This is a genomic window from Aquimarina sp. BL5 (genome assembly GCF_003443675.1).
Classification (GTDB): Bacteria; Bacteroidota; Bacteroidia; order Flavobacteriales; family Flavobacteriaceae; genus Aquimarina.
In genome coordinates this window covers 1,365,858-1,481,200 of the sequence record NZ_CP031963.1, presented here as the reverse complement: position 1 = coordinate 1,481,200, position 115,343 = coordinate 1,365,858, and the positions used below count along the sequence as shown (strand labels likewise).

At 33.5% G+C, this 115,343-nt stretch carries 92 protein-coding genes (2 of these 92 cut by a window edge); 52 read left to right on the top strand and 40 right to left on the bottom strand.

The features are described from left to right. From D1818_RS06375 to D1818_RS06320, 12 genes are all read right to left on the bottom strand, one after another. Positions 1-609 carry the beginning of a T9SS type A sorting domain-containing protein gene (locus D1818_RS06375; RefSeq protein ID WP_118457124.1) on the bottom strand. It extends 741 nt beyond the left edge of the window, so 609 of the gene's 1,350 nt are visible here — the first part of the coding sequence; its start codon is at positions 607-609; its stop codon lies beyond the left edge, outside the window. 178 nt (positions 610-787) lie between these two features. Further along, a complete protein-coding gene (locus D1818_RS06370; RefSeq protein WP_118457122.1) occupies positions 788-1,468 on the bottom strand; it encodes a bifunctional 4-hydroxy-2-oxoglutarate aldolase/2-dehydro-3-deoxy-phosphogluconate aldolase in 681 nt (226 codons plus the stop codon). Between the two features lies 1 nt (position 1,469). Next, positions 1,470-2,474 carry a sugar kinase gene (locus D1818_RS06365; protein WP_118457120.1) on the bottom strand — a complete coding sequence of 335 codons (1,005 nt, stop codon included), beginning with the start codon at positions 2,472-2,474 and terminating at the stop codon, positions 1,470-1,472. Positions 2,475-2,491: 17 nt separating this feature from the next. Further along, entirely contained in the window at positions 2,492-3,253 is a 762-nt protein-coding gene (locus tag D1818_RS06360; RefSeq protein WP_118457118.1) for an SDR family NAD(P)-dependent oxidoreductase, read from the bottom strand. 53 nt (positions 3,254-3,306) lie between these two features. Then, a complete protein-coding gene (locus D1818_RS06355) occupies positions 3,307-4,614 on the bottom strand; it encodes an MFS transporter (protein ID WP_118457116.1) in 1,308 nt (435 codons plus the stop codon). Between the two features lie 4 nt (positions 4,615-4,618). Continuing rightward, the gene (locus tag D1818_RS06350; RefSeq protein WP_118457114.1) at positions 4,619-4,987 is read right to left on the bottom strand and encodes a cupin domain-containing protein; all 369 of its coding nucleotides are present in this window, start codon (positions 4,985-4,987) and stop codon (positions 4,619-4,621) included. Next, on the bottom strand, positions 4,984-7,254 hold the full coding sequence (locus D1818_RS06345) for an alginate lyase family protein (RefSeq protein WP_118457112.1): 2,271 nt from the start codon (positions 7,252-7,254) through the stop codon (positions 4,984-4,986). The genes D1818_RS06350 and D1818_RS06345 overlap by 4 nt, the downstream gene beginning before the upstream one ends. A 44-nt stretch (positions 7,255-7,298) precedes the next feature. After that, positions 7,299-8,876, bottom strand: coding sequence for an IPT/TIG domain-containing protein (locus D1818_RS06340; protein ID WP_118457110.1), 1,578 nt, complete (start codon positions 8,874-8,876; stop codon positions 7,299-7,301). A gap of 18 nt (positions 8,877-8,894) precedes the next feature. After that, positions 8,895-11,312 (bottom strand): polysaccharide lyase 6 family protein, encoded by a 2,418-nt coding sequence (locus D1818_RS06335; RefSeq protein ID WP_233558592.1) that lies wholly within the window; start codon positions 11,310-11,312, stop codon positions 8,895-8,897. Further along, positions 11,312-12,823: a RagB/SusD family nutrient uptake outer membrane protein gene (locus tag D1818_RS06330; RefSeq protein ID WP_118457108.1), complete on the bottom strand. Its 1,512-nt coding sequence runs from the start codon at positions 12,821-12,823 to the stop codon at positions 11,312-11,314. Before D1818_RS06330 ends, D1818_RS06335 begins: the two co-directional genes overlap by 1 nt. Before the next feature lie 84 nt (positions 12,824-12,907). Next, the gene (locus tag D1818_RS06325) at positions 12,908-16,054 is read right to left on the bottom strand and encodes a SusC/RagA family TonB-linked outer membrane protein (RefSeq protein WP_118457106.1); all 3,147 of its coding nucleotides are present in this window, start codon (positions 16,052-16,054) and stop codon (positions 12,908-12,910) included. Between the two features lie 329 nt (positions 16,055-16,383). Continuing rightward, the gene (locus tag D1818_RS06320) at positions 16,384-17,097 is read right to left on the bottom strand and encodes a FadR/GntR family transcriptional regulator (protein ID WP_118457104.1); all 714 of its coding nucleotides are present in this window, start codon (positions 17,095-17,097) and stop codon (positions 16,384-16,386) included. A gap of 826 nt (positions 17,098-17,923) precedes the next feature. Here D1818_RS06320 and D1818_RS06310 point away from each other — a divergent pair. The 12 genes from D1818_RS06310 (at position 17,924) to D1818_RS06255 (ending at position 30,276) form a co-directional block, all read left to right on the top strand. Beyond that, positions 17,924-18,565, top strand: coding sequence for a GNAT family N-acetyltransferase (locus tag D1818_RS06310; protein ID WP_118457100.1), 642 nt, complete (start codon positions 17,924-17,926; stop codon positions 18,563-18,565). Further along, entirely contained in the window at positions 18,553-19,743 is a 1,191-nt protein-coding gene (locus D1818_RS06305; protein WP_118457098.1) for an argininosuccinate synthase, read from the top strand. The genes D1818_RS06310 and D1818_RS06305 overlap by 13 nt, the downstream gene beginning before the upstream one ends. Beyond that, positions 19,740-20,717: an N-acetyl-gamma-glutamyl-phosphate reductase gene (gene argC, locus D1818_RS06300; protein ID WP_118457096.1), complete on the top strand. Its 978-nt coding sequence runs from the start codon at positions 19,740-19,742 to the stop codon at positions 20,715-20,717. The genes D1818_RS06305 and argC overlap by 4 nt, the downstream gene beginning before the upstream one ends. 35 nt (positions 20,718-20,752) lie before the next feature. Then, positions 20,753-21,547, top strand: coding sequence for a pyrroline-5-carboxylate reductase (gene proC, locus D1818_RS06295; RefSeq protein WP_118457093.1), 795 nt, complete (start codon positions 20,753-20,755; stop codon positions 21,545-21,547). A 6-nt stretch (positions 21,548-21,553) separates the two neighbouring features. Further along, positions 21,554-22,693: an aspartate aminotransferase family protein gene (locus D1818_RS06290; protein WP_118457091.1), complete on the top strand. Its 1,140-nt coding sequence runs from the start codon at positions 21,554-21,556 to the stop codon at positions 22,691-22,693. 2 nt (positions 22,694-22,695) lie between these two features. After that, positions 22,696-23,892: a glutamate-5-semialdehyde dehydrogenase gene (locus D1818_RS06285; protein ID WP_118457089.1), complete on the top strand. Its 1,197-nt coding sequence runs from the start codon at positions 22,696-22,698 to the stop codon at positions 23,890-23,892. Next, the gene (proB, locus tag D1818_RS06280; RefSeq protein WP_233558626.1) at positions 23,870-24,682 is read left to right on the top strand and encodes a glutamate 5-kinase; all 813 of its coding nucleotides are present in this window, start codon (positions 23,870-23,872) and stop codon (positions 24,680-24,682) included. Before D1818_RS06285 ends, proB begins: the two co-directional genes overlap by 23 nt. A 150-nt stretch (positions 24,683-24,832) precedes the next feature. Then, a complete protein-coding gene (locus tag D1818_RS06275) occupies positions 24,833-25,777 on the top strand; it encodes an N-acetylornithine carbamoyltransferase (protein ID WP_118457085.1) in 945 nt (314 codons plus the stop codon). A gap of 162 nt (positions 25,778-25,939) precedes the next feature. Beyond that, entirely contained in the window at positions 25,940-26,725 is a 786-nt protein-coding gene (argB, locus tag D1818_RS06270) for an acetylglutamate kinase (RefSeq protein WP_118463539.1), read from the top strand. A gap of 2 nt (positions 26,726-26,727) precedes the next feature. Next, the gene (locus D1818_RS06265; protein WP_199726301.1) at positions 26,728-27,792 is read left to right on the top strand and encodes a M20 family metallo-hydrolase; all 1,065 of its coding nucleotides are present in this window, start codon (positions 26,728-26,730) and stop codon (positions 27,790-27,792) included. Positions 27,793-27,883: 91 nt separating this feature from the next. Beyond that, positions 27,884-29,161, top strand: a complete 1,278-nt coding sequence (gene argH, locus D1818_RS06260) for an argininosuccinate lyase (RefSeq protein WP_118457081.1) — start codon at positions 27,884-27,886, stop codon at positions 29,159-29,161. 233 nt (positions 29,162-29,394) lie between these two features. Continuing rightward, positions 29,395-30,276 carry a carbohydrate kinase gene (locus tag D1818_RS06255; protein ID WP_370449452.1) on the top strand — a complete coding sequence of 294 codons (882 nt, stop codon included), beginning with the start codon at positions 29,395-29,397 and terminating at the stop codon, positions 30,274-30,276. Here D1818_RS06255 and D1818_RS06250 read toward each other — a convergent pair whose 3' ends face one another. After that, positions 30,277-31,080: a DUF1080 domain-containing protein gene (locus D1818_RS06250; RefSeq protein ID WP_118457077.1), complete on the bottom strand. Its 804-nt coding sequence runs from the start codon at positions 31,078-31,080 to the stop codon at positions 30,277-30,279. 257 nt (positions 31,081-31,337) lie between these two features. On the opposite strand from D1818_RS06250, the gene D1818_RS06245 reads away from it, so the two are divergent. Beyond that, a complete protein-coding gene (locus D1818_RS06245) occupies positions 31,338-35,015 on the top strand; it encodes a ThuA domain-containing protein (protein WP_162897264.1) in 3,678 nt (1,225 codons plus the stop codon). A gap of 106 nt (positions 35,016-35,121) precedes the next feature. Here the strand turns inward: D1818_RS06245 and D1818_RS06240 are convergent, their stop codons facing one another. The 6 genes from D1818_RS06240 to D1818_RS06215 all read right to left on the bottom strand — a co-directional run bounded on the left by D1818_RS06240 (position 35,122) and on the right by D1818_RS06215 (position 42,019). Then, the gene (locus D1818_RS06240; protein WP_118457073.1) at positions 35,122-36,174 is read right to left on the bottom strand and encodes a sugar phosphate isomerase/epimerase; all 1,053 of its coding nucleotides are present in this window, start codon (positions 36,172-36,174) and stop codon (positions 35,122-35,124) included. Positions 36,175-36,270: 96 nt separating this feature from the next. Further along, positions 36,271-37,416: a Gfo/Idh/MocA family protein gene (locus D1818_RS06235; protein ID WP_118457070.1), complete on the bottom strand. Its 1,146-nt coding sequence runs from the start codon at positions 37,414-37,416 to the stop codon at positions 36,271-36,273. A 1-nt stretch (position 37,417) separates the two neighbouring features. Next, a complete protein-coding gene (locus tag D1818_RS06230) occupies positions 37,418-38,650 on the bottom strand; it encodes an MFS transporter (RefSeq protein WP_118457068.1) in 1,233 nt (410 codons plus the stop codon). Between the two features lie 13 nt (positions 38,651-38,663). After that, a complete protein-coding gene (locus tag D1818_RS06225; protein WP_118457066.1) occupies positions 38,664-39,653 on the bottom strand; it encodes a sugar phosphate isomerase/epimerase in 990 nt (329 codons plus the stop codon). A gap of 25 nt (positions 39,654-39,678) precedes the next feature. After that, complete coding sequence (locus tag D1818_RS06220; protein ID WP_118457064.1) at positions 39,679-40,317, bottom strand: gluconate 2-dehydrogenase subunit 3 family protein; 639 nt, start codon at positions 40,315-40,317, stop codon at positions 39,679-39,681. A gap of 10 nt (positions 40,318-40,327) precedes the next feature. After that, positions 40,328-42,019, bottom strand: a complete 1,692-nt coding sequence (locus D1818_RS06215) for a GMC oxidoreductase (RefSeq protein ID WP_118457062.1) — start codon at positions 42,017-42,019, stop codon at positions 40,328-40,330. 313 nt (positions 42,020-42,332) lie between these two features. On the opposite strand from D1818_RS06215, the gene D1818_RS06210 reads away from it, so the two are divergent. After that, positions 42,333-43,223, top strand: coding sequence for a hydroxypyruvate isomerase family protein (locus tag D1818_RS06210; RefSeq protein ID WP_118457060.1), 891 nt, complete (start codon positions 42,333-42,335; stop codon positions 43,221-43,223). 146 nt (positions 43,224-43,369) lie between these two features. On the opposite strand, the gene D1818_RS06205 is transcribed toward D1818_RS06210, so the two are convergent. The 4 genes from D1818_RS06205 to D1818_RS06190 all read right to left on the bottom strand — a co-directional run bounded on the left by D1818_RS06205 (position 43,370) and on the right by D1818_RS06190 (position 47,907). Next, positions 43,370-43,726, bottom strand: a complete 357-nt coding sequence (locus D1818_RS06205; protein WP_118457058.1) for a hypothetical protein — start codon at positions 43,724-43,726, stop codon at positions 43,370-43,372. A gap of 656 nt (positions 43,727-44,382) precedes the next feature. Further along, the gene (locus tag D1818_RS06200) at positions 44,383-45,924 is read right to left on the bottom strand and encodes an acyl-CoA carboxylase subunit beta (protein ID WP_118457056.1); all 1,542 of its coding nucleotides are present in this window, start codon (positions 45,922-45,924) and stop codon (positions 44,383-44,385) included. Positions 45,925-45,927: 3 nt separating this feature from the next. Then, on the bottom strand, positions 45,928-47,370 hold the full coding sequence (accC, locus tag D1818_RS06195) for an acetyl-CoA carboxylase biotin carboxylase subunit (RefSeq protein ID WP_118457053.1): 1,443 nt from the start codon (positions 47,368-47,370) through the stop codon (positions 45,928-45,930). Between the two features lie 51 nt (positions 47,371-47,421). After that, positions 47,422-47,907, bottom strand: a complete 486-nt coding sequence (locus D1818_RS06190; protein WP_118457051.1) for an acetyl-CoA carboxylase biotin carboxyl carrier protein subunit — start codon at positions 47,905-47,907, stop codon at positions 47,422-47,424. A gap of 269 nt (positions 47,908-48,176) precedes the next feature. Between D1818_RS06190 and D1818_RS06185 the strand changes: the two genes are divergently transcribed. Both D1818_RS06185 and D1818_RS06180 read left to right on the top strand, forming a co-directional pair. Then, positions 48,177-48,776, top strand: a complete 600-nt coding sequence (locus D1818_RS06185) for a LysE family translocator (RefSeq protein ID WP_118457049.1) — start codon at positions 48,177-48,179, stop codon at positions 48,774-48,776. A gap of 67 nt (positions 48,777-48,843) precedes the next feature. Continuing rightward, positions 48,844-49,344 carry a DUF1761 domain-containing protein gene (locus tag D1818_RS06180; RefSeq protein WP_118457047.1) on the top strand — a complete coding sequence of 167 codons (501 nt, stop codon included), beginning with the start codon at positions 48,844-48,846 and terminating at the stop codon, positions 49,342-49,344. Between the two features lie 47 nt (positions 49,345-49,391). On the opposite strand, the gene D1818_RS06175 is transcribed toward D1818_RS06180, so the two are convergent. Further along, positions 49,392-50,405: a metal-dependent hydrolase gene (locus tag D1818_RS06175; protein ID WP_118457044.1), complete on the bottom strand. Its 1,014-nt coding sequence runs from the start codon at positions 50,403-50,405 to the stop codon at positions 49,392-49,394. 2 nt (positions 50,406-50,407) lie between these two features. Continuing rightward, positions 50,408-51,595, bottom strand: coding sequence for a hypothetical protein (locus D1818_RS06170; RefSeq protein ID WP_118457042.1), 1,188 nt, complete (start codon positions 51,593-51,595; stop codon positions 50,408-50,410). A gap of 266 nt (positions 51,596-51,861) precedes the next feature. On the opposite strand from D1818_RS06170, the gene D1818_RS06165 reads away from it, so the two are divergent. The 6 genes from D1818_RS06165 (at position 51,862) to D1818_RS06140 (ending at position 58,438) form a co-directional block, all read left to right on the top strand. After that, complete coding sequence (locus D1818_RS06165) at positions 51,862-52,290, top strand: response regulator (RefSeq protein WP_118457040.1); 429 nt, start codon at positions 51,862-51,864, stop codon at positions 52,288-52,290. 42 nt (positions 52,291-52,332) lie between these two features. Continuing rightward, entirely contained in the window at positions 52,333-52,734 is a 402-nt protein-coding gene (locus D1818_RS06160) for a response regulator (RefSeq protein WP_118457038.1), read from the top strand. A gap of 189 nt (positions 52,735-52,923) precedes the next feature. Then, positions 52,924-53,346, top strand: a complete 423-nt coding sequence (locus D1818_RS06155) for a response regulator (protein WP_118457035.1) — start codon at positions 52,924-52,926, stop codon at positions 53,344-53,346. After that, positions 53,343-53,750 (top strand): response regulator, encoded by a 408-nt coding sequence (locus D1818_RS06150; RefSeq protein ID WP_118457033.1) that lies wholly within the window; start codon positions 53,343-53,345, stop codon positions 53,748-53,750. The genes D1818_RS06155 and D1818_RS06150 overlap by 4 nt, the downstream gene beginning before the upstream one ends. A 135-nt stretch (positions 53,751-53,885) precedes the next feature. Further along, the gene (locus D1818_RS06145) at positions 53,886-56,603 is read left to right on the top strand and encodes a TonB-dependent receptor domain-containing protein (RefSeq protein WP_118457031.1); all 2,718 of its coding nucleotides are present in this window, start codon (positions 53,886-53,888) and stop codon (positions 56,601-56,603) included. A 65-nt stretch (positions 56,604-56,668) separates the two neighbouring features. After that, a complete protein-coding gene (locus D1818_RS06140; protein ID WP_162897263.1) occupies positions 56,669-58,438 on the top strand; it encodes a YfiR/HmsC family protein in 1,770 nt (589 codons plus the stop codon). Positions 58,439-58,507: 69 nt separating this feature from the next. On the opposite strand, the gene D1818_RS06135 is transcribed toward D1818_RS06140, so the two are convergent. After that, on the bottom strand, positions 58,508-58,729 hold the full coding sequence (locus tag D1818_RS06135; protein WP_118457027.1) for a hypothetical protein: 222 nt from the start codon (positions 58,727-58,729) through the stop codon (positions 58,508-58,510). Between the two features lie 539 nt (positions 58,730-59,268). Between D1818_RS06135 and D1818_RS06130 the strand changes: the two genes are divergently transcribed. Beyond that, positions 59,269-59,787, top strand: a complete 519-nt coding sequence (locus D1818_RS06130) for a DinB family protein (protein WP_118457025.1) — start codon at positions 59,269-59,271, stop codon at positions 59,785-59,787. Positions 59,788-59,858: 71 nt separating this feature from the next. Here D1818_RS06130 and D1818_RS06125 read toward each other — a convergent pair whose 3' ends face one another. The 5 genes from D1818_RS06125 to D1818_RS06105 all read right to left on the bottom strand — a co-directional run bounded on the left by D1818_RS06125 (position 59,859) and on the right by D1818_RS06105 (position 63,144). Continuing rightward, the gene (locus D1818_RS06125; protein WP_118457023.1) at positions 59,859-60,107 is read right to left on the bottom strand and encodes a hypothetical protein; all 249 of its coding nucleotides are present in this window, start codon (positions 60,105-60,107) and stop codon (positions 59,859-59,861) included. A 341-nt stretch (positions 60,108-60,448) separates the two neighbouring features. Next, entirely contained in the window at positions 60,449-61,024 is a 576-nt protein-coding gene (locus D1818_RS06120) for a uracil-DNA glycosylase family protein (protein ID WP_118457021.1), read from the bottom strand. Positions 61,025-61,160: 136 nt separating this feature from the next. Next, positions 61,161-61,634, bottom strand: coding sequence for a YHS domain-containing (seleno)protein (locus tag D1818_RS06115; protein WP_118457018.1), 474 nt, complete (start codon positions 61,632-61,634; stop codon positions 61,161-61,163). A gap of 15 nt (positions 61,635-61,649) precedes the next feature. Then, on the bottom strand, positions 61,650-62,000 hold the full coding sequence (locus tag D1818_RS06110) for a hypothetical protein (protein ID WP_118457015.1): 351 nt from the start codon (positions 61,998-62,000) through the stop codon (positions 61,650-61,652). A 91-nt stretch (positions 62,001-62,091) separates the two neighbouring features. After that, a complete protein-coding gene (locus D1818_RS06105) occupies positions 62,092-63,144 on the bottom strand; it encodes an AraC family transcriptional regulator (RefSeq protein WP_118457013.1) in 1,053 nt (350 codons plus the stop codon). A gap of 517 nt (positions 63,145-63,661) precedes the next feature. Between D1818_RS06105 and D1818_RS06100 the strand changes: the two genes are divergently transcribed. The 15 genes from D1818_RS06100 (at position 63,662) to D1818_RS06030 (ending at position 80,841) form a co-directional block, all read left to right on the top strand. Continuing rightward, positions 63,662-65,302 (top strand): TldD/PmbA family protein, encoded by a 1,641-nt coding sequence (locus D1818_RS06100; protein WP_118457011.1) that lies wholly within the window; start codon positions 63,662-63,664, stop codon positions 65,300-65,302. A gap of 30 nt (positions 65,303-65,332) precedes the next feature. Beyond that, positions 65,333-66,649, top strand: a complete 1,317-nt coding sequence (locus D1818_RS06095; RefSeq protein WP_118457009.1) for a TldD/PmbA family protein — start codon at positions 65,333-65,335, stop codon at positions 66,647-66,649. A 201-nt stretch (positions 66,650-66,850) separates the two neighbouring features. After that, entirely contained in the window at positions 66,851-67,471 is a 621-nt protein-coding gene (locus D1818_RS06090) for a DUF4159 domain-containing protein (protein WP_118463536.1), read from the top strand. 15 nt (positions 67,472-67,486) lie between these two features. Next, positions 67,487-68,488 (top strand): MoxR family ATPase, encoded by a 1,002-nt coding sequence (locus D1818_RS06085; protein ID WP_118457007.1) that lies wholly within the window; start codon positions 67,487-67,489, stop codon positions 68,486-68,488. Positions 68,489-68,506: 18 nt separating this feature from the next. Then, positions 68,507-69,403 (top strand): DUF58 domain-containing protein, encoded by an 897-nt coding sequence (locus D1818_RS06080; RefSeq protein WP_118457004.1) that lies wholly within the window; start codon positions 68,507-68,509, stop codon positions 69,401-69,403. 1 nt (position 69,404) lies between these two features. Further along, the gene (locus D1818_RS06075) at positions 69,405-70,703 is read left to right on the top strand and encodes a BatA domain-containing protein (protein WP_118457002.1); all 1,299 of its coding nucleotides are present in this window, start codon (positions 69,405-69,407) and stop codon (positions 70,701-70,703) included. Further along, a complete protein-coding gene (locus D1818_RS06070; RefSeq protein WP_233558605.1) occupies positions 70,703-72,919 on the top strand; it encodes a tryptophan-rich sensory protein in 2,217 nt (738 codons plus the stop codon). The genes D1818_RS06075 and D1818_RS06070 overlap by 1 nt, the downstream gene beginning before the upstream one ends. Beyond that, positions 72,912-74,672: a hypothetical protein gene (locus D1818_RS06065; RefSeq protein ID WP_118456998.1), complete on the top strand. Its 1,761-nt coding sequence runs from the start codon at positions 72,912-72,914 to the stop codon at positions 74,670-74,672. Before D1818_RS06070 ends, D1818_RS06065 begins: the two co-directional genes overlap by 8 nt. Before the next feature lie 290 nt (positions 74,673-74,962). Continuing rightward, the gene (locus tag D1818_RS06060; protein WP_118456996.1) at positions 74,963-75,544 is read left to right on the top strand and encodes a Crp/Fnr family transcriptional regulator; all 582 of its coding nucleotides are present in this window, start codon (positions 74,963-74,965) and stop codon (positions 75,542-75,544) included. Between the two features lie 55 nt (positions 75,545-75,599). Next, positions 75,600-75,938, top strand: coding sequence for a hypothetical protein (locus D1818_RS06055; RefSeq protein WP_118456994.1), 339 nt, complete (start codon positions 75,600-75,602; stop codon positions 75,936-75,938). A 4-nt stretch (positions 75,939-75,942) separates the two neighbouring features. Next, complete coding sequence (locus tag D1818_RS06050; RefSeq protein WP_118456992.1) at positions 75,943-76,521, top strand: NAD(P)H-dependent oxidoreductase; 579 nt, start codon at positions 75,943-75,945, stop codon at positions 76,519-76,521. Between the two features lie 181 nt (positions 76,522-76,702). Further along, on the top strand, positions 76,703-77,581 hold the full coding sequence (locus D1818_RS06045; protein WP_118456990.1) for a hypothetical protein: 879 nt from the start codon (positions 76,703-76,705) through the stop codon (positions 77,579-77,581). Between the two features lie 593 nt (positions 77,582-78,174). Continuing rightward, positions 78,175-79,221, top strand: a complete 1,047-nt coding sequence (locus D1818_RS06040) for a S9 family peptidase (protein ID WP_118456988.1) — start codon at positions 78,175-78,177, stop codon at positions 79,219-79,221. Between the two features lie 266 nt (positions 79,222-79,487). Further along, a complete protein-coding gene (locus D1818_RS06035) occupies positions 79,488-79,934 on the top strand; it encodes a hypothetical protein (protein WP_147406246.1) in 447 nt (148 codons plus the stop codon). 307 nt (positions 79,935-80,241) lie between these two features. Then, positions 80,242-80,841 (top strand): hypothetical protein, encoded by a 600-nt coding sequence (locus D1818_RS06030; protein ID WP_118456984.1) that lies wholly within the window; start codon positions 80,242-80,244, stop codon positions 80,839-80,841. Between the two features lie 724 nt (positions 80,842-81,565). On the opposite strand, the gene D1818_RS06025 is transcribed toward D1818_RS06030, so the two are convergent. Beyond that, positions 81,566-81,859 carry a GIY-YIG nuclease family protein gene (locus D1818_RS06025; protein WP_118456982.1) on the bottom strand — a complete coding sequence of 98 codons (294 nt, stop codon included), beginning with the start codon at positions 81,857-81,859 and terminating at the stop codon, positions 81,566-81,568. 303 nt (positions 81,860-82,162) lie between these two features. Between D1818_RS06025 and D1818_RS06020 the strand changes: the two genes are divergently transcribed. From D1818_RS06020 to D1818_RS05995, 5 genes are all read left to right on the top strand, one after another. Next, entirely contained in the window at positions 82,163-82,726 is a 564-nt protein-coding gene (locus D1818_RS06020) for a porin family protein (protein WP_118456981.1), read from the top strand. A 676-nt stretch (positions 82,727-83,402) separates the two neighbouring features. Beyond that, complete coding sequence (locus tag D1818_RS06010; RefSeq protein WP_118456977.1) at positions 83,403-83,813, top strand: hypothetical protein; 411 nt, start codon at positions 83,403-83,405, stop codon at positions 83,811-83,813. A gap of 105 nt (positions 83,814-83,918) precedes the next feature. Further along, positions 83,919-84,452, top strand: a complete 534-nt coding sequence (locus D1818_RS06005) for a hypothetical protein (RefSeq protein ID WP_118456975.1) — start codon at positions 83,919-83,921, stop codon at positions 84,450-84,452. Positions 84,453-84,853: 401 nt separating this feature from the next. Then, positions 84,854-85,690: a LytTR family DNA-binding domain-containing protein gene (locus D1818_RS06000; RefSeq protein ID WP_118456973.1), complete on the top strand. Its 837-nt coding sequence runs from the start codon at positions 84,854-84,856 to the stop codon at positions 85,688-85,690. A gap of 124 nt (positions 85,691-85,814) precedes the next feature. Then, positions 85,815-86,477, top strand: coding sequence for a CPBP family intramembrane glutamic endopeptidase (locus D1818_RS05995; protein WP_118456971.1), 663 nt, complete (start codon positions 85,815-85,817; stop codon positions 86,475-86,477). Between the two features lie 215 nt (positions 86,478-86,692). On the opposite strand, the gene D1818_RS05990 is transcribed toward D1818_RS05995, so the two are convergent. Continuing rightward, a complete protein-coding gene (locus tag D1818_RS05990; protein WP_118456968.1) occupies positions 86,693-87,826 on the bottom strand; it encodes a BspA family leucine-rich repeat surface protein in 1,134 nt (377 codons plus the stop codon). Positions 87,827-88,128: 302 nt separating this feature from the next. Between D1818_RS05990 and D1818_RS05985 the strand changes: the two genes are divergently transcribed. The 9 genes from D1818_RS05985 to D1818_RS05945 all read left to right on the top strand — a co-directional run bounded on the left by D1818_RS05985 (position 88,129) and on the right by D1818_RS05945 (position 103,412). Further along, entirely contained in the window at positions 88,129-89,043 is a 915-nt protein-coding gene (locus D1818_RS05985) for a DUF1080 domain-containing protein (RefSeq protein WP_199726312.1), read from the top strand. Positions 89,044-89,298: 255 nt separating this feature from the next. After that, positions 89,299-90,216 (top strand): endonuclease/exonuclease/phosphatase family protein, encoded by a 918-nt coding sequence (locus D1818_RS05980; protein WP_118456964.1) that lies wholly within the window; start codon positions 89,299-89,301, stop codon positions 90,214-90,216. 228 nt (positions 90,217-90,444) lie between these two features. Further along, positions 90,445-93,639 carry an AsmA-like C-terminal region-containing protein gene (locus D1818_RS05975; RefSeq protein ID WP_118456962.1) on the top strand — a complete coding sequence of 1,065 codons (3,195 nt, stop codon included), beginning with the start codon at positions 90,445-90,447 and terminating at the stop codon, positions 93,637-93,639. Between the two features lie 279 nt (positions 93,640-93,918). Continuing rightward, complete coding sequence (locus D1818_RS05970) at positions 93,919-94,695, top strand: YHYH protein (RefSeq protein WP_118456960.1); 777 nt, start codon at positions 93,919-93,921, stop codon at positions 94,693-94,695. A 12-nt stretch (positions 94,696-94,707) separates the two neighbouring features. Continuing rightward, the gene (locus D1818_RS05965) at positions 94,708-95,415 is read left to right on the top strand and encodes a toxin-antitoxin system YwqK family antitoxin (protein ID WP_199726302.1); all 708 of its coding nucleotides are present in this window, start codon (positions 94,708-94,710) and stop codon (positions 95,413-95,415) included. Positions 95,416-95,537: 122 nt separating this feature from the next. After that, complete coding sequence (locus tag D1818_RS05960) at positions 95,538-95,759, top strand: hypothetical protein (RefSeq protein ID WP_199726303.1); 222 nt, start codon at positions 95,538-95,540, stop codon at positions 95,757-95,759. A gap of 466 nt (positions 95,760-96,225) precedes the next feature. Further along, entirely contained in the window at positions 96,226-96,732 is a 507-nt protein-coding gene (locus tag D1818_RS05955; protein WP_118456958.1) for a GTP-binding protein, read from the top strand. A 127-nt stretch (positions 96,733-96,859) separates the two neighbouring features. After that, positions 96,860-101,425, top strand: coding sequence for a YDG domain-containing protein (locus D1818_RS05950; RefSeq protein WP_118456956.1), 4,566 nt, complete (start codon positions 96,860-96,862; stop codon positions 101,423-101,425). 769 nt (positions 101,426-102,194) lie between these two features. Next, a complete protein-coding gene (locus D1818_RS05945) occupies positions 102,195-103,412 on the top strand; it encodes a S8 family serine peptidase (RefSeq protein ID WP_118456954.1) in 1,218 nt (405 codons plus the stop codon). A gap of 152 nt (positions 103,413-103,564) precedes the next feature. On the opposite strand, the gene D1818_RS05935 is transcribed toward D1818_RS05945, so the two are convergent. The 7 genes from D1818_RS05935 to D1818_RS05905 form a co-directional block, all read right to left on the bottom strand. Then, positions 103,565-104,986, bottom strand: a complete 1,422-nt coding sequence (locus D1818_RS05935; protein ID WP_118456950.1) for a TolC family protein — start codon at positions 104,984-104,986, stop codon at positions 103,565-103,567. An 11-nt stretch (positions 104,987-104,997) separates the two neighbouring features. Continuing rightward, on the bottom strand, positions 104,998-105,666 hold the full coding sequence (locus D1818_RS05930; protein ID WP_118456948.1) for an ABC transporter ATP-binding protein: 669 nt from the start codon (positions 105,664-105,666) through the stop codon (positions 104,998-105,000). 35 nt (positions 105,667-105,701) lie between these two features. Continuing rightward, positions 105,702-106,445 (bottom strand): GIN domain-containing protein, encoded by a 744-nt coding sequence (locus tag D1818_RS05925; protein ID WP_118456946.1) that lies wholly within the window; start codon positions 106,443-106,445, stop codon positions 105,702-105,704. A gap of 47 nt (positions 106,446-106,492) precedes the next feature. Next, a complete protein-coding gene (locus tag D1818_RS05920) occupies positions 106,493-108,847 on the bottom strand; it encodes an ABC transporter permease (protein WP_118456944.1) in 2,355 nt (784 codons plus the stop codon). Between the two features lie 159 nt (positions 108,848-109,006). Further along, complete coding sequence (locus tag D1818_RS05915; RefSeq protein ID WP_118456942.1) at positions 109,007-111,391, bottom strand: ABC transporter permease; 2,385 nt, start codon at positions 111,389-111,391, stop codon at positions 109,007-109,009. A gap of 26 nt (positions 111,392-111,417) precedes the next feature. Beyond that, a complete protein-coding gene (locus D1818_RS05910) occupies positions 111,418-113,835 on the bottom strand; it encodes an FtsX-like permease family protein (RefSeq protein ID WP_118456940.1) in 2,418 nt (805 codons plus the stop codon). A gap of 50 nt (positions 113,836-113,885) precedes the next feature. Next, positions 113,886-115,343: the 3' portion of an ABC transporter permease gene (locus D1818_RS05905; RefSeq protein ID WP_118456938.1), read on the bottom strand. Its footprint extends 969 nt past the window's final position; the window shows 1,458 of its 2,427 coding nt (coding positions 970-2,427); the start codon falls outside the window, past its right edge — the gene reads right to left on this strand; its stop codon occupies positions 113,886-113,888.

Below are 115,343 nucleotides of genomic sequence, written 5' to 3'. Positions count from 1 at the left end.
ATTTATACTACCATCATATCCAATTGAATTAGTAACAGCAGAAACACTTGTGAAATTATTAAGTGTATCAAGACTACCGTCTTCCGGATCCAATTCATCCGTCCATACAGGAGTTCCCTCCAATTCTACAGTAATAACATTCGCACCTGAGGCAGCTAAAGCAGCTGCATAAGGGTTGGTCATTTTAGTACCTTCAATGTTAGCTCCACTTTGATCTACAGAACCTGCTTCAAAAGTCATATTTGCAACAATAGAAAGAATCCCATTGCTTCCAAACGTTAATCCACTTAAATCAATAGCGTCTCGCACTTTTCCTATATTACTACCTACATCACTATCATCTCCATCGCCGTCTACAACGATAAAGTACACACCATCGTCAATAGTAGCATTTGGAGTTCCTCTAAATTCAAAATATTCAAAAGTATCATCAGCATCAAATTTATGATCTGCTACACTAGTGTTATCTGTATGATTTACTAATGTTGATGAAGAATTAGGAGGACTAGGAATTATCTCATTGATGAAGTAAGTGCTGTTGTCGTAAGTTTGAGCTGATATAAAGCTAAAACTACCCAAAGTAGTTAATAATAGTAATAAATTTTTCATAATTGTCTAAATTTTAATGTCAGGTGAAGTTTGTTTGTATTTGGTCAACCAAATTGGTCAACCAAATATATGAATTTATTTTATTTAACACAACTTTTGTTGAAAATCATATAATTAGCTTAATTATTTATTGATTTAGTAGTGAGAAATAGACTTTGTAGATAAGTTATCTTAAGTTTTAGAGATTGTCCTTTCTTACATACTCCACAATTTGGAGGGAGTTTTTGGTTAATTCAGTTATTTTGGCATAATCATAGTTTCCTTGAGTATCTTTTACAATAAGCTTGGATCCCATTCCTACACAGTGCACTCCTGCATTAAACCAATCAATCAAGTTTTTCTTTTCGGGAGTTACGCCTCCACTTGGCATGATACTTGTCCAAGGACAAGGTGCTTTTATACCTTTTATAAAATCAGCTCCTCCAACTTGGGCTGCAGGAAATATTTTTACTATTTCTGCACCTAATTCTTCAGCATAATTTATTTCTGTTAACGTTCCACAGCCGGGTAACCATGCAATTTTTCTTCTATTGCATACTTTAGCTATTTCAGCATTTAGAATTGGAGAAACTATAAAATTAGCTCCTTTCTGAATATATAGTGATGCTGTACCAGCGTCCACTATAGAACCGATACCTAAGATCATCCCAGGAAGTTCTTTAGCAATCCATTTTGATAATTCCGTAAAAATATCTGCTGCGTGATCTCCTCTGTTTGTAAATTCAAATACCCTAGCACCCCCATCATAACAAGCTTGAATAACTTTTTTTGCGATCTCTATATCCTGATGATAAAATAGGGGAACAATTCCTGTGTTTCCCATCACTTGTGCAACTTCTATTCTTGTGTACTGTGCCATATTATCTTTTTATTCTTCCTGATATGTTACCTTCAATAATACTTAATACTTCGGCTTCTGTTACTAGATTAGCATCTCCTTCTATCGTATGTTTTAGAGCGCAGGAAGCATTTGCAAATTGTAATGCTTTTATATCGTCATAATGCAATAGCCCTTGAATTAATCCAGCAGCATAAGCATCACCAGTACCAATTCTATCAACTACATGTGTTATTTCTAGTTCATTGGTTTCATAAAACTCTTTACCATTCCACATTCTAGCTTTGATCTTATGCCAGCTTGCGTTCAGAGAAATTCTTGTTTTGTCAAAAACTCCATTGATATTAGAATATTTCTCTATTAAAAGCTTACTTGCTTTTGTGAAATCATCATTATCGAAAGAGAAATTGGTTGCTAACAGTTCATTAATTTCATTAGGTCCTCCAATAAAAATATTAGACAACGCTACCAACTCACTAAGAACTTCTTTTGCTTCGTGACCATAATTCCATAGACCACTTCTGTACGCTGGATCTGCGGATATTGTAATTCCTTTTTTATTAGCGATTTCTAACCCTTGTTTCAGTGCTGTAAAGACGTTTAGAGATAGAGCAGGGGTAATACCCGTCCAGTGGAACCAATCACAATTTTCTAAGGCTTTTTCCCAATTAATCTCGTCAGGGTCTATGTTACAAAAAGCTGAGTTAGCTCTGTTATACGCTATAGTGCTTGATCGCATGACTGCACCAACCTCCAGGAAATATAATCCCAGAGGATGACGCGAGTCAATAATCAAACCAGTATCTACTCCCAGTTTCTGCAAGTAGCTCTTTGATGCATCACCAACAAAATCGTTGGATACTGCTGTAATATGTTGTGTATTGTTTCCGAATTGAGCGAGCGATATTGCTACGTTCGCTTCAGTCCCACCAAAGTAGTATTCTAATTGGTTAGATTGTTTTAATTTTTTGTTGCCTAAAGGAGCTATACGCATTAAAACTTCTCCAAAGGTTACTACTTTTTTCATTTTATATGATTTTAAATTTAAATACCTAAAGCTTGCCCACCACCAATCTGAATAGTTTCAGCAGTTATAAAAGCAGCGTCTTCACTTGCTAAGAATGAAACAACAGAAGCAACATCTTCTGGTTGTCCTAGCCTCCCTAACATAATATTATTTTTCCAAGATGCAAAAACTTCAGGTTTCGTAGATTTAATTTGGGCGTGGAACGGAGTATCAATGGTACCTGGTGATACTGCATTTACTCTAATGCTATATTCTGCAAGGTCTTTTGCTAATGCTCTGGTTATCGCATTAACTGCAGCTTTAGATGTTCCGTAAATTCCCGCACCAGGACCTCCTGCAGTCCATCCCGCATTAGATGTATAGTTGATGATAGAAGCATTTTCTCCTTTTTTAAGATATGGAATAGCAGCTCTAGAAGCAAAAAAGGTTGAATCAAGATTTAATGCCATCACAGATCTATAAAACTCTGTTGTCATTCCTTCAAATCTAGATCTACCACCTAATCCACCAGCGTTATTTACAAGTAGATCAATTTTACCATATTTTTCTCCAATAGCTACGATGTTTGAAGTAACTGCTTCTTCGTTTGTAACATCGAATCCATAATATTCTGCAGTTATTCCTTGGGCTGTAAGCTCTTTTACTCTTTCAGCTCCTTTTTCATCCTCTATACCATTTAGAATTACTGTATATCCATCGCTACCTAATCTTTTTGCGACTGCGAAACCAATTCCTCCGGTAGCACCGGTTACAATGGCAATTTTTCCTTTTGAACTCATTTTTTTTCTTTTATTTATTATAATTATTGATAGTTGATTAATTTTATATTTTATTATTTCTTAGCTTTTAACGGTTGAATATTACCACATAAAATCCAAACACTTGCCAGTACTATTAAGGTTAAAACGCCTCCAACTATAAATGCAGGTGTATAATTTCCTCCAGCGGTTAACGTAGATACTAATGCGGTAAGACCTACTCCAGCAAATTTTGCTGACATTCCGGACAGACCAGAGAGCGTTCCAACTGTTTTTTTACCAAATAAGTCGCTCGGTAATGTCTGTATATTTCCAATAGCCGTTTGAAATCCGAAAAGAATAACAGCCATAATTATCACCGCATTGACTGGACTTCCTGGATCGGATAGTAAATAGAAACAAGGAAGCATAATTAAACAGCCTAGGGTAATAACGAATTTTCTAGTTTTATTAATATTCCAACCTGATTTAATACGATTTTGTGCCAAAAGTCCTCCAAACCAAGCACCAATCATTGCTCCAACATAGGGAACCCAACCATATATTCCTACGGCTTTAACATCCATACCATATACTTCTGATAGATAAATAGGAATCCAGAATACAAAAAGCCACCATATGGGATCGATTGCTGCTGAGGCAAAAATTACTCCCCAACTCTCTTTATGAGATAGCATTTTGCCAGTTTCTGGGTTGTATTCATCAAGTTCGTTTATATTTTCTTGATTTTTACTTTCTGATTTCGATTTGTCAAGAATGTAATATCTCTCTTTTTCTGTAAGCCAAGGGTGTTTTCCTGGTGGTGCTTTCATTATTAGCATCCAAGGAATTAACCATAGTAATCCCATAACCCCTATGATGATAAATATCATTTGCCAACTAAAATGAATAGTCATAAAAGCAATAGCAGGAATTGATATGATTCCTCCAATGGCAGCACCCGAGTTGAAAATTCCTTGAGCAAAAGCACGTTCCTTAGATGGGAACCACTCTGCATTTGCTTTTGCAGCACCAGGCCAATTTCCTGCTTCAGCAACACCTAAAATAGATCTGAAGATCGAAAAACTAAGAAAGCCCTTTGCTAATGCATGCAACGCAGTAGCTATAGACCAAAAACCTATCGAAATAGCGAAACCTAATCGTGTACCTATTTTGTCAAAAATCTTTCCAAAAATAGCTTGACCAAAAGCGTAAGAAAATAGGAAAATAGAGGAGATCCAACCATAGATGTCTTTTCGCTCGTCTGTGGACTTATCAGGATATAATTCTTCAGCAATATCTGGCCACAATACGCTAAGCGATTGCCTGTCGATATAATTAATCACGGTAGCCAAGGCAATTAATCCTATGACCCACCAACGTAATCCTTTAAATTTAGTCATCTAACTACTTCTTTTGGTGTGAAATTTCTAAAAAATCTTCTCTTATTGGACTGAATACATCGATAAGAACTCCAGCTTCCAGACAGACAGCACCGTGAGGAACATTTGGTGGAATAAAAAATCCATCACCGGCATTTAATACTTTTTTTTCTTCTCCAATAGTAACTTCAAAACTTCCTGATTCTACATAAGTGGTTTGAGAGTGGAAATGGTCGTGGATATACCCGATAGCTCCTTTTTCGAAGTCTACTTTCACCATCATTATATTCACGTCATAACCGATCATCTGACGCTTGATACCTTCGGCAGCTTGTTCCCATGGTTTATCTTTAGTTACAAAGAATACGTCACTTTTTATTTTTGAATAACTCATTTTTTAGTTGGTTTTAGATTATAATTTCCTTTCCATTGATATTCTTGGTTATCAACGGTTATTTGATGTTGTTTATGTGGATCGTGTTCTTGATTAACAATCGCTAAGGTGTATTGCTCATCATTTTTGAATGTAATTTTAACAATCGTATAATTATCATCAGAATAGACTAACTGAATAGTACTAACATCAGAATGTGGATTTTGAACTGATTCTAATTTTGGATCAAAGTTTCCATGAGGTTCTATTACGTTTATAAACGTATGATCTTTTTTATTACTTTCTCTTAGCATATAAGAAGCGTCATTTCTTAGGTTGAAATCAGGGTCATTAGCTCCTAATCTAGAAAAAACCATCTTACTTTCTGGGCTTATATGACTGGAGATAGAGTAGAAGCGATTCTGGTTTAACCAAGTTAAAGTTGCAAAATCCTTATTACTTTTTCCCTGAGCCAATTTCCATAAATGTTGATAACCATTTTTAACACCTAATTCGGACAATGTGTTTTCTTTCTCATACTCAAAATTAGTCTCCATTATATGTCCTTGGTACATGAAGTTCAGATCGTATTGATGTGCTTCTTTAGATTTAATAGTATATACATCAATGATGAAAGGAGGTCTTTTTGTAGCTTTGTCTTTAATAATGGCTAATGTCCGTTGCATATTAACTCCTTCGTATGCATTCTCTTCTTTTGCACTAACAATTTGAAAATTTGAATCTTTTAGATTCGAAAATAGTAGTTTTGGACTTACTTTACTTGATGCTTTTACATTAGCTCCGAATTGAGAAGTTTCATCTACTGTAACTGTATTATGAGCTATAGTTTGCTTTGCCCATGTTTTGTTCTCAGGTAAATAGCGTCCACCTTTTTTAGATTCTACATTAAGAAACCTTGCTGCACCATAATCTTGTAGTATTTCTTGTTTACCGTCATATAAGAATAAAGAAAGTCTATCAAAATGTCCATGTCCCATCCCTTGAGAAGCAAATTTAAATACAGATGTGATTTTTTCATCTTTTCTTCCATTAGGCATTCTTAATAATGCTAATCCGCCATCTTCTCCATCTTTTCCGTCTGTAATTAGTAATGGTTTTTTTTCATAAGCTATGGGATTAAAGTTTTCTAATGCTTTAGCAACTTCTAATCCAGCACCTGAGATACTAACTTTTTCGTGTGCTAAGGTAATAGGCAGTAGCGAGCTATCTTTATAGTAGGCGTATGCAATATTGCTGGCAAATATCAATTCACTAGTTAAATAGTTTTTTTCTTTTAATGCATCATTAAAAGGAAAAAATGCTCCATTTTCATCAGTTAGTTGCAATACTGTGGTTACCGCTTTGCCTAATAATTGATCTCGGTATTCGAAAATTTTTAGATCAGGTTGGTTGATCTGAATGGCTTGAGCGAAAAGCATAAAAGGCATCATAGCATATCGCTGATAATAAGGGCCTTCAGAATAATACCCTTCTGGAGAAAAAAGCATATCTATCTGTTTAAGAAAGCCAGTTTCTTTATCCTTATTACTTCCGTAAAGAGCACGGTCTACCATATCCTGATCTTTGAGAACATATCCCGTCATACCAACACCCGCTACTGCCCAGGTTCCATGGTTATGTATTTTATTAAATGTTTTTTTAGAATCTACACTGATAAATTCTGCTACTTTTTTAAAGACACTATCTTCAATTATTGTTTTGTTTTCTTCAGAAATAGCATCACTTACTAGGTTATAAGCTTGTATCGAATTAACTAACCAAACACTTTCATTTAGTCCTTGCCAGAAAAGTTTTCCGGCTGGATGATTTTCTTTGCTTTTAGGGTGTAAGGATAAATTAGGATACATTTTCGCATATACCAATAACATATCTGTTACAAATTCTGAATATTTAGCATCTCCAGTTATTGCGTAAGCAATTCCTGCAGCATACATTTCTCCATAATTGCGCTTATGTTTTTCGTGAGTATATCCACCACCAGGATCTTTTGGGGTAGGTACTTCAATACCATTGATTATTGCTTTGTCTGCCTTTTCTTTCTGTTGTTCAAAGGAGGTTTTTAGAACGTCATTTGTACTTAATAACTCTTTTATTTCTTTAGCATTTGAAACAGATAGTGAGAGTACAGGTTTTTGGTATTGAACAGATGCTGTTTTCTTCTCAGTTTCTTCTTCTGTATTACAGCTGAAATGTATCACACCTAGGATTAAGGTTAGACAAAGTGTGCCTAACCTTAACCATTTAGTATGTAAAGGTGATTGGATCATTCAATAATTTTTTTATAAAAATAATTAAGGTTTTTATTCTTCTATTAACCTTGATCTTTCCAGTTAGTTTGGTCTGTAATTGAAGCTGCCGAGTAATCTACGGCTCCGAATTCTGTGAGTACTCTATCAGTTACAATAATCCAATCATAATCAACAGATCTGGGAATATTATCATCAGAGTTACCAGCGGTAAGACGAAAGTGGAATCTCGAAAAATCGGCTGCACTATCCATAAATCCATTAAGTCTCACAGCAACTAATACCCATTCTCCACCAGTATCTAAAAGTGGACCATTAGATTCCCTACGCTGAGCACTGGAAGTACCTAAATATATTTTTGTTCTACAGTCTGCACCATTGATTCTCATCCAAAAATGTAACACAGGATTCCCTCCAAATCTACCTGCAGGGTCTGCTAACGCAGCTGATTCTTGTGCCATTTCTTCGGTTCCATAATCAACACCACCTGTACTAAATTGGTATCCGTATATGGATACTAATGTACTAGTAGTTGCTTTAGGATAATCTAAGTGTAAATATCTATTTCCAAAAGATTCTGTCATTCCAGTAAACCTTGGCTGCTCTGATTGATCTTCTCCTAATGATAATACCACTTCTGAAGGATCCCCGTTTTTATTATCTCTTACGGTTTCAACAGCTTTGTTGTCAAAATCATAATATTCATAATATGGCCCATTAATATAAGGTATGTTAAATATAGTCTGGCGCATTTCTGTATCTGTAATAATAACTTCTGTGATACCTGTTGTTACTCCAGGTGGTACCATAAAGTTTATTTCATCTTCTGGATCTTGATCCTCATCGAGCTCCAATATTTCTGCGTTAACACCGTCTACAGTTACTGAACTTGTAAAATCCATATTATCGCCTTTAATTACCACAACGTTATCTCTGGACATTATTCTTGGTACGGTTGAAAGTTCTGGTGTCGGTATATTAACTAAGAAAGAAGCACTTAATTCTTGTGTAATTTCACCACTATTGCTATTGTAAACTAAATTTATAGCGACAGGGGCTAAAGTTCCTGGATTAGGAACCTTTACTACTATCACACCATTTTCTTGAAAAGATATCACACCGGGAACTCCTCCAAATGTAACGCTTGATACTACACCGAGATTAGCACCTTCTATAATTAACAGGTCATTTGCAGTAGCTTCACTTGGTATTGCACTTGTTACAGAAGGGACAGGATACGATACAGTTAAACTTTCAGTTGAAGTCGCTGTAAATTCTAAGTTTTCAGCACCTTGTCTACTTAAATCATTAATAAGTATAATTGATCCTGAGACAACAGCTGGGTCAACTCTAAGTAAAATTTGAGTGTCACTAATCTTACTTTTAATTTCGGTAGGAATACCACCAATAGTAGCTCTATCCACGAATTGTAGAAATTCTCCTTCTACAAGTACGTCTTCAAGTATTTCTGCGCTGGACGGAGAAAAACTAGATATTATTGGAGTTGCAGATTCAATTTCTTCAACAGTTTGATCCACTTCTATATCCGCGTCACAAGATGAGGATATTACAAATATCAACATTAAACCGAAAACCAATAGCCCTGCTAGGATTCTCTTGAAAGATGCTTCGTAATTTTTCATAATTCTATGGTATTAATTTTATTTTTTTGCTTCCCATTTCAATCCGATACGTTCTGTTTTAAGTAACGGTGATTTCTCACTTGGAATGAAATTGTTTTTATCTTCCCATTTTGGGTTTTTATACATTACATCTGTAGCAGATGCTCCTTTTGTTATTTTTACAGTACCGCAGTCAAAAATGACACAGTTACTAATCGTGTTTTTATTTCCTTTTAGGTTGACAGGATTCACAACTTTATAGCTTTTTTCGAATACTGAGTTTTTGATGTCAACAGAAACGATACCTTTATTTCTTATCACTGTACCCTTTTCTGTATTCCCTACATTACTGAATACCGAATTATCAACTATAAGTTTTCCTCCCAAAGTTGACTCATCAGTTCCTCCTCTATAATAGTTTATAGCCCATTGCTCAATATCTTTAAAAATTGTGTTATCAATATGTACAACTTGAGCGTTGTATTTTCCGCTATCGTCTTTTTCTTCAGATAGATTAATACCTCTGTAAGCTTTTTCAATTCTGGAATTGACAATACTTACTGTGTCGGCAAAGGTTCCTTTGTATGCTTTGTATACACTGCCGCCTTTTTTATTATTAAAACTGTGAATATGACAATTGTCAATAAATACAGAATAAGTCTCAGATATGCCTTTGTCAGGAGAAACTACTGCATATTTGATAGGAACACTTAAGTCTCCTGATATTTCAATATTATTTAGTCGTAAGGAATTACCTCCTTCAACTCTAAAGAAATAGGTTGGATTTTTTTCTAAGCCTTCTTTTACTTTTAATAAAGGTTTTCCGTCTTTAGAGTTTCCTTGAATAGTAACGCTAGTTGTGACTTTTATGCCTTTTTCTAAAATGTATTCTCCCGATTTTAAATTAAGGATACTACCAAAAGAAGCTTTTTTTAATGCTTTGCGTAAAGTCCCTACACCTGGTTCTACTTCAATAATTTCAGGTTCTACTATTGTTTTCTGAGGTTTTACTTTTGAATCCCAAGAAGTACCACTTTTTAAAACAAGTGCTTTCGGGAGCTTATTATTTCCAAGATTATATGCTCCGGCAACAAAAGTACTTCTCTTATCTCCCGTAATATCAAACTTAGGTGATTTGTTTTCGAGTTTGGATTTTTTTAGTAATTCTTCATTAGTAACTTTCGGTACATAAAGAATATTTTCTAAAGTGTCCCAGTCTACTTTAACCTTTGAGAAACCTGATTTATCGAAACTTTTTTCAGTATCAAGAATGTTTCCGGAGAACTTAAATCCATCTAATTTATCGTGAACTGTAACAATATCACCACCATTATCGTTAAAGATTAAATTGTTTTCGAAAACGGTGTTAATAGGAGCTAAGGATCTTTCTTCATCTTTTCCTGCACAAAACTGAATTGGAGAACAATTGATAATCGTATTATTCTGGATTTTTACGTCTTTAACTTGGTGGTATCTGTTTGCGGGACTATTAGGTACGCCATTCATAACCACAATTGGACCTCTAAAGCCATCACCAGTAAGATTCATCATCAAATTATTTCTAACAACATGACCTGCATTGATGATTCTAATACCTCCAGTGTTTGGTTTTTGATTTCCAATAAACACATTACTTTCAATTAAACATCTATTTCCATGTCTTAAGGTTAACACACCTTCACTTTCTAAAAAAAGATTGTTACGATATACATTATCACAAGACTTATTCGAAATAATTTCTACTTCTCCATTGCATTTTTCAAAAACATTATCTTCCACAATAGTTCTGGATGATAATAAAGAATTTTTGCTAGTTCCTATTCTAATTGTTTCTCCTCCATTAAAACCTAAAGATGGTCTTTCTCCAAAATAGTTGTGATCAATTCTATGATTGTTATTGATATGTTCTTCACCTTTTAGCCAAACTACCAAGGTCGTACCGGAGTTTGTTTTGCCTGCAAAATAATTGTGATCTACTCTATTGTTCTTACCCCAAACGCTTACCCATTTATAATCAGTAGCTTTTGACTTTGGATTATAATACGTAATTGCACAATTAGTTATTCTGGAATGATTAGCAAATTCTTTAGAGTTTATTCTAAAGGAGATTACAGATTTACCAGAAGCATATCCATTTTTAAACCATAAACCTTTAACTATTATATGATTTCCAGCCATTTTTAAGCTAGAATCTCCGGTAATAAATACTTTACCGGATTCTTCTGCTTCAATTATAATTGGGTTTTCTGAGCTCCCTTGACCTTTAACTACTAATTTAACATCTTTCCATTCTCCATTTTTTAGTATGATGCGATCACCTGCTTTTACAGATTGTATAGCTGTATTGAATTCGTCAATAGTAGCTACTTTAATCTCATTAGCGAAACTCATGCATCCAATAAAAAAGAGTTGGATTGATACTATAGTAGTAATGATATGTTGTTTAGTTAGAGTCATTAATAACCAATGTTTTGAGCTAAATTAGGATTTAGATCAATTTCTCTTTGTGGTATTGGTAATAGTAATTGGAAATCGGAAATAGGACTTGCGTCAAGATCCGGATTATCAGGGTTGTTATATGCAAACTCATTAGCAAAGTGCTCGTTTATAACAGTTAAAGCTCTATTAGTTCTTAAGAGATCAAAGAATCTGTGATTTTCAAAAGCAAACTCTAGACGTCTTTCATTCTCTAAAGCTAGTTTAAATGCAAAACTTGAGTTGACATCAGTTTCTGTTAAAGCGGTTAGTCCAGCTCTCACTCTTACTTTGTTTAATTCTATTAAAGCTTCAGAAATTCCTCTGGCATCTACATATGCTTCAGAAAGCATTAACAGTACATCAGCAAATCTTGTTATTGGCCAGTCCACATCTCCATCGTCTAATGCAGCAAAGTCAGAATTGTATTTAGTAACGTGTTTAATAAAAATTTCTATGTCATCTGTTTCTTCATTGTCATCAACGAAAATATAACTATCTGCCATAGAAGTTTCTTTTCTTAGATCTCCAACTTCATATGTATCGGAAACATTTTCAGTAGGAACATTAAGTCCATCACCATTACCAAACACTACATTACCATCACTTTGTAATGGAGCAAAAAAGTTAGGGAAAGGAGAACCTAAACCGATAAGCCCTTGTTCATAGCGAACCGAAAAAATAACTTCATTGTTTAACTCATTATCTGGCGCGAAAAGATCGTCATAATTTGTTAAAAGATCATTTAATCCTCTGTCTCTAACATATTCTAACTGAGTGATTGCGGCTTCTATATCTCTTGTAGGACTTGATAGGTGAACTTTTCCTAATATAGTTCTAGCTGCAATTCCTGTTGCTCGTCCGAATTCTGAATCATCATATTCTTCAGGCAAAAGTGCTATTGCATCTTCAAGATCTTGAATGATAAAAGGATAAACTTCGGATTGAGGTCTACGAGATAATTGAAAACCTTCTTCACCGATCAATACCCTATCGGAGATTACAATACTTCCATACAGTCGTGTTAAGTTAAAATGCATTAATGCTCTAAGGAATTTTGCTTCGCCTTCGTATTGATTTCTTAAACCCTGGTCTTCGGCAACATCAAGATTCGCTAGAATTCTATTTGTTAAAGCAATAGTTTTATAACAATTAGCATAGTATGCTTGATTTATCGAGTTATTAGTGTCTACGGTTAAGCGATCTAATGTAAAACGAGGAGCATCTGATTCTGGAGATCTATCAGGGTTGGTAAATGTATTATCAGAACGTAGTTCTGTAATATTCCATTCTACAGACATTACATCGTACAAACTAGAATATGAAGCAATTATTCCTCTGTCTAATTCTTCTTGGTTTTGATAGAAGTCGTCATCCGTTCTAAAGGAAATTACTTCTTCTTCGAGATCACAGGACACCATAAGTAATGTCAAGGACAATGCATAAATATTAAAATTTATGAATCTGTTTGGAAGTTTAAAAATATGTTTCATTATATATATTTTTCAGTCTATATTTCATTTATTGTAACGAATTTCCGCTAACTATATATGAAATTGACTATCGTTATTTGCTTTTTAGAAATTGATATCTAGTCCGAGTGCAAGTTGTCTCTGCACTGGTGTAACTCCTCTTTGATATCCTCTGATCAAAACGTTACCTCTATCGGTATTCCCTTCAGGATTATTACCCAAATAATCATCCGCAGTGCTATACCATAAGTTTTGTCCAGAAAGATAAACTCTCATTTTTTCTAATCCTATTCTATTTGCGGCATTAGTAGGGATAGAATATCCTAGTACTACTTCTCTTAATGATATATAAGATGCATCTTGTACAGCATAATCTGTCTCTAACCAAGGAACACCAATTCTAATTCCAGGCCTACTTGCAGGGATATTTTCATTAAACCATTGATCTTCGGCGTATATTGTTCCATAACGGGCAACTTCATTATAAAAGGCTTCTCCCCAAACTACTTCACCTCCCTGAGATCCTTGAAAAGAAAAGTTAAGATCCAGATTTCCATAGATAAAAGTATTAGTGAATCCCCAAATAAAATCCGGAAATGGATCACCAATGACAGTTCTGTCATCTTCATTAATGATTCCGTCACCATTAACATCTACTCTTTTAAGTCCTCCTACAGCATCCGTTATACCACTAGGGCTATTTGCTAACTCTTCTGCAGTCTGAAAAATCCCATCTGTACGATATCCGTAGAATTGAATATATGGTTCTCCTACACGCGTAATATACTGATCTGTTCTTTCTCCATTATTAATAGCTCTTTCAGAACCACCGAAGGAAATAAGCTTATTTTCATTAAAAGAGATATTAGCACTTCCTTGCCATTTTAGTTTGCCCTTTCCTAAATTTGTGGATAGATCAAATTCCCAACCAGAGTTCTGAACTTTTCCAATGTTATTCCATTGTTCGTCAAAACCAGTTGAATTAGAAATTTGCTGTCTTAATAGTAGCTTTTCTGATAATTTATAATAGTAATCAACCGTAAGGTTTACAGCTCCATTAAAAAGACCTAAATCAATACCGTTGTTAAATTCTGTATTCGTTTCCCAGGTTATATCCGGGTTTCCTTGTAAAAAATCTACTTCACCTTGTCCTGTAGTAACTCCACCTGTGTTTCCTAGGCTATAATTGCTAAAATCCACTATGGTTGGTGCTAAAAAGTCGAATAGAGCAGGAGCAGATCCACTAATACCCCAACTAGATCTTAACTTCAGATTATTTACTGTATTCCCAATACTATTTCTCCAAAAGTTTTCGTTGGCAACATTCCAACCGATCGAAACAGATGGGAAAACTCCGTATTTATTGTTTTTTCCGAACTTATTAAAACCATCTGCTCTTCCTGCTAGTGAAATCAAGTAACGATCTTTATAGGCATAATTTACTCTTGCTAAATAAGACGATAATATGGTTTCATCTTTTAGGGTAAATGTGTTATCCAGGTCTATAATAGTTCCTCCATTAAGAGTTGTTATGGTCTCATCATCGAAATTTGTAATTCTAAGGTTGCTAAGACGTTCTGTTGTGTTCTCGTAGGTAATACCAAATAACAATCCAAGATCGTGTCCATTAAAATCTCTGTTATAAGTTAAGGTATTCTCATTTATGTATTTAACAGTAAGCTGATCTGCTAAAATTCCTTCAGTTTCTCCATCTCTATCTCCATCGGATCCAAAAAATTCTTCTCCAGTACGATATCTAACATATCCTCCAAGTGAAGATCTTAAGGTAAGGCCTTTCGCAATTTTCCATTTAACAGAACCATTAGCTAGTAATCTATACTCAAAACGATTACGTCTACTAGCTTCTTGTCTAGATATAGGGTTAAAGTTAGATGAAGACCATAAATTTTCAATATTTCCCGTGTTTTCTGTTAAACCAGTTACAGGGTCTATATAATCAAAATTAAGATTTCTGAAATGTAATGCATGTGCAAAACTTCCTAAAGGTTGTCCTGTTAAATCAGAAGTATATTGATTATGTCTAACAGGGATCCAAGTTTCATATCTTCCAGTATCGGTGAAATTGATAGAAGATCTTCTAGTAAGTGTATATGAAGGGTTGATTTTTAAATCAAAGCTTAAGTTATCTGATAATTTAGATTTAAGTCTGGCAGATAAATTTAACCTTTCTAAATCGTTATCTTTTCTAAGACCTTCATCATAAATATAATTTGCAGAGATCAAGTAGTTAGTTCTAGTTCCTCCTCCATATATATTTAGTTGATAATTGTCAATTCTAGCAGGGTTTCTTAATGCTTCATCTTGCCAGTTAGTAGGCCCACCAATGTTTTGTGCGATAGTTCTTTTTCCTATTTGAACATTATCATAGTTTACAAAGTTAGGTTCTCTGTTTTCTTGCTGAGCATTAAAGTTTTCTACTAATTGATCTCTATTTCTATCCAAGTCAGAGAATTGAATTGCATCTAAGATATCAATACTTCTAGCAGCTTGTTTTAAACCAGATAATGATTTAAATTCATAAGATGTTTTTTCTGATTTTCCTTCTTTAGTAGTTACAAGGATAACACCATTAGCACCTCTAGATCCATATATTGCGGTGGAACTAGCATCTTTTAAAACTTCTATAGATTGTATTGTGCTAGGATTGATGAATTGAAGACCATCATCAAAAGGAAATCCATCTACTACAACCAATGGCGCCGAACTAAGACTAATAGAACCAATACCTCTTACAATTATTTCTGGTTCGTCACCTACATTACCTGTAGTGTTTCTGATTTGAACTCCGGCAATTTTACCTTTAATACTATTAGAAACATCTGAGTATGGAAGTTCATCAAGATTTTTGTTTTCTAATTTGGAGACAGAAGCTGTTAAACTAGATTTTTTCTGAACCCCATAACCAATAACAACGACTTGTTCAAGTTCAGAAGCTTCTTCTTCTAGAGCTACATCAATTTTTGTTTGATTGTCAATAGATATAGTTATTGTTTTCTTTCCAGTAAAAGAAAATGAAACTACATCTCCTTTTTTTACTTTAAGCTGGTAAAATCCATCAAAATCCGTGGTTGTTCCAGCATTTGATCCTAATATCAGTACATTAACACCTGGTATTGGAATTCCGTCTTCTCGGGAAGTGACAGTTCCTTCTAACGTTATGCCATCTTGAGCAAGCACTGTACAATGATATAGAACAATCATTACGATTGTTATAATCTTTTTTAAATACATAAGTAATTATTTTTTTGTTTTAGAATGCTTTAGTTTAAATCACTAATAGGTTCATTTTTCGATTTAAAAGCAAAACTTATTTTGATAATTACTTATTTTCAAACAAAGTCTCAAAAAAATAATAAATCGAAGTGCGTTTATGTATTTTTCTTATATTTGTTATAATCTATCTATAAGTAATTATAGTCTAAATTTTACTTTTTAAACTAAGTGAATTTTCGAAAATCAAGGGATTAGTGTGGTAGCTGTCCCTTTTTTTGTTTCTATCTTTTTATGTTACATATTCGATTGGTATTAGAATTATTCCCCTTGTTTTTTATTATTTATTCTTAGTCATAACAAAATTTGTATAAATCTTTAAAGTGTTCTTCAAGTTTAGCCACTGCTCTATCTGGATCTTTATCGACTATGGCGTCAATTATAGATTGATGTTCTTTTATTAATAAGTGATTTTCATCTTTATTACATACTTTATTAGCTACAAAACGGGTAATGATTTCTGGAGTGATTACTAACATTAGAGAGTTGATAACACTGTTACCACTCGCTTCTGATAGTTTAAGATGAAACATTAAATCTTCCTCTACAGCATTTAAACCATTTATTGCTTTTTCACTATAAGCTTCGTGCGCAGCTTGTATTTGACGTAAATGTTCATCAGATCTCCTTGTAGCTGCTAATCTGACAGCATTTGTTTCCAGTATCAATCTTGTTTCTACTAAGGATTTAAAATCAGGTTCTTGTAATTGTAATATATCGGTCATCATTCCATTAAGAGCGGTTACACCTATATTGGATACTCTAGTTCCACTTTGAGGGAATTTTTTAACCAATCCATAAAACTCTAACCTTTGTATAGCTTGACGCAACTGGTTGCGACTTACTCCTAGCTTTTCTGCCAGAATTCTTTCAGCTGGAAGCTTATCACCAGGTTCAAGTTGTTTAGAAACAATTAATTCCCTAATTTTAGAAATAATTATTTCTTCGGAACCCTTTTTTGGATTGGATATAACATCCGTTTCCTTCTCTATTTTAATACTCATATACTGGGTTTGATTTTAACTGGTTGACCAATCTGGTTAACCAAAAGTATTGTTTTTTTTTATTTTCACAAAATTTATATGTTAAAAAGATTAAGAAAGTTCAAAAAAGTTATATTTTTTTAATCAAATACATATTCTAAATCCTTTTCGTATTGTGAAAAGGATGGGTAAGATGTGTACTTTTTAATTATTAAGAATATTGCTTCTTTTTTTATCTATCATACCTTTTACCGTTAAAAATAACAAAAAAATGTTATCCGATATAAGGTATTTAAACAGGTGGTAATTAGTGAAATGTAACTTTTCATGTCATTTACTTAAGATTTTTATGAAATTTTGGTTTAGTTTTTACGAAAATCATAATTATGCAAGATTGTTGGTTTTAATTTCTATGTGGAGACTTTTTTTATGTAATTTTGTGACATCTAGTTAACGAAAGGGGCTACGGCCGACGATTTAGAGTTACTATTATGAAAACGGCAAATTTTATTTTTACAGAAGTTAATGTTCAGTTCTTGAACAAACCAGTTGATACCAATATTTCTACACGCCGCTTTCGCCGCCCCTTGGGGGTCTAAAATTATTTTGAAGTAGGTGCGTCCTGCTTCCCCTATAAAATATTCCTTTTTTCGATTTAGTAAATATTTATTTAGTTGATAATTTACATATCTGTAAATACTAACTTTACTAAACTCGAATCTTTCCAGGAAGTTTACCATTTTAAATTTTAAGTAGTTACACTTTGTAATATCAGTGATTCATTGCTATTACAAAGTCAAACATAACGAATTACATCTGACCTATATAGGATAATAGAAAAGAACAGATGAAAGATATAGAAATCATAATCGCTACAAAAGATCATCTTACATATGCTAGAGAAATATGTAATGTTATATCAGACTCTGCAAAAGTTAGAGGGACTGGTATTGCTAAACGTACTCCGGAGTATATAAAAACCAAGATTAGGAATGGAAATGCAATTATAGCTTTATGTCAAGGTAAGTTTGCTGGCTTCTGTTATATAGAAGTTTGGGGACATGAAAAATATGTAGCGCATTCTGGTCTTATTGTACATCCGGATTTTAGGAATCAAGGGTTGGCGAAGAAAATTAAAGAATTCACTTTTAATTATTCTTTGCAAAAGTATCCTCTTTCCAAGGTTTTTGGAATTACAACCGGATTAGCAGTAATGAAGATAAACTCAGATTTAGGGTATAAACCAGTTACTTTCTCAGAACTAACCGACGATCCCAAATTTTGGGCAGGCTGTAAAACCTGTACTAATTATGATATTCTTACTGCTAAAGATCATAAAATGTGCCTTTGTACAGGAATGTTGTACGATCCAGCTAATGGAGCAAGAAAAAAGGAAAAATGGTACAATAGAAAAGTACTGAAAAGATTAAAAAAAATAAAACAAACAATGCTAACAAGCAATAAACAATTGTTGTTATGGAAAAAGTAGTAGTGGCATATAGTGGAGGTTTAGATACTTCCTATTGCGTAAAATATCTTATTCACGAAAAAAATTTTGAAGTTCACACGATATTAGTAAATACCGGTGGTTTTTCTGATGAAGAATTAGAACATACGGAAAAAAGAGCATACGAGTTGGGAAGTACTTCTCATGTGAATAAAACCATACTGGATAAATTTTACGAAAAAGCAATTAAATATTTGATTTTCGGTAATGTCCTTAAGAATAATACATATCCATTATCAGTAAGTGCAGAAAGGATTTTTCAAGCAATAGAGGTTATTAATTATGCGAAGAAAGTTGGAGCTAAATATATCGCACACGGAAGTACTGGTGCAGGAAATGATCAGATTAGGTTTGATGTAATTTTTCAAACGTTGGCTCCCGAAATTGAAATTATTACTCCGATAAGAGACTTAAAATTATCTAGACAAGCAGAAGTTGAGTTTCTCAAAAAACATGGAGTAAATTACAGTTGGGAAAAGGCTCAGTATTCTATTAATAAAGGAATTTGGGGAACTAGTGTAGGAGGAAAAGAGACGTTAACATCGCATAATGCCTTACCTGAAGATGCATATCCAAGCCAGCTTCAAAAAGACAAAGAAGAAACCATAACACTAAATTTTGAAAAAGGAGAATTAGTCGGTTTAGATGGAATCAAGGATACTCCCGTGAAAAATATTCAGAAACTGGAAGAACTTGCGAGTGCCTTTGCTATCGGTAGGGATATCCATGTTGGCGATACTATTATAGGTATAAAAGGTAGAGTAGGCTTTGAGGCTGCAGCTCCATTAGTAATTATAAAAGCGCATCATTTATTAGAAAAACATGTGCTAACCAAGTGGCAACAATATTGGAAAGAGCAATTAGCAAATTGGTATGGTATGTTATTACATGAAGGTAATTATCTAGATCCAGTCATGAGAAATATCGAGGTATTCCTAGACGACTCTCAGAAATCAGTTACGGGAGATGTAATCGTGAAATTAAAACCTTATCATTTTACATTGGTAGGAATCGAATCAGAATTTGATATGATGAAATCAGATTTTGGTCAATATGGCGAAATGAACAATTCGTGGACTGCCGATGATGCTAAAGGTTTTATCAAAATATATGGGAATGCAAACAAGATATACCATAACGTAAACCCAAGCGAGTCATGATTAAAGTTGGAATTATAGGAGGATCGGGATATACAGCTGGAGAATTATTAAGGCTATTAGTTAATCATTCGCAGGTAACGCTGGATTTTGTATACAGTACTACAAATGCTGGTGTTTCTATTAGCAAACAGCACGTAGATTTATTAGGAGATATAGATATTTCGTTTACGGATATTATTAATCCAGATGTAGATGTATTATTTCTATGTCTTGGGCATGGTAGATCAAGAGCATTTCTGGAGGAACATACTTTTTCTGATAATACTAAGATTATAGATTTAGGGAACGATTTCAGATTAGAAAATGATCAAAATTTCTTAGGAAGAGATTTTGTTTATGGCTTACCTGAATTACAAAAAGAAAAGATTCAATCAGCTCAGAATATTGCGAACCCTGGATGTTTTGCCACTGCAATCCAGTTAGGATTATTACCATTGGCTTCATCTGGAAAATTAACTGATTCAATTCATGTGAATGCTACAACCGGAAGTACAGGAGCGGGAGTAATGCCCGGTGGTACTACACATTTTAGTTGGAGAGACAATAATTTCTCTAGTTATAAAGTGTTTACGCATCAACATCTTGATGAGATCAATCAGAGTATTCAACAATTACAAAATGATTTTGATACTCCTATTTTCTTTATACCCAATAGAGGTAATTTCAGTAAAGGTATTTATGCTACAATGTATACTAAATATGATGGATCAGAAAAAGAGGCGAAAGCCTTGTACGATTCTTTCTATAAAGATGCAAAATTCACAATAGTATCAGATTCTGAAATTCACCTTAAACAAGTGGTAAATACAAATAAATGTATTCTCCATGTTAGTAAAAAAGATGGAATGTTATTAATCACATCAGTGATCGATAATTTGATAAAAGGAGCTTCAGGGCAGGCTATTCATAATATGAACTTGATGTTTGGCATAGAAGAAAAAACAGGATTAGAATTAAAAGCAAGTGCATTTTAAAAGAAACAAGCTCAGACTGACAAAAGAAATAAAAAATGAATAAAATAACAATCATAGGAGGAGGTAACTTAGGGAAATCCATAATATCTGGATTGGCTGATAGTGATCTATTCAAGGCAGAAAATATAACAGTAGTAGATAAATCTAAATATAACTTAAAAGAAGTAGAAGGAAAATTAGGAGTATCGACATCACAAAACATTATAGCGTCCATAAAAGATGTAAAATGGGTGATTCTATGTGTACAACCAAGGCAATTAGATGCAGTTCTTCAAGAGATTAAAGATGTGGTAACAGCTGATCAGATATTGATCTCTACAGTTACTGGAACTTCTATTGCAGAAATCAATGAGGTCCTTCCTAATAATAAAGTAGTGCGAGTAATGCCTAATACTGGAGCTGCAAAAAAACTGTCGATGACTTGTATTGCTGCTAATGATGATGTAAAGGAGGAGTTGTCTACAGTAGAAAAAATGTTCGATACTATTGGAAAAACTTTAGTAATCGAAGAAAGATTAATGCAAGCAGCTACTGTTTTGGGAGCTAGTGGAATAGCTTTCTTTTTAAGATTTCTTAGAGCTATGATACAAGGCGGAATTCAAATGGGGTTTCATCCTCACGAAGCTCAGATTATAGCCGTACAAACTGCCATTGGTGCAGCAACCCTGGTAGCAGAAAATGGAACACATCCTGAGCGTGAAATTGATAAAGTAACTACACCACAAGGCTGTACGATTGAAGGACTAAATGAAATGGAGCACCAAGGATTAAGTTCCTCTGTCATAAAAGGAGTGATGGCTTCTTATGAAAAAATTAATACGATTAAATAAAACGCTATGAAATTATTTGATGTATATCCCTTATACGACGTGGAGCCTGTTAACGCTTATGATAGTATTGTGGTGGGTAAAGATGGAATTGAATATTTAGATTTATATGGAGGTCATGCCGTGATATCAGTCGGCCATGGACATCCACATTATGTAAAAAGAGTAAAAGAACAATTAGAAAAAATTGGATTTTATTCTAATGCTGTTCAAAACAGTTTACAATCCGAATTAGCGGATAAATTAGGTGAACTATCTGGTTATAATGAGTTTCAGTTATTTTTATGTAATTCTGGAGCAGAAGCAAATGAAAATGCGCTAAAACTAGCTTCTTTTTATACCGGTAAATCTAGAGTGGTAGCTTTTCATAAAGGATTCCACGGCAGAACTTCGGCGGCAGTTGCAGCTACAGATAACGCTAAGATTAATTCGCCCTTGAATATGCAGCAAAACGTCACCTTTTTACCATTAAATGATTTGGATTTAGTACAAGCCGAGTTAAAAAAAGGTGATGTATGTGCTGTAATCATTGAACCAATTCAGGGAGTTGGGGGATTAGATGAAGGAACTAGCGAGTTTTTTAGAGGCTTAGAAAAATTGTGCAAAGAAAATGATGTAGTGTTAATTCTGGATGAGGTACAGGCTGGATTTGGGAGAACTGGAAAATTCTTTGCACATCAATATCACGGAATTAGACCAGATATCATTTCTATTGCTAAAGGAATGGGTAATGGTTTTCCAATAGGTGGAATTATGATAGCGCCACACATTGAGCCTAGTTATGGAATGTTGGGGACAACCTTTGGAGGGAATCACCTGGCTTGTGCAGCAGCTTTATCAGTTTTAGAAATATTAGAAATGGAGAATTTGATTGATAATGCAAAACTTACAGGAGATTATTTTATATCCCAAGCTATTCGACTTCCTGGTGTGAAGAAAGTGAAAGGAAAGGGATTGATGCTGGGATTAGAATTTGATTTTGAAGTGAGTGATCTTAGAAAGAAACTGATTTATGATGAACATATTTTTACGGGAGGCGCAATGAATAAAAAGTTGTTAAGAATACTTCCGCCATTAACAATAGGTAAATCTGAAATAGATCAGTTCATTAAGGCATTGCAGAAAGTTTTAGTACCAGAAAAGATATAAGCATGAGCATTACATTAGATATATCACAAAGAAATTCAGTATTGCAAAAGATGGCAGTACTGGTAGATCAACATAGAGATGCCATAATTACCGCGAACTTAAAAGATCTAGAATTATATACAGGAGATGATTTGGCGATGCGTGATCGATTAAAAGTCGATCAAAGTAAAATTGAGACTATGATTGCAGCGCTTCAGCAATTAAGTAACCAGGAAGATCCGATAGGAGTGGAGCGTTTTCGATTTACTCATAATAACGGTATGAAGGTATATAATAAAACGGCTCCTTTTGGTACCGTATTAATTATTTATGAATCTAGACCAGATGTAACTATAGAAGCAGCAGGAATCGCATTTAAATCTGGGAATAAGATTTTATTAAAAGGAGGCAAAGAGTCTTTACATTCTAATTTAGAAATTGTAAAACTATGGCATCAAGCATTTGAGGAAAACAATATTTCATCGCATTGGGTAGAATATTTGAATTACAATAGAACAGAGACTCAAGCATTTTTAGAAAAACCAACCCAAAATGTTGACCTTATCGTACCTAGAGGAGGAGAAAAACTGATCGCATTTGTAAAACAACATGCTAGCTGTCCAGTAATAGTAAGTGGAAGGGGTAATAACTTTGTCTATGTCCATAATGAGGCAGATAGAGCTTTGGCTTTGGATAATATTATTAATGGGAAAACAGACAAAATTTCTGCTTGTAATGCTGTAGATAAAGTCTTAATAGATAAAAATCTCCCTAATAAGGAGGACTTTGTTAGAAACCTTATAACAACACTCAAAAATTTTAATGTAGAAATATTAGGGGATGCTTCATTGTCCAAATACGTAGATGTAAATCCAATTTCTGATGATAATATATGGCAGGAAGAATTCTTAGATTATAAAATTGTCATAGGGGAAACGGAAAATGCTCCAGAAGCAATTTCAAAAATAAATAGATATAGTGGAGGACATTCTGCAGCTATTATTACTAGAAACCAAAAGGAAGCAGAGGTCTTTATGTCATCCGTAGATTGTGCAGCGGTATATCATAATGCGTCGACTAGATTTACGGATGGTTTTCAGTTAGGCTTAGGAGGAGAATTAGCAATAAGTACGGATAAATTACATCAAAGAGGTCCGATAGGTTTACAACATCTGGTTACTAATAAATGGTATATACATGGAGATGGACAGATCAGATAAAAAAAGGATAGTACTGAAGATAGGTTCTAACGTTTTGACAAAAGGTACAGATCATATCTCAAGAGGTAAGATAGAAGATATTGGTAGACAGATAGTTGCTTTGCAAGACCGTTATGAGTTTGTGATTGTAAGTTCAGGCGCTATTGCCGTGGCAAAACAATTTGTGAATTTAGAAAGTAATGGAAAAGAGATTAATGTAAAGCAGGCATTAGCATCTATCGGACAGCCTCATTTAATGCGAATTTTTCAGGAGAGTTTTAGAGATTTAGGTTTACTAACATCCCAATGTTTGTTGTCATATTCTGATTTTGAAAGGGAACAATCCAAAAAGAATATTGTGAACACAATTAACGTATTAGTCGCTAATAACTATATCCCAATTATTAATGAAAATGACACAGTCGCTACCGACGAAATTCAATTTGGGGATAATGATAAATTAGCCGCTTTAACAGCTAGTTTGTTGGAAGCTGATTTATTAGTAATTGCGACGAATACCAATGGTATTTGTACAAGAGAATCAGTTGAGAATAACACATATCAAACAATTGATAAAGTAGATGATATAGCATCATTGACAAACGAAATTGTTTCATCTATTTCTACACACGGAACGGGTGGGATGAAGTCCAAAATACAAGCAGCCAGTATTGCGCAAAATGCAGCTATAGAAACTTGGATTGTAAACGGATTAAATGATGATTTTATGGTTAAAGCAATTGGTAAGAAGATTCCTTTTACTATGATTAAAGTTGAAAGTAAAAAAGAGATCATAGAGAATAAACTCTAATCAGAAAAAGATATAATGCTAAAAATAGAAAATTAGAAGTTTTGGAGAATAGACTAGAAGAATTTCAAAGAATAACAATGAGTTTTCAAAATAAATTATGACAGGGTTTATTTTCTTTTTTCTAACCTCTTTTTTCGTAATACAAAAAATATGAATAATTATTTTTCAATAAAAGATATCGATTCACTAAATAATTGGGTGAATGAAGCTATTGAGATGAAGCAAAATCCTTTGTCCGATAAAACTTTAGGAGAAGACAAAACCATTGGGTTATTGTTCTTTAATCCAAGCTTACGTACAAGGCTGAGTACTCAAAAAGCGGCTTTAAACCTTGGTATGAATGTAATCGTCATGAATTTTACTGGAGAAGGCTGGTCTTTAGAATATGGAGATGGAACAGTAATGGATCAGGGAAATTCGGAACATGTAAAAGAAGCAGCTCAAGTAGTTTCTCAGTATTGTGATGTGTTGGCAATCAGAGCTTTTGCAAAATTAGATAATAGAGAAGAAGATTATCAAGAAAAGGTACTTAAGAGTTTTATCCAGTATGCTACGATTCCTGTAATTAATATGGAAAGCGCTACGGGTCATCCTTTACAGGCATTAACAGATGCTATTACAATAGCAGAACATAAGCCAAAACACAAACCAAAGATTGTACTATCGTGGGCACCGCATCCAAAAGCCTTACCGCAGGCAGTTGCTAATTCTTTTGTAGAAATGGCGCAACAATTGGATGCCGATTTTGTAATTACCCACCCAGTGGGATTTGAGTTAGCCAGTCAGATTACCAATAAGGTGCCCATAGAGTACGATCAAGAGAATGCATTGAAAGATGCAGATTTCGTATATGTGAAGAATTGGAGTTCTTATACGGATTATGGAAAATCATCTCAAGATCAGAGCTGGAAAATTACAGAAGAGAAAATGAAATCAACTAATAATGCAAAGTTTATGCATTGTTTACCTGTAAGAAGAAATGTGGTTATAGATGATGCGGTTATTGATAGTGAGAACTCGATTGTAATTGAACAGGCAAATAATAGAACCTATGCTGCTCAATTAGTGTTAAAGAAGATATTAGAAAATAAGTAAAACGTTCTCTCTTTCTGAAGAAGGTTAGGGTAATAATTGGTATGAAAACGAAACAAAAATTATTGGTAGCTAAGATTGGAGAGGGCAGAACGTTAAGAAAATGTCCAGTGGACATTTTTAGTGAATGAGCCAGAAGGCGCGTTGGCAATACAAATTTATAATATGGAGATAAAACAAAAATTATTGGTAGCTAAGATTGGAGGAAATATCATCGAAGATGAAAATGCTTTAAACTCCTTTTTGCAAGATTTTTCTAAAATTGAAGAGCCTAAAATTTTAATCCACGGAGGTGGAAAATCAGCAACTAAATTAGCTTCCAGATTAGGAGTGAAAACGGAGATGATTGATGGAAGGAGAATTACTTCTGCAGAGAATTTGGATATTGTAGTGATGACCTATGCAGGATTGTTAAATAAAACCATCGTTTCTGGTTTACAGAAGCATAATTGTAATGCATTGGGACTCACAGGAACGGATGCCAATGTTATAAGTGCAGCTAAAAGACCAGTGAAGTTTGTTGATTATGGATTCGTAGGTGATGTTACAAAGGTAAATGCAGAGGTAATCAAAGGATTTTTAGAATTAGATATAGTACCTGTTTTTTGCGCTGTCACTCATGATGGTAATGGACAATTGTTTAATACGAATGCCGATACCATTGCTTCCGAAATAGCTTCTGCAATGAGTGATTATTATAAGGTGTCACTCTTTTATTGTTTCGAATTACAAGGAGTTTTAGAAAATATAGCAGATAAAGATTCTGTAATAGAGCATATTGATTTAGAAAAGTATAATCAATTAAGAGATGCAGAGGTTATTGCAGATGGCATGTTGCCAAAACTTCAAAATTGTTTTGATGCGTTACAGAAAAAAGTAAGTAAGGTACATATAGCAAATGCAGATTTTATAAAAGATAAAACCATAAAACACACAACTTTGAGTCTATAATAATGATAGAAGAATTAACAAACAAAGCCATTAAGCTTTTACATACATTGATCGAAACGCAGTCTTTTTCTTCAGAAGAGGAGGGAACTGCAAATTTGATTGAGAATTGGTTTAATCAATACGATATCCCTTTCGAAAGAGAAAACAATAATATTTGGGCGTACAATAAATATTTTGATGAAACGAAGCCGACTATTTTACTGAACTCTCATCACGATACCGTAAAGCCTAATGGTAATTATACAAATGATCCTTTCAGAGCATTTGTAGAAGATGGTAAATTATATGGATTGGGAAGTAATGATGCTGGAGGGTGCTTAGTATCTTTAATAACAACATTTACTTATTTCTACAATAAAGATAATTTGAAATATAACTTAGTGATAGCGGCGTCCGCAGAAGAAGAGAGTAGTGGTCCTTTAGGTCTTAAAAGTATCCTGAAGTATTTAAAAAATGTTGAATTCGCTATTGTTGGAGAACCAACACTAATGCAATTGGCCATTGCAGAGAAAGGATTACTTGTATTAGATGTGTCTGTTAAAGGAACCGCAAGTCACGCTGCACATCCTAATAACGATAATGCTATTTATAATACACTTGAAATAATTGAATGGTTTAAGAATTACAAATTCGAAAAAAGTTCTGAAACTTTAGGAGATGTAAAAATGACAGTTACACAAGTTAGTGCGGGTAACCAGCATAATGTAGTACCATCTCATTGTGATTTAGTAGTTGATATTAGAGTAAACGATAAATACAAAAATGAAGAGGTTTTGGAAATGGTGAAACAAGCTATGCCCAAAAATGTTGAGGTAAAACCAAGATCGTTACATTTAGGATCTTCATCAATACCAAAAGATCATGCTATTGTTAAATCTGGCATCGCTTTAGGTAGAACGACCTATGGATCACCAACCCTATCAGATCAATCAGTATTGAGTTGTCCGTCTCTAAAATTAGGACCGGGAGATTCTACAAGATCACATTCTGCAGATGAATTTATATATGTGGATGAAATCAAAGAAGGTGTAGATTTATATATTAAAATTTTAGAAGGAATAGTATAATTATGTGTCACACTGTGCTTGTCGAAGTGTAACTAATATATAGGCTTAGACAAGCTCAGCCTGACAATAATAAACGATATAAATAAAGAAAATGAAACTTTGGGATAAAGGATTACCAACAGACCAAAAGATAGATATGTTTACTGTCGGTAATGACAGACAACTAGATTTGGTAATTGCTAAATATGATATACAAGCGACCTTGGCGCACGCTAAGATGTTGCATAAGATTGAGCTACTCTCCGATCAGGATATTTCTGCAATTGAAGAAGAACTAGATATGTTGGCAAAGCAAGTTGAAGAAGGCACTTTTGTAATTGAAGATCAGTTTGAAGATGTACATTCTAAAATTGAATTCGAACTAACAAAAAAGATAGGAGACGCAGGGAAAAAAATCCATACGGCTAGATCCAGAAATGATCAAGTTTTGGTAGCGATGCATTTATATCTAAAGGATGAACTAGTAGCTATCAAGTCTCAGGTTAAAGAATTATCAGAAAACCTATTAAGTACAGCAGAAAAATATAAAGAAGTGCTCGTGCCAGGATATACACATCTTCAGATTGCAATGCCATCTTCATTTGGTTTATGGTTTTCAGCCTATGCAGAGAGTTTTGTAGATGATTTGTATTTTGTGAATGCCGCACTAAAAGTTGTAGATCAAAATCCATTAGGTAGTGCCGCCGGATACGGAAGTTCATTTCCCATTGACAGAGAATTTACTACGAAAGAATTAGGTTTTGAAACGCTAAAATATAATGTGGTAGCTGCACAAATGAGCAGAGGAAAATCCGAAAAATCTACCGCTTATGCAATGAGTAGTGTAGCAGGAACACTCTCTAAACTAGCAATGGATGTTTGTCTCTATATGAGTCAGAATTTTGATTTTATGAGCATTCCATCAGAGTTAACTACGGGTTCTAGTATTATGCCACATAAAAAGAATCCAGATGTGTTTGAACTTATAAGAGGAAAGTGTAATAAAGTTCAAGCGTTACCTTATGAGTTAAGCTTGTTGACTAACAACTTGCCTAGCGGTTATCATAGAGATTTACAATTGCTTAAAGAAGGAATTGTTCCAGCAATTCAAGATCTAAAAGCATGTTTAGAAATGGCAATCTATGCGCTAAAAAGTATTACGGTAAATGAGACTATTTTAGAAGATTCTAAATATGATTATTTGTTTAGTGTAGATACATTAAATGAATTAGTGATGAAAGGAATGTCCTTTAGAGATGCGTATGTGAAAATTGGACTAGATATCGAAAACGGAAATTACAAACCAGAAAAAAATACGAAGCATAGTCATATAGGAAGTATAAATAATTTGTGTTTAGATCATATTAAAGAAAAACTAGATTCAGTGTAGCAGACAATAGTTTGCCGTATTGAGCTTGTCGAAATGTAGGCCAAAATCTATTTGTTTACATATGAACTAAAAACATTGAAGAGAAGTTGAAGCTGTTAATTGAGTGTAAGTTGAGTTAGTTTAATTTTTTTGGCTTCAACCTAGACCCTCATCGGAGTAGTTAACCGGTGAGGGTTGTTTTTTTGAGTAGTAACAGTTTAATAATTGATATCTTAGATAAAATTTAGAACATCATGAAAATTACTTGTTTTGGAGAAGTACTTTGGGATATATTTCCACATCACAAAAAAATCGGTGGTGCTCCGCTTAATGTCGCTTTAAGATTAAAAACAATGGGAATCGATGCTTCCATTATCACTAAAGTTGGGGTTGATGATTTAGGACATGATATTACCACATACGTTGATAAGCAAGGGTTGTCCTCAGAAACAATACAAAAGGATTATCAGCATCATACTGGTGAGGTTTTAGTGACTTTAGATAATGAGGGGACAGCATCTTATGAGATTAGTTATCCCGTTGCTTGGGATTTCATAAAGATTACTGAAGAAGCTGTTAATGAGGTTACTGCATCTGATGCAATTATTTATGGCAGTTTAGCAAGTCGTAGTGAGGTTACTAGAAACACATTATTGGAACTTTTAGATAAAGCTAAGTTTAAAATTTTAGATGTAAACCTAAGACCGCCTCATTATGATGTGAAATTGCTTTCGGAATTAATGAATAAAGCAGATTTTATTAAATTAAACGACGAAGAACTTGATGAAATTTGCAATCATTTTGAGATAAATGAAACTACCCTTGAAGATCAAATAAGGGCTATTTCTAGGTATACCGGTACCGATCAAGTTTGTGTTACAAAAGGGGGGAAAGGCGCTACTTTATTTTATAAGGATTCTTTTTATCATAACAGTGGTTATAAAATTAAAGTGATAGATACAGTTGGAGCGGGAGATTCTTTTTTAGCTACCTTAATTTCTAAATTATTAAAAGGTAATGAACCTCAATTGTCTATTGACTATGCCTGTGCAATAGGAGCTATGGTTGCAGGAAGTGAGGGTGCTAATCCTACTTTTACTGATGATGAGGTTGCAAAATTTATTAATAATCAATAATTAGTCCAATTCCCTTAACCATATATTTCGGTAATGTACTGGATTACTATGATCTTGTAATTTTATCGGTCCTTTACCGTGTGGATCATTTTTAGGAGGACCAATGTATTCTGTACTTCCTAAAATTTCTACGTGATCTTGTACAAGTACTCCGTTATGAATTACTGTAAATGATCCTGATTTGGTTTTTTTACCATCAGTATCAAATTTAGGTTCGTGAAAAATGATATCATAAGTTTGCCATTGGTCGTTTGGTTTTGTCGCATTCACTAGTGGTATATGTTGTTTATATATCGAAGTTGCTTGTCCGTTAGAATAGGTACGATTCTGATAACTATCCAAAATCTGCACCTCATATTTATCCTGAAAGAAAACCCCACTATTTCCTCTACCTTGTCCTTCTCCTTTAACTACGTCAGGAGCTTTCCATTCTAAGTGTAATTGGACACTTCCAAAATTACTTTTTGTTTGTATATCACCAGTTCCTGGTTTTACAGTCATAGTCTTATCTGGATTGATAGTCCAAGAAGCTGCTGTACTATCTTTTGTAGAGATCCATTGGTCTAAATCATTTCCATTAAAAAGTACGATAGCATCTGAAGGTACATTCACTTCATTAAAAGAAACTGCTTTAGGTTCTGGGTTCCAGACTTCGGTTTCCTTAGGGTCTGTTATCTCTTTCTTAGTAATAGGAGAGTCTTCTCCTTTTTCAACAACTAATTCGGGAGTGTTTTTCTTCGAATTACAGAAGGTAAAAGTTATTGTAATAGCAAGTAACAGTATCTTTTTTAGAAAATTTTTCATATGATTTAAAGATAAGTAATATTTCAGAAAAAAAAATCGTTATAATTTAAAATGTAATATATCCTAACACGGAATATAATATTTGCTAATTTCAACGAGTTTGTGTTACAAATTAACCTTATTGTTATGGTCTTTTAGCTGGGATTATCATAATATTACTCATATGATATGAATGTAAAAGAATATCTAACAAGTAAAAGAAAAATTTAGTTAATCAATTAAAAATGTTTATAAAATTAAAAATAACTCTAATCGTGATGGCCTTACTAATTGGTTCATCAGCCATTGCTCAAAGTTTTAGAGTATTGGTGTTTTCCAAAACGGAAGGATTTACACACGCTTCTATTCCTGATGGAATCGCTGCGATAAAACAATTGGGCATCGATAATGACTTTGAGGTAGATGATACAGTAAATGCATCTGTGTTTACATTATTAAATCTACAACGATATGATGCGGTGATATTTTTGCATACTACTGGGGATATTCTTGATGCTTCTCAACAAGCTGAATTCGAAAAATATATACAAGCTGGAGGTGGTTATGTAGGAATTCATGCCGCTTCTGATACGGAGTACTCTTGGCCGTGGTATGGAGAATTGGTAGGCGCGTATTTTAAGGATCATCCCGCAATACAGAATGCAACAATAGAGATAGCTGATAAATTACATCCGTCTACAGAATCGTTACCAGAATATTGGCAACGTACTGATGAGTGGTATAATTTTAGAAACAATCCAAGAGGTAATGTACATGTATTGGCAACTTTAGATGAAAGTACATATAATGGTGGCGATATGGGGTATGATCATCCAATTGCTTGGTGCCATACCTATGACGGAGGTAGAGCTTGGTATACGGGTTTAGGCCATACAAGAGAAAGTTTTTCTGATCCAGATTTTCTTAATCATGTTTTAGGAGGGATCTCTTATGCAAGCGGTGCTATAGTTGGTGATTTTGACCCTACGGTAGATTCAAAATTTACAGTACAAGTGGTAGATGATAATCCTGTAAATCCAATGCAACTTACAGTACTTCCAGATCTTAGTGTGGTATATATTGAACGTGAAGGTGCTATTAAACTAAAAGATGTTGATACTGATTTAGTTACTACAATAGCTACCCTTAATGTAGATGCTGGTCGCGAAGATGGACTTATAGGAATTGTGTTGGATCCAGATTTTGAAACAAACAATTGGTTGTATTTATTTTATTCACCAAATGATGTAAGTGAAAATAGAGTGTCTAGATTCGAAATGATAAATAAAACAATAAACCTTGCTTCAGAAACTATTTTATTAAGAATACCAACACAAAGACAACAGTGTTGTCATTCTGGTGGAGATTTAGAATTTGATGGTAATGGCAATTTGTATATCACAGTCGGAGATAACATAAATCCATTTCAATCTGATGGTTTTGCGCCAATCGATGAACGATCTGGTCGATCCGCCTGGGATGCTCAAGGTACATCAGGAAATACGCAAGACCTAAGAGGGAAAATACTTCGAATCCATCCAGAACCAAATGGTACTTATACCATTCCTACCGGAAATTTATTTACAGATATTAATCAAGGTAAACCAGAAATATATATAATGGGTACCAGAAACCCTTTTAGAGTTGCTGTAAATACAGTCAATAATGAGATTGTTTGGGGTGATATAGGTCCAGATGCCAGAAATGATAATGCTAATAGAGGCCCCAGAGGATATGATGAATATAATCGAACTTCTACTTCAGGTAATTTTGGATGGCCCTATGTGATTGCAGATAATAGAGCATATGTAGATTATAATTTTGCTAATAGTACTAGTGGTGTAGTCTTTGATCCGAATAATTTGGTAAATAATTCTCCAAATAATACTGGAATGACAAATTTGCCAGATGCCATACCCGCTTGGATTTCATATCCTTATGAAGTAAATCCAGACCGTCCAGAACTTGGAAACGGTGGACGAGCAGCAATGGCAGGTGAATATTATAAATATGATGCTAGTAATACTTCTGGAGTAGGATTTCCTGAGTATTATGATAATACTTTATTTATTATGGAGTGGTCAAGGAACTGGATAAAAGAAGTTCGGTTTGACGAAAATGGTAATTTATTGCAGATTAATCCTGTAAAAGAAGATTTGATTCGCCCGATTGATATGCATTTTGGTCCAGATGGAGCGTTGTATGTAATAGAATGGGGGACTGGGTTTTCCGGTGGAAATGATGATGCCAGAATTATTAAAATAGAATATAATTCATCACTTACTAACAGCGCACCTAATGCCGTTGCTACTGCTTCAATAAATAATGGACAAGCTCCATTAAGTGTAAACTTCTTTGGTAATGAATCTAATGATGCAGATGTAGGAGATGTGCTTAGCTATGCCTGGGATTTTAATGGAGATGATATAACAGATGCATCCACAGAGAATGCTAATTTCGTATTTAATACTAACGGAGAATATATCGCTACGTTAACGGTTTCTGATCAAGAAGGCTTAACATCAGTGGCACAGGTTAATATCGTTGTAGGTAATACAGCTCCTATAGTTTCTATTGATTTCCCTTTGAATGGAGGTTTTTTTAAAGAAGAAGAAACCATCCGTTATAAGGTATCTGTAGTTGATGAAGAAGATGGTTCCATTTTAGATGGATCTATAGACTGCTTAGATGTTGTAGTAGAACCATCTATAGGTCACGACGATCATTCTCACGGTACAGGTCCTATAGATAATTGTGAAGGAGAATTTATAACACAGACTCACGGAGACGGTCCCGATAATATATTTTATGTTTTTAGTGCTGATTATACCGACCTTGGGGGTGATGTAAATGTTCCTTTAAGAGGAAGAACAGTTAGTGTATTACAAACTAAGACGAAACAAGCAGAACATTTTCAAGGAATTTCTGACGCAAGGGTAGAGAATACTTCAGATTTTATGGGCGGCGGCGGAAATGTAGGTTTTATTAATGATGGTTCTTATTTGAGCTATACCCCAATGAATTTTGAAAGTATAAATTATATGACTATTCGTTGGGCAGCTTTGAATAAAGAATCTATTATGGAGGTACATATCGATGCTCCTGATGGTCCTATTATTGCCAAAAGAAGATTGCCAGTTACTGGTGGATGGCAAGATTATGACTATTTCACTACAACAATAGATAATCCAGGAGGAGCGCACGAAGTTTTTGTAGTTTTTACAAGACCAGAAGGAGGAAATAGTTTAGGAAATGTTAATTGGTATGAATTTCACGGAAAAGGTATTTCTGTAGAAGATTTTCAAAAAAATAAAGGATTAAAAGCTTCTTATTATCCAACGAATGATTTCACTGGAAGCCCAATAATAAGAAAAGACCCAATGATATCTTTTGATTGGGATATGGAAAGCCCTGGTGCTTCTATTCCAGAAGATGGATTTAGTGTACGTTGGGAAGGACAGTTAATAGGTCAGAGAAACGGAGGATACACACTTTCTTTAGATAAGAAGAATGGCTCCGCTACAGTTTGGCTTAATGATGCGATCATTATGAGCGGAACAGATTTAACAGAATCAATAACTTTAACCCAAGGTCAATTATATAAAATTGTAATAGAATATGCGCACACTACTGGAGAAGCAGCGATAAAGTTAAATTGGGAAGGAGCTAATCCTGTAAACACTATTCATACCGAGTTTTTACGTTTAAACGAAGAGGATGTGTTATCTACTCCTGATGTAGAAAATAATGTATCAACTATTTTTCCCAATCCAGTTAACAACATATTGAGATTTAGTGAAAACTTAAAAGGAAAGTCTTATAAAATATATAATGTTTTAGGAAAGATGGTTACAGAAGGAACTTTTAAAGAAAGTATTGATACTTCAATTTTATCAAAAGGGTTATATCTTTTAAGAGTTGAAGATAAAGAAGTCTTAAAGTTGATTAAAAGCTAATAATTCATTTTTTTTAAGTTTATAATAGAAATGATATTAGAATTAAACTAGAAAAGAGCCTTTTCCAAGGCTCTTTTCTAGTTTAATGGGATTACTATTTATGAATTCATAATCCTAATATTTTTTTAAGATGTTCTCTGTCAATTTCTGTACCAGCAAAATCATCAAAAGCTTTTTCTGTAGCTTCAATAATATGATTTTGGATAAATGGAGCTCCTTCTCTAGCTCCTTGTTCTGGAGACTTGATACAACACTCCCATTCCATCACAGCCCACACATCGCAGCCATATTGGGTGAGCTTAGAAAAAACCGATTTAAAATCAATCTGTCCATCTCCTAAAGAACGATAACGCCCCGCACGGTCTATCCAATCTCCGTATCCTCCAAAGGCACCTTTTTTACCTGTAGGATTAAACTCGGAGTCTTTTACGTGAAAAGCTTTAATAAATTCGTGATAATGATCTATATATTCTAAATAATCTAATTGTTGTAAAACAAAATGACTTGGATCGTATAGGATATTCACCCTTTTATGATTTCCAGTTGCTTCCAGAAATCTTTCAAAAGTCACACCATCATGTAAATCTTCACCAGGATGAATTTCATAACAGACGTCTACACCTTGTTCATCAAAATGATTTAGGATTGGTAACCAGCGCTTTGCTAATTCTTCAAATCCCATCTCTACTAACCCAGCAGGTCTCTGCGGCCAAGGATGCATGGTATGCCATAATAAAGCCCCGGAGAATGTGCCGTGTACTCTGATTCCTAATCGATTACTAGCTGTTGCTGCATTTTTAACTTGTGTAACTGCCCATTCGGTTCTCTTTTTGGGATTGTTTTTACAATCCTCAGGTGCAAAATTATCAAACATCAAATCATATGCAGGATGAACTGCTACCAATTGCCCCTGAAGATGTGTACATAGTTCCGTGATTTCTAATCCATAATCAGCAATTCTACCTTTCAGCTCATCACAATAGGTTTGACTTTCTGCAGCTTTATCCAGATCTATTAATCTGGTTTCCCAAGTAGGGATTTGTATACCTTTATATCCAAGATCTGATGCCCATTTGCATAACCCATCCAAGGAATTAAAAGGAGCTGTGTCATCTATAAACTGAGCAAGAAATACTGCTGGTCCTTTTATCGTTTTCATGTAATTATAGTTTTTGAGGTTTTGAGTGATTAGAGTACACTGAATTCTAATATAGATCGGAACTCAAATACTCAATTCTCCAGTACTCACCACTTTTTATATTTTAATCCAGTTAGCGTTGTTTTTACTGCTTTCTACTGCGGCATATATAAACTTCATTCCACGAACACCATCAGTGACTGTTGGGAAATCCGGATTATCAGAAATAGATTTTCCGTTTTTGACATTTATTAATTCCTTGGCAAAGCTTCTATAAATCGTTGCAAAACCTTCTAAATATCCTTCAGGATGACCTGCCGGAATTCTAACGTACTCTGATGATGCAGGATAGGTTCCATTACCACCAGGGGTATAGATTTGTTTAGGTTGATCCAGCCATTTAACAATAAGCTGATTTGGATTTTCCTGATACCATTCTACACTGCCCTTTGTACCATAGATTTTAACCCCAAGATTATTTTCTTCTCCAGTTGCTATTTGAGAAAATGACATAATTCCTTTGGCTCCATTTTCAAAACGTAGTAAAACATTTCCATCATCATCAAGACTACGTCCCTCGCCAAAAGCAGTAAGATCCGCAGCAATTGCATTTATTTTAATATCTGTTATATATTCTATGAGGTTTTCGGCGTGTGTTCCAATATCTCCTAAGGCACCTCCAATTCCAGAGCGTTTAGGATCTACTCTCCAGGCCGCTTGCTTTTGACCAGTTTTCTCTACTGCAGTAGAAAGCCACCCCTGTAGATAGTGTGCATTAATTTTTCTGATGGTTCCCAGGTCTCCTTTAGCAATCATAGCTCTTGCTTGTTTCACCATCGGGTATCCAGTGTAATTATGGGTCAACGCAAATACTCTTTCTGAAGAAGTTACTACCTTTTCTAATTCGATAGCTTCGTCTAAGGTTAAAGAAAGAGGTTTATCACATATTACATGAAAACCATATTCTAAAGCCATTTTTGCTGGGGGGAAATGCATATGATTAGGAGTAACAATTGCTACAAAATCCATACGTTCTTCTTCTGAAAGCTTAGCTTCTTCCTTGATCATTTCTTCGAAACTTCCGTAGGCTCTGTTGTCCGATATGCCGAGTTCCTTTGCAGAAGTAAGACTTTTTTCCTTACTAGAAGAAAATGCCCCACAAACCAAATCGATCATTCCGTCTATGCTAGCAGCTTTACGATGTACATCACCTATGAATGAACCGGTGCCACCACCGACCATTCCCATTTTTAGTCGCGTCATATTAACTATCTTTATATTCTATTTTTTCATTCTTGAAGAAGATAGCAAATAATATCATGACTGCTACTGCAAAAACAGCAGGGAATATCCAAATGCTATTCCAATTGTGTTGTCCTTCTGATATAAGATTAGCATCTGTGATTTTTCCAGCAACATAAAACCCAACAAGCATTCCCAAACCATAGGTTGCTAAGGTAATTAAGCCTTGTGCTGCACTTTTGAACTTTTCTCCAGCTTTAGAATCTGTATAAATCTGTCCAGAAACGAAAAAGAAATCATAACAAATTCCATGTAATGCGATACCAACAATAAGCATAAAAGCTAGCTCCCCTGAATTACCATAGGCGAATAATAAATACCTGATTCCCCAAGCTAACATTCCAACTAAAATGGTTTTTTTAAACCCAAACTTTTTAAAGAAAAAAGGAAGGAGGAGCATAAAAAGTACTTCGGATATTTGACCAATAGTCATCTTTGCGGCTGGATTAGCTACACCAATTTCACCCAAAAACTGTCCTGCGTGTTGGTAGTAAAATGCTAGAGGAATGCAAATTAGAATTGAAGCAATAAAAAACATTAAAAAGTTTCTGTCTTTTAGAAGTTTTATAGCATCCAATCCTAAAATATCCGATATAGTTATTTTTTGCTCTTTACTGGCTTTAGGAGGTGTCTTGGGTAAAGTGAAACTAAATATTCCCAAAACAGCAGAAGCTATAGCTGTCATTAAAAAGGTGTTTTTTAGCATTCCAGAGGCTACTCCTTCTTCAGAATCCCAATGAAAGGCATAACTAATAACTAGTCCTGCAGCGATCCATCCGATAGTTCCAAATACTCTTACAAAAGAGAACTGTTTTGCAGGATCATTCATCTGATTAAAAGAAACAGAGTTAACCAAAGCTAGAGTAGGCATATAGGCAATCATATATCCTAATACATAAGGATAGAAGGCTGAAAAATCAGTAGCGTTAGCCATTTGATACATGAGTAAAGCTCCAATAAGATGCAATATCCCTAAGATCCGTTCTGCATTAAAAAATCGATCCGCGATCAATCCAATAATAAAAGGAGCAATAATAGCACCCCAAGATTGAGTAGAGTAGGCCATTGCGATTTCTCCTCCACTGGTTTTCAAAGAATTCGGTAAATATATACCCATAGTTACAAACCAGCCACCCCAAATGAAAAATTCTAAGAACATCATTAAGGATAACTGAAACTGAATGAATTTCTTCATAGTAAATAGTTGGTTAGTTTAGTTTTTTGGAAAGGTTGGTCAATAAATCTCTTGTTGCGATAATACCTTCGATTTCGCCTAGTCGTTCTCCTTCATATTCCACTCCAATATAACCTTGGTATCCAGATGCTTTTACAATTTCTAGCATCTTTTTATAATCTATAGTAGTTTCATTTCCTTCTGCATCAAAATCATAAGATTTAGCGCTTACACCTTTAGCAAATGGCATGAGTTCTTCTATACCTTTATATTTTGGATATTCCTTGATACATTTAGCGCCCCATCGTTCGCCCCCTTCGCGTTCTAAACAAAAATTACCAAAATCGGGAAGGGTACCGCAATTTGGCTTATTAACATTTTTCATAACTTTTGCGAGCAGGGCACCATCAGAAGATAAGTATCCGTGATTTTCAACAATTACATTAATACTTTTAGTAGCGGCATATTCGGATAGTTTAGTCAACCCATCAGTAGCAACTTCTACCCATTTTTCGGGATCATTTGTTCCGAATAGATTTACTCGTATAGAGTGGCATCCTAAAAACTGTGCTGCATCAACCCATTTTTTATGATTTTCTACGGTTTGATTTCGTACTTTTTCATCGATAACAGCTAAGTCTCCTTCACCATCTACCATAATTAAGAGGTTCTGTACATTGTGTTTTTCACTTTCTATTTTTAATGTATCCAAAAGTTGTTGTAATGCTTTAGCCGGATCTTTTGCGTCTTTATAAGTATATAGTTGACTTACATATTCTACTCCGGTAAACCCTAGTTCTTTTGCCTTTTGTGCAAAATCTATGGGATCCAATTTACCAGATTGTATTTCTTTATGAAGAGACCATTGTGCTAATGACAACTCGAAATAAGGTTCTGATGCTACAGGTTGTTCAGGTATCTTTTCTTCTTTCTGTTCGATTGTTGTAGTATTTTCTTTTGTATTATTCTTACAGGAACTAATAATTAATAGACAGATAAGCCCTTTAAAGATGGTTTTGTACATAATTTTAAGTTTAGTTAAGTGGTTTTTATAAAGCCCAGTCTTTTCCTCCGGTTAGGTTTTGAACAGAATCACAACCAATATATTCTCCGGGAACGGGTAAATAATTTAGTGCGTTTTCTGCAATTTCTTTAGAAGTTTTGAATCCATAAATGGATAAACCTCTTACAGATGAAAGAAAGTTAAAGGATATGGCTTCCTGAGAAATAGTATTTAAATCTTCAGGAGTTTTTACTGTAGCCATTTCTTCCTGATATTCTTTTTGTTTTTCTTTAGGAAGTTTTAAGTATTTCATAAGCAACGCATCATACGCTTCTACGGTGATATCGTCTATACTTTTTTCTTCAGTAACGCCTAGTTCTTTCATGATAACACCAGCACCATATGTAAACATTTGAGATTCTTCTTCCTCTTCAAGAGCGTTATTAATAAATTTATCAATAAACATAGGTACGTGTACTGATTTTGCACCTGCAATATCCGTTTCGGGAATGATAAGATCTACTAATTGTTCTAGAGCTTTTCCTTCATCTATTGATAAAAGTTCAGGTGTCCAGTCTAACACATATTCTTTTTGACAACTTTGTAAAATACTTAGTATTGTTGGAGTAGCAGCAATATACCCTGCTGATAATCCTATGTTTTTTAATGCTTCTCTTCTGTTCATAATACTGAGATTAAGCGTTTTTATGTAATTGTCTAGCTGCGTGGTCTGCAGCTCTAGCGGTAAAAGCCATATAGGTCAATGATGGGTTTACGCAACTTGCCGATGTCATAAAGGAGCCATCTGTAACATATACGTTAGGTACTGCATGGATTTGATTATTACCATTTAGCACGGAAGTTTTAGGATCTTTACCCATTCTGGCAGTACCCATTTCATGAATACCTAAACCAGGAGCTCCGATATCATCCCAAGATTCTATATCCGTAAAACCAGCTTGTTTTAGCATATCTATCGCTTGTTTGACCATATCTTTACGCATTTCTAACTCATTTTCTCTAAATTCTGCATCAAAAGTAACAGTTGGTAAGCCCCATTCATCCAGTTTTTCGTAGTCCAGTGTCATCTTGTTTTCGTGATATGGCAAGCACTCGCCAAAACCATTTAATCCCATTCTCCATTTTCCTGGTTTTAAAATTGCTTCTTTTAGTTCTTTTCCATAACCAAGTTCGGCAATTGTCTCTTTCCAATCATGTCGGCTTGCTCCACCTTGAAACCCGTATCCACGGTTAAAGTTCTTTTGATCTGTTTCGCCTCCAATGTTTCTAAAACGAGGAATATAAATACCGTTAGGTCTGCGACCTTTATAATATTTATCGTTAAAATCATCATAGGTTCCATAGGCTCCTGCCTTAAAATGGTGATCCATAATATTATGTCCCAGTTCTCCTGAATCATTCCCCATACCGTTTGGGAAACGTTCTGATTTTGATTGTATCAATATGCTTGCAGACGCTATAGCGGAGGCACATAGAAATATGACTTTAGCCGTAAACTGAGTTCTTTCTTTGGTTATTGTATCAATTACTTCTACGCCTGTAGCTTTTCCTGTTTTATCATCATATAGTACTTGATGCACAATAGAATTAGGACGTAATGTCATATTACCTGTTCTCTCTGCTGCAGGGAGCGTGGAGGAGTTACTACTAAAATAAGCTCCAAAAGGGCAACCTCTCATACAACGGTTACGGTATTGACAGTTCATCCTTCCTTCAAAAGTTTTGGTCCCCGTGATATGTGCTGCTCTGCCTATCGTAAGTTGACGATCTTTATAATTCTGAGCGATGTTCTTTTTTAAATGATCTTCTACACAATTTAATTCCATAGGAGGCAAAAATTGTCCATCCGGTAATTGTTCCAATCCCAGTTTTTCTCCGCTTACACCAATAAATTCTTCTACCTTATCATACCAAGGAGCAATGTCCTTGTATCTTACCGGCCAATCTACTGCGATTCCTTCTTTTTTATTGGCTTCAAAATCAAAATCACATAATCTATAACTTTGTCTGCCCCACATCAAAGATCGACCTCCTACGTGATAGCCTCTTATCCAATCAAAACGTTTTGTTTCATTGTAAGGATGTTTTAAATCATTAACAAAGAAATGACGATGTGCTTTGGCCGTTACATAACCCGTACGATGTTGTTTAGGTTGTTCGGCAATTTCAGATCTAGAGGGTTCACCTTTTAATTCGTAATCCCAAGGATCATCATTAGCAGTAGTATAGTCATCAATATGTGTGACCATACGTCCACGCTCTAATACCAATGTTTTAAGTCCTTTTTCACAAAGTTCCTTGGCAGCCCAGCCACCACTAATTCCTGTTCCTACGACAATTGCGTCATATTGTGGTTCTTGTTCCATATGTGTTTATATTTACAGACAATATATAGTTATATAAACGAGAAATTTTCTCGTCTTATTCTATTAATTTAATAACTGTTTCTAATAGGCTTTTAAAGCACTATTAGAAAGCTCTGATAGTAGTTTTGTTTGTCTGTTTTCTTCTTGTTCTGGAAGAAAGATATTCTTGCTATAGGTTATAAAAATTTATAGCTTTAGAATTCATTAATTATGAAATTCTGGTTCTAATATAAGAAGTTTGTTTGTGTTTTAACAATACAATTAACAAATCATTAATTAAATTAGTGATTCATTAAAAAATAACTCAAGTGCTATGTCAAAAGTAAATCGAAGAAAAGCCATTAAAAATTTATCTTTAGGTATCGGAGCGATAGGTTTTGGAAGTACAGTGATGGCTCAATCAGTATCCGAAAGTATTTCGAATTCATTTCAAGATGATTTAAAGGGAAACATTAACCATTCAGTATGTCGATGGTGTTATCAGAATATTCCTTTGGAAGAATTTGCGAAAAAGTCAAAAGCCATTGGAATTAAAGCAATAGATTTATTGAAACCTGAAGAATGGAAAATTGTTATTGAACAAGGACTAAGCTGTTCTTTGGCAACAGATACTTTTGCAAGTATTACAAATGGGTTTAATGATCCCAAAAATCACTCAGAATTACAAATTAAATATCAGAACTTAATTTCTCAAGCATCTAATTCTGGAATAAATCAGGTAATTGTTTTTTCTGGGAATCGTAATGGTATTTCTGAAGAAAAAGGTTTGGAAAACTGTGCAAAAGGATTGGATCCTTTGGTGAAGCATGCAGAGAAGAATGGTGTTACTTTAATTATGGAGTTATTAAATAGTAAAGTTGATCATAAAGATTATCAATGTGATCTTACTCCTTGGGGTGTTCTTTTGGTTGATAAAATAGGCTCAACAAGCTTTAAGTTGTTATATGATGTTTATCATATGCAAATTATGGAAGGTGATATCATTGCTACCATTAATAAGTATAAAGATTACATTGCTCATTATCATACTGGAGGTGTTCCGGGAAGGCATGAGATTAATCATACCCAAGAATTGAATTATCCTGCTATAATGAAAGCCATCGTGGCAAATGGTTTTACAGGTTATGTGGCTCAAGAGTTTATTCCTACGTACGAGGATAGTCTAGAAGCGCTAAAAGAAGGAATTATGATATGCGATGTTTAATTTATGTTATCAGAATCATTAAGTGCTACGTCGATTTTTCTCTTTTATCACACTGAGCTTCCGCCAAAGGCGGACAAGTGTTGTAGTGGAATTGAAAATTAAGGACTCAATGGTCTTCGACGAACTAAGACTGACAATATTATGGATTATGGAATCATCTTTTTTAAATCCTGAATTACGTTGATGTTATGTCTTAAATAAGCAAAAAGGATAAATAAAATAATAATCGCTACAGTAAAACCTAACAGGTTACCATTTTTACTACTGGAGACTTTTTTTGAGGTTTTAAGATAAGCTTTAGATAACTTTTTTGTGTATTTAGATACAAGAGCAAAAGCTGGAGCAAAAATTAATACTACAATTAGCATATCTATCAATACCAAGAGATATCCTTGTTCGTGAATATGCTTTTTTACATATTTAATTACAAATTCATTGATAAGAGCCGCGCAAAGCACAGCAATTGCATAGATTGCAAATTTGGTGAGTTGTCTTTTATTCATTGGGGGACACTAATTTTATAAACATTGTATGCAGTTCACAATATACTAAAAAGCTTTAATTATAAGAATGCCTATTCACTAATATAAACGGACTCGATTGTTGTTATGATAAAACGTATTGCCATAATACTTTGTTTTTATTAGCGTTAAACATATTAAAATGCACTACTAAAGTAACGTTAATTAACAATGTTATTAGGGGAATTTTCAACTTTGACATATATATTAGAGCTTACTGCTTATATAGTATTACCTATAAAGCGAAGACATAATCTTTGAATGTCTTTAAATGATTAAGGACCATATTATTTTAATTAAATTTACTCTTATGAAAAACCTAAAAGAAATCGGAGCAGTATTAAAAAAAATCAGACCTTAAATCGATTAATGGCGGTATGCATTCGGGCGACAGATTCGTGTGTATTGAAAATTTCCCTTTTACATATGAAGTTCGAGAAGGGGAATTATGCAGAGACGGTAGTGTTCCTCTTTGTCCATAAATTAAGAAAGAGGTTATTAAATATTTTAAAACCCAGACGTATGATTCTTACATCTGGGTTTTGTATATGGTTTTAAGTTATTGCTTTTACATTTCAGAAACGAAATGGGTTGTATCTTAATATCAAAAAAGCCTTATATGTTTTTGATGAACCCTATTATAATGGAATATTACCGTGTTTTCTTTTCGGGCGATCAATAGATTTCTTTTCTAACATGCTAAATCCTTTAATGAGTTTTCTTCGTGTATCTTCTGGTAAGATTACTTCATCAATAAAGCCACGCTGTGCAGCTCGATATGGATTGGCAAATTTATCTGCGTACTCACCTTCTTTTTCAGCGAGTTTAGCAGCAGGATCGTCAGCAGCTTTAATTTCTTTTCTAAAGATTATTTCACTAGCACCTTTAGCTCCCATAACTGCAATTTCGGCTGTAGGCCAAGCAAAATTAAGATCCGCTCCAATGTGTTTAGAGTTCATTACATCATAAGCACCACCATATGCTTTACGAGTAATCACTGTTACTTTTGGGACTGTAGCTTCGCTCAAGGCATATAATAATTTAGCACCATGAACGATTATACCATTCCATTCCTGATCTGTACCAGGTAAGAATCCAGGAACATCCACTAATACTAATAATGGAATATTGAAACAGTCACAAAAACGTGTAAAACGTGCTGCTTTTTTAGAACTATTTACATCTAATACTCCTGCTAAGAACATAGGTTGATTGGCGACAATACCAACACTTCTTCCTCCAAGTCTTGCAAAACCTACGATGATATTCTCTGCGTAGTTTTTATGAATTTCATAAAACGAATCTTCATCGATAATCCCACCAATTACCTCATGCATATCATACGGTTTGTTGGGGTTATCAGGAATGATATCCGAAAGAATATCTCTTTTCTCATCTGTTAAGGAATAAGAGATGTTTTTAGGAGTTTCTTGGTTGTTTTGAGGTAGGTAGCTTAATAATTTTTTCACATCTTCCAGACATTCTATATCATTAGATGAAGTGATATGAGCAACTCCCGATTTAGATGAATGTGTGCTAGCACCTCCTAGTTCTTCCGATGTTACTTCTTCATTAGTAACGGTTTTAACGACATTAGGTCCGGTTACAAACATATAGCTAGTGTCTTCTACCATAATAGTAAAATCCGTTATAGCAGGAGAATACACCGCACCACCGGCACAAGGTCCCATAATAGCAGAAATTTGGGGAATAACACCTGATGCTTGAACATTTTTATGAAAAATATCTGCATATCCACCTAATGATCTCACGCCTTCCTGGATTCTGGCGCCACCAGAATCATTTAATCCAATAATGGGCGCTCCAACATTGACTGCTAGATCCATTACTTTACAGATTTTCTCTGCGTGCGTTTCTGATAAAGCTCCTCCGAAAACAGTGAAATCCTGTGCGAAAACATACACCAACCGTCCGTTAACAGTTCCGTAACCTGTTACAACTCCATCTCCATAATAGATTTCTTTCTCCATTCCGAAGTCGGTCGTTCTATGGGTAACCAGAATACCTATTTCTTCAAAAGATCCTTCATCCAGAAAATAGGCCACCCGCTCTCGAGCAGTTAACTTTTTCTTTTGATGTTGTTTTTCAATACGCTGTTCACCACCACCTAAATGCGCTTGATCGATTTTTTCTTGTAAAGCTTTTATTTTTGGATTCATATGCTAGTGCGTTGGTATTCTTAGTGTTTGTTGATCTTCTTGATATTTTTTTAATGCAATTAATGCAGCTATTCTGGCTTCCGTTTCCATTTCGGATTTTAATACCTCAGGAGTGTAATATTTTTTTACAAAATGCGTATCAAAATTACCGGATCTAAATGCTTCGTGTTTACATACATATTTTCCAAATGGCAAAGTCGTTTGTACACCTTCTACAATATATTCATCAATTGCTTTGATCATCAATTGGATAGCTTCTTCACGAGTTTTTCCATAGGTTATTAATTTAGATAACATCGGATCATAATAGATAGGAATATCCATTCCTTCTTCAAAACCATTATCTACTCGAATCCCTTCTCCAATAGGAATTCTGTATGTATCTAAGTGGCCAACACTTGGTAAAAAATCATTCAATGGATCTTCTGCATACACTCTTAATTCTAGTGCATGTCCTTTAATATCTAGATCTTCTTGTTTGATCGAAAGTTCTTCGCCTCTAGCTACTTTAATTTGGAGTTCTACCAAATCAGTTCCCGTAATCAATTCAGTTACTGGGTGTTCTACTTGTAGACGTGTATTCATTTCCAAGAAGTAGAAATTATGATTTTCATCTAATAAAAACTCTACTGTTCCCGCACCAACATAATCACAGGCTTTTGCAACTTTAACAGCTGCTTCACCCATCTCCGTTCTTAAGGTTGGAGTTAAAACCGCAGAAGGAGCTTCTTCCACAACTTTTTGATGTCTACGTTGAACACTACATTCTCTTTCAAAAAGGTGAATTACATTGCCATGCGTATCCGCCATTACCTGAATTTCAATATGTCTCGGAGAGCCAACATATTTTTCAATAAATACAGAGCCATCTCCAAAAGCCGAAATAGCTTCACTAATGGCACGCTGCATCTGAGATGCTAAGTCACTTTCTTTTTCTACTACACGCATTCCTTTTCCACCACCACCAGCGGATGCTTTAATCAAAATAGGGAAACCAATTTCCTTAGCTATTTTTTTCGCTTTGATTACATCGGTTATCGCTTCATCAATACCAGGAACCATAGGGATATCATAAGCTTTTACAGCTTCTTTGGCAGCTAATTTGCTTCCCATCACCTTAATCGCTTTTGATTTTGGTCCAATGAATATGAGGTTGTTCTTTTCTACTTCCTCTGCAAAGTCTGCATTTTCACTTAAGAAACCATAGCCAGGATGTATAGCATCTACATGTAATTCTTTAGCAACTTCAATAATTTTGGAACCTAATAAATAAGATTCACTAGAAGGAGCTTCACCTACACAAACAGCTTCATCTGCAAATTTTACGTGCGGAGCATTTCTGTCTACTGTAGAATAAATAGCAACGGTTTTAATCCCCATTTTGCGAGCTGTTTGCATAACTCTAATGGCAATTTCTCCTCTATTGGCAACTAATATTTTTTTCATAGTATACTAGAACTTATGATATGTTTTTTTGATTCTATTGTGGATAAGATTTTATTCGAATTCGATTAATAATTTTCCTTTATCTACGGCATCTCCTTTTGCAACATCAATAGATTTAATGATTCCCTCTCTTGGAGAAGTAATGATGTTTTCCATTTTCATAGCTTCTAGGACCAATAAGTAATCATCTTCTTTTACTGTTTGACCTACTACTACCTGAATATCTATAATGAGTCCAGGCATAGGAGATTTAATAGAATTCACTTGTTTAGAAGCACCAATAGAAAAGCCCATTTCAGAAATCATCATGTCCAGCGAATTAGCGATATCCACTTCATACGTGTTAGCATTCACTTTTACAGTATACTTCTTATCGTTGAAATCAGATTTTATAATTTCTGTATGATAGGATTGATGTTCTTCTAGTATATGAAATTTCGAGTCAGAAGTTTTAACAATATTGGTTTTTGAAATATCTTCTTCAGATATCATAGCCTCAAAATTCTTATTTACTTTTACTTTATAGCTTGTACTCATAAATAAACCATTCAAATTGATGGATAAATATAGGTATTTATATTTATCGTGACTCTTTGTTGTGAATTTTTTAAAAGATGTTTCATTAAAGCCTTCATTTTTACGATATAATCAATAAATGAATTAACAAAAAAGTAAATAAAAAAGGCTTCTTTGCGGTTACAAAATGATTATGATGTATTTGATAGTAAATGATAAATATCTCTTTAATGATTAAAAGCAAGTGATTATATATATATTTACAAAGCTATAATTATTATTGATAGTAAATGTCATTCATCGAAGGTTTTGGTATTGGATTAGCTATGATCATTTTTGTTGGTCCAGTATTTTTTTTATTACTTAACAGTAGTTTTCAATATGGAATTAAGGCCGGAGTATCTGTAGTTTTTGGTATCATAGTTAGTGATATTGTTTGCGTAACGTTATGTTACTATGGACTTTCTTCTTTTATGACAGTATCACAGAATCAATTCTGGATAGGTATTATCGGTAGTTGTATACTTTTTGGGTTAGGAATTAATTATCTGTTGAAAAAAGCAGTTATCATCGAGGGCGTATCTTTAGCTTCTAAAAAGTTAAGTACGTTTTTTATAAAAGGATTTAGTGTCAATTTTTTCAATCCTTTTGTGTTTGTTGTTTGGTTTGGAGTATTTAAGTATGGGCAACAAAAATATGAAGATACTACATCGGTTTTAGTGTTTTTGATAGCGGTTTTAGCAGGTATTTTAACTACAGATTTGTTAAAGGTATTTCTCTCAGAAAAACTAAAGAGATTCATTTCAGCAGATAGATTAAAAATATTTTTTAGAGTAACCGGAGTAGTATTATTGATCTTTTCTTTTCGTTTAGCTTATTTGGTTTGGTAATATTTAGTAATATTTGATGAAGTTGATTTTCATTATATTTGAGTAACAACTTAAAAAACAAACCGATATGGAATTTAATTTAGTGATAGTTGCGATCGCAGCTCTTATTCCTACGATATTAGGATTTATATGGTACAACCCAAAGGTTTTTGGAACCGTCTGGATGAATGCTTGTGGATTTACTACAGAAGATTTAAAAGGGGGAAATATGATAGTAATATTTGTTATTTCTCTTATTCTAAGTCTTATGTTAGCTTCTTCTCTTCCAACTATGGTAATACATCAAAATGGTTTTTTTCAGACCTTAATGAATGAACCTGACTTAGCAAAGGAAGGTACAGAGATCTATCAGTATACCCAAGATTTTATAAATAAGTATGGAGCTAATTTCAGAACATTTAAACATGGAGCTTTGCACGGTGCAATGGCTGGAATATTTTTTGTGTTACCTGTACTGGGAACCAATGCTTTATTCGAAAGAAAAGGGTTTAAATATATAGCCATTAATGTAGGGTATTGGACAGTGTGTCTTGCGTTAATGGGAGGAATGATTTGTGAATTCACTTAACAAATAATAACACATATAAAAAGGGTCCGATATTTCGGACTCTTTTTTTATGATTTATCTCCAAGTACTCGCGCGAAAAGCTTTTTAAGCATTGGAGTAGCATCTTCAATAACGCGTTCTCTTTCTTTAGCTTTTAATTCGCCATTAGTATCATAATATAGCTCATAACTGAATACAAAACGGTTAGCATCTGCTCCCATTCCTAATTGGCCAAACCTAAGATCATTAAAATAGGTTTTATCATCATCTTTTTCGATAGTATACCAGCCTTCAGTTAATTTGATGAGACGTGGAATTAATGGATCATCTTTTAGATTTCCCAATAAATGATGATTTTTAGGAAACTCAGCAAAGTCAATGATATCCGGTTCATCAAGAAATGAATAATAACCGATAAGAAATGAGTCTTTAGTTTCTATATTGGCAGTCCACAAAATACTATTAAGCGGAGTAGGGCGGGTTTGTATCTCATTATATTGTACGTGTTGATTCTCTAGATTAATCGTAAAATTAGATTCTGCAGATCGTTGAAGAAAAAGGGTGATCAGTAGATAGATACAACTACAATATAATCCAAGATTATTAAATTTTCGTCTTTTCGGGTGTGTTCTCTTATAAAACATGGCAATAATAAGAAAGATCAAAAATGGAACTGTATACAATGGATCCACTACAAAAATATTATTGAAAGCTACTTTATAGTTTAGAGGCCAGAATAACTGCGTTCCCCAAGTTGTAAAAGCATCCAGAATTGGGTGTGTAAATAGTCCGAGAAACATCAATTTTGTCCAATCTTTCCAATCAGCTTCTTTATTTCTATATAATTTAGCAACCAACCATCCGAGGATTGGTGCCATAATGACGCTAAACAATATAGAATGAGAAAATCCTCTATGCAATTCATTGGCAGTAACATTGTCAAAAAACAATTTAGCCATGACATCTAGATCCGGAATTGTTCCCGCAATGGCTCCCCAAAGCATTGCCTTATTACCAACTTTTTTCCCTATGGCAGCTTCACCTACTGCAGCACCAAGTACAATCTGGGTTAATGAATCCATAATTAACTTAATTGAAGTTTAAACGGATTTCGTACCTCATATTCACTAGGAGAAATAAATTCGACCAAAGGTTTTAAAAGTTTATTGGAGATAGAGTTACCATGACGAACATAAAGTTTCATTTCCACAGGTTTAGCACCTACACAACTTTTAATAATCTCTGCAGTTCTGCCTAATCTTAGTTCATTAACATTCTTCTGAATAGATAGATCAACGTAGTCATATAACATTCTTTGATAAACGTCATGAGATTTGTTATATGTGTAATCAATTCCTATATGATTTGCTTCTACAACATTGTTTAGAATAAAAGAAGTAGTGAAGCCAACTAATTTATCATCTAGAAAATAAGCCTTGAAAATAAAGGAATCATAAAGCGTTTTTTTTAGATTTCTAAAAGTGATGGCATCTAATTTTCCTATTTTAAAATCAGCGTTGTCCAACACCGAAAGGTACAATTTGTCAATTGCATTTTTATATTGATCTATATCTTCAGCAGTAAAATCTTTGATTATTATATCTGAAGATTTTTTGAAAACTTTTTTAGCTCTGGTTCTAAACTTGGTCTTCATACTACTTAGATAGTCTTCAAAATCATTCCAATTAGGATGTAATTGCAATACCATATTCACATCAATCCTAAATTCTCTAAATTTCTGATCTTTAATATAATCACTTTGATCAAAAGACGTTGGCCAGAATTCTTTTAATAAAATAAAAGAAGGTTTATCAGATGTTTCAGTTTTTCTGATTTCTCGTAATGCATCAGATAAGTTTTCAAAAGCTTCCTTGGCACTAATTTTATCGGAATACAAAAAACCATGTTCACCACAAGAAAATAGATTCCCACAGACCAATACTCTAACATCCATACTTTTCATGAAAGTATTTTTAATAGCATCGCTTATTCTGCAAGGAAATTCCTGAAATTTTAGATCTTTTGTGTTAAATGTAATAAGTTGAGTTACGGCAATACTTACCGGCTCATTTTGATCATAAAATACAATATACCTGAATCCAATAGTTGCTGATAAAGTATTCTCTAGCGTATTAAGATAATCTAATGTAAGAAAAAGATTGTTTTCATTATTTATACGATTCCAGTCATTTGACGGAATATCATTAGTACTTTTAAATATTGAATAATGTAATGTGGTGGCTTTGCACCTGTTTTTTATTTTGTCAAGCATAAATCCCTTACAAATGTTATTGACAAATAACTGTCTGAGTTCAATCAAAAGTACATTTATTTTTAATAGCAGTCTGTTAAACGATTCTCAATTTTAGTAAGAGGCTTTTTTTAATGCTTTATTTCCGTAATTTATATACGGTAAAACATTTGATGTTGTTTTGTCGTTTAAATTAGGTTTTTGAACGAAAAGTGCTCGGGAAAGTCTGGTTTTATGATGTATATGTCAAATAAGTTTAGTTCTTTTGAATGTAATTGGAAAATTTTATGGGGAAATCGGTCACTTGTGTTCTGCTAATCGATGATGATAAAGCTACAAATTTCTTTAATGAAAGAGTAGTCACCAGACACGATAGTTTTGATAATATAAATACAGTACAGAGTGGGAAAGCTGCACTGGAATATCTAACCAATGTAAAAAACCAAACAGCAATGAAACCAGATCTTATTTTTCTGGATATCAATATGCCAGCCATGAATGGATGGGAGTTTTTGATAGAGTTTGCTAAATTGGATAAGAGAACCACAGAAGGAATTAAGGTAATTTTGTTATCTACATCTTCTAATCCTGATGATGTTAATGAATCAATAAAAAATCATTCTGTAGATGATTTTATAAATAAACCCTTATCATTAGATTTGCTAGATAACGTTATAGAAAAACATTTTTCGAAAAGTACCGTTAGTAATTTGTGAGATCCCTTGAGTACTATGATTTAATAAGGCATATTTTTTAAAATGACTAAGTTAAAACGCTTTCTTCTCGTTGATGATAGTAACTCAACCAATTTTTTTAATAAAACCATTATCCAAAAAACAGACTGTGTAGAAGAAGTGCTTATAGCTACTAATGGTAGTAATGCCTTGAAATATCTACAATCTGATACCATTCCCGAAATAATTTTTTTAGATCTAAATATGCCTGTAATGAATGGTTGGGAGTTTCTGGAACAACACAATCAGTTATCAGCTGCTTATAAAAGTTCAAAAATCATTATAATGATAGGTGCTAAGTTAAGGGCAGAAGAAGAAAAAATGCTAAAATCTTTTCCTCAAGTAACTGAATTTAGAGAAAAGATGTTAACCAAGGAAATTGTTTTGGAAATAGTATCTAAGTATTTCAATAAACCTTCAAACTAAAAATTAACCAACTCATTTGTTTAGTTGTTATACTTAAAAAAAAGTATAACAAACATACTTAACTACAAATAAATACACTTTATCGGTCTTTTTTGCATTTAACCGTAAAGCGAGAGACTAAAATTATAGATTGCTATTACTTTTTTATTGTTATGTGTTTTTTTTGGTGTATACCAACAAAAATATATTATGAATACTTTAGTTAACTGCGTTTTGTTAATAGATGACGATAGACCTACCAACTTTTATAATAGTATGGTTTTATCGAAACATAGCAATTTTGACAACATACAAGTAAAGCAGAGCGGAGAAGCTGCTTTAAAATATTTAATGAATGTAGAAAAAGGAATAGCATTAAAACCAGATTTAATTTTTTTAGATCTTAATATGCCAGCCATGAATGGTTGGGAGTTCCTGATAGAATATTCAAAGTTAAATCATCATATTATTAAAGATATTAAAGTAATAATATTAACTACTTCTTCTGATGTTAAAGACATAGAAAACTCTAAAGCTAATTCTTTAGTTGAAGACCTTATTAGTAAACCATTATCATTCCCGTTGTTAAATAATGTAATAGAAAAACACTTTTTTGTAACTCCATTTATATGAAAACAATAAGACGAATACTTTTGGTAGATGATAGTGAAGCGACTATTTTTTTTAATAAAATAATACTTTCAAAAACAGGATACGCTGATGAAATATTAGTTGCTAAAAATGGTTTAGAAGCTCTGGAAATTATTAAATCAGGAATTATACCTGAAATAATTTTTTTAGATATCAATATGCCTGTAATGAATGGTTGGAAGTTTTTGTCAGAATTTCAAAAACTAGAAAATGTATTTAGAAAGACAAACATTTTTTTGATGCTTGGTTCCGTGTTAGCAGCAGAAGATAGAGCTATAGCAGATGCAATCCCGGAGATTAAAGGTTTTAAAGGAAAAATGCTTTCCAGAGTTGTTATGGATACTATAATGATGGAGTATTTTAATGAAGAATTAACTTTAATATAGTAAATCGAATTCTTTGATTTATTTACAAAAGAATACCTCTTTTAAGAATTTTTTTGATTTTTTATTATTTATCTTGCTAAGATAATTTAAACACACACGCATTTTTAATAGGAAATAATTTTAAAATTACCCCTTATGGTTAGATTGGAGTCTACATCCTGTATCGCCTATGTATTATTTTTTTGTTTTTGCCAGATAGTTTCATCTCAATCAAGAGCTATAATTTCAGGTAATGTTTCTGATCAGTTTGGTAGCTTGCCAGGCGCGAGAGTTAGTATCGAAGGAACAGATCAAAAGACCACCACAGATGTAAATGGTAATTATACCTTTAACGTAGACGAAGGAGAATATGTAGTAACAGCAGGATTTGTTATGTATAATTCGGTTTCTAAAACAACACAGGTGAAAGTAGGCGAAACTGCTCAGGTGGATTTTATATTGGAAACAGGATTTTCTATGGATCAACCAATTTCTCTTGGCTCCAGAGCAAAACCAAGATCTCTTCTTAAAACGACTGCTCCTGTAGATATTATTTCTCCACAAGAGATTACGAATTCTTCACAAATTGAATTAAGTCATATTTTGCATTACTTGGTTCCCTCATTTCATTCTACCCATCAGACTATAGCAGATGGAACAGATCATATAGATCCGGCTACCCTCAGAGGGTTGGGACCTGATCAAATATTGGTTTTGGTCAATGGAAAAAGAAGACATAATAGTTCTTTGCTTAATGTAAATGGAACTGTAGGCAGAGGTACCGTTGGTACGGATTTTAATGCCATACCAATTGCTTCTATAGAACGTATCGAGATATTGCGAGATGGCGCAACTTCACAATATGGATCTGATGCTATTGCGGGAGTAATAAATATTATTCTAAAAAAACAAACGGAAGTCATTAGTATCGATAATAGGGTAGGTATTACTACAGAAGGAGATGGGTTTACTACATATTCTGCTGCTAATTTTGGATTGAAAATAGGAAAGGAAGGATTTATAAATGTAACTGCAGAATATAGAGATAGAGAATCAGTAAATAGAGCAGGAGATTATACAGGTACGGTCTATACAGATGATTTAGTAGAAGATGAGCAGCTGATTCAGGACAATAATTTTTTTAATCAGACAGGATATTCTGGACGAAGAGTTATGGAAATCGGAAGTGCTGAGACACAAAATCTAGCATTAGCCTTTAATGGCGAAATCAAAATGTCGGATAATGCAACATTTTATCTTCAAGGAGGAAGAAATTATAGAGAGGGTGTAGCTGCCGGTTTTTACCGTTTTCCAAAAAATCAGGGTAGAGTTGTACCAGAACTATTTCCTAATGGTTTCTCACCTCAAATATTAACTGATATTCAGGATGATGTAGTAGCAGGTGGGATTAGGGGAGTTAAGAATGGATGGAATGTAGATTTTAGCCATTCTATTGGTATCAATAGCTTAGATTACACAGTTAATAACTCTAATAATGCTTCATTAGGAGTAGCTTCTCCTAGAACTTTTTATGCAGGTGGATTTGAGTACCAGCAGAATACAACTAATCTAGATCTTTCAAAGAATTTTGATTGGCTTAATGGTGTAAACATCGCATTTGGAGCTGAGCTAAGAGTAGAGAATTACCAGATCATAGCTGGTGAAGAGGCTTCATTTATAAATGGAGGTAGCACATATTTTAATGAGTTGGGAGAAGAATTGCCTAGAGCAGCTGGAGCCCAGGTTTTTCCTGGTTTTCAACCAGAAAATGAGTTAAATCGTTTTAGAACTAATAGTTCAGCTTATTTAGATATAGAAACTAATGTATCAGAAAAATTATTAATAAAAGCCGCCGGACGATACGAAGCCTATAATGATTTTGGTGGCCAGGCTATCTGGAAACTATCAAGCAGATATAGAATCAATGATCTGATTAGTGTTCGTGCCGGATTCTCTTCAGGTTTTAGGGCCCCATCACTTCATCAGGTATTCTTTCAGAATATAAGTACGCAGTTTATTAATGGAGAAAGTCTTCGGGTTGGAACTTTTAATAACGAAAGTGCAGTTACGACTGGTTCAGAAGGTTTTGGAATAGAAAAATTAAAGCCAGAACTATCAAAGCACTTTAGTGCAGGATTCAGTGGAAAGCTAAATGAAAATTTTACATTTACGTTTGATTATTATTTGATCAATATAGATGATAGAATTGTGCTCTCCGGTAGGTTTGCAGAAGGATACGAAACGATTTTAGAACCATTCGGTGTTGGAGCAGCACAATTTTTCACAAACGCCATTGATTCCAGAACATCAGGAGCTGATATAGGTCTAGTTTATAAAACCACTATTGGAACAGGAAAATTGGATGCCACTTTAGGAGCGAATATTACAAATACTAAGGTAAAAGGCCGTATTAAAGTTTCTCCTTCTCTTGTGGGGCAGGAAGATGTATTGTTTAATAGAGAAGAGATTGCTCGTGTAGAATCAGCCCAGCCTAATTACAAGATAAATTCTTTAGTGTCTTATGAGTTTGATAAATTTCGATTGCAGATGGTAAATACGCTTTTTGGAGAAGTACAATTTATTCATCCAGATGATGGAGATCAGACCAATTGGGTCTTAAATGAATATACAGGAACAGTCGAATCGCGAGACCAAACTTTTTCTCCCAAGTTGACAACGGATTTAGCTATTTCATATCAGGTAAACGATTATATAAAATGTACCTTAGGGGGGAATAATGTTTTTAATGTATTTCCAGACAAGCATACGCATTCTGCAAATACAAGTAATGGTAATTTTATATATAGTAGAAGAGTGCAGCAATTTGGAGTAAATGGAGCTAATTACTATCTTCGGCTATTGTTGCGATTATAATGAATAGTCCATGTAATTTTTTTTATTTTTCTTTTAGTAAGCTTCATATCCCATGTATGCTATTCATGTTACTCAGTATCTTGAATTTAGCAACCGTATCGGGACAAGATACGAGTACCGAAGAAGTAAAAAGAGTTCAGCGTGCTATATTCATTTATAACTTCGCGCAACAAGTAAGTTGGTCTGAAATAGACCAAATAGATACTTTTAAAATAGGTGTTCTGGGGCCAGATCGTACAATTATAGACTTGAAATCAATGGCCCAAAAACGTAATATTTTTGGAAAACCTTTAGAAATTGTACGCTTTCAGTTTGTCAAAAATATCAAGGATATACAGGTATTGTACGTGAACAATAAATATAATTATGATATTAATTATATTCTAAGTAAAATTTCAGAAAAAAATATTCTACTAGTAACTGAAGATTATAACTATAATACCTCTATGGTTAATATGGTTAATGTGGGGAGTTCATTCGAATATGAAATCAATGAAGATAGAATTACGAATGAAAATTTTGTGATAGCACCTTCATTAAAGCAGTATGCGATAACTTCTTCTCAAAAATGGAGAGGCTTATTTAAATCTACAGAAGATTCCTTAGAAAAAGCATTGGATGAAAATGAAGAACAAAAAGCAGCTATTAAAGATAAGGAAGAACGAATTAGGGAGCAGGAAGAAAGAATACTTAATCAGAAAAAAGCAATAGATACTATAAAAGAGAGTATCAGTGAGCGAAACAAATGGATAGAGGAATTATCTAGTGAAAGTAAAATCCGGGAAAAGAAATACGAAGAAAAACTACTGATAGAAAAAGAATTAGAAAAGAACATTCAGGAACAGCTAACTTTTATTAAAACCCAAGAAGAAAAGATTAAAGTTAGTTCTGAGGAAATAAAAAAACAGCAGGAATTCTTAGATCAACAAAATGATCAAATCAAACAGCAGGAAAAAATACTTGGGGAGCAACGTTCAGAAATTAAGGATCAGAAAACAATTAACTGGTCTTTAATAGCTCTAATACTGTTAGTGTTAATTGTTGGGTTTGTTATTTATAAAAATTATCTCAATAAAAAGAAACTTAACTTAGAATTAAAGGGGAAAAACAAAGAAATATATGAGCAATCATTAATATTAGAATCTAAAAATAAAGAGTTAGAGCAGTTTGCATACATAGCAAGCCATGATCTACAGGAACCATTAAATACCATATCTAGTTTTATTGGATTAATAAGAGAAGATTATGGAGATAGTTTTGATGAGGTAGGAAAAGAAAGCCTTGACTTCATTAAAGATGCCAGTATACGAATGAAGAATCTTATTGATTCATTGTTAGAATACTCCAGACTAGGAAGAACTACAGATTTTTCTGATGTAGATATGAATAAAATCTTGGGAGAATTAAAAGGAGATTTTAGAAATGTACTGGAGAGAACAAACGCAAAAATACAATCTGATAATCTTCCCACGATCAAAGGTAATCCAATGGAGTTACGATTGTTATTACAAAATCTAGTAAGCAACGGAATTAAATTTACAGATGAAAATACGATCCCGGAAATTTATATTGATGCAGTTCAGAAAAAGAAGGCAGATGACGAATCTAAAAAGTATTGGGAGTTCTCTATAAAAGATAATGGAATAGGAATCCCCGAAATCCATAAAAGTAGGATTTTTGATATTTTCCAAAGGTTGCATTCCAGAGAAAAATATCAGGGTACAGGAATAGGTTTAGCGCACTGTAAAAAAATTGTGGAATCACACAGTGGCGAAATCTGGTTAGAATCGGAAGAAGGAAAAGGAACTACCTTTTACTTTACCATTCCAGAATAAAAGTAAAATGAATGTGTTTTTAATACTAACTAAATAAACAACGTTTTGTCTATTTAGTTAGTAAACTTTTTAAACTTCAGGTCTACCCTTAAGTCTTTTTTCAATTTTTTGTTTTTTAGCAGTAATGATCTTCATCATTTCCATGATTTCAGGATCCTTATTTTGTTTGTAGATTTCATTAAGACTCAAAACGAGATCTTTAGCTTCTCTAGATGCTTCAACTCTATCACTAGTGGACATATTGCTCATACTTCTACTCTCAAACTCCCGTGCTTTCTCCATTAATTCCATAACTCAATATTTATTATAAACGTAAAAATGTTCAATTAAAACTACCAATATTTTAATTTAAGATTAAACTATTTAATAGTTATCTAAACACTTTTGCGGTAAATATAAAAAAAAAATTAACATTTCGGTCCGCTTATCTATGACATAAGTTGATAGAAACATAAATGTTAGTTATACTGATTTTAAACAAACAGAATTTTTCTTGCTAAATCTTATGATTACATCAGTTTTTTAACGAATTAAATGAATTATTTTTTAATTTGTTAATCTTTTTTTCGAAAAAGAAATCCAATAGGAATTACTAAGAAAATAAAAAAATACCAACCAGTAATCAAACCAATGATTGTGATGACTGTCGCGGCTAAAAGAATTGTTAGTTGTATTTTATTAAATCCTGGCATCTCTAAATTAAAATACAGTAAGTATACAATGAGCTAAATGTAAAAAAATAATTTAACTGGAATCTAGCTTATCTGGAAACTGGACTACAATCCAATTCATAAGAAGTAATAATATTGTATACACTAAATATATGAGAAATGAAAATTACCGATTTAGATGCGAAAGAGTATGACCAATATTATGGGCGATATATTAATAAGTTGTCTACAGAAATAGAACTCATAGCCGGTTTTAGAGAGGGAATGAAAAACGTTGTTCAGTTTTTTGAAGGTATTCCAGATACAAAAATATCATATCGTTATGAAGCTGGAAAATGGAATGTAATGGAGATTTTTCAGCATCTTATTGATACCGAAAGAATATTTATGTACAGATGTTTTCGGATCGCCAGAAATGATAAAACATCTTTAGCCGGATTTGATCAAAATATCTATATAGAACCTTCTGGAGCAAATCAGAAATCAATAGATTCTTTGATAAACGAATTTAAAATAGTCCGGCAAAGCTCTATTTTATTTCTAGAAAGTATCACTAAAGATCAATTGAAGTATATTGGTAACGCGAATGGTGGGGGTATGTCTGCAAGAGCAGCTGCGTTTACTATTATCGGTCACGAGACCTGGCATATGGATATTATAAACGAAAGATATTTATAAAATGATTAATTTTTATCATAAAAAAAGAAAACCAGAAGTTTAGAGCCTCTGGTTTTTAAATTAAATTAATGTTAACATGCACAGAGATTCTCATTTTCATACCAAACTACTGTGGTTCCACCTCCGCTGAATTCTCTTCTAGTTACAAATGATGTGCAGACTTCGCCTGGAGGACAATCATTTGAGTTTAGTACACAAGGTTGATTAGAGCAGGAGTCAAAAATCCCTTCATCTATGGCTATAGGACCCATACCTCCTCTAATATGTTTTTGCTGATTTCTGTCTAGTTCCCGTCCTAAGTTTAATAACTTTTTTTTCATAGTACTATTTTTTTAAGATGATTAATTCCCTGAATAATTTAAAGACACTCAAGGTATATGTCTTTTATTTATTAAAGTGTAGTGAAATAAATAGCGATACCATAAAATGAATATGTCGAATGATTTAAGGAATTCATTTTTATTAAAGATAATGTAGAATGGATTTGTGTAAAATCTAATTAACTGTTTTTTAGTTAATTATAACATAATCTTAATAAATTCTACATCTAGGAAAAAATATTACACATCATTTTGTATTAAAACTAGTTTTCTGTAAATTATATTAATGTTAACAAAATAACTATTAGGGAAGAGAATATTTTTTTAATGGACTACGCTGATTAAGATGCAATAATAGATCGTACACTATCCTGTAATTGTGGAATTACCTCTTTCTTAAACCACGCATTTTTTGCTTGCCAAATATTATTTCTAGGCGATGGATGTGGTAAAACAAAATGATCAGGTAGATATTTTTTATAATGTTTTACAGTATCGGTAAGGGTACGTTTTAATTGATCACCCAAATAGTATTTCTGAGCATAGGTGCCAATTAATAGGATAAGTTCTACATTGTTCATAGTATCTAATAATTTATGATGCCATAGTGGAGCACATTCTTTTGTTGGAGGCAGATCTCCAGATTTTCCTCGTCCCGGATAGCAAAATCCCATAGGGATCAAAGCAATGATTTCTGGATTATAAAAAATGTCATTATCGATTCCCATCCATGCTCTTAAATTTTCGCCGCTTTTATCATCCCACGGAATTCCTGATTTATGGACGATGCTTCCCGGTGCTTGCCCTATGATAACTATTTTACTATTAATATCTGCCGAGACTATTGGCCGTGGACCTAATTCTAATTTTGCCTTGCAGATATCACATTTGGAAATCGAGGTCAATAATTCTTTCATATAATTCAGGGAAATTTAGAAGTTTAAATTATAAAATATTATGGTATGGTTTATAAGGTATATTTATTTATTCAAATAACACCCTAACAATTAGTTAAGGTGTTATTAGAAAAACAAAAGAGCAACCTATAATTATTTAATTATAAGTGTTTATAAGTTTCGTCCAATTACTATTGGCCTTAGAAACTAATGTATTATGATTATTTTCTGCCAACCATAATTGTTGAGCATCTAATTCAATATTATATAGGAAAAGAAAGTATTTGCCATCTTTTATTACAAATTTGTTGGGATCAGGTCTAAATTTTGCACCGGCATATATTCCGAAGGCGCAGAACCCGCCGTATTGAGGTATATACTTTTTCGGATTCTTATCGAATGTAGCTTTCTGTTCCTTGGTGGTAAAGTAGTATATTACTTTTTCGTGTTCAGATTTATATTCTTTAGTACCTCTTTGTGCAATACCAAGATCTAAATAGGATACTGGACTGTATCCTTGTAATGCAATATTACTATTATCTATATTGTTTGCTTTTTTATCCTGACCAAAAATTGTAGCAGTAAATAGAACTGCGACTAATGTGATTTTTATTGTTTTTAAAGTTTTCATTGTATATTATTTATTTTAAGCATTAAAGTATTCTTCTTGTATAACCTTACCTTCTTGATTCCAAACCCTTCTAATAATTTCGTGCCAATAGATAGAACTATTGTCTGTCATATCGAAATCAAAAGTAAATTCTGAGGCAGAAACATTACCATCCACTATGGTATGATGAAGTGTAATATTATTCACTTTTTTAATAGCATTGGCAAAACCTTCCATTTTCTCTACCATTTGAGTTTTATTGTTGGTAGTGATATTGTTGTAATCTGAGGTAGTAGCCTCTTGTGCAAAAAATTGCTTTACGGCATCTACTATGCCGCCCTTAGCAACTATGCTGTCCATTTCTGTAGCTAATTTTTTAATATCCATTTGTTTTATTTTTTATGATTAAATAAATGTTGTTTGTAATTACACTACAAATTTCTGGATATGTCTGACAAATATGACTACAAAAAAGGCGCTAGTTATTGTACTTTTTGTTTTTAAACTGTGAAGGGGATTCTCCTGTATAATGCTTAAAGAAATTAGAAAAATGATTAGGCTCTTCAAAACCTAGTTGTAAAGAGATCTCTTTAATACTTAGATCCTGATATAGCATAGATTTAGAAGTGTCAATCATTTGATATCGGATAAGTTTACCTAATGAAGTCTGCATCCTGTCTTTTACTTTTTTAGAAAGCGTTTTAGCAGATAGGTTCATTTTAGAAGCATAAAAATCTAGGTTTCTTTCTTGGGTGTGATACAGCTTAAGCAGTTCCATAATGTTTTGAGAAAAACGATCTCTGTTTTGATAATCAAAGTCTTTCCTAAACTGAATAGGATTTTTGCCTACACTATTAGAGAAAACTCTATTAAAATAGGCAGGATCATTATATCCCAAGTCATATGATATTTCCTTAATACTCTTATCCGTAAAAACAATTTCTTTTTTACTCTCTAGTAATTTTTTGTTCGATAGAAGGGATTTAACCGACACACCAACTTTACTTTTGATCAAAGATTGAATATTATATCCTTTCTCATTTACATATGCGGTAATATCTTTTGTATTGATATTGCTAGAGTATTGTTCGTCTATAATTTCTTTGGTGTCAAAAATAATTTGATATTCCTCTTTATTTGCTTTAAACGGATTTTGTAAATACCATTGCTTTGTAGAAGTATCTATAATAGTATTTAGTTCAATATTTGAATTGAATTGATGTATGATTTTTTGAAAACTATTAGACTTTTCAAAGTCAATGTATCCTAAAGAAATAAGATGTTTAAAAAGTACCCGGAATTCTTTATTTCTAAAAATTGTTTCATTTGGAAATTCTATTTTGAGCACAAAAAAATCATCCGATAAGAACTTAATATATTGCCCTTTTTCTAGATAAATAGCTTTGTCTTTCCAGTCAAAATAGTTCTTAAAATCTACCTGAATACCCCCATTGCCAGATATGATCTGGTACAATGTATATTGGTTAATGAAGTAGACTTTATTTATTTGCGGAGTAAATTTAACAACCATTACGAATACATATTTGTATATAGTCGAATTATTACTGAAAAATTACACCATGTAAGAAGGTTCGTTAGAGTGAAAACAGTTCTTTTTTAAAGAGAAACTGTCTCAATAATGTTACTACTATCTTTTCTTAAATTTTTTTTGAGTTTTTGTTAAAGAACAGCTTGAAACTTTAACAAAAATTTAAACAAGTGTTGTTTTTATGTTTTTTTAGTATGATTTCGCTCAATTTTATGAGAATTATGTAATTAGGAAATCGATTTTAAGTAATTGTTAATCAATATTTTATAATACGAGTTTGTCCTGAGGTGTTTTGCGGAATTCTACTACTAAAATCCTGTGATGAAGATTCAGGGAGGTATGGTACTTTGATTTAATTTTTCTACTTTTAAAGCTAACGAAAGTTAGTCTTGTAACAAAACTTTAGGATATGGTCAAGTATCATAGAAACTAAAAGATCTTTTATAAGATAAAATTCATCAGACTTATTTTAATATTCACTCAATCAAAAAAGAGGTTTATGAAACGTAGAGATTTTATTCAATACACAGGATTAGGAGCAGGTGCTTTAATGATGCCTTCGCTACTCCTGGGAAATGACATTCCCGCAGAAGCATTGCTTAATCCGGGAATGGACATAGCCATTAAGAAAAAAATGGCAGATGTAGCGCTTAATACAGCAAAATCATTAGGAGCTACTTATGCCGATGCTAGAATTGGTAGGTACTTGAACCAATATGTATTTACTAGAGAAGACAAAGTACAGAATGTAGTAAATACAGAATCATTTGGAATCGGAATTCGAGTTATCGTTAAAGGTACTTGGGGATTTGCATCGACAAATAGCGTTACCGAAGATGGAATTAAAAAAGCTACAGATCAAGCAGTAGCAATAGCAAAAGCGAATTCCAAGATTCAGAAAGTAGAAGTGAAACTAGCTCCGGTTAAGTCACACGGAGAAGTAACCTGGAAAACTCCTATTAAAAAGGATTTTAAAGATGTACCAGTTTCAGAAAAGGTAGATTTATTATTATCTGCAAATGCCGCTGCCTTAGAGAATGGAGCAAATTATGTAAACTCAGGACTTTTTATGGTTAATGAGCAAAAATATTTTGCTTCTACGGATGGATCTTATATAGATCAAGATGTACATCGTATCTGGCCTACATTTACGGTAACAGCCATTGACAAAGGTACAGGTAAATTTAAATCACGTCAAGCTATGAGTGCTCCAATGGGAATGGGGTATGAATATATGGACGGATTAGCTTCAGAAAAACTAAAAGGTCCTGAAGGACTCAATCTATATCGTAAGAGTTATGATATTGTAGAGGATGCAACGCTGGCTGCTAAACAAGCTAAGGCAAGATTAACGGCAAAATCTGTAGAAGCAGGTAAATACGATTTAGTATTAGAACCGAATCATTTAGGTTTAACCATCCACGAATCCGTTGGACATCCATTAGAATTAGATAGAGTATTAGGATACGAAGCTAATTACGCAGGAACAAGTTTTGCTACCTTAGATAAATGGAAGACCAAGAACTTCAAATATGGTAGCGATATTGTAAACCTTGTTGCCGATAAAACACAAGTAGGTTCCTTAGGAGCTGTAGGATATGATGATGAAGGTGTAAAAACTAAGAAATGGGATTTAGTGCGTAATGGAGTACTAACCAATTATCAGGCAATACGTGATCAGGTTCATATGATCGATCAAAATGAGTCTCACGGATGCTGCTATTCCCAGAGTTGGAATGATGTACAGTTCCAGCGTATGCCTAACGTTTCCTTAGAACCGGGAAAAGAGAAATATTCTATAGATGATATGATCAAAGACGTAGAAAAAGGAATTTACATAGCAGGTAGAGGTTCATATTCTATTGATCAACAACGATATAATTTCCAGTTTGGTGGAACGGTGTTTTATGAAATCAAAAATGGAAAAATTGTAGGTATGCTAGATGATGTGGCATATCAATCTAACACGCAAGAGTTCTGGAATTCTTGTGCTAAGATATGTGACAAAGATGATTATCGAATGTTCGGGTCATTCTTTGATGGTAAAGGACAGCCTTCTCAAATAAGTGCTGTATCTCACGGAAGTTCTACCACACGCTTTAATGGTGTGAATGTGATCAACACAGGTAGAAAAATTTAAATCACAGTCTTATTACAAATAAAAAATATCATGGCAATATATTCTAAAGAAGAAGCAAAGCAGATTATGGAAAAAGCGATGAGCTTTTCTACTGCAGATGCTTGTGAAATAAATTTAAGCGGAAGCGAAAGTGGTAATATCCGTTATGCTAGAAATACCGTATCTACGGCTGGACATAGATCAAATCAAACCTTAGTAGTGCAATCTAATTTTGGAAAGAAATCTGGAACAGCTACTATTGATGAGTTTGATGATGAGTCTTTAAAGAAAGTGGTAAAAAGAGCTGAGGAATTGGCAAAACTTTCTCCAGAGAATCCAGAATTTATGGCACCATTAGGGCCACAGACATATGATAAATCGATTACTTATAAAGAAGCTACTGCAAAGATAACACCGGAGTATCGTGCAGAAGTTGCTAATAGTAGTATTGAACCAGCAGCGGCTAAGAAAGTTACTGCAGCAGGATTCTTTAATGATTCTGCTGGGTTTAGTGCAATGATGAACTCTAGTGGTTTGTTTGCATACAATCAATCTACTAATGCCAGTTTTACGGTAACCATGCGTAGTAACGATGGTACTGGATCTGGTTGGGTAACCAGAGATTATAATGATGTCAGTAAGTTTAATGCCGTAGAAGCTTCTAAAGTAGCGATAGATAAAGCAGTTATGTCTAAAGAGGCTAAGGCAATAGAACCTGGTAAATACACAGTGATTTTAGAACCGGCAGCTTCGGTTGGTCTTCTAGGTAATATGGCGTTTGCATTTAATGCACGGACTGCTGATGAAGGACGTAGTTTTATGTCTAAAGAAGGCGGAGGAACCAAAATGGGAGAGAAGATTGTAGATGAACGTGTAAATATTTGGTCAGATCCATTGAATCCCGAAGTTCCTACAGGTACTTGGAATGGTTCAGGACAACCACTGAAAAAGACAAGTTGGATAGAAAATGGAGTTGTAAAAAACTTAGCATATAGTCGTTATTGGGCAGAGAAAAAGGGAGTAGATCCTGTGCCGTTCCCTAATGGATTTATTATGCAAGGAGGCGATGCATCCTTAGATGATCTTATTAAAGGAACGAAGAAAGGAATTCTAGTTACCCGATTGTGGTATATAAGAACCGTAGACCCTCAAACTTTACTATATACAGGACTTACCAGAGATGGAACTTTCTATATAGAAAACGGAAAAATAAAGCATCCAGTGAAGAATTTCAGATTTAATGAAAGCCCGATCATTATGCTTAATAATCTGGAAACTCTAGGTAAGCAGGTACGAATTGACGGTAATCTAGTTCCTTATATGAAAATAAGAGACTTTACCTTTACCAGTTTATCAGATGCAGTATAATCTTAAAGTACTGTTTTAAAAATCTAAAAATAGGATACTATTAAATAGAGCGTAATTAAAATATATGGTGTACCGCCGGTTTTTTAATTACGCTCTAACGGTAGTAATTGGTTTAAGAGAATCCTAATTAACTTTAATTTTAGATCATTTTTATATTTAATGATCTATATTGTTTCTTTAGTATACCTAGTTAATTTCATATTGAGCAATAAATTTTTCTTTACACGATTACAATACGAATCAGGAGATTGGGATGTAGATCAAAGAATGCCTTCTAATCTATTAAACTCTCTTGTGGAGTATACTACCCTAAAAGTAGATACTCAAGAAAGAATTATCTCTTTGAGTAGTGATGAGATATTCAAAAGCCCGTTTTGCTATATCTCTGGCCATAAATTGGTACAGTTTACCAAAAAGGAAAGGGAGAATTTTAAAAAATATATCGATAACGGAGGTTTTGTATTTGCGGATGATTGTAATCACGATATAGATGGATTATTCTCTAAATCATTTGAGCAGCAGATGTCTGATATTTTTGGACCGCAAGCATTAAAAAAAATTCCTAATACTCATGAGATTTATAAAATATTTTTTGAGTTTGAAGATGGCCCACCAACTACTTCTCAAGAGCTGAATGGATGGGGAGATGATATCGTACATGATTATTTGAAGGCAATTCAGGTTAATGGAAGGATTGGCGTTCTTTATAGTAACAAAGACTATGGTTGTGAGTGGGATTATGATTTTAGAAATAAACGATGGTATAAAATAGACAATACCAGATTTGGTGTTAACATTGTAATGTATGCGTTGACATCATAAAAGAGATATAACTACATGGACAGAGAGTTAGTAAATATAGAAGCAGAGGTAACTATTCTTACGGAGAAACTTCAGAAGTTACGGAAAGAGATCGGTAAGGTGATTACTGGGCAAGAAGAAACGGTAGAGCAGTTATTGATTACCTTTCTTGCAGGTGGACATGCATTGTTAGAAGGAGTTCCGGGTTTGGCAAAAACATTAATGATCAGAACGCTGGCACAAGCTATTGATTTAAAATTCAAAAGAATACAATTTACGCCAGATTTAATGCCATCAGATATTATTGGTACAGAAATATTAGAAGAAGATTATAGCACAGGAAAGAAATTTTTTAAATTTAATAAAGGCCCTATTTTTTCTAATATCATCTTGGCAGATGAGATCAATCGTACGCCACCAAAAACGCAGGCCGCATTATTAGAGGCGATGCAGGAGTTTGAGGTTACCTATTCCGGAAAAACATACGAGTTAGATAAGCCATTTTTTATACTCGCTACTCAAAATCCTATTGAGCAATCCGGAACATTTTCACTTCCAGAAGCGCAACAAGATCGTTTTCTATTATATATCAAAATAGGATATCCAACGGAGTCTGAAGAAACCACCATTCTAAAAAATACAACGGGTGTCAAGAAGGAAACCCTGAATAAAGTGATATCCGGAGAAGATATTATCAGATTACAACAGTTGGTTAGAGAAGTTCCTATAAGTGATGATTTAGTTAGCTATGTAAGTAAGGTGATTAGAGCTACGAGACCAGAAACAACTACTAATGCATACGTAAAAGAATGGGTGAATTGGGGAGCAGGACCGCGAGCTGGTCAAGCAATGATATTAACAGCCAAGGCTCGTGCATTAGCACAAGGAAGATTATCAGTGACATTAGATGATTTACACCATGTAGCCATACCTGTGTTAAGACACAGAGTTATTGTGAATTTTAGAGCAGAATCAGAGGGTATCACTTCTGATGAGGTTACGCATCATCTATTAAAAGCCATTGAGGTAGGGAAGTAGGATAATAGAACAAATCAAGTGAGACAAGATTATCATCAATTATTAAAACCTGAATTTATTAAAACGGTATCAGGATTATCACTCATTGCGCGTGTAATTGTTGATGGATATTTGTCTGGATTAAATAATAGTCGCAATGTAGGTTCTGGAATGGAATTTACTCAATTCCGTAATTATGAACCGGGTGATGATTTACGATTACTCGATTGGAAAATGTTAGCCCGATCCGGTAGATATTATATCAAGCAATCCGAAGTAGAAACCAATATTTCAATAAAATTTATTTTGGATGCAAGTAAATCCATGCTTCATCAGGAGGACGAACTTTCTAAAATGGATTATGCCAGAATCTTAATAGCTTCTTTAGGATACTTATCCCAAAATCAAGGAGATGCTATTGGACTTTTTGCATTAAACGAACAGCAGTTGTATAACTTATATCCTAAAATCCAGAAACAACATTATAATCGTTTTTTATTGGAACTAACAAATATAGAAAATAAAGGGAAATGGCCCGAAAACCCAAATGCCTCCAAAAGTCTTCACAATCGCAATCACAAAGAACTGATATTTTTTATAACGGATCTGTATGAACATAACGAAGAGCTAACATCTTTTGTAAAAAGATTAAAAACCCCAAAAAATGAGGTAGTGGTATTACATCTTATGGGAAAGAATGAGTTAGAGTTTGATTACAAAGGTACTGTAACATTTGAAGATTTAGAGACAGGAGCAAAACTCAAAATAGATGCAAAAACCGCTAAAAAAGAATATCTCATCGCATTAGAGGAAATGATCAAGAATACTAAAAATACGCTCTTAGCCAATGATATCAGTTATCATTTGTTCCAATTACAAGAACATATAGGAGAGGCATTACAGGTATTCCTGAAGAAACGAAACAAACTAATCTGATATGTTTTTCCTAAACCCTACATATCTCTGGGCATTATTAGGACTTCTGGTTCCTTTAGCCATACATCTGTGGAGTAAAAAAGAAGGAAAAACAATAAAAGTGGGGAGCACTAAATTGCTGAGTGAATCAGACTCGAAACAATCCAGAAGTATTCAACTAAATGAACTTTTTCTACTACTACTAAGAATGTTGTTGATTGGTGTTTTGGTATTCTTAATGGCCGGATTTGGGATTAAAAAGAAAGCGACGACCATACCAATAATCTATATAGTAGAACCTTCATTACTGGATGATGATAGAATACAAACGATCATAGATACCATAGAAACAGGAGAATCGCTAAGGCTTTTGGAATCCGGATTTCCCGAGTTGGATACTGATCAGACAGCTATAGAAAATAATAATACTCCTAATTATTGGCAGTTAGCCAAAGAAATGGAAACGCTACAAACCGATAGTATTGTCGTTTTTACGAAAGCATTCATAAACGGAATCAAAGGTAAAAGACCAGAAACGAACAAGAATGTTGCCTGGATATCTTTAGAATCAGAAGAGGTATCTAAAAAAGTGCTTAAAGCCATTAAGAAAGAAGATTCTTTGCAAGTTCTATCGATGATTAGTGATCAAGATCAGTTGTCTTTTAAGAAGGCATTTATTGCTACCGATGATAAGAGACTTAGATTTAATGAAGCAAATGACAGTGTGATGATTCCGTTAAACGGAAAAGAAGAAAGCGTAATTCTTACTTCAGAATTACCAACCAAAGTAGTATTGTTTTACGAAGATAGTCTAGCTACTCAAAAAACATACATAGAAGCATCGCTAAATGTGATATCAAAGTACCTGAATAAACAAATAGATATAGAAATCGTTCAGGATAGAGAAGGATTAGATACTGATGCTTTTGACTTGGTGGTTTGGTTGTCTTCAGCTGTAGTTCCGAATACGTCAACAAGGATGTTAGTGTACCAACCGGATGATCTTGCTGATAATATTATAGAAGCAGGATCTTCGAATAGGATTTTTTATCTTACAGAAACACTGAATACAGAGAATAGTATCGATAGAAACGTATCCGAACAACTGCTAAAACTTTTTGATTTTCATCAAGATATCGAAACCGAAATTAATGAGTATGATAAAAGAACGATCGATATATCAGAACTGCAACCTGTAGCGACAAATCTAGTATCGGGTAAAAAACAATTTAAACTTTTTGATGTGTCAAAATGGTTATGGTTGTTATTGGGAGCATTGTTAGTGATGGAACGTAGTGTAGCAAAATTCAGAAAACAATAATGAGATCAGGACACGACATATTGGTTGGATTTAGAAGGCGATGGCAACTGATGCTTTGGCTGGAGATCGCATTATATGCTTTGGGACCTGCTATGTTAATATATCTTGCGTTTTCTAATATATTATGGACGATACTAACCCTGCTTTTGGTTGGCAGTATTGCTGCAATTGTCATAAAACCATGGAAGAAGAGTTTAGAAAATATTGCCAGCTATATAGATTTTCATCTTGAGGCTACAGAATATAGTACTGGTCTTTTGTTAGTACCCGAAGAAAAGCTGTCTAGCTTAGCCAGAATACAACAAAATAGAGTAACAACCAGACTTGTCGAAAAACTAAAAACCATTAAACCTCCCAATCATTTAGTTCGTGGCACTATTATTTTAAGTGCTTTTATTTTGATAGGCTTAGTGATTTATAAGTACGAACTATTATCAAACCTTCAAGGATCACAGCAATCTAAGGAAACTCCAGAAGCAATTGTTTTTAAACCAACAGATACGACTAAGACAGTAATACAGCCACCTAGGTTGATAGGTCAACAACTAATGATTGATTACCCCAACTATACACAGGTTCCTTCCGTAGAGACTTCTACAATGGATATTAAAGCCGTAGAAGGATCCAGAGTTTCCTGGAAAATACAATTTGACCAAGAAATCAAAAGCGTAACGATGGAAAGCATGGGAAATAGCTACCCTATGAAATTAATTGATGGAACATATACAGGAGCATCCACAATCACCAGTGCAGGTTTTTATAATTTTAAATTTACTGACCTACAAGACCGATCCTATGTTTCCGAATTATATGCTATCGAGGTGATCAAAGACAAGAGCCCTTCTGTAGAAATTAAAGGAATAAAACAGTTCACTTCTTTTGCTTTTAATGAAGATAAAAAGGTATCCTTTACTACAGCGATTACCGATGACTTTGGGATTGAAGACGCTTATATCATTGCTACGGTGAGTAAAGGTTCTGGTGAATCCGTAAAGTTTAGAGAAGAGAAGTTAAACTTCAATAGTAAAATCTCTAAAGGCAATAAGAATATGAATTTGTCCAAAAACATTGATCTGGATCAAATGAAGATGGAACCGGGAGATGAACTCTATTTTTATGTAGAAGCCTTAGACCGTAAACGGCCAAAACCAAATACATCCAGAAGCGAAACCTTTTTTGCAGTGATAAAAGATACCGTTCCTGATACTTTTGCGGTAGAAGGAACGATGGGAGTGGATCTGATGCCGGATTACTTTAGAAGTCAACGACAGTTGATTATCGATACAGAAAAACTGCTAAAGGATAAATCAAAACTATCTACAAAAGACTATAAATCTAGAAGTAATGAATTAGGTTTTGACCAAAAAGTACTGCGACTTAAATATGCCGAATTTATGGGAGATGAATCAGAATTCGGAGGCACTGCAGAAGGAGATGTTGAATCTCCAGAACATGAGGACGAAGATCATCACGAAGAAGGACATGAGGATGAAGATCCGTTGGCAAAATACACACATAAGCACGATAGCGAAAATGAACACAATCTGGTAGAAGAAAAAAAGGAAGATCCTTTAGAAGAATACCTGCATAATCATGAAGATCCAGAAGAATCTACACTGTTTACACAATCGCTAAAAAGTAAGCTCAGACAGGCGCTTAATGAAATGTGGGATGCAGAATTATATTTAAGACTCTACACACCAGAAAAATCATTGCCGTATCAATACAGGGCGCTAAAACTGATTCAGGAAATAAAAAACAGTGCACGTATCTATGTGCATCGTATCGGTTTTGATCCTCCTCCGATTAAGGAAGATAAAAGACTTACTGGAGAAATCGATGAGGTATCGGGATACCGAAAAACGGAAACTTTAGAGCAAGAAGATGCATATCCTTCTATACGTGTAACTTTGGCAAGATTGGAACAGCTTATTTCTGAAAGCGGTACGATCACCGAAGATGATAAGCTACTTTTCGGTCAAGCCGGAAATGAATTGGCAACAAAAGCAATCGAAGACCCAGGAAAATATTTAGAAACATTACAACAATTAAAATGGATTTCTGAAGACGTCACTGTACCATCAGAAGCACTGGAGGAATTACAAAAAGGATTGTTTTTGGCACTTCCGGAGTTGAAGCCTAATGCAGCGAAACAGCAACAACAAACAAGCAAAATCAATGAATTATTATTAAAGGAGCTCGAAATCAATGATTGAGAATATCACTTTTTTACATAATAATTGGATACCCTATATAAGCATTAGTGCCATAGTGGTATGGTTGGTTTTTGTTTGGAAAGAATCGCCTCATTTTGGGAAACGCAAGTTCTGGATGAACATCACAGTTGCACTGTTTGCAATAGTTTCGCTTTCGATCATTGCGCTACAACCAGCCTTGCCCATACTTGGCAAAAACACCAAAGTAGCATTGCTTACTAATGGCTATGATACCAAACAACTAGATAGTTTAAAAAAAGCTCATAAACGAATACAAACCTTTCCGTACAAAGCAAATCAACCAATTTTCGAAAATATACAGACATCAGACACTGTTTTTGTATTGGGAGAAGGTGTAGCACCTTTTGATTTTTGGCAGCTAGAAAACTATGAGGTTCACTATATCAAAAGTGATGTGCCTTCTGGTGTTGTGAGGTTTACATACGATCAAAGTAGCGTAGTAGGAGAGCAGTTAGAGTTTGAAGGATTATATAACAATCCAACAAAAGGAAATCGATTGATTCTGGAAGGACCAGGAGGAAATTCGTTAGATTCTATTACGTTGGTATCCGATACAGCATCAGCATTTCAGGTATCGACGGAATTAAAAGCAACGGGCAACTATGTCTTTTCATTGGTAGAGAAAGATTCTTTGGGTACAATACGTTCTCGTAGTCCCATTCCTGTGAAGGTAAAGGATCGAACCCATTTAAAAATCCTAATTGTCAATGGTTTCCCAACCTTTGAAACCAAATACCTAAAAAACTATTTGGCAGAAATGGGTCATGAGGTATTGGTGAAAAGCAGGATCACCAAAGGAAAATATAAGTTCGAATATTTTAATACAGATCGAATACCGATCGGCGCTCTTTCTGAAAAGAACTTAGCACCTTTTGATTTGGTAATGCTAGATGCTACTACAGCAAAAAATGTAGGACAGCCTTCTCGGACAGCACTGGAGAATGCTATTAGAGAAGATGGATTAGGACTTTTTATCCAACCGGATGATGACTTTTTCCGATCCAGAAAAAGCATCACGGCTTTTGATTTTAGTAGAGAAAAAAGTACGGAGACAAGCCTAATCAATTCACCAAAAATTACAATAGGAAAGTATCCTTTTCTATTTAAAGATCAATTTCAGCTACAAGCGATTCCCAAAAATGGTAGTGAGCAAATCGTATCCGCCTATAAACATCTTGGTAAAGGGAAAGTAAGTACGACAGTGTTGGAAAGTACCTATGAATTACTCTTAAACGGAAAAACAAAAGAGTACCAACAACTATGGTCAGAAATTATAGGCGCTATCGGTAAAAAAGAAAGTGCTGAGGTCAGTTGGGATGAACATAGTATTCTGGGGATTAAGGATCAATCATATGAGTTTACGCTAAGAACAGCTATTCCTGAACCTGAGGTGAAAACCGAAGAAGAATATCGTATTGCACCGCGTAGCGATATTGATATCTCAAATCTATGGACAGGTACAACCTATCCTAAGAAATTAGGCTGGAATAGGCTATCGATAGCACAAGATACTACCGCTGTTTTCGATTATTTTGTAACAGATATCACCACCTGGAAATCAAAATCAGCGTATGAAAACAGACAAAGAAACCTTAGACAGTTTGATAGACCTACCGAAAAAACCACAGAACAAATCTCTCCATTAGAACCCATCAACCCAATTGGGTTCTATATTTTCTTTTTGTTATGCATGGGATATTTATGGTTAGCTCCTAAGTTGGGAAATGAGTAATATAAAAAACGTCAATTCGAGTGCTTCGACTTTATTAGAAGTGTATCGAGAATAGGTTTTTAAATCTAAAATGCTGTTTTCAACATATAAAAGAACCATATCATTTTGTAATATGGGGAGTTTTACGTTATTTTTAAAACTTATAATAAAATCCAGATGCGATAGTAAACATTTATAAATGTTTGTAATTAGTTACAAACGGTAATAAGCATAATAGTAACTATACATGCAAGTTGGCAAACATTATGACGAACATTCATCAAACCGAAAAACAGTAGTCACTTAAACAAATGGATATTGAAAAAATCTTAAATAAAATTGGAGAAACATATCACCCTATTAACAATGAATGTCAACAAGAGTTAATTTCGAATTCAAAAATTGTAAGTTATAAAAAGGGCGAGATTGTAGTTCGTGAAGGACAATTTTCCAAAAAAGCCTACTTAATTGTAAAAGGTTGTTCAAGAGCATATTATTTAAAAGACGGAAAGGACATTTCTGACTGGTTCACTTTTGAAAATGAAATAATGGCTGCAATTATCAGTTTTTTCAGCGAAGAGCCAAGTCCTCATTATGTTGAATTTATTGAAGATTCCGTTGTCCTTGAATTTTCAAAAGATACAGTTGATTGCCTTTCGAAGAAGTACCACGATTTTGAACGTTTTATTAGTAAAGTTGTTACTCAAACTATGTTAGGTCTATGTGAAAGATTATATACAATTCAGTTCAACAAGGCAGAAGAACGCTATAAATATCTTTTAAATATTTATCCAAATATAACCCAAAGAATACCTCTTACGCACATTGCATCCTATTTAGGAATTACACTTGAAACATTAAGCAGAATAAGAAATCCAAAAAAACGAATTTGATTTATATCAAATGATACATCTTCCATTAAAATAACCTTTGTAAAAAGGTTTAAAAATGGAAGAAAACAACAAACAATTAAAATCAATTTGGGGAAAATGGTGGGAACCTATTAGAAAATGGTTTTATCCTATTTGGTTATTATATGAACTTACCATTCGTTTTTACGAATACGCAATAGCCGTTTACAACTATTTTATCGAAAAGCAAGATTATTTCGATTCATATTTGGGAGAAATCGGCACACAAATATTAGCTGTTTTTTGTAGTGTTAGCAGCTTCATAATTTGCACATTCTTCTTAACGGTATCAACTTGTTTTATTCTTTATAAGTTCTTCAAAATTCAGAATTTAACAGACACGAAATTTGAAAGAAAATTGAAAACTTATTTTTAGATTTATGAAAAACATACTAATCATAAATGGACATCCAGATAAAGAAAGTTTCAATTTTGCACTTTCAAAATCTTATAAAAAAGGGGCTGAAAAATCGAATGCTGAAATAAAGGAAATTAACATCAGAGAATTGAACTTCAACCCAAACCTACAATTTGGATATAGAAAACGAACAGAATTAGAACCTGACCTATTAGACGCTCAAGTCAAATTAAAATGGGCTGACCATTTAGTTTGGATTTATCCTGTTTGGTGGAGTTCCGTACCTGCAATAATGAAAGGGTTTTTAGACCGAGTTTTACTTCCTGGATTTGCTTTTAACAAAAGAGAAAATTCATTATTTAGCGATACGTATTTTACTGGAAAAACAGCAAGAGTAATTTGTACATTAGACCAACCTGCGTGGTATTATAAATGGGTTTATGGAAACCCTAGCCACAAGGCTATGAAAAAAGGAACATTAAAATACATTGGAATAAAAAAGGTGCGAATTACTGCTATTGGACCTATAAGACTTTCTAAAGAAGATTTTAGAGCAAAATGGTTGCGAAAAGTTGAAATTTTAGGTCAAATGAACAAGTAATAACGCACGACAATTAATACGCTAAATGAAAAAATAACGATTTGCCAACAATGTATAAAAATAAAAGCGGCTTTGGTGCTTAATCAAAGTCGCTTTTATATATTTACGGTAGGTCTTAAACGGAAAGTTAAGCCTTTCAAAACCTGTTACTATTTTTATACGAGACGTTGTCCTTATAATTATGAAAAAACTTTACGCAATACTATTTTTGATTTTATTTAGCTGTTCAAAAAAGAATAAAACAACCAATATTTATGATACTTATAATGAGTGTTATGCCCAAAATTTTACAGTAAAAAATAAATCAATAAGGTATTATCTTAAACAATATGAAAAAATATTAATAGAAAACAAACTACTCAAAGATTCTACAGCCAGTAGTTATGTGAATTTTTTACTTGAGTTCTCTAATTATGATTTTATTGACTTGAAACAGAGGTATTCTTTTTTAGATAGCATTAAAGGTCTAAAATTTGGCAAAGATGCATTGAATTGTGTAAATAAAATATCAACTCATAAAGATTTTAAAAAGGGATTTTGGGGTAAATATTTGAATTATATTAAAGCTAATTCTTTACAATTGAACGAGGAAAGCACTTTAAGTTTCCTTACTTCACAACCAACTGATTCTATTTTTAATGAAGACACTTTTAAATACGATTTCTTCAAACACAAACTTTTCAATATAATTCCAGTGTATGATGGGAGTAAAAAAGGAAAAGTCCTTTATAAAAAAAATAATTACCCTTATAGAGCTGATATTTTAATTGATTCCACTAACAATGTTTATTGGAATTCTGAAGCTATCGAAATAAATCAGTTATCTAATAAAATTTCTGACTATCTAAGTGATTATAATGATGACTCAATTTTCTTCTTCAAAACAAGTCCAAAAACAAGCTTTTCTAAATACATTCAAATACAAAATGAGATAACGAAAAGTGTAAATAAGTTTAAAGACAAAAAGAGTATTGATGAATTTCAAAGGAAATATGAAAATTTGAATCAAGTTGAAAGAAATACTATAAATAGTAAGTACTTGATAAAATTAAGCGAATAAACATTGCCTAACGAGGTGTATAAAACGTAAGATATTAGTTGATATTAATAAGAAATGGATGCGTACAAAATAATTAAACCCCTCATATATCTATTAGGGTTATGTTTTACAATCTATTCGATTTTTAGATGTGGAATAGGAGGAAGTCATACTCCACCAGTTGGATTTGTAATCCCTGTTTTCTTTATTTTTATTGCATTCTTTTTCTTGATTGTTGACTTTTTATTTAAAAAGTATTTGAGAAACTATTATTCACACCTAAAAACAAATGTCTTTTCAATCTTCATCAATTTAATTATAGTTATTTCAATTTTTTTATTGGCTTGATATTAACTACTGCTAGTCCCAGCTCTACGAAATTTACAACTTCGTAGCTATTGATCAAATACAATAATAATTTACTAGTCTGTAACTAGTGTTGACTTCTATGTCTAACATAGATTTATAATACAAACTAGCGGCAGTTATAGGTAATTCTTTCCATAACTGTAACATTATTAAAATATAGGTATCCTTACTAGTAAACCCTCTAAAAGTTAAATTATTAGTGATATCTAAAGATTGGAGGCAAATTGAAAAGTGTTACTAGAAAAATGAGAAAAATAGTCATCATAAAAATCTTGTTCTTGATTGTTATCAGTTCACAAGCACAAAGCAAAAAACAAATTTTAGATTTTAAGTTTGAAGGAGTAACCTTAAACGGGGTATTAAATCTTCCGAAAGATCAAAAGCCTAAGGGAATAGTGCTGATCATTCATGGATCAGGAAAAACGAATGCTGTTGCGCAAGAATGGTATTTGGATATAAGAGAAACAATCGCAAAAACCGGATATGCCACGTATATGTGGGATAAGATGGGATGTGGAAAAAGTGGTGGTACCTTCAATTATAATCAATCCGTTTATAACAGCGCATCTGAGGCTATCGCAGCTATCCATATGCTTAAAGAAAAGCATATACTAGGATCAAATAATATAGGTTTATATGGAGGGAGTAGGGCAGGTTGGATAAATCCAATTGTCATAAACGAATACAAAGAGATTGCATTTTGGATTTCGGTAAGTGGTGTAGATGATAAAGAAAACTTTGGCTACCTTCTAGAAGAAAATCTAAGAATTAAAGGGCTGCCTAAAGATTCCATTACCGTAATTGTTGATCAATGGCTAAAAGGAATCAAAATAGCTCACTCTGGTGAAAGTTTCGAAACCTATATGAATGCTACCAAAGAACTCCAAAACAATGCATTTTGGTTACGATTTGTTCAAGAGAATATGGGAGCGATGAATAAAGGGGCATATGTTGGTTTTCAAGTACCTCTTATGAAAGAAGAGCTCGATGAAGAAACAGGTTTGCCGGTGTACATCAAAGATTTTGATGAGATCTTATCGAATGTAAAAACTCCGGTTCTAGCATTATTTGGAGAAACTGATATGAACGTAGATTGGAAAAAAACCAAATTATTATATGAAAACACAATGGGAAAGAATACAGACTTGATCATAAAATCATTCCCAAATTGTAATCATAATATTTTCGAATGCCAGACCGGAGGATTCTATGAGTTCCAAGACAACAAACTACCTTACAAAAGATGCAATAGTTTTCTTGATGCGATTGAAGATTGGTTATATAAAAGATAATATGTTACTGCTAATCTCCGCCCGAGATGGACAAATATGACTAGCGGTGATACCTAACAAAATATATAAAAGATTGATGTGTGTATAAAGTTACAAGTTAGACTAGTTGTAAACTAAGTGTTAGCAGGCAAAGAATGAAAACGAATAATTACGATCTTTTAGAGATCTTATTGAAATAGAGCGCATGAAAAAACATGACTTCTTCTAACAATTTTAACGCAACCAAACAGCTTTTTTTACATCTTGATAGTATAAACTATAAAATCATGACTTCATCACTCAAACCACTTGTAGCAGTACTATTGCTAATTTTAACAATAGCTCAAATATCTTGTAATGATAACGATAATGAAAATGATGATGATTCTAATTCAGATTGTGAAAATACAGTCTGTACTTTAGAATTTAGAAACATTATAGTATCTGTAAAAGATCAAAATCAAAACCCTATTGCCTTAGATTCTTTTGAAGTAATCAATATCCAAAATGGAACAGAAATGACGATATCACTTTCTTCATCTGAGATCGTGTCATCAAAACAACAAGGACAATATCCCTTAGTAAATGATAATAGTCTAGGTGTAAACCAAGAACGACAAATTCGATTTAAAGGATTCATCAATAACCAGGAAGTCATTAGTAGTACCTATACCGTTAGTACGGATTGTTGCCATATTAATCTGGTTTCTGGAGATTTAGACGTCACTTTTTAAAAGAAAATAAAATTAGCCAGTTACTCTTAGGATACTATAAGAAAGTAGATAAAAGAGTAATTAATCTTGTTTGACAGGATTGTTTTTAAGGTTACTTTTTTAAAGTTCCCTCGCTACCGCTAGTCTCCGCCCAAGACACACAAGTATGACTAGTGTCAATTACAAGTAATAACATATATAACAACCATAATTTTTTGTATTACGGTTGTTTTTTCCTTGGACGATTGTAACAAATTTAATTTTGGATCTACATATTAGTAGGGACCTATGCAATTGTTTAGATCTAATTATCAGTAAATAGTTAAAAATGTTAGAGGGAAGAAGTGTTGCGGGGATTATAACTAGCTTAGGTAATAATAAAAAATTACTTAAGCCTAAAAAACTATTAGAAAAGCAAAACTTAAAAGACACTGAAGGAAAATCAAGTTTAAAAGAAGCTTCTGATGAAGAACTACTGCAAATAAGAAAAAAAATAATAAAGGATAGGCGAAAAGAAAATAGCGTACTTATTGCTATTGCAATAGTGGTAACAAGTGTTTTTGCATATTTTGCTATTGGTATAATCCATCAAAACAATATAGATTCAAAGAATCTTCAAGAGAATGCACAAGCTTTACAATTCAAAAAACAAGAAAGACAGTTCTTACTACAAATAGATAAGGGGGATCAGTGGTTCGAAAAAGGGAAATGGAGTAATTCTATCTTTTACTATAAAAAAGCAAAAGAAATTTTCCCAAAAAACTATGATATCAATTACAGACTTGTTAGATCCTATAGTTTTGAATGTCAAAGTGAATTTCAAAATTGCCGTGAGGCTAAAAAGCTTTTAGATAAACTCTTTTTAATGTTTCCTGATAAAGAAAAAGAATTATTAGAAATTGAAGGTATGTTAGAATACGAATATTAAAAAGGATTTGAGAATAACTAATTCACTCGATGAGACGTTAGAGGTTCAGATCTAATTTTTACACGCCCGTCAGATCGAGTGTTTTTTCGGAATGATAATGGAAAAATTATACTTCTATAACCCCAGCAGAACTATCGAAATCTTTTAATGTTGCCTATTGATTTTTCGTCTTGTGTTGCATCTCGATACAATTTTATCAACCGCTATTGCTAATGATAAAATCACTCGATGAGACGTTAGAGGTTCAGATTTAATTTTTACACGCCCGTCGGATGGAGTGTTTTTTCGGAATGATAATGGAGAAAAATTGTACTTCTATAAACCCAGCAGAACTATTAAAATCTTTTCAGGTTGCCTATTGGTTTTTCGTCTTGTGTTGCATCTCGATACAATTTTATCAACCGCTATTGCTAATGATAAAAACACTCGATGAGACGTTAGAGGTTCAGATCTAATTTTTACACGCCCGTCGGATGGAGTGTTTTTTCGGAATGATAATGGAGAAAAATTGTACTTCTATAAACCCAGCAGAACTATTAAAATCTTTTCAGGTTGCCTATTGGTTTTTCGTCTTGTGTTGCATCTCGATACAATTTTATCAACCGCTATTGCTAATGATAAAAACACTCGATGAGACGTTAGAGGTTCAGATTTAATTTTTACACGCCCGTCAGATCGAGTGTTTTTCTGAAATGTAATGGAAGAAAAATGTATCGAGATCCTTTTATTGTTGAAATTTCTTTTTGGCCAAATTAGGTAACTTGTCATACGCTCCATTAATCAAAGCCTCTTTTTTAGTCCTTGACCATTTCTTAATTTGTTTTTCAGTATCAATTGCTAACTGGATATCTGTAAATTCACAGATATATACCAATACTACGGGTCTTCTATTGTGGGTATAAGAATCCTTAAAATAACCAGACTGATGCTGATGTAATCGTTGCTTAAAATTTGAAGTCACTCCAGTATAGTAAGAATCATCAGCACATTTCAAAATATATACATAGGATAATTTCATATGATAAATATAGACTTTTTCGTTTGCTACTATTGTCTTTTATTTTGTACCGCTATCGCTAATGATAAAATCACTCGATGAGACGATAAGGGTTCAGATTTAGTTTCTAGAGATATCCAATAAGATTTTACCTGTTTGTGGTACGCACTAGTTACAAACTAGTTGTAGCGGGAGCCTTTAGAAAGCTTAAAAAACGTCCTAATTCGTAAAATTCCTTTGTTTTAATACTTCTCTAATCTCAAAATCACCTATTTATTTTTTTAGAAATCTACTTTTACACGAATAAATAAAAAACATTAATTTATGAAAAAAGTAGTATTAATAGGTATTGTAACAGTTTTAGGATTATCGAATATTAATGCACAAGACCTTAATTTCGGAGTAAAAGGAGGTCTTAATTTCGCGACACTTACAGGAGAGAACAACTCTGAAATCGGCTGGACAACAGATTTTAATCTGGGAGTTATGGCTGAAGTTAAAATTTCAGATAAATTTTCTTTTCAACCAGAATTAATGTATTCCGGACAAGGATATGGCTCAGATGTTGATTCCGAGGGTATTATAGCACTCAACTATTTGAATGTTCCATTAATGTTAAAATATTATGTGACCAAAGGATTGAGTCTAGAAGCAGGGCCTCAAATTGGTTTTCTACTTTCCACTAAAGGAGGTACTAATACGAATAAGGATCTATTTAAAACAACAGATTTTGGAGTGAATTTTGGTTTAGGTTATAAACTTGATAACGGGCTCTATTTTAGCGCAAGATATAATCTTGGACTTACTGATATCAATAATATAGATGGTATTTCAGATAAAAATAAAAATGGAGTATTTCAGTTATCAATTGGTTATTTTATTTTCTGAAAACTTGATCATACCGTAAAGAAAAATCCGAGTTAGTTGACTTGGATTTTTTTGTTGGCGGTAAAGACCCCAGCTCTCCGAATAATGAACAAAAAGTAAAGTGCTGTGCCAATAACCTGTCTGCCTCATTCAAATCTGTGACTTTGTACCATATATTCTTGTATTTTTGATTGATGGAAATCATCAAACGATTTTTACAAAAAAAGAGAATGCCGATATTATTAATAAAGAAATAATTAAGCTTCTGTATGAATTATAAAACGATGATATAAAATAACGATATACAGTAAAGACCTGTATAATGTATTGCTGATTCTGTGAATATTCAGAATAATTTAGAGAGGCGCTAAAATCTACTATAATATATATTAAGGATTATGCACGATTATTAGAGCCTTTTTCTCTATTTGCTAAACTGTAATAATTTGATTTTAAAGAACTCTTATAGTCAATAAACCTATTAACTATAGGCGTATGAATTCGCTATCTTAGTACTAATGGGAGAATTTTTTGAGAACATCATTTTTAACGCTAATACCAGTTCTTCTAATTATAGTTATTTTTTAAGAACTAGATTATTCAAATAAAGAACATAATTAGAATATAGATTATAGAAAGAATGAAAAAGAGCTCATTTTTGAGTCAAATAAATAATTAAGGAACTTAACATACAAATTTGAAAATAATAGAACTTTTAAAAAAATATTTACTCGAGAAATGGTGGATTCCAATATTAATTTTTGGAATATCATTCTTCCTGCTTATAAATGAATATTTATTACCAAATACAAATTTTTCAATTTACTTATTCTATATTTCTGGGTTAATTCTTATTGTATCTTTTGTTTGGCAATTTTTTGAAGGAAGTAAAATAATTGGGATTTTACAATTATCTATATTGATCATTCCTGTCCTAATTTATAGCTATATATTTTACTTAATTGCTATGATGTTTAATAAACCTGTTGAAAAACTTGCGCATCAGAATATCGAACTATTAATAGAAGACAAAACTAATTTAGAATTACCGAGTGAATATAAAATTTTGAAAAACACAAGATTTATAAACACTGGCAAGGGTGCGTAATTTGTAATAATGAATAAAAAACTGCTGCCAACACTTTGTAAAAGAGCATTGAAATGCATTTTATAGTAAACGTTAGCATATTTTAACTAAACTAAATTTAAATTTATGTTTACTCCCTTTATTAGAATAGTTTTGGTTATTGGATGTATTGTAATGGCTATTTTCTTCTATTCGGAACAGGATTATCAAAATCTAATTTTGGTTTTGCTGGCTGCGTTTTTATTTATTTATGGATATTTTAAATATGGAACAGTTTACACCGCTTTTCGACAATTAAAAAAAGGGAATTTTAAAAAGGCTGAAGAGTTAATAACCAAAACCAAAAACCCTGATAAGTTGAGTAAAGGTCAAAAAAGTTATTATCATTTTACAAAAGGAATAATCGCTTCCGAAAAAAAGGAATGGGAAGATAGTTTCTCTGAATTAACTAAAGCTTTAAATATTGGACTAAGAACCCAAAATGACACTTCAATAGTTCTATTGAATTTAGCTAATATTGAATTCGAGCGTGAAAATTTTGATAATGCTATGGAATTTATAGTAAAAGGGAATAAGTATGAATTAAAACCATTAGTTAAGACAGAAATGAACAAGTTAATGGAAAAAATAAACGGAGCACAACAGGATATAAAAAAATAAAGCAAAGCAAATTTTGGTAGTCAATCGAAAGGTCACTTCCTTTTACCACAACACTAGATTTTTGTACATTGAATAAGAAAAAATAATTCATATATAAAATCTTCAAGTATTGGTTCTTTATTCTCAAAGAAAAAAGCACATGAACAAATTCGAAAGTTACTTGAAGATGAATCAGAAATAGTACAGGAATTTGATTCTTTAAATGGTAGCTTAAAAAACATAAAGTATATTATTAAAAAGTACAATAGTTAAAAAAAATAAAAACTATTACTAGCAGATTGCATGGTACGTTATATGCAATAACCAAACTAAAGAATTGACGATCAATATTCTTGACAAAAATTCTGTGGAGAAATTATTTTTTACTTTTGAATCTGACAAAAAAAAGGAGCTTCTAATTCATGAGTACTACACAACCAACCAATAATTCAATAAAAACAGTATGGCATTCATTTGCTAGTAGTGCTACGTGGCGCTGGTTTCAGAAAGCAATTGTCTTAATACTATTCTCTTTAGTAGTCAATCATTTAGCAGCGAGTGATAATTTTCTAGATGGTACATCGTATAGATTCCCTATTGTAGGTTTTTTGTTTACGATTATTTTATCCACTTTGGTTGGAATCATAGCACATCTTAATTTTAAATTTTATAAGAAAAAATATTTCGCTAAAAAGGTAGAAATTGCTATTGCCCTAAGATTTATTGCCTCTACGCTGGGATATATTACAATTATATATATTCCCGCAGCTATTATTGCAGAAATAATTTCAGGTGGACAGATAGAATTCTATTATATATTAATTGGTTTACTAATTACCTTATTAGTTTGTTCTATTCTCATTGGCTTATGGTATGTTCAAGATATATACAACTTATATAAGCTATCTATAAAAGGTGCCGAAATTACTATTGACAGCGGAGCAAAAATGACGAAGCTTATCTATGAAAATATTGTGTGCTTTTACAGTGAAAACAAAATTGTATATACGGTTAAAAATGATGGCACAACAATTAACACCGATTTTACATTAAATGAACTCGAAGAAAAAATAAACGATCAATTATTTTTTAGAGCTAATCGACAAATTATCATTCACAAAGATGCCGTAGATCAAATTGAAAAGATTGAAAATGGTAAGTTGCGCATTCGGTTAAAAGTTTCCATTGAACACAGTATGATTGATGAAATCAATATCAGTCGTTATAAGCGAAAAGCATTTGTGAATTGGTTTCAATAAAAGAGACTAAAAAACACCGACTATTCAGTTGTAAATTATGACCATTCAGTAAAAACATAGGTATTTAAAAGGGTTTTCAGAGATTTTGTTCATTATTTCGTTTAGAATTTAAAATCAAAAAACGATGAACAAAATTAACTTAAAACAACTATTAATTCCTTTATTTACCATTGCAATCATCTGTTTTATATGGTTTGGTCCATTACGTATTACTATAGAAAATATCATTATTTCTGTCATAATCATTATAGCCAATTATATAGAATATAAAGGAAAAGCATTTTCAGAACTTGGGTTTCAACGCGAAAAATTTACATTCAAAAACATTTTCGTTCTTGCTCCATTAGTTGCACTGGGACTTTTTATTTTTTATGCCTTTGTATTGGTTCCTGGGATTACAAAACTCACAGGAGTTCCAATAGATTATTCGGGTTATAATCAATTGAAAGGAAATCTTCCTGATTTTTTAACTTTTTTACTATTAGTATGGATTACCGCAGGATTTGGAGAAGAAATCATCTTTCGAGGTTATTTTATGAGACAATTTATGAAGTTCTTTGGAGAAAGTAAAGTCAGTATTGCACTAAGCATTGTCCTAACTACTGGTTTTTTTGGCTTTATGCATAGCGGTCAAGGAATTACAGGGCAACTTGTCACTTTTATTGTTGGATCACTCATAGCGCTGATATTTTACTTACGCAAATACGATTTGTGGTTCGTAATTGCCGTACACGGTTTTTTTAACACTATAGCTTTAACTTGCATTTACTTTGCTATTGATTTGTAATACTTTGTACCATAGAATTTTACCAAATAAAATATATCTTTCCGCACTATATTTTGTTATAAAAATAAAGCGGGAATATGGCTATGAAAAAGAGTATTTTATTTCGGTAAATTCACAAACTGTAAATGGTATAAACGCAGATGGCAGAAAGTGTAGTAGACTTAACCGCTGTCATCTGCGTGTTTTCTAATTAAATATTGTACCAATTAGCAGGGTTACTCGCATTGGGGGTCACGACTATCATTTCTAATATCCCAATTACTTTCACTAATCAATGTAGCTCTTGCGGCAGCTGCTTCATCAGAACAAAAAATGACTCTAGATGCACCAAAAACAACATCATTTTGTCGCGTTTGATTCGCAAAACTAATGAGTAGTTTGTCATAGTTTTCTGTTGACAATGCTGTATTATCAAGTATACGACTAGCCTTAGTAACGTTAGAAATATTCCAGTTACTTATATCAGGATTTGCTGCTGAAGCTGTGGCAAACAGCTCACTCATATCCGTTACATTAGCAGTATCCCATGCACTAACATCAGGGTTCGCCAATCCAGCACTAAAAAACATACCAAGTAAATCTGTTACATTACTAATATCCCAATTACTAACATCAGGATTTGCAATTGATGCAGCAATAAACATGAAGCGTAGACTGCTCACGTTTGACAAATCAGGAACATCGATTGCTGGAACTTCAAGGTTAGAACAGTCTGCAAAAGCTCCTTCCATAGATAACCATGTTCCGGTTCCCCATTGATCCACTGAGATAATCTTGCTAGCCTCCAGAGTTGTAGCATCAATAAATCGTATTGCAGGAAAAGTACCCGTTATACGTATGGTATGCTCTTCATCAGTATCAAAAGTATGAGTGATATCACCGGTTATTCCAGATTCATCTACCACCCCATCATTATTCCAATCTACATTATAATTATAGGTAAAGTCCGTATTAGTGTGAATGGTAATTTCGTTAGCAGACCAGGTCGTTATAAATTCTATTCCTGATGCTGTTCCTAAACGAACAGTAACATTTATTGTAAATTCTTGTGTATCTCCGTTTTCTGCAACGACAGTATATACTACAGGTTCTGTAAAATCTTCTACCGCACCAATATCTGGAACTATAGTTAACCCAGTATGTTCAATATTAGGAGTCAAAGCTGTGATATCTGTTCCTGTATCTAACTGAAGGGTGATAGTATTATTATCAATAGCGCCTTGTTGACCATTAATACTGAACGAAGTAATATCATTAAGATCATTTGGTGTTAGTACCTGACCATCATCATCATTAGAGCATGATATACAGAATAAGAACAGACAAATGTAAATAGATAGTAGTTTCATTTTTTTTATATTTCTATGTGAATTGATAGTACAAATAAAGGTTGGTGAAAGTACTAAACCAAAATAAAAAACGTAAAAAGGAAAAAATAGGTTTAAAAGAGAAAAAGAAGTGGTTAAAATATTGTTTCTTATTTACTAAAGTTTGTTTATAACATAGGTTAACAAACGGTCTTCTATATAAAGTTATTATTTCAGGATGTACCAAATACACAAAGTATGAGAGGAGTCCCAAAAAATACAATACTTTGTTTAAATTTAGAAATTGATTGCAATGGTTACAAACAAAGTAAAACAGATCTTAAATGATACATGAACTCACAAGCCGGATTAGCAAAATAATGATAGTAATTTTTATTCTCACATGCTGTTTTTCCTGTTCGGATCAAGCTAATAAAATTGAGGAAGACGATTCTGAATGGTCATATTTGATTGATGAAAATCTATCAGAATGGGATACCTACTTAAGTTTCAAGCATCAAATAGATTACAATGGCAGCCCTCCTCTTGATAAGTTAGGTAATGAAATAGAACCTATTGGATTAAATAAGCCCAACTATAATGTGTTCACAACTATGACAGAAAACGACGAAACTATTATTAAAGTGAGTGGTGAGTATTATGGTTGTCTAGCTAGTAAAAAAGAATATGAAAATTATCATCTCCAGCTACAGTTTAAATGGGGAGACAAAAAATGGATTCCAAGATTAAATCGCCTAAAAGACTCTGGTATTTTGTATCATTCTATTGGTACGTTTGGGGCAGAGTATTGGCGTTCATGGATGATGTCACAAGAATTTCAAATTATGGAAGCGCATACCGGTGATTTTTGGAGTCAAGTTACTTCTGCTATTGACATTCGTGCATATGCACCAGAATCTGGCTTAAATCCAATGGCACACGAAAGTCAAGATTTTTTAAGTTTCGGCGAAAAAGGGGAAGCAGGAAATTATTGTTTAAGAAGTAATAATTATGAGAAAGAACCTGGTGAATGGAATACACTAGATTTAATTTGTTTAAATGGAAAAAGTCTACATATAGTCAATGGGGAAGTAGTTATGGTTTTAAAGAATTCAAGATATATTAATGAAAAAGGAGAGGCGGTTCCGCTAACTAAAGGTAAAATACAATTACAAAGTGAAGCAGCGGAATTATTTTTTAAGGGTATAAAAATTAAGTCCATTGAAAAATTATCTCCCGAATATTTAGCTTTTTTTTAAATTCAGAAATAAATAGAATGAAATGCAGCATATAACAAAGTGGAGAGCGTATGTAAGCCCAAGCTAGTTAACTTATTCTGTACCGAGCGTTAGTTAAAATGCAAAAGTCTTATATCAAAATTAGAATAATTTTCTATCTCATTCTAAGGTTTAAGAGGGACTTTAAAAAAACAAAAACGAATAATTCTAGAGTATACTAATCAGTTGTAAAAGAAATCTTATACCAAGTTTGATCATTTAGAAAAACGAAAAAGATTGAAAAGACATTTTATTTATTTATCAAAAAGATTTTTACTTATATTCTTTAGTATAGAGGTATTCATACACTTTACAGTTAAAGATATTGTATATCCTATTAACATACTATTTTATCTAAGTGCACCACTGCTGCTAATTATTGGTAGTTTAGTTATGAGCATATTGTTTTTTAAGAACAAAAAGGTGTTTTATGTATTGGTAATGTCTTTTTTTAGTTTAGTGTTTTATTGGAGCGTTTATTATTATAAGACAACATCAATTGAGAAGTCTACAGATTCATATGATACCGTATTATTTTGGAATATTGGTCGAAATGGAGAAGATCCCTTTAAAATTATAATGAAAGAGATAGAGAATATCTCTCCAGAATTTGTTGGATTGGTCGAAGCGGATTGTATTACAAATGAACACTTAGAAGAATTCAGAAATAGATTTCCAAACTATCAAATTCGAAAATTAGAAGGGGGTATGTTGGTTATTGTAAAGGGAAGAATAGATGTAATAACGTATCATTATGCACTAGGTTTTTATAAATTTAACGTAGTTGATTTTAATATAGAAAATCAAAAAAGGTCAATACTTATTGCAGATATTAATGCAGTTCCTTTTGATAATAGAACATCATCATTAGATATTGTTTATAGATCAGCAAAAGATCATAATTGTTCTTTTATTATGGGAGATTTTAATACTCCTTATGAGAGTATTTATTTTAACCAGTTTAGACAAAATTTGTATAGTTTTCATGATGTAGCTAATGGATTTACCACAACCTGGCCTTATGGTATTCCATTATTTGAAATAGATCAAATCTGGAGCAGTAAAAATAACACACCTATTTTATTAAAAAAAGCATATTATAATACTTCGGATCACGCATTGTTAATAGGCTCTTATCAATCCATTACAAGATGATTTAATAGTTAACAGAATGTTTATAAACTCAACTACCGCTAGTCTTTGCCCGAGGTCGACAACTGTTATTAGTGTCGATGCAAACAATGTAGTGTTTCATTGGTTAAAATATATAATCAACAAATACGATGGACTCAACAACGAAATCATATTTTAAAATAAGATTTTGTCATACGAATTCGTTATTTTTAAAGTCAAAGACCTTTGCTAACCAAAAAGAAACCTGCTGTGAAGATTAAAAAATTCTGGAAACGAATTTTATTAGGACTAATCTTAGTTCCAATTTTAGTAGTAGGTGGCCTAATGCTATACATTCAGAACAACCAATCTGAAATTATTAAAGGAGAGATCGCAACACTAAATGAAGAGCACAAAGGCCTTATTCGTGTAGGCGAAAGTGAATTATCTCTTTTTAGTAACTTTCCGTACATCTCCATAAAAGTATATGATGTACAAATTCTAGAAACCAAAGAAGACAATGCACCCATCATTATGGATGTAAAAGATATATACATAGGTTTTAACCTATGGGATATGATAAAAGGAGATTATGATATTCAGTCTTTAGTAATAGAAGAAGGCATTTTTAATATTGTGATTCACGAGAATAATACAACGAATATTCAAAACTCTTTAGCCAGCACTTCTGAAACAGAAACACCTTCTACCAATATTCATCTAAAAAAAATTCGATTCAAAAGTTTAGACATCCATACCTTAGATGAAGCTACGAATACAGACGTAGAAAAATTCATGTATGCGGGTACAGGAGGTTTTAGCCAAAAAGATAGTATCATCGCTGGGCATATAGATACCCATTTTGAGCTAAATGTAATCAAAGATGGAGATACCACTTTTATTCATAATAAACATTTTGAAGTCCATACTGACCTAGTATTTAATGAATACACTGGCATTCTCGACATACAGCCTTCTGGTATTGTCATGGAAAATGGCGATTTTGAGTTAGAAGGCTCTATAGATACAAAGAATGATGTAGATCTAGATCTTTCTATAGAAGGAACAAAGCCCAATTTTGATATGCTGATTGCTTTTGCTCCAACAGATATCATACCAGTATTAGAGAAATATAGAAATGCAGGCGAAATCTATTTTAATGCGAATATCCAAGGCCCAGCTAACAAAGGAAATAGGCCTTTTATCAAAGCCAATTTTGGCGCAGGGAAAGCCTTTTTGGAAAATACCAAAAGAGCAAAACGGATAGATAACATGGGTTTTCATGGTCATTTTACGAATGGAAAAAATAGAGATGCGAGTACCATGGAATTTTCGCTAACCGATATGACTGCGTCTTTGGAAAAAGGAGAATTTAAAGGTTCTATTTTTGTAAAGAATTTTGAATCTCCCGAAGTGGATATGCAAATAAACTCGAATTTTAATCTAGATTTTGTGACAGAGTTTTTTGAACTTGAACAGGTACAAGAAGCCTCTGGAGAGATTTCGCTTAAAATGAATTTTCATGATATTATTGATATTGATAAGCCCGAAAAAGCATTAGAAAAATTAAATCAAGCCTACTTTACAGAATTGATTGTAAAAGATCTGAGTTTGGTCACCAAAGAGCTTCCCGCCACATTACACGATTTGAATGTGCATTTAGTTATGAATGGCAAGCAAGCGACCCTGAATCAGTTCGAACTATTGATGGGAAATTCTGATCTATCGGTAAGTGGTTTTCTTTCGGACTTACCCGCAATTGTGCATCATACAGATATTCCTGTCGATGTTCATTTAGATATTAGCTCTAATATCTTAGATATCGCCGAGTTAACCCGTTTTTCTAAACAGGACTCCACTAAAACCGGATTCGATGAACAAATAAAAGGTCTAAGTACAGGGTTTTCTTTTAAAGCTTCTGCGAAAGATTTTACAGAATCTAAGTATTTGCCAAAAGGTGAATTTTTTATCGATAGTTTATATGCAGATCTAAAGCATTATCCGCACAAACTCCATGATTTTCATGCGGATGTGCTAATAGATGATAAAGATTTAAAAATAGTTGATTTTACAGGCTATATAGATGATAGTGATTTTCATTTAGATGGACTTATACACGAGTATTCCTTTTGGATGCAACCCAAACTTAATGGAGATGTAGATTTAGATATTAATCTTACTTCTAATAAATTAAGACTAGAAGATGTCTTTTCGTATAAAGGAGAAAATTATGTCCCAAAAGAATACCGACACGAAACCTTTGATGATTTGGCACTGCATGTAGCATCTAGTATGCATTATAAAGATTCGGCTTTACATTCCATAGATCTTGCTTTAGACAAGTTGGATACAAAAATGAAATTACATCCGCTTCGCTTTCATGATTTTAGAGGAAACATCCATTATGAAGACGATCATATTGTGATAAAAGACTTTCATGGAGAAATAGGAACTACCAACTTTAATTTTGATCTAAATTATTATTTAGGAGACGCTCAACGGATAAAGAAAAGAGATAATTATTTCGCGTTAAAGGCAAATTATATTGACTTTGATGCACTTTTTAAGTTTGATTTGAACCCATCAAAACCAACAGAGACTGTTACTTCAAAAACCGAAGATGTAAAAAAACATGCAGAAGCTTTTAACATATATGAATTACCATTTACAGACATGCAATTTAAGGTAGATGTCGCTCATTTTATATACCATAGAATAGATCTTCAAAATATCAAAGCAGATTTAAGAACAACACCCAACCATTACGTTTATATAGATACCTTAGATATGGATGCAGCAGGAGGGAATATTAGATTAAATGGATATTTTAATGGTAGCGATCCAGAACATATCTATATGCAGCCAGATTTGGTTATGAATAATGTTGATTTAGATAAATTGCTTTTCAAATTCGAAAATTTTGGGCAAGACCATCTTGTTTCAGAAAATTTACAAGGTAAACTCACCTCTAGAATTAAAGGTAAGATTAGAGTATACCCAGATATGGTACCCGATCTGGATCAATCTACTTTAGAAATGGATGTAAAAGTATTAAACGGTAGATTAAAAAATTATGATCCCATGTTGGCACTTTCCGATTATATGGGAGATAAAAACCTCCAAAACATCCGATTTGACACTTTACAAAATAACCTAGATATTAATAAAGGAAAGATTACTATTCCGGCTATGAGGATCGAATCTACTTTGGGGCATATGGAATTGTCCGGTACTCATGATAACAATCAAAATATTGATTATTATATACGTATACCTTGGAAAACTGTAAAAAAAGCTTCTTGGAAAAAATTATTTGGGACCAAGAACGATACTATTATCAATAAGGAACAAGAGGATGAGATTGTAGAGGTAGATCCTAACAAAAAAATAAAGTATCTCAATCTAAAGATCAAAGGGAATATAGATGATTACAAGATTTCATTAGGTAAGAAAAAAGAAAAGTAATCTCTAATTTCTAAAATTTTATTGAAGAATATAAAATCATTAATGATTCTAAAAATTTAGTCATCTATGATGAAGAAAAAATAAAGGTTTTTCAGAAAGATACTCGATGAGACGATATAGTTTCGAGGTTTAATTCCAACACATCCGTCGGATTATTTTCTATATTTCAAATTCATTAACACTGATAGAGTTATTAAATTCTACATCTAGATTAAACCTTTTTTAAATAGTTAAGTCTAAGTATAGCACACACTTATGTCTAAATTTAAACTTAATAACATGAAAAACTCAAAATTCACAGGTTTACTCGTTTTAGTCGCGATTATTTTAATTTCATCTTGTAAGGATGATGGGAACAACGATCCAGGGGATCCATCTACAGAAGTCAGTACACCATTAGCTGCGTTTGATGAATTTAATGCTGATGCTGTCACCGTTTCTTTTGACGGTGATGAAATTACTATTGAATCTAATGGTTTGCCTAATCACACGTCTCCATATTGGGAGGAGACGGAACCTTTATATATTGATCCTGTAGTGGCTACTCGTTTGACTCCTGGTCGCATTGGTGGTGATCGCAGTCTTACCGTTACCGTTCCTGCTTCACCAGAAATAGCCGCTACAAGCACGGCGACAGGGCTAGGTCCTATTGGTATTTCTGTAACTGGAGTACCAATTTTTAATGATCAAGAAGGAGACAATAGACCAATCGAAGAAATGATTGTAGAAACGTTTGATTATGCGGGAGCTCATAACGGACCTTCGGGTTATCACTACCATGTAGAGTCTTCTGATGTTCCAGAAAATACAACACTTTCTCATGATGATGAAAAATTGGTAGGAATCATGGCAGATGGTTTTTTAATTTATGGAAGAAGAGAAATAGATGGCTCGTATCCTACGGATTTAGATGAATCAGGAGGGCATTATGGAGTAACACAACACAGCGAAGGTGAAGAATTTTATCATTATCATATCATTAATGAACTTTATTTAGGGAATATAATAGCTCTTTTTGCTGTGGATTTACAAGGTACTCCTAATAGTATTATGTAGATAATTTATAAGATGATTGAAAAGAAACCACCATTCTCATTTTCTTCTGATTTTGGATGGTTTCTTTCTAGACTAATTACTGAAATTAAAATCACGACAATGAAAATAATATTTTGGAAGCTTTCGTTTGTGTGCATTCTATTCATTGGTTGTTCTGAACAAAAAGAAAAATCATTGGTAAACGATCATGTAGATCTCTTGTTAAACGTGCCAGAAACAATAGTAGTAAAATCAGTTTTGCATTATGATCGTAAAACATCGGTATGGACTTTAAACGATCAACTTTATTCTGGGTTCGCTGTAAGTTATTATCCAGATAATAATTTAAAGGAAAAATTCGGAATCTTGCATGGAAAAAAGCAAAACAAGTTTGTCCAATGGCATCCTGATGGACATTTTAAAAATGTTGCAGATTATCACAAAGGAAAATTACATGGAGAAAAAAAAATATGGTCTTCAGATTCAGCACATATCCTAATTGCGCAGCTCAATTATCATAATGGTAAACCTCATGGAGCGCAAAAGAAATGGTATCCAACTGGTGAACTTTTTAAAAAGCTGAACATGAACAATGGAAAAGAAGAAGGTATACAACAAGCATTTAGAAAAAATGGTGCTTTATATGCAAATTACGAAGCAAAGAATGGCAGAATTTTTGGGTTAAAAAAAGCAGCACTTTGTTATGGACTCGATGATGAAAACGTTCGGTATAAAAAGTAATATTGATAACAGTATAATGAATTGAATATTAAAAATAAAATTTAAATTAGTCATGATTTAGAATAATTTATGTGTGACTTTAAAAATGGATTCATCCTTTGCAGTTGTAAGACCGATACGTATTGAATGTAGCCAGTACATTTGCTTTTTGGTCGATTATTATGACTTCTTTTGGAGTAAATTATTATTTATCAGGGCTTCATAGTTACGCAGCAGGAGATCCAATACCTATTCCTACTTTTGTTTATGTAGTAGCATTATTGATGATACTTATTGCAATAACAGCGTATTTCAGAAATAAAAAAGGAGTTACCAGTACAAAATCGATTTATGAAGATTTATAACAACAATTTTCTATAAAAAACCTTTTTGAAGAACAAAATCCAGTGATAATAACCAAAAATATTCTTTGTGGAGTCTTTTTGGTTTTTTTATGAATAAAATTCACTTTAACTTGAATAAAAAAGACTCGATGTTGAGTAAAAAACATTCAACTTTGAATGAAAAACACTCAACTTTGAATGAAAAACACTCAAAATTGAACAAAAAACACTCGAAATCGAGTAATAAATACTCAAATTTGAATGTAATTCACTCGACGTAATGGTAAAGACATTGAGATTTTTTTATAGTTGAAACTTCTTTTGAATCAAATTATGTAATATATCTTCTTTTGACTATGTATGGGATACTTGTAACTGGTACGTAAGTTGGGAAAAGAGTAGCTAAAATCATGAATATGATCAAAACTGATAAAAGTCAGTAATAAAGATTTAGAAATATAGTAACATTGATGTTTAACTCTTATCTATGGATATTGCAAAGGACATTGTGTTACGGCCTCGGTTTTTTCAGGATTTGGATGTGCCTTCAGAAAAAACGTTGAATGCTTTCGCTGAAAGAGGGAAGACATGTAAAGATTTTAAGATAAGTCGTATCGATCATCATGTTTTTATAAGAATTCCTAAAAAAGACCAACATTTTTGGTCTCCGCAATTGCATTTAGAAATTTATGATGTAGATGAACAACCAAAACTCAAAGGACTTTTTGGTCCAAGTCCAACGGTTTGGACATTTTTTATGTTTGCACATTTTATAGTTGTTACAGCATTTATAGGATCTGGTATTTGGATGTACGTTAATATGAGTTTAGGAGATGATTATCTATACGCCATTATTACGATGGTCTTTCTTTTTATCACCTGGTTTGTATTGTATTTTGCAGGTCGATTAGGTAGAGAAGCCGGTAAAAAAGAAATGCATGCATTGCATAGGTTTATGGAGGAAACCTTGAGTTCCATTGCGGAATACCCTTAGTAGTTTTACATTTTAATAGGTGTAAATACCTGTTTATCGACGTTTTTATTAGTTTTATCGGGTTTTAAGTTTGTTTTTAGTATCTTGGAAAGTCTTTTAAAAATTAATAAACGAAATCTTACCTATTATGAATAAAAACTACCTATTGTTACATCTTATCTTTTTTGTGTTATTTTCTTTTCAATCATTTTCAATGGTATCAGAAACCATTGATTCAAAACTGGCAGATGATAAAAAAGAAGTATTAGAAAAAGACTCGAAAACAAATACAGCAGAAGCTTTTACTTCTTTAGGAGTGGGCGATCTTGGTTTTTCATCATTTAATACCGATGGTAATGATGAGTTTAGTTTTGTATTGTTAACTGATATTTCGGGTACTACGACCATTCATTTTACCGATGATGGATTTAATAGTGGTACTGGGACATTATTGGGAGCAGAAGGAACGGTTACTTGGACCTATACAGGATCGCTTCCTGCAGGGGCGGAAGTGTCTATTTTATTACCCAGAAATTCGAACACTACAGGAACTTCTACTGTAGGAGGTATAGAAACAGGAACAACAACAGAAACCGGTAGCTTTTCTATGTCAAGTAATGGAGAATCCATAATAGCATATACAGGAACAGTAGGTTCACCAACGACCTATATTGCAGCAATTTTTATTGGAACAACAGGATTTACTGAAGCAACTAGTACGACTACTTCTGCAATCCCAACAGGCTTATCAATTGGAGCTAATACAGCCATGCAAAACGGAAGTGCAGATGATAACTATCAATTTAACTGTGCTTTGGGTGATATTAGTACAGTTTCTAATTTGCGAGAATCCTTATTTACGATTAGTAATTTTGTTGTTGGAATTAATAGTGAAAATTATCAAGCCCCAGATTGTAATTATTTAGTTGTCACCTGTGCTGCGCCAACAGCGCAAGCTACAAGTGCTATTTTTGGAACAGAGACAAGTTCAACCTTGATACTAAATAGTTATACAGCACCAGCAGGAGGAGCTGATGGATATGCAGTGTATATCAACAGTACCAATAGTTTTACAACACCAAGTGATGGAGATGAGCCAGTAGCTGACCTTAGTTGGAATGATGCAGGACAACAGCCAATATATTTTGGAACTTCTGCATCACCCACGGTTACAGTTACAGGTTTAGATCCGGGAACGACTTATTTTTTCCAAATCTATGCTTACAATGATTGTTCAGGAACAGAAACCTATGAAACTACAGGTTTAAGTGCAAATGACGCAACAGCTACTGCAATATTAACAATCCCAGGACTAACAGGAGTTGATAAGGAGTATGATGATACTACTGTAGCATCGGCCACAGGGACCGCTTCACTTTCTGGAGTTATTGGAGGTGATGATGTCACTTTAGGTGGATCACCGGTATTTACTTTTGCATCCGCAAATGTAGGAACGGGAATTACCGTTAATACTACAGGATATACCATTTCAGGAACAGATGCAGGGAAATATACACTTACACAACCCACTTTAGCCGCAGATATCACTGCAAAAAATTTAACGATTATAGGACTTACAGGAGTTGATAAGGAGTATGATGATACTACGGCAGGATCGGCCACAGGAACTGCTTCACTTTCTGGAGTAGAAGCCGGAGATGATGTTAGTTTAGGAGGTTCACCGGTTTTTACCTTTGCAAGTGCCAATGTAGGTACAGGAATTACGATAAATACCAGCGGTTATACTATTAGTGGAACGGATTCAGGAAACTATACACTTACACAATCCACTTTAGCCGCAGATATCACTGCAAAAAATTTAACGATTATAGGACTTACAGGAGTTGATAAGGAGTATGATGATACTACAGCAGGATCGGCCACGGGTACTGCTTCACTTTCTGGAGTAGAAGCCGGAGATGATGTTAGTTTAGGAGGTTCACCGGTCTTTACCTTTGCAAGTGCCAATGTAGGTACAGGAATTACGATAAATACCAGCGGTTATACTATTAGTGGAACGGATTCAGGAAACTATACACTTACACAACCGACTTTAGCCGCAGATATCACTGCAAAAAATTTAACGATTATAGGACTTACAGGAGTTGATAAGGTATATGATGATACTACAGCAGGATCGGCCACGGGTACTGCTTCACTTTCTGGAGTAGAAGCCGGAGATGATGTTAGTTTAGGAGGTTCACCGGTCTTTACCTTTGCAAGTGCCAATGTAGGTACAGGAATTACGATCAATACCAGCGGTTATACTATTAGTGGAACGGATTCAGGAAACTATACACTTACACAATCCACTTTATCGGCAGATATTACTGCCAAAGAGCTAACCATTACAGGTTTAACAGGAGACGATAAACCATACGATGGAACAACTGCAGCGACGGCCACAGGAACGGCAAGTTTACAAGGCATAGTAGGAGTTGATGATGTAGTTCTTGGAGGATCACCAGTGTTCACATTTGCATCTGCAGATGTAGGCACAGGCATCACAATCAATACAACAGGTTACACAATTTCAGGAACCGATTCAGGAAACTATACATTGACTCAACCTACTTTATCAGCTGATATTACTGGAACAACCTTAACTATAACTAGTTTAACAGGAGATAACAAAACATATGATGGAACGACAGCAGCAGGTGCAACTGGAACAGCAGTTTTATCTGGAGTAATAGGAGGAGATGATGTGACTTTAAGTGGATCACCAGTTTTTACTTTTGCATCTGCGGATGTAGGAACAGGAATCACGATCACCACTTCGGGATATACACTAAGTGGTGCCGATGCAGGAAAGTATAATTTGATTCAACCGACATTATCAGGAGATATTACAGTAGCTAGTTTAACCATTACAGGTCTTACAGGCGATGATAAGGTATATGATGGTACTACATCATCGTCGGCTACGGGAACAGCAATGCTTTCAGGAATCGTTGGAGCAGATGATGTTACTTTAGGAGGTTCACCGATATTTACCTTTGCAAGCGCCAATGTAGGTACAGGAATTACGATCAATACTTCGGGTTATACAATTAGTGGAACGGATTCAGGTAATTATACATTTACACAACCGACTTTATCGGCAGATATTACTGCAACTAGTTTAACCATTACGGGCCTTACAGGCGATGATAAGGTATATGATGGTACTACATCAGCATCGGCTACGGGAACAGCAATGCTTTCAGGAATCGTTGGAGCGGATAATGTTAGTTTAGGAGGAAGTCCGGTTTTTACATTTGCTAGTGTGAATGTAGGTACAGGAATCACTATTACTACGACAGGGTATACGATCAGTGGAACTGATTCAGGAAACTATAGTTTAACGCAACCTACCTTATCCGCAGATATTACTGCAACTAGTTTAACCATTACGGGGCTTACAGGAGATGATAAGGTATATAATGGTACTACATCAGCATCGGCTACGGGAACAGCAATGCTTTCAGGAATCGTTGGAGCGGATGATGTTACTTTAGGCGGAGCACCAGTCTTTACATTTGCAAGTGCCAATGTAGGTACAGGAATTACGATCAATACTTCGGGTTATACAATTAGTGGAACGGATTCAGGCAATTATACACTTACACAACCGACTTTATCGGCAGATATTACTGCAACTAGTTTAACCATTACGGGCCTTACAGGCGATGATAAGGTATATGATCGTACTACATCAGCATCGGCTACGGGAACAGCAATGCTTTCAGGAATCGTTGGAGCGGATGATGTTAGTTTAGGAGGAAGTCCGGTATTTACATTTGCTAGTGCGAATGTAGGTACAGGAATTACTATTACTACGACAGGGTACACGATCAGTGGAACGGATTCAGGAAACTATACGATGACTCAACCAACCTTATCGGCAGATATTACAGCTAAGGAATTAACAATTACAGGAATTACTGGAGATGATAAGATATATGATGGAACTACTGCAGCTACTGCAAGTGGAACCGCAGTACTCTCCGGAGTTGAGGTAGGTGATGATGTTACCTTAGGCGGATCACCAGTCTTTACTTTCGCTTCTCCAAATGGAGGTACAGGAATTGCTATTACAACTACTGGGTATATTATCTCTGGTGCCGATTCTGGGAATTATACATTAACACAACCTACTTTATCAGCGGATATTACTGGACAGACTGTTGCTATTACTTCTACTGAAGTTGGTACTACCGGAGCAAATCCAATACCAGTAACAATTACTTTTTCAGGAGCTGTAACTGGTTTTGAAGAAACTGATATCACTGTAGGAAATGGAGCAGCATCTAATTTTACTGGAACTGGTGCTGTATATACAGTGGATATCATTCCAACTGCGTCAGGTGTGGTAACAGTAGATATAAATGCTAATGTTGCTATGGATGCTGGAATGACAGGAAATGTTGCTGCTTCTCAATTCAGTATTGTTTTTGATGATGTATTAGGAATTGAGGATGAGGTATTAGCAAGTGGTTTACGCCTGTATCCAATTCCGGCAACAAATAGTATTACTATTAATGCTGATACAATTTTAAGCCTAGAGAAAGCAGAGATCTTTGATATTCAGGGTAAGATGGTTCTTTCTAAATCTTTAAAATCAACTACTGGAATTCATATAATCGATATTTCTTCGATGGAATCAGGAGTGTATTTGATGACCATATATTCTGAAAATGGTTTATTCACTAAAAGAATCATGAAGAAATAAGTACTTCTAACAATAATAAGAATAACCAAAAGACCGGAACATTTGTTCTGGTCTTTTTAGTTAGAAGAGAAGATTAAGTATATATTATGTTAAGTAAGTTACTTTAAAATTTAAAGAGTATTCCCGCAATAAAATACGAATATTTTTATATGTAATAAATATTCGTAATTAGTATTGATAAGATGGGTTCCTACATTATCTAAGTTGTTCTTACCCGTGACATAAGCTATAAGTTAGATACGCCGTTATTAAAACGGATTTCATAACTTTCATAGGCTCCTTGCATATCAAAATGAACTTGTGCGATAGTATTTTTTACTTCTAGTGCAGTTTGTTCTAGTTCAATAAGAGATTTTTCAGCTTTTATCTTTTTGAGGGCTATATTATTTTTTTAACTTTTAAATGTTGTGGTAATTCTATTTTTTTTACTAAATCATAGTTAATTTAGTGTTAAATGTAATTAATTTTCGTTTAATTTTTTGGAATTAATTCCCCTCTTATTTTTTTATGTTTCTAGATCTTTCTTTTTGATTTAAATCCCTGATTTCCAATAATGCAACACCGTTGCATTATTGGAAATCAAGATTATGGTTTGTATTGTAGAAGCTGAGTAATTGAATTATAACCATTTGATTGTTATGTTTTTACCATATTTTTCGATTATCATGAATCTCTACTTTTAACGTTCTAATCTTAAACGATCGAATTTTATTAGAGCTCAACATTTTAATTTAAAACTAAAATTAAACGTTAACACAAATTAAAAATTATGAAAACTAGACTAAGAATTTTAAGCACAGTAACTGTATTTTCTTTTCTCTTTTACAGTTGCGAAAAAGATGGAGAAGTGATTACAGATTTAGAATCAGAAATAGATACTGAAGAAACTATAGGAGCGGATCAGGCGATACCTGGAGAGTATATAGTAATTTATACAGAAGATGCATCTATTTCTGGTAAAGCTGCAGAAATGAAAAGTAAATCGATGCAAACATTATCTAAGTATGCAATAGCAGAGGATAATATAAAACAAACTTACAGTAATGCTATTCAAGGTTTTGCGGTTAAAAACTTATCAGAAAAGCAAGCTGAGCTGCTTAGAAATGATTCTGAAGTAGCTTATATAGAACCAAATTATATTCAAAAGTTGGATATTAAAATAGGAGACCCTGTGAGTACGCTGCCTGCAACGGTTCAAAACAAAGCGGTAACTAATGATTCTCAACTTCCTAATGGAGAATTTCTGCCCTGGGGAGTAAACCGAGTAGGTAGAGCAGATGGTTCGGGTAGAACCTGTTGGATAGTGGATAGTGGTATTGCACCGCATAGTGATTTAAACATTGATACTGGTCGAAGTAGAAGTTTCGTTGGTGGTTCTTGGGAAGATCAAAATGGACATGGAACTCATGTAGCTGGAACTGTTGCTGCAAAAAATAATGGTTCGGGAGTTATTGGTGTAGCATATGGTGCAACTGTAGTTTCTGTTAGAGTTTTAAACGCTGCTGGGAGTGGCGCCACTGATGGAATTCTTTCAGGAATCGACTACGTAGCTAGTAATGCTAGTAGTGGAGATACTTGGAACTATAGTGTAGGATTTCGTAATCGATTTACTTCTCAAGCCATAGATGATACGTTTAGAAATTTAGAAAGAACGACTTATGGAGCTATGGCGGCAGGTAATAGTAATGATGATACCCAATTTTATTCACCACAAAGGTTAGAAACAAGCGGTTCTTGGTGCGTTGGTAATATGACTAATGTAGATGCTCCTGCTTCTGGTTCAAATTTCGGGGACAGTGTAGATCGTTGGGCTCCAGGTACAGCAGTATGGTCTACTTGGTTAAATGGTCAGTTTAATAATATATCTGGTACTTCTATGGCATCACCTCACGTAGCAGGAATATTATTATTAAGAGGTAATAGTACAGGAACAGATGGATCTGTAAGTAAAGGAGGATATACAGCTCCTATAGCTACATTGAATTAAAAATAGATAATTTTGAATTCATTAGAGGCTGTGTAACTACAGCCTCTTTTTTGTGTTTTGTAGAAATTATAACAAACGTGTAGATATTCTTTTTAAATGTATGATAATTTAGAAATATAAACTGTTTATAAATATGGTTTTTGAGACTAAAATTATAAAGAATTCCCACGATAAAATTCTAATATTTTTACACGTAATAGATACTCGTATTTAGCATTGGTAAGATTGGTTTCTGCGTTGTCTAAGTTGTTCTTACTTGTGATATATGCTATAAAGTTAGATACACCATTATTAAAACGAATTTCATTGACCCGATATGATTCTTTAAAAGCAGCTACTTGATTTTGTAGGCTTTCATAACGTTCATAGGCAGCTTGCATATCAAAATGAACCTGCGCAATAGCATTTTTTACTTCTAGTGCAGTTCGTTCTAGTTCGATAAGAGATTCTTCAGCTTTTATCTTTTCGAGAGCTACATTATTTTTCGCTCGAAAACCATTAAATAAAGGAATGTTTACTGCAATTCCCACAACGGTATTTAAATTGTTATCAAACTGATCCAGATACTCAATTTTTTCTCCATTAAACTGTGATTCATTTGTAAAAACAGAAACTTGCTCATTATTAACAGTAACAAAATCTCCTGTTTCCACGATATCAGAACCTATTTCGGTAAATGTTTCAGCGACACTAGAATAGTTGGTGTTTACTTGTCCAAAAAACGAAATTTCAGGAATATATTGGGCTTTAGCAACACTTATACCTCTTTTTGCAGCTTTTGCTCTTAATTCTTTAGCCTTAAACGTCGCTAAATTTTCCATGGCTTCATTAAAAACATCATCTGATGAAAGTGTGTACTTTTCGAAATCCAGTAAAACGGATGCTTTGTCTATCAAAATATCCCCTGGTAGGTTCATTAATCTCGCGAGACTTAGTTTCGCATTATTTAGATCACTTTCTGCAGCTAAGATATTCGTTTCATCAATGGTTTTTTGGCCTTTGATATCTGCATAATCGGCTGGATTTCCAACCTCTTCATTGTACAAATCTTCCTGTTGTTTCAATTGTCTGTTAGTGGCTATTAATCTTGTTTTGGCTAAAGCTAATACGTCTTTTCTATTTAATACTTGAAGATATGCTAAGGTTACATTTAATATTAATGTTTGTTTAGCTTCTTCTATTTCCATTTCGGAAGCTTGCTTGTTAAGTCGCTGTTGACGTACTGTGTTTAAGAGTCGAAAACCATTAAATATAGTAGCATCTAGATTCAATCTCGCATTAGAAAATGTCAATTCTTGATTTATAAAATCATTGGTAAATGGATCAATGCTTCTTCCATTATTTACACCAATATTATAATTACCATTCAATGTCGGTAAGATGTTTGCTTTAGATTGACTATAGTTTACTCGGGCAGTATTGGCGTTCAAAGTAGTGGATTTTAAATCTAGATTATTTTCTAAAGCGATATCGATACATTGTTCCAGAGAGTACCTTTCTGTGTCTTTTCTTTGTGTAAATCCAACGAATTGTAAAAGAAAAGCACTGATATAAATAATTGATTTCAGTGACATGTTATTTTAGATTATTCAGAGACGATTTGCCCGTCTAAAAGATTAATAATTTTCGAACCATAAGAAGCATTGTTCTCAGAGTGGGTAGCTTGTATTATCGTTACGCCTTCTTTGTTTAATTCAGAAAATAATTCCATAATTTCTGTACTCTGTTTAGAATTTAGGTTTCCTGTAGGTTCATCCGCCAAAATCAATTTTGGTCGGGTAATGAGTGCTCTGGCTATACCTACCAATTGTTGCTGACCACCACTTAATTGTGCCGGAAATAAATCTTTTTTACCTACAATATTAAAACGATCTAATATATCCGCTACCAAAGCTTTTCGCTCAGCGGATTTTACGTTTTTATAGAGTAGGGGAGTTTCGATGTTTTCATATACGGTTAACTCATCAATAAGGTGATATGCTTGAAATACAAAACCGATATACTCCTTATAAAGTTTAGACCGTTGCTTTTCTTTCATAGTATGAACAGCTTCATCTAAAAAGATATAGCTACCATCAGTAAAATTATCCAGCATACCGATGCAGTTTAATAGTGTGGATTTCCCGGATCCTGATGGTCCCATCAAAGATATAAACTCTCCTTCGTTAACGTTTAAGTTAATACTATCGAGTAATGCTATTTTCTTACTTCCAGAATTGATTACTCTCGAAGCGTTTGTAAGTTGTAAGATCATATTTTTTTGATGAATGATTATAGTGTTAAATGATATTATTGAATTTCTGATATTTCTACTTCTCCTAAATTTAGGCCTTTACTGATACTCGCATCACCTTTATAATAAAGTCTTGCTTCTCCAAAAGCTGTAAGTTTGATGTTATTAGATGCGTTTATTTTAAATTCAGCCTCTCCAAAAGCTTTCAATTTTGTGTTTCTATTATCAACACCAAGTAGATTTGTAAGGCTTTCTCCAAACGCTGTAATTTTTTGATTTTCGACGGTTCCATCTTTTATCTCTAAAGTACTTTCACCAAAAATGTCTACGTCCAGATTCTCAAAATTTACATCGTTAAACACTACTTGTGACTCTCCGAAAATATTTAGATCAAAAGTTTCAGTAGCTATCTTATTTTTGCATAAAATAGCTTGTTCTCCTCGTATAGAAAGTTCTTTAAGTTGTTTATACCCAATGGTAACTGTTAATACTTTTCCTTTATAAATAGGTACTTTTCTTTTGATTCCATTGATAACCACTGTTTCATTCTTGGTAGTTTCTTTAGCATCATCTAGATAAATACGAAGCACATTTCTTTTAACAACAATGTTTATTTTGTCTTCTGGTTCTGTACTTTCTTCGATGGTTACAGATTCTTCATTGCTTTCTACAAAAGTTGCCTGTATATGAGGACTTATAATAACTTTTTCGAAAGGACTAACACTCTTCTTTGTTTGTGCAATTCCTAATTGAGTACTAGTTAATATTATTAATGTTAGAAAATATTTTAGATGTTTCATGATGAATTTGTTTTTTGATTCGCCTTTGGCGGATAGATTTATAAATTTTATTCAGTTTTTAGACTATTTATGGGATTAGCAATGGCAGCTTTAATGGCTTGAAAGCTTACAGTAGCTAGTGCAATTATGATGGCTACAAATCCTGCGATTACAAACACGAACCAATTGATTTCGATTCTATAAGCGTAATCTTGTAACCAGTTATTCATGACAGCCCAAGCTAGCGGAATAGCTAATAAAATTGCAAGGCATACTAATTTCAGGAAATCTTTGGATAGTAGTTTTACAATACCCGATACACTGGCACCTAATACTTTTCTTACGCCGATTTCTTTGCTACGTTGCTCTGCCGTATAAGCTGCAAGTCCAAAAAGGCCCAAGCAAGAAATCAAGATGGCTAGTAGTGCAAATATTTGTGATAGCTTACCTACCAACTGTTCACTTTTAAATACTGCATTAAATGCTTCATCTACAAATGTATATTCAAAAGGAAAAGCAGGGTTGTTTTTTTTCATTACTTGTTCAATAGAGGAAAGCATATCATTTAAAGCTACACCAGATTTTGTTTTTATATAGAAATATCGTGCGTAGTCATGATTATTAAAAAACATAACAGGGTCACTTGAGTCATACATATCACCGTATTGGTAATCTTTTGTAATACCAATAACATTATAAACATCATCCCCTCCTGTTATCGTTTTACCGATAGGGGAACCATCACCCATAAGTTTAGCGAGGGATTCGGTTATTATTACATTGGCGCTGTCCAGTTTTTGATCTTTCTTAAAGCCTCTTCCTTCTATAAGCTCCATTCCTGTGGTCTTAAAGAAATCTGAGTTTACGTGTCTATACGAAATCAAAACATCTTCAGTATCTGTTCCTCCTTCCCATTGTAATCCGGATCCATTATTTCCAGCAGATAGGATTTGAGAATTACTTAACGCCACACCATCCACTATTCCGGTGTTCTTTAAGTCTTGTTCGAAGACATTAAATTTTTCTATAATATTACCAGTCGCACGCATTCTAATTAAATGGTCCTTATTATACCCTAAGTCTCTGTTTTTTACGTGTTGGATTTGCTGATACACAAGTATCGTACAAATAATGAAAACAATAGAAATTGTAAATTGCCCAACTACTAATCCTTTTCTTATAAAAGAAGCAGAACCACTTGTCGCTTTGATACCTTTTAAAACTTCTACAGGTTTAAAAGAGGATAAGTAGAATGCAGGATATAATCCAGCAAATACTCCACAAATAACAGTTATTGTAAATAGGATTGCGATATGAGTAGGATTAGAGATGCCTAGTATTAAATCTTTTTCGATCAGAAGGTTAAATTGTGGTAATATCAATAACAATAACAGTATACTAACTATAGATGCAAAAAACGCCATCATAAGTGACTCAATAACAAACTGGATCATCAATCTTGGACGACTAGATCCTATTGCTTTTCTGACTCCAACTTCATTCGCTCTTTTTTCGCTTCTGGCAGTAGATAAATTCATAAAGTTGATACAGGCAATAAGCAATATTATCAGTGCGATTATAGAAAAGAGACGTACAAAGATGATTTTTCCTCCAACTTTTTTTCCTCCTTCGAACTTGGATCTTAGGTGCCAGTCTTTTAAGGTATGTAAAAAAGCATAGGTGTCACTATCGGTGTTTTTTATAGGTAATATTTCTCTAACTTTTTTGTCAACTTCTTCAAAATTCGCTTCTGGAGATAGTTCAACAAAAGTGTCTGAAAAATTACTTCCATACGTTGTCATCCACTCAGCACCATCTCGATATCTTTCGAATGGAGCAACCCAATCAAAAGGGAAGGATACATTTTTTGGAAGATTTTCAATAACACCTGTAACAAGGTAGGTATCTTGGTTATTAATATTAATTGTTTTTCCAAATGCTTTCGTATTTTCTCCGAAAAGTTGTTCTGCTGTTTCTTTGGTTATAACGATTGCTTCTGGATTATCAAATGCCTTATCTCTATCCCCTTCGATAAATTTCAAACTAAAAATTTCTAAAAAATCTGTATCTGTATATCTTCCTCTTTTATTGATAGCATTATCACCAACAGTAAAAAGACGTTCCTCTGAACTAGAACGAGTAGCTCTAACAATACCTGGTATCTCATCCTTCATTGCTTGTGCTAGCGGACCTGGTGTAGAGTAAAATGTGCGCCATTCTCCTTCGTAATTCTGATTGGTTGGGACGTAATAGATTTGATCTTGTTTCGTAAAAGAATCATTAAAACTAACCTCGTCTTCCACCCAAAGAAAAATTAAACTAGCACAGGTGATGCCCATAGCTAAGCCAAAAATATTTAGAAAACTATAGCCCTTGTTTTTAAGTAAACTACGAAAAGCGATTTTTATATAATTAAAGATCATACTGTTAGTTTTTGATTGTTACTATTACTATAGTGAAGATAATGCCAAAAACATAAAACATTGAAAAACAATTATTTATGATTATTTGTAAAAATAAAAGTGTTCGATTTTGATACACTACTTTTTCATAATCGAACACTTTGAAAATACAAGATGAATTTATTCTGTTTTTAAGCTTTTGATAGGGTTAGCCGTCGCTGCTTTAATCGCTTGATAACTAATAGTTAATATGGTGATGATGAGTAATACACTTATAGCTACTACAAATATCCACCAACTTATTTCTGTATGATATGCATAGTTCTTTAGCCAATTATTCATAAAATACCAGGCAATAGGTGAAGCTATAGCACCAGCTATAAGGATTAGCTTTAAAAAGTCTTGTAGTACGATTGCTAAAATGTCTTTTACTTTTCCTCCTAAAATTTTTCGAATGCCTATTTCTCTTGTTTTACGGGCTAAAAAGAAAGAAATCAATCCATATAACCCCAAACAACTAATGAAAATGGCCAACCCAGAGAACAGTTTTGTCATAGATAAAAAACGTTGCTCTTCTCTATATTGCGCGGCTACTCTTTCATCTAAAAAACTATAGTTATACACAAATTTCGGGAATACTTCTTTCCATCGATTTTCAATTGCTTGTAATTGGGCATTTACATCTTGCCCATCCATTTTTACAGCTAATTCGTTGTATGCACTTTTTTCTGGAGCTATAAAAACAGGACCAATACCATTTTGGAAATTTTGATCATGAAAATTTGATATTACTCCAACTATAGTTGCTTTAATCGAACCTCTATTAGCTTCTAAACTTTTCCCTATAAGTTCCTCATAAGAAGAAAGTCCTAGCTTTTCTGCAAATCTTTCATTGACGACAACTTCTGTGATAGAATCAGAACTGAAAAAATTACGCCCTGCTATTAATTTCAAATTAAAAGTACTCAGGTAATCTTTATCAGCAAGTTTCGCAGAGATCGAAAATTCTTCATATTGCGGTCTATTATGATATCGTATACTAGTACCCCAGTCATTATATGCAGCTCCAGGGCTTGATAAACATGCTGTGGTACTTGATACTCCTGGTATTTGATTCAACCTGTCCTTTAATCCCTGTAGTTTTATCAACTCTATTTGTTCAGGGATTTCTAGCATTACCATGGCTTCTTTGTCAAAACCTAAATCAGAAGTAATAGCATAATTAATTTGCTTACTAATTACTATAGTGGCTACAATAAGCATAATGGAAATTCCAAATTGAGTGGTCACCAGTACTTTTCGAGTAAGTTTTCCCCCTGTATCATTCTGAGTAAGTTTTCCTTTTAATGCTAATGTTGGCAAAATTCTAGCCATAAGAATACCAGGATAGCTTCCTGCTAAAAAGGAAACAACTACTAAAAGCAATGTAGCAAAACTGAATACTTTAAACGTCAATAATGATTGTATTGTAAGCTGTAGCTGGAATAACTCGTTAAACTTGGGTAATACGATAATAGCTATTGTTAACCCTATTAATAGGGCAAAAAGGCCGATTAAAAATGTTTCTAAAATGAATTGCCAAAACAAATTGTTTTTGCTTACTCCTAATACTTTTCTGACCCCAATTTCTTTGGATCTGGAAAATGCTTGCGCTGTAGAAATATTAATAAAATTGATACAAGCAATAATAATTAAAAACATCCCAATCAATGAAAAGATCCAAAGAAGATTTGCGTTAACCCCTCCATATCTATGATCAAAGTGAACATCAGATATTTTCTGAAGTTTGTATCTATGGACATTTTTACTTTCTGGACGATACTTAGAAACCAAGGGAATCAATGTTTTTTCTATATGAGTAATATCTTGATTAGGTCTAAGTAATGCATAGCATTGTAAGCTACTCGTTATACCGCCCCAAGTTTTACTATAAGCAAAAGAACTGTAATTTTTTAGACTCTCGTAAGAAACAAAAATATCTCCTTGAACCGTAGAATTAGTTGGTATGTCCTTAAGCAATCCGATAACTTGGATAGTTTCTTTGTTCTCTAAAACAAATGTTTGCCCCAGACCGGGATGATCACCAAACATTTTCTTAGCAAAACCTTTAGTTACATACGCTACATTAGGTTCAGTAAAGTCTCGATTACCGAGTGATTTTATTACTGGAAAATTAAGAATCTGAAAAAAATCAGGTTCTGCAAAAACAACATCTTCTAATAAGCGATTATTTGAGTTATTTTCTGTTCCATCTACCTGCCAATCTTGTCGAATAAAAATATTCGCCACTTTTTCCGCATAATTAAAATCGGATTTAAATACTTCTGCAAAACCAGGAGGAACACTAGATTCATACTCTATCTCGTCCTGATGCTCTTCAGTTACTACTCTGTGAATCCTATTTTTATTATGATGGAAATTATCAAATTGAAGATGATAATTCGCGTATAGAAAGATTAAAATAGAACATCCAAATCCCAACGCTAATCCTAAAATATTTATAAATGAAAATACTTTTCGTTTCTGTAAATTTCTCCAAGCTATTTTTATGTAACTCCTGATCATAATGTTCGTTATTAGATGATTGATTTTTATTCTGTTTTAAGACTTTTTACAGGGTTTGCAGTTGCAGTTTTTACTGTTTGGAACGATATTGTAAGTAGAGCAATCAATAAAACAATACCCCCGGCTCCAAGAAATAGTAATATATTTAGATCGATGCGATATATATAGTTTTGTAGCCACTTGTTCATCATCCACCATGCAATAGGTGTAGCAATTAAAAAGGCGATGGAAACTAATTTTAAAAAGTCTTTGGTAAGAAGCAATGTAATTGTTGTAATATTTGCTCCAACGATTTTACGAATGCCTATTTCCTTTTTTCGTTTTGCAACAATAAGCAATGTCATTGCAAAAAGACCAATACAACTTAAAATGATTGCTAATAAAGAACCACTACTGATCATAGATATCATATCACGTTCTTTTTTCAGAGTTCTATCAATATTTTCATTTAAGAAGGAAGCTTGAAACTCTGCATTAGGCTCTATATCTGCCCAGGCATTTTTTACAATATCATAAGATGCTTCTAGGTTTTGAGGAGCAACTTTTACATATACATTTCTCAAGTTCCAATTAGGTAGCGCGAACAGAGACATTGGTGCAATATTTCTATCCAGATCCTGAAAATTAAAATCTTTAATAATTCCTACCACAGAAAAGGATTTATCATCTATGTTTAACTGAGAATTTAGTATCTCGTCTTCATTTAGTTGTCTTGCCATGGATTCATTGATAATTACTGATAAACTATCACTCACCAGATTTTTTCTAAAAGACCTACCTTCTAGTAATTGTAAGTCCAAAGTATTGATATAATCTGAATCAACGACGAGCATATGCGTTTCAACTCCGATACCCTTATGATCAAACCCTAAAACACTTGTTGATTTGGATCCATCTTTGCCTAAACCTAAAATATTATTGGATGCAGATACGCTTAAAATATTCGTTTGATCTTTTAAAGCATTTCGCAATAGTTGTAATGCCTGTTGATCATTTCGTTTTCCGTTTAGGGGAAAAGCAATAACCTGTTCTTTATTATACCCTAAATCCTTGGTACGTAAGAATTGTACTTGTTCCCAAACCACAAGGGTTCCACATATCAGTATTGTAGCAATTCCAAATTGAGCTACTATTAGACCATTTCGCAAATAGTTTTTTCCATTGGAATTTAATTTACCTTTTAAACTTTGTATTGTATTCAAACGACTCATTAATATAGCAGGGTATCCACCCGCTATAAGTGTTATGCCGATTATGATTACTATTAAAAATAGTATTGATAACGGATCCAATAAGATAGCAAAGGTTGCTTTGGTTTTAAATAATACTTTAAAATGAGGTAACAAAAGTATAGTAGTTAAAACACCCAGAATAATAGAAATTATAAAAACCAGAGTACTTTCTCCCCAAAATTGAAAAAATAATTGTTTTTTATTGGCCCCAAGAGTTTTTCGCATACCAATTTCTCGTAATCTCTGATCACTTTTGGCAACACTCATATTCACAAAGTTTATGCAGGCTATTAATAGGATTAGTAGGGCAATACCTAACACGATATAAGGCATTTTTCGATTTACCTTAGCAGTACTTTTATTAAAATTAGTGAACTTTTTATCTAAAAATGACAATAATTTTATTTGTATAAATTCACCATTTACATTTGGTTGGATGCCATCCCTTTTAGCACTTTCAATAGCATCTTTATAATGAAGTTTTATGAAGTTTTTAGTGTTGTTTTCAAATTGCTCAGGCGTAATCCCTTTAGCTAATTTCATATAGACTTCGTGATTTTCAACATCCCAACGCCCAACAGTTCTGTTATATGCGTGTTGTCCTTGACTTTTAAAATTTAATACGATATCAAACCCTATGGAACTATTGTCAGGAAAGTCTTCAATAAGTGCACTAATAGTAAATGGGACTTGCTTACCATCTCTAAGAATTGTTACGGTTTGTCCTATTGGATTTTTATCACCAAATATTCGATTAGCAGTAAATTCGGTAATGGCAATAGAAGATTCTAATGTAATGGGATTTTGAGTGTCACCTTTAATGATAGGAAAACTAAAGATATCGAAGAAGTCAGGATCTACAAAAGCACCACTCATTCTCAATTCCTTATCCTCATAGCTTAACAATAAATTTGTACTATTACGACGTGTTATTTTCTCGACTCCGGTTATTTCTTTTTGTAAAGTCCCTGCAAAAGGTTCTGATTTGGAAATATTGGCTTCTGTACCATTGGGAGTACTATCTTCGGAGTATACCATGTAGATTTGATCTCCATTTTCGTGAAAATGGTCAAATGATAGTTCGAAAATAGCATATATCGTTAATAATAAGGCAGCTCCAAACGCTAGGGTTAGTCCTATAATATTGAAGGATGTGAAAATTCTATTCTTCTGTAAATTTCTCCAAGCTATTTTTATATAATTCCTAATCATAACTGTTCGTTTTTTGATCCACAATATGCGGGAGGGTTGATTCGATTGATTTATTCAGTTCTTAATGAATTTACCGGGTTTGCAGTAGCCGCTTTGATAGCTTGTATACTAACTGTCAGAAAAGTAATACTCATTGTAATAATACCCGCTATTAGAAAAATCCACCAGCTTATTGAAATTCGATATGTAAAGTCTTGTAACCAATTTTCCATCGCATAATATGCTATTGGTGTTGCAATGAATAAAGCAATAACGATCAATATAAGAAAGTCTTTAGTTAGCATTTTCATTACTGTACTTACACTTGCTCCAAGTATTTTTCGGATTCCAATTTCTTTCTTTTTTTGTTCCGCCATAAATGAAATGAGTCCAAATAACCCAAGACAACTAATGAGAATAGCTAGTGTTGTAAAAGCAACAGAAATATTAGCTAATCGTTTTTCTTCAGCGATTAATTTTTCGGTTTCTTTATCCACAAAATTGTATACAAATGGAGTGGTTTTATTCATCTTTTTCCAAGCAACTTGTAATTGATTAAGTATATTTTCAAAATCGGTAGTTTGAGTTTTTATTAATAACCAATCAGGACTATTATCCACATACATAAGTAAAGGTTCAATTTCTTCTCTTAAAGACGCATAGTGGAAATCTTCAGTTACACCAATGATTTCAACAGTTGTGACATCTTCACCTGTGGAAAAAAGAATTTTTTGACCGATTGCATCATCTGGTTTAATATTAAAAGCATCAATGGTTGCCTTATTTACTAAAACCTGACTAGTATCTTGTTTTTTTACTGCGCGTCCTGTTAAGAGTTTTGTTTTTGTCGTTTCTAAATAACCCGATTGAATACCATTTACCTTAACTAATTTTGGTTTAGATGGATCACTACCAGGTAAATAGGCTCCAACATCGCTACGCAACATTTGGGATGGGAAAATATTACAACCAGAAACTGATTTAACACCAGAAATCTTACTCATGTTTGTTTTTAGTGTTTCGTATTGTGTAAATGCTTCCTGAGTTCCTAGGCGCACGGCTATTAAATTATCACTCTCATACCCCAAATCCTTATTTTGGGCAAATCGAACTTGTTCTGTAATGATATACACTGTAGCAATTAATCCAATAGATATCACAAATTGGAATACAACTAACCCCTTTCTTAATATTGTTCCTCCGGTATTTGTGGATACGGTTCCTTTTAGCACTCGTGTTGGTTTGATAGAGGATAATATTAAAGCTGGATAAATACCGGCAATAAAGCCCGTGATGATCCCTATGATTAGAAGGATGGATAATATGCGCCAGTCAAAAAATGCTGCATAACTTACATTTCCCTGAGTTAACCGGTTAACTAATGGTAATAAAAATGCAGTTAGAGGAACACTTACGATTGTTGCCAATAAGGAAAGTAAAACAGATTCACCAAGAAATTGAGCGATTAATGATTTTTTATCCGCTCCAATAGTTTTTCTAACTCCAATTTCTTTAGCACGTTTATTAGC

Coding starts and splice junctions, on each gene's coding strand:
- D1818_RS06370 (WP_118457122.1), bottom strand. CDS start 1,468: ATGGCACAGTACACAAGAATAGAAGTTGCACAAGTGATGGGAAACACA.
- D1818_RS06365 (WP_118457120.1), bottom strand. CDS start 2,474: ATGAAAAAAGTAGTAACCTTTGGAGAAGTTTTAATGCGTATAGCTCCT.
- D1818_RS06360 (WP_118457118.1), bottom strand. CDS start 3,253: ATGAGTTCAAAAGGAAAAATTGCCATTGTAACCGGTGCTACCGGAGGA.
- D1818_RS06355 (WP_118457116.1), bottom strand. CDS start 4,614: ATGACTAAATTTAAAGGATTACGTTGGTGGGTCATAGGATTAATTGCC.
- D1818_RS06350 (WP_118457114.1), bottom strand. CDS start 4,987: ATGAGTTATTCAAAAATAAAAAGTGACGTATTCTTTGTAACTAAAGAT.
- D1818_RS06345 (WP_118457112.1), bottom strand. CDS start 7,254: ATGATCCAATCACCTTTACATACTAAATGGTTAAGGTTAGGCACACTT.
- D1818_RS06340 (WP_118457110.1), bottom strand. CDS start 8,876: ATGAAAAATTACGAAGCATCTTTCAAGAGAATCCTAGCAGGGCTATTG.
- D1818_RS06335 (WP_233558592.1), bottom strand. CDS start 11,312: ATGACTCTAACTAAACAACATATCATTACTACTATAGTATCAATCCAA.
- D1818_RS06330 (WP_118457108.1), bottom strand. CDS start 12,823: ATGAAACATATTTTTAAACTTCCAAACAGATTCATAAATTTTAATATT.
- D1818_RS06325 (WP_118457106.1), bottom strand. CDS start 16,054: ATGTATTTAAAAAAGATTATAACAATCGTAATGATTGTTCTATATCAT.
- D1818_RS06320 (WP_118457104.1), bottom strand. CDS start 17,097: ATGAGTATTAAAATAGAGAAGGAAACGGATGTTATATCCAATCCAAAA.
- D1818_RS06310 (WP_118457100.1), top strand. CDS start 17,924: ATGAAAGATATAGAAATCATAATCGCTACAAAAGATCATCTTACATAT.
- D1818_RS06305 (WP_118457098.1), top strand. CDS start 18,553: ATGGAAAAAGTAGTAGTGGCATATAGTGGAGGTTTAGATACTTCCTAT.
- argC (WP_118457096.1), top strand. CDS start 19,740: ATGATTAAAGTTGGAATTATAGGAGGATCGGGATATACAGCTGGAGAA.
- proC (WP_118457093.1), top strand. CDS start 20,753: ATGAATAAAATAACAATCATAGGAGGAGGTAACTTAGGGAAATCCATA.
- D1818_RS06290 (WP_118457091.1), top strand. CDS start 21,554: ATGAAATTATTTGATGTATATCCCTTATACGACGTGGAGCCTGTTAAC.
- D1818_RS06285 (WP_118457089.1), top strand. CDS start 22,696: ATGAGCATTACATTAGATATATCACAAAGAAATTCAGTATTGCAAAAG.
- proB (WP_233558626.1), top strand. CDS start 23,870: ATGGAGATGGACAGATCAGATAAAAAAAGGATAGTACTGAAGATAGGT.
- D1818_RS06275 (WP_118457085.1), top strand. CDS start 24,833: ATGAATAATTATTTTTCAATAAAAGATATCGATTCACTAAATAATTGG.
- argB (WP_118463539.1), top strand. CDS start 25,940: ATGGAGATAAAACAAAAATTATTGGTAGCTAAGATTGGAGGAAATATC.
- D1818_RS06265 (WP_199726301.1), top strand. CDS start 26,728: ATGATAGAAGAATTAACAAACAAAGCCATTAAGCTTTTACATACATTG.
- argH (WP_118457081.1), top strand. CDS start 27,884: ATGAAACTTTGGGATAAAGGATTACCAACAGACCAAAAGATAGATATG.
- D1818_RS06255 (WP_370449452.1), top strand. CDS start 29,395: ATGAAAATTACTTGTTTTGGAGAAGTACTTTGGGATATATTTCCACAT.
- D1818_RS06250 (WP_118457077.1), bottom strand. CDS start 31,080: ATGAAAAATTTTCTAAAAAAGATACTGTTACTTGCTATTACAATAACT.
- D1818_RS06245 (WP_162897264.1), top strand. CDS start 31,338: ATGGCCTTACTAATTGGTTCATCAGCCATTGCTCAAAGTTTTAGAGTA.
- D1818_RS06240 (WP_118457073.1), bottom strand. CDS start 36,174: ATGAAAACGATAAAAGGACCAGCAGTATTTCTTGCTCAGTTTATAGAT.
- D1818_RS06235 (WP_118457070.1), bottom strand. CDS start 37,416: ATGACGCGACTAAAAATGGGAATGGTCGGTGGTGGCACCGGTTCATTC.
- D1818_RS06230 (WP_118457068.1), bottom strand. CDS start 38,650: ATGAAGAAATTCATTCAGTTTCAGTTATCCTTAATGATGTTCTTAGAA.
- D1818_RS06225 (WP_118457066.1), bottom strand. CDS start 39,653: ATGTACAAAACCATCTTTAAAGGGCTTATCTGTCTATTAATTATTAGT.
- D1818_RS06220 (WP_118457064.1), bottom strand. CDS start 40,317: ATGAACAGAAGAGAAGCATTAAAAAACATAGGATTATCAGCAGGGTAT.
- D1818_RS06215 (WP_118457062.1), bottom strand. CDS start 42,019: ATGGAACAAGAACCACAATATGACGCAATTGTCGTAGGAACAGGAATT.
- D1818_RS06210 (WP_118457060.1), top strand. CDS start 42,333: ATGTCAAAAGTAAATCGAAGAAAAGCCATTAAAAATTTATCTTTAGGT.
- D1818_RS06205 (WP_118457058.1), bottom strand. CDS start 43,726: ATGAATAAAAGACAACTCACCAAATTTGCAATCTATGCAATTGCTGTG.
- D1818_RS06200 (WP_118457056.1), bottom strand. CDS start 45,924: ATGAATCCAAAAATAAAAGCTTTACAAGAAAAAATCGATCAAGCGCAT.
- accC (WP_118457053.1), bottom strand. CDS start 47,370: ATGAAAAAAATATTAGTTGCCAATAGAGGAGAAATTGCCATTAGAGTT.
- D1818_RS06190 (WP_118457051.1), bottom strand. CDS start 47,907: ATGAGTACAAGCTATAAAGTAAAAGTAAATAAGAATTTTGAGGCTATG.
- D1818_RS06185 (WP_118457049.1), top strand. CDS start 48,177: ATGTCATTCATCGAAGGTTTTGGTATTGGATTAGCTATGATCATTTTT.
- D1818_RS06180 (WP_118457047.1), top strand. CDS start 48,844: ATGGAATTTAATTTAGTGATAGTTGCGATCGCAGCTCTTATTCCTACG.
- D1818_RS06175 (WP_118457044.1), bottom strand. CDS start 50,405: ATGGATTCATTAACCCAGATTGTACTTGGTGCTGCAGTAGGTGAAGCT.
- D1818_RS06170 (WP_118457042.1), bottom strand. CDS start 51,595: ATGCTTGACAAAATAAAAAACAGGTGCAAAGCCACCACATTACATTAT.
- D1818_RS06165 (WP_118457040.1), top strand. CDS start 51,862: ATGGGGAAATCGGTCACTTGTGTTCTGCTAATCGATGATGATAAAGCT.
- D1818_RS06160 (WP_118457038.1), top strand. CDS start 52,333: ATGACTAAGTTAAAACGCTTTCTTCTCGTTGATGATAGTAACTCAACC.
- D1818_RS06155 (WP_118457035.1), top strand. CDS start 52,924: ATGAATACTTTAGTTAACTGCGTTTTGTTAATAGATGACGATAGACCT.
- D1818_RS06150 (WP_118457033.1), top strand. CDS start 53,343: ATGAAAACAATAAGACGAATACTTTTGGTAGATGATAGTGAAGCGACT.
- D1818_RS06145 (WP_118457031.1), top strand. CDS start 53,886: ATGGTTAGATTGGAGTCTACATCCTGTATCGCCTATGTATTATTTTTT.
- D1818_RS06140 (WP_162897263.1), top strand. CDS start 56,669: ATGTTACTCAGTATCTTGAATTTAGCAACCGTATCGGGACAAGATACG.
- D1818_RS06135 (WP_118457027.1), bottom strand. CDS start 58,729: ATGGAATTAATGGAGAAAGCACGGGAGTTTGAGAGTAGAAGTATGAGC.
- D1818_RS06130 (WP_118457025.1), top strand. CDS start 59,269: ATGAAAATTACCGATTTAGATGCGAAAGAGTATGACCAATATTATGGG.
- D1818_RS06125 (WP_118457023.1), bottom strand. CDS start 60,107: ATGAAAAAAAAGTTATTAAACTTAGGACGGGAACTAGACAGAAATCAG.
- D1818_RS06120 (WP_118457021.1), bottom strand. CDS start 61,024: ATGAAAGAATTATTGACCTCGATTTCCAAATGTGATATCTGCAAGGCA.
- D1818_RS06115 (WP_118457018.1), bottom strand. CDS start 61,634: ATGAAAACTTTAAAAACAATAAAAATCACATTAGTCGCAGTTCTATTT.
- D1818_RS06110 (WP_118457015.1), bottom strand. CDS start 62,000: ATGGATATTAAAAAATTAGCTACAGAAATGGACAGCATAGTTGCTAAG.
- D1818_RS06105 (WP_118457013.1), bottom strand. CDS start 63,144: ATGGTTGTTAAATTTACTCCGCAAATAAATAAAGTCTACTTCATTAAC.
- D1818_RS06100 (WP_118457011.1), top strand. CDS start 63,662: ATGAAACGTAGAGATTTTATTCAATACACAGGATTAGGAGCAGGTGCT.
- D1818_RS06095 (WP_118457009.1), top strand. CDS start 65,333: ATGGCAATATATTCTAAAGAAGAAGCAAAGCAGATTATGGAAAAAGCG.
- D1818_RS06085 (WP_118457007.1), top strand. CDS start 67,487: ATGGACAGAGAGTTAGTAAATATAGAAGCAGAGGTAACTATTCTTACG.
- D1818_RS06075 (WP_118457002.1), top strand. CDS start 69,405: ATGTTTTTCCTAAACCCTACATATCTCTGGGCATTATTAGGACTTCTG.
- D1818_RS06070 (WP_233558605.1), top strand. CDS start 70,703: ATGAGATCAGGACACGACATATTGGTTGGATTTAGAAGGCGATGGCAA.
- D1818_RS06065 (WP_118456998.1), top strand. CDS start 72,912: ATGATTGAGAATATCACTTTTTTACATAATAATTGGATACCCTATATA.
- D1818_RS06060 (WP_118456996.1), top strand. CDS start 74,963: ATGGATATTGAAAAAATCTTAAATAAAATTGGAGAAACATATCACCCT.
- D1818_RS06055 (WP_118456994.1), top strand. CDS start 75,600: ATGGAAGAAAACAACAAACAATTAAAATCAATTTGGGGAAAATGGTGG.
- D1818_RS06050 (WP_118456992.1), top strand. CDS start 75,943: ATGAAAAACATACTAATCATAAATGGACATCCAGATAAAGAAAGTTTC.
- D1818_RS06045 (WP_118456990.1), top strand. CDS start 76,703: ATGAAAAAACTTTACGCAATACTATTTTTGATTTTATTTAGCTGTTCA.
- D1818_RS06040 (WP_118456988.1), top strand. CDS start 78,175: ATGAGAAAAATAGTCATCATAAAAATCTTGTTCTTGATTGTTATCAGT.
- D1818_RS06035 (WP_147406246.1), top strand. CDS start 79,488: ATGACTTCATCACTCAAACCACTTGTAGCAGTACTATTGCTAATTTTA.
- D1818_RS06030 (WP_118456984.1), top strand. CDS start 80,242: ATGTTAGAGGGAAGAAGTGTTGCGGGGATTATAACTAGCTTAGGTAAT.
- D1818_RS06025 (WP_118456982.1), bottom strand. CDS start 81,859: ATGAAATTATCCTATGTATATATTTTGAAATGTGCTGATGATTCTTAC.
- D1818_RS06020 (WP_118456981.1), top strand. CDS start 82,163: ATGAAAAAAGTAGTATTAATAGGTATTGTAACAGTTTTAGGATTATCG.
- D1818_RS06005 (WP_118456975.1), top strand. CDS start 83,919: ATGTTTACTCCCTTTATTAGAATAGTTTTGGTTATTGGATGTATTGTA.
- D1818_RS06000 (WP_118456973.1), top strand. CDS start 84,854: ATGAGTACTACACAACCAACCAATAATTCAATAAAAACAGTATGGCAT.
- D1818_RS05995 (WP_118456971.1), top strand. CDS start 85,815: ATGAACAAAATTAACTTAAAACAACTATTAATTCCTTTATTTACCATT.
- D1818_RS05990 (WP_118456968.1), bottom strand. CDS start 87,826: ATGAAACTACTATCTATTTACATTTGTCTGTTCTTATTCTGTATATCA.
- D1818_RS05985 (WP_199726312.1), top strand. CDS start 88,129: ATGATACATGAACTCACAAGCCGGATTAGCAAAATAATGATAGTAATT.
- D1818_RS05970 (WP_118456960.1), top strand. CDS start 93,919: ATGAAAAACTCAAAATTCACAGGTTTACTCGTTTTAGTCGCGATTATT.
- D1818_RS05965 (WP_199726302.1), top strand. CDS start 94,708: ATGATTGAAAAGAAACCACCATTCTCATTTTCTTCTGATTTTGGATGG.
- D1818_RS05955 (WP_118456958.1), top strand. CDS start 96,226: ATGGATATTGCAAAGGACATTGTGTTACGGCCTCGGTTTTTTCAGGAT.
- D1818_RS05950 (WP_118456956.1), top strand. CDS start 96,860: ATGAATAAAAACTACCTATTGTTACATCTTATCTTTTTTGTGTTATTT.
- D1818_RS05945 (WP_118456954.1), top strand. CDS start 102,195: ATGAAAACTAGACTAAGAATTTTAAGCACAGTAACTGTATTTTCTTTT.
- D1818_RS05935 (WP_118456950.1), bottom strand. CDS start 104,986: ATGTCACTGAAATCAATTATTTATATCAGTGCTTTTCTTTTACAATTC.
- D1818_RS05930 (WP_118456948.1), bottom strand. CDS start 105,666: ATGATCTTACAACTTACAAACGCTTCGAGAGTAATCAATTCTGGAAGT.
- D1818_RS05925 (WP_118456946.1), bottom strand. CDS start 106,445: ATGAAACATCTAAAATATTTTCTAACATTAATAATATTAACTAGTACT.
- D1818_RS05920 (WP_118456944.1), bottom strand. CDS start 108,847: ATGATCTTTAATTATATAAAAATCGCTTTTCGTAGTTTACTTAAAAAC.
- D1818_RS05915 (WP_118456942.1), bottom strand. CDS start 111,391: ATGATCAGGAGTTACATAAAAATAGCTTGGAGAAATTTACAGAAACGA.
- D1818_RS05910 (WP_118456940.1), bottom strand. CDS start 113,835: ATGATTAGGAATTATATAAAAATAGCTTGGAGAAATTTACAGAAGAAT.